The following is a 111627-nucleotide window of genomic DNA, read 5'->3' on the forward strand; positions in this document are numbered from 1 at the left end:
GTTCGAGGGACGGATACGAGCGGCGCAGGTTGCGGGTACGGAACTGATCCTCGATCGTTTCGAAGTGCTGCTGCCGGGCGGTGATCAGCGCTGGATGGCCTATATGCTGGCAACCGCGTTTCACGAAACCGCCGGGACCATGCAGCCGGTGCGCGAGACGCTGGCCGGAACCGATGATGCGGCAATCGCCATTCTCGAACGGGCTTATGCGGCAGGCAGGTTGCCAGCCGTTACCAAGCCCTACTGGCGGCGGGATGATGACGGCAAGAGCTGGCTCGGCCGCGGGCTGGTACAGCTGACCCATCGTCGAAACTACGAGGCTATGTCCGTGCTGACCGGCATCGACTTCGTGGAACGGCCGGAACGGGCCATGGAGCCGGAGATGGCTACCACGATCCTGATACGCGGTATGACGGCGGGCAGTTTCACCGGCTGGCGGCTCTCCGGTTTCTTCGGCAGAGGGCGCGAGGACTGGCAAGGCGCGCGCGCCATCATCAACGGCAACGACCGAGCGGCACTGGTCGCGGAATACGCACGCGCATTTCATCGCTCTCTTGAAGCGGCGCGGATTGAATAGCCACAGACCAAGTGATAACCCCTTCGCCAAGTCCCCTTCGGGGCAGGTTCGAACTTTGCATGACAGGTGATACCGTGATCCGCCATATCGTTTTTTTCACCGTTCCCGAGGAAAACCGCGAGGCCGTACGCAAGGGGCTTTCGGGGCTGACTGCGATACCGCATTCGCTGAAGCTGGAAATCGGCGAGAACGTGAAGAAGGACCAATGGGGTAACTCCGTTGATTTTATCGTGTACGGCGAGTTCGAAAGCGAAGAGGCGCTGGCCGCCTACAAGGCCGATCCGGCCTACGATCTTTCCACGCGCACGGTGAAGCCGCTGCGCGACACCCGCATCGCGGCCGATTTCGACAGCGATACGGCGACAAAACAGCCGATCCGATAGAACGGCAATGCAGTCCTTGTGATGACGGGCCGCTGACAACTTCCTGCGCCTCGGCCTGACAATTCCGCAACTGTAATGCCGATCCGGCAGAGACTTTTATATTCGAACAGGGCGGAGGGGTAAGCGCGGCTTGCTCCTCCGTTCTGCATTTGGCCAGCTTTCAAAGGATGAACCATGCGATTTCCGTTTTCCCTGCCGTGGCGGCGCCCGGCGGATGGTGTAGCCGTGCCCGAACACAAGGCGCAGTCCGGCGGATTTCTGGCCGTAACCACGGAGGCGGGTCGGGCACACTGGTCCGGCCGAAGCTATGCGGCGCTTGCCCGCGAGGGTTTCATGAAGAACCCGGTGGCGCATCGTGCCACCCGCATGGTGGCCGAAGCTGCCGCGTCCGTGACCTGGCTGCTCTATGAGGATGGCGAGGAAATTACCGCCCACCCCTTGCTGATGTTGATGGCAAAGCCGAATGCCCATATGGGCGGCCCCGATTTTTTCGAGGCGCTCTACGGGCATCTGCTGCTTTCCGGCAATGTCTATATCGAGCCGGTAACGATCGGCGGGCGGGTGCGCGAACTGCACCTGTTGCGGCCGGACCGGGTGAGCGTGATCGAGGGAGCGGATGGCTGGCCGGTCGCCTATGATTACCGCGCCGATGGCAGGGCGGCGCGACGCATCGCTGCCGACCGTGACGGGCTGGGGCTGCTGCATCTCAAGCTGTTCCATCCGCTCGATGACCAGACCGGCTTTGCGCCGCTTGCCTCGGCGGGTGCGGCGCTCGATCTGCACAACGCCGCCAACCAGTGGAACAAGCGGCTGCTCGACAATTCGGCGCGGCCTTCCGGCGCGCTGGTCTACCAGCCGAAGGAGGGCGGCAACCTTTCGTCCGAGCAGTATGAGCGGCTGAAACGGGAGCTGGAGGAAGGTTATCAGGGCGCGGTGAACGCAGGCCGTCCACTTCTTCTGGAGGGTGGGCTGGACTGGAAAGCCATGGGGCTTTCGCCACGTGACATGGATTTTCTGGAAGCGAAAAACGGTGCCGCGCGCGATATCGCTCTTTCGCTTGGCGTGCCGCCGATGCTGATCGGTATTCCCGGCGACAACACCTACGCCAACTATCAGGAGGCCAACCGCGCCTTCTACCGCCTGACGGTGCTGCCGCTCATCAACCGCACAGCTGCCCGGCTGTCCGCCTGGCTTGCCCAGTCCTTCGGCGGGGAGCTACGGCTGGAACCGGACCTCGACAAGATCACGGGCTTGTCTGGCGAGCGTGACGCACTTTGGGCACGGGTGGGCGCGGCAACGTTCCTCAGCGAAGAGGAAAAGCGTCAGGCCGTGGGGTATTAAGATTGAGGCTTGCAGACGCAAGGCGGCTGGTTCCGGATCAGGTTCGGGGTGACGGCGAGTTTGGCTCTGGCGTTGAATCATTTTCGCAGGGAGTTGAATCGGATTGCGAGGCTTCTCGCGCAATCGACTCCAGCGATTCAGGAAATTCGCCTTCAAGGCGCGCCGATGGATTTGTCGGATACGCACATCATAAACCAGAACGATGACCAATGTCTGAATTCGCCAACGAAAGCGGCATATGGGCTGCGCGCCTGACCGGTGCCGTGGCAGGGGCGAGTGTTTCGCTCGTTTACCTGCTGCCGAAAAGCAGGCGGGAAGCCGCCAGCCGTTTCCTGACCGGACTGGCCTGCGGCCTGATCTTCGGCGGGCCGATGGGCCTGTGGATCGTGCGCCAGCTCGACATCGCCGGAGCGCTCTCCGGTCATGAAATCATGGTGGCGGGATCCGCCGCCGCCAGCATCTGCGCCTGGTGGGGTCTGGGCGTGGTGTCGCGCATCGCCGACCGTTTCGGCGCCCGCCCGCGGTCCTGATCGCCGCCAACGTTTTCAGAGAAACATTGCAGGAGTTTCCCATGCACGCTTATCGCGGGCCACGTCCCGCCACGCGCAAATTCGCCAATCTGGAACTGCGCGGCATTTCAGGTGACGGCACGTTTTCCGGTTACGCCAGCGTTTTCGGCGAAGTCGATCTCGGCCGCGACGTGATCGAGCGCGGTGCGTTCCGCCGTTCCATCGAGGAACGCGGCGCGGGCGGCATCCGCATGCTCTACCAGCATGACCCGGCCCAGCCTATCGGGGCGTGGCGCACGATCCGCGAAGATGAGCGCGGCCTCTACGTCGAGGGTGTGCTTGCCCCCGGCGTGGCACGGGCGGGCGAGGTGCATTCGCTGATGAAGACCGGCGGGCTCGACGGGCTTTCCATCGGTTTCCAGACAGTAAGGGCGGGCAAGGCGGGACGCTCCGGCGTGCGCCGTATTCTCGAGGCCGACCTCTGGGAGATCTCCGTCGTGACCTTTCCGATGCTGCCTTCGGCGCGTGTTTCCGACGTGAAGCACGCCCGGTTTTTCCGCGACCGCGAGACGGAACTGGTGCGCACGATGCGCCGCGCCGCCCGCACGATTTTCGATACCGCATTCAGACGCTGAACCATATCCAGAACAGAAGGATGGCGACATGACAGAGCAGATGACAAGGCCCGCAGACATGACGGTTGCGCCGCAGGTGAAGGCCGTGCCCGACACGATGACGGCAGCCTTCGACGAGTTCATGGAGGCGTTTGAGGCCTTCCGTGACACGAACGACCGGCGGCTTGGCGAGATCGAGCGCAAGATGGGTTCCGATGTGTTGACCCGCGACAAGCTGGACCGCATCGACAAGGCGCTGGATGAGAGCCGGAAGGTCATGGACGATCTGGCGCTGAAGAAGGCGCGACCGGCGCTTGGCCGCAAGGATGCCGCGTCTCTTGACGTTGCCGAGCACAAGGCGGCGTTCGACGCCTATATCCGCCGTGGTGAGGAGGCGGCGCTGCGCGATCTCGAGGCCAAGGCGTTTGCAGGATCGGCCGGAGCCGATGGCGGTTATCTGCTGCCCACCGATACCGACGGCGAAATCGGCCGCCGCGTAACGGCGGTGTCGCCGATCCGGGCATTGGCGACCGTGCGGCAGGTTTCCGGCACGGTGCTGAAGAAGCCCTTCGCACCGAGTGGTCTGGCAACCGGTTGGGTAGCCGAAACGGCGGCGCGTCCGCAGACCTCGACACCGCAGCTTGCCGAACTGACATTCCCGACGATGGAGCTATATGTCATGCCTGCGGCAACGCAGGCGCTGCTGGACGATGCGGCTGTCGATATCGAAAGCTGGATCGCCTCGGAAGTGGACATTGCCTTTGCCGAACAGGAAGGCACCGCCTTTGTGACCGGCGACGGCGTGAACAAGCCGAAAGGCTTTTTGTCTTACACGGCGGTTGCCAATAGCGGCTGGAGCTGGGGCAATCTCGGCTACGTCGCGACGGGCGTTTCCGCAGGCTTTGCCTCCTCCGGTCCGATGGATGTGCTGCTGGATGCGGTCTATGCGCTGAAGGCCGGCCATCGCCAGAACGGCAGCTTCGTGATGAACCGTAAGACACAAGGCGCGCTGCGCCGCTTCAAGGACACCAACGGCAATTATCTGTGGCATCCACCGGCCACTGCCGGTCAGCCGGCGTCCCTGATGGGCTTTCCGGTAACGGAGGCGGAAGACATGCCCGATGTCGCGGCAAACAGCCTCGCCATCGCTTTTGGCGACTTCCGGGCTGGATACCTCGTCGTCGACCGCACCGGCGTTCGCATCCTGCGCGACCCATACTCAGCAAAACCCTACGTGCTGTTCTACACCACCAAGCGGGTGGGCGGCGGCGTGCAGAACTTCGAGGCGATCAAGCTGGTGAAGTTCGGAGTGAATTGATTTTTCTGCCTCGTTCGCCGTCATTCCGGACCAGATCCGGCATGACGGAGGGGGATGAACTGCTTTCGTCGCACCTTTTCCGGAGACATCATGACCTATGCATTGATCGGCCCGCCGCAGGCCGAGCCGCTGTCGCTTGCCGAGGCGAAGGCGCATCTGCGGCTCGATGGCAGCGATGAGGATGCGCTTCTCTCTTCGCTGATCCGCGCCGCCCGCGAGCATCTGGAACGTGCGACGGGGCTTTGCCTGATCCACCAGACCTGGCGGCTTTATCTGGACAAATGGCCCGACGGCGACGTGATTCAGATTGGCAAGGGACCGGTGCAAACCATCGAAACGATTCTGGTTTTCGATGCCGAGGGCAATCCGTCCGATATCACCGCGACCGATATGCTGCTGGATGGCACAGCACGCCCGGCGCGGCTGTGGTTGCGCGACCCGCCATCACCCGGCCGGGCGATCGACGGCATCGAGATCGATTTCATCGCGGGTTACGGCGAGGCGGGCAGTGACGTGCCAGACACGCTGAAACGCGCCATGCTGACCCATGTCGCGCAGATGTTCGCGTTTCGTGGTGCGATCCTGCCGGAAAACCAGCCGGCCGCCACTCCTGCCGGATATGACCGGCTGGTTTCGCCATTTCGTCGTATGGGGCTTTGAGCGATGAACCTTGTTTTTCTCGATCCCGGCCGGATGACGGCACGGCTGGAGCTGGAAGTACGCGTCGAAACACCCGACGGGCAGGGCGGCGCGACGGAAGACTGGGGTTTTCTGAGGTCGCTCTGGGCGGCGATAGAGCCGGTTTCCGACACGTCCTACGAACGCGCTTCTGCAGAAGGGGCGATGGCCAGCCACCGCATCTGGCTCGCAAGCCGCGGTGACATTGCAGCCGGTATGCGGTTCAGGAAGGATGAGCGCCTTTTCGAAATCCTGTCCGTTCGCGACCCGGACGAGACGGGCCGCTTCATTGTCTGCCGCTGTCGGGAGGAGAGCCGATGAGTGCCGCCAACACATTGCTGCAGGCGATCCATGGCAGGCTTTCGGGCGATGCGGCGCTGATGGCCGAGACGACGGGCGGCGTCGTCGACCGGCTTCTGCCGCGACCGGTCTTTCCCTGCATCGTCTTGATCTCGAAACCCGCGATTATTCGACGGCCACGGAACAGGCCGAGGAGCATTTCCTGACCTTGGAAATCTGGAGCGAGGCGGGCGGACGGAAAAGAGCCGAAGAGATTGCCATGCGGGTGAGAACGCTGCTGGACGATGCGGCGCTGACACTCGAAGGCATGACGCTGGTGAGCCTGCAACATCGTTCCGGCCGCTCGCGGCGTGAGCCGAAGGCACGCAGTTTCGTGGCGGAGCTGCGCTTCAGGGCTGTGACTGAGTAGATTTGCGGCTCGTGCGCCAGAGAAGCGCCAGAAGCAGGATCGACACGACCGAAAGTGCGCTTGCCAGCGAAAGCGCGAAGGTCGCTCCGCCGCGTTCCAGAACCGTGGTGAAAAACAGCGGCGCTGCGGCAGTCGCCAGATTTTGCGGCAGGGAGATGCGTGCGGCCTGCAGCCCGTATTCCTGCGGTGAAAAAACAGCAAGCGGCAGGATGGCGCGACTGACCGCGACCACCCCGCCGCCAAAGCCGAAAAGCAGCATGAAGGCCACGAATACCGGCGTTGAGGCGCCGAAGCCGAGCAATACCAGCAGCGAAAACAGGAAAAGCAGGCTGCCGACCATACCGGTAGCGAACGGGTTGCCGCGTTTTCCCAGCAGGAAATCCAGCCCGCGTGCGCAAATGGCAAAAATGCCGCGTGCCGAGGCAAGTTGAAGGGCAAGCGCGGAGGACGCACCGACCTGCAACAGAAGTGACGGCACCAGCGGCGAAAGACCAAATGACACGAAGACGCTGATCGTCGTCATCGCAGCAAGGAGCAGGAAGGCATGCCGCCGCGAGGCACTCACGGTTGCCAGTTGAACGGTTCCTTCGGGTGGTTTTGGTGAGAGCTGCTGCTGCCTTTCCGGCAGGGCGAGCAGATAAAGCGGCAGGATGATGAGGAATTGCAGGCAGGCGAAAATGGCAAGGGTGCATCGCCAGCCAAGATGATGCTCGATGTAGGCGGTGATCGGCAGGAAGACCGTGCCTGAAAGACCGGTGAAGATCATCAACAGCGAAATCATGCGCCCGCCTTCCGCGCCGATGCGCTCGACCATGGCGGTGTGGGCGGCTGTCGTCAGGCCGCACGCGCCGGCAAACCCCATGACGAGCCAGCCGACGGCGTAGCTTACGATGCCGCTCGAAAGGGCGAGGATGGCGAGGCCGATGGTGAAGAGCAAAGAACCCGCCACGAGGACAGGGCGTGCACCGTAACGGACGAGCGCTCTGCCAAGCGTGGGACCGCAGAAGGCGCTGACCGCCATCATCACGGTTAGGCCAGCAAAGACGAATTCCTTCGCCAGGCCGAGATCGCGTCCGATCGGGTTCCCTAGCAGCGCAAGTGAATCGAAACAGGCACCCCAGCCGACAATCTGGCCAATGGCCAGCACGACGACGAGACGTGTGCGATGCCTGGGGTTTTCTGTGTGGGACATGGCGGGATGCGGACGCCGATTCTGAAACGGGAATGAAGCCGTTGGTAGCAGCGGTGCCTGTCATGAACAACAGCAATCGAGAGGAAGGACGACACCATGGTGGCGCAGAAGGGCAAGGACCTGCTGCTGAAGATCGACAATGGCGGCGCTTACGCGACGGTGGCGGGATTGCGGACGAAACGTCTGGCGTTCAACGCGCAGGCCGTTGACGTGACGGACGCGGAAAGCGCCGGGCGCTGGCGAGAACTGCTGGCTGGCGCAGGCGTGCAGCGTGCCGCGATCTCGGCGTCGGGCATCTTCAAGGATCAGGCAAGCGATGCGCTGGTGCGCGGTACGTTTTTCGCAGGGACCATTCCCGGCTGGCAGATCGTCATTCCCGATTTCGGCACGATCACGGGCTTGTTCCAGATCGCCGCGCTCGAATATTCCGGCCGTCACGACGGTGAGGTTGCGTTCGAGATCGCGCTGGAATCGGCGGGCCTGCTGACATTCGGAGCGCTGTGATGGCTCAAGGGTTGCGCTACGGGCGGGCGAACCGCCATCGCGGTGAGATCGAGGCGCTGATCGACGGCGAAAGACGCATTCTGTGCCTGACGCTCGGCGCTCTCGCCGAACTGGAAACCGCTTTTGCCGCCGACGACCTGACGGCGCTTGCCAGGCGATTTGTGGGCGGGCGCATGAAGGCTGAGGACATGATCCGCGTGATCGGCGCTGGCCTGCGCGGCGCGGGCAATGTCTTTTCCGACGAGGATGTGGCGGCTGCCACCGTGGATGGCGGCATTGCCGGTTATGCATCCATCGTCGCCGATCTTCTCATCGCGACCTTTGCCGGACCGAAAGCGGAGACGCCGCCGGACCCTTGAATGCCGCAGCAGGTGCGACGAACGGCACTCCGGTGCATCCTTTCCCCTGGGATGAGGCGATGCACATCGCCCTCTGCCTGCTGCGGCTTCCCGCGCCGATGTTCTGGGCGCTGACGCCGCTGGAGTTCTTCGCGATGACTGGCGGCAGGCGCCTAACTTCAGGTGCTCTCGGCAGGGCGGCGATGGAAGCGCTGATACAGCGCTTTCCGGACGTATGATGCAGGTTTTCTGCGATTTTTCAGATCCTTGAGAGGCATTCTCTGAATCAGAAAGGCAAGACGCATGGCTGAGGAACAATCGATGAGTGGCAGGCGCGAGGAGGCTGAGGCGCTGTCTGATGTGATGGCTGATCTGGAGCGTCGCTCCGAGCGTTTCGGGACCGCGCTGACATCAGCCATGCAGGCGGCGACGGTGGGCGGCAAGGGGCTGGACGACGTGCTGCGCGGACTGGGGACACGGCTTTCAGGCATTGCGCTCTCCGCCGGTCTGAAGCCGCTCGAAACCATGATCGGCAATGCCGTGGGTGGTCTGGTGAACGGCGCCGGATCGCTGTTCGCCTTTGCCGATGGCGGCGTGCCGGGACGCGGCATCACGCCCTTTGCGGATGGCGGTGTCGTTTCAAGCCCGACCTTTTTTCCGATGAGCGGCGGGCTTGGCCTGATGGGTGAGGCCGGTTCCGAGGCGATCCTGCCGCTGAAACGAGGCGTGGACGGGTCGCTTGGTGTTGCCGCAGCCGCTGGTGCGGGTGGCGGGCCGCAGATCGTGTTCAACGTGACGGCGGCCGATGCCGCCAGCTTCAGGAAAAGCGAAGGCCAGATTGCCGCCATGCTGGCGCGCAGCGTCGGGCGCGGCCAGCGCGGACTCTAACACTCGAAAAGAATCCAGGAACAACGACATGGCCCGATTTCATGAAGTGCGGTTTCCACTGCGCCTTGCGCTTGGCACGAGTGGCGGACCGGTACGGCGAACCGATATCGTCAACCTGTCCAGCGGGCGTGAAAACCGAAATCAGCGCTGGAAGAACGCAAGGCGTGCCTACGATGCGGGTTCCGGCGTCCGGTCGCTGGCCGATCTTTACGAGGTGCTGGCATTTTTCGAGGCGCGGCGCGGCGAGCTTTACGGGTTCCGATTTCGCGATCCGGTGGACTTCAAGTCCTGTCCGCCTGGCGATGCGCCAACCGCCATCGATCAGAAGATCGGTACCGGCGACGGCGTGACGGCGACCTTCCAGCTTTCCAAGACCTATGAGGACGCTGGCGGCTCTTTCACGCGGCGTATCGACAAGCCGGTGGAAGGATCGGTTCAGGTTTCCGTCAACGGTGTCGGCGCCATCGATTTTTCCACGGATCATGCGACTGGCGTTGTGACCTTCGGGGCGGAGCATGTACCGCCCGCCGGTGCCGTTATCCGCGCCGGTTTCGAATTTGATGTGCCGGTGCGTTTCGCCATCGACCGTATCGATGTGAACCTGACCGCCTTCGAGGCGGGCCGCATTCCTTCCATTCCCCTGACGGAAATCCTGCCATGAAGACGATCCCTGCCGCGCTTGCGGAACACCTGCAAGGTGACGCCACGACCACATGCCATTGCTGGAAGGTGACGCTGAAAGACGGAGCCGTGATCGGCTTCACCGACCACGACGAGCCGCTTGCCTTCGGCGGCACGACCTATCTCGCGGCCAGCGGTTTCGCTACCAGCGAGACGGACGGTGCCGCGGGGCGTGGAGCTGGCTCCGGCGAGGTGTCGGGCGGGTTTTCGAGTGAGGCGATCACGGAAAGCGATCTGGCAGAAGGCCGTTACGATGGCGCGAGCGTGTCGCTCTTCCTCGTCAACTGGCAGCAGCCGGAAAGCCACATGATGCTCAATGTGCGTGAGATCGGCGAGGTGACGCGGGCAGGCGGCGCGTTTCGCGCCGAACTGCGCAGCATCACCCATCGGCTGAGCCAGCCGCAGGGCCGGGTCTACGGGCGGCGATGCGATGCGGCTCTTGGTGATGCACGCTGCGCTGTTGATCTCTCAGGGTTCAGCGGTAACGGCGCAATCCTCTCCGTCGATGCGGCTGGAACTCTTGCGGTTTCGGGGCTTTCCGCGTTTGGCGAAGGCTTTTTCGCGCAGGGCAAGCTGCGTTTCCTGACGGGCGGCAATGCCGGGAAAAGCTTCGACCTCGACGCGCACAGGCTCCGCGAAGGTGTGGCGCAGCTGTCATTCTGGTTGCCACCGGAGGGCGCGCCGGAAATCGGCGACACGTTTTCGGTGACGGCGGGCTGCGACAAGAGCTTTGCGACCTGCAAGGCGAAGTTCGCCAATCACCTGAATTTTCGAGGCTTTCCGCATGTGCCGGGCGCTGACTTCGCCTATTCCTATGCAAGCGGCGGGCAGAACCACGACGGAAAGGCGCTGTTTCCATGAGCGCGACGCAGGACCGGGTGCTGGAACTGGCGGAAGGCTGGATCGGCACGCCCTACCGGCATCAGGCGAGCCTGAAAGGTGTCGGCTGTGATTGCCTTGGCCTCATTCGCGGCATCTGGCGCGAGCTTTACGGGACGGAGCCGGAGCTACCACCGCCCTATGCGCCCGACTGGGCGGAACGAGGGGGCGAGGACAGGCTTCTGGCGGCAGCGCAGCGACATTTCGGCCCGGCATTGGTGATCTCGCAAGCGATACCGGGCGACCTGCTGCTGTTTCGCTGGCGGGTCGACGCGGCCGCCAAACATCTAGGCATTCTCGCCGGTCCCGACCATTTCATTCATGCCTATGAACAGGCGGCTGTGGTGCGCTCAGCGCTGGTTCCCGGCTGGCGCAGGCGCATTGCGGGCGTGTTTCGTTTTCCGGAGATCTGACCGATGGCAACCATTCTGTTTCAGGCAGCAGGCGCGGCCCTGGGAGGCGTCTTTGGGCCGGTAGGCGCGATCATAGGCCGTGCGGCGGGTGCGCTGGCGGGCAATGCGGTCGACCGGGCGGTCTTGTCCTCCGGACGGACTGTGAGCGGGGCGCGGCTTTCAACAGCGCGCATTCCGGGAGCCGATGAGGGGACGGGTATCAACCGGCTATACGGCACGGCGCGGATCGCCGGCACGCTGATCTGGGCAACGCGCTTCGAGGAAAGCGTGACGGTGGAGCGGCAGGGCGGCAAAGGCGGTGGCGGCACGAAGGTGGAAAACTACCGGTATTTCGCAAATTTCGCCGTGGGCCTCTGCGAAGGCGAGGTGGCGATGGTGCGCCGTATCTGGGCAGATGGGCAGGAAATGGATCTGATGGCGATTGCCACGCGGTTCTATCCGGGCAGCGAGACGCAGCTTCCCGATCCGCTGGTCGAGGCAAAACAGGGGTCGGGTAACGCGCCTGCGTTTCGCGGTCTGGCCTATGTGGTTTTCGAGCGCCTGCCGCTCGACGCCTATGGCAACCGCATTCCGCTGCTGCAATTCGAGGTGGTGCGTCCGGTGGGAAGGCTGGAGAGGCAAATCCGCGCCATCACCGTCATTCCCGGTGCGACGGAACACGGTTATGCGACCACGCAGGTGTCCGAGCACACCGGCATGGGGCAGAGCCTTATCCTGAACCGCAATGCTCTGACCGCCACGACGGACTGGCAGGCTTCCATAGACGAGTTGCAGGCGCTTTGCCCCGCTCTTGAGAGCGTTGCGCTGGTGGTCAGCTGGTTCGGCACCGACATGCGGGCCGGTGAATGCCGTATTCTGCCCGGTGTCGAAGTGGACGCCCGCGAGCGGGAAAGCGCGCCATGGTCCGTGGCGGGATTGCAGCGTGACGCGGGGCATGTGGTGAGCCGTCACGACGGCGGACCGGCCTATGGCGGCACGCCCGACGACGCGAGTGTCCGTCAGGCCATCGCCGATCTGAAAGCGCGCGGTTTGAAGGTCTGCCTCTACCCGTTCGTGATGATGGACGTGCCTTCGGGGAACGGATTACCCGACCCTTATGGCAAGAGCGAGCAGGATGCTTATGGCTGGCGTGGTCGCATCACGTGTTTTCCGGCACCGGGAAGGGTGGGGTCGCCGGATGGAACGATGGCCGTGCGCGATGCGATTTCCGCCTTCGGCAACCGCGCCGACGGATATCGCCGCATGGTGCTGCATTATGCGGCTTTGGCCGCTGAAGCCGGTGGCGTGGATGCGTTTCTGATTGGCTCTGAACTGCGCGGGCTGACCAGCCTGCGCGACGGCAATGATGCGTTCCCCTTCGTCGAGGAACTGGTGCGGCTTGCAAGTGACGTTCGTGCCATCGTCGGGCCGCAGACGAAACTGACCTATGGCGCCGACTGGAGCGAATATTTCGGGTATCATCCGGCCGATGGATCGGGCGACGTGTTCTTCAATCTCGATCCGCTCTGGGCGAGCCCGCATATCGACGCGGTTGGCATAGACAACTACATGCCGCTCTCAGACTGGCGCGATGAGGATGCCTCAAACGGGAACCCGGACGGTATGACCGGACCGGACGACGCGGCGGCTTTTGGCCATGCCATCACGAGCGGCGAAGGGTTCGACTGGTTCTATGCCAGCGACGCCGACCGCGACGCACGGCAACGCACCCCGATCACCGACGGACTGGCGGGAAAGCCGTGGGTCTTTCGCTACAAGGATTTGCGGAACTGGTGGCAGAATACGCATTTCGAGCGGGTGAACGGGGCGGAAAGACCGACGCCGACCGCATGGGTTCCTGCCTCGAAACCCATCTGGTTCACGGAAGTAGGTTGTCCGGCGGTGGACAAGAGTGCCTCGCGCCCGAATGTCTTTCCCGATCCGAAATCGGCGGAAAACGCCTATCCGTATTTTTCCGGCCGGGGCCGCGCCGACAGCCAGCAGCGACGGTTTCTGGAAGCCCATCTCGACCACTGGTCGGGGAAGGGCGGCACGGGCATGGTGGACAATCGCCGTATCCATCTCTGGACCTGGGATGCGCGGCCCTATCCGGCCTTTCCTCTGGGAACCTCCATATGGAATGACGGCGGCAACTGGCGCACCGGTCACTGGCTGAACGGCAGGCTGGGAACGGCAACGCTTGCCGACACGATCGCCGCGATCATGACCGATCACGGCTTTGCCGGTTTCGACGTATCTGCCGTCAGCGGCGACCTTTCCGGCTACGTTCAGGGCGATGTGACATCGGCCCGCAGCCTTCTCGAACCGCTCATGGACGCCTTCCAGGTGGATGCGGTGGAGGACGGCGCGATTTTGCGGTTCCGTTCCCGCAACACGGCGGCGCCCCCCGCACGCGAGGTAACGGTTCTGGCCGATCTGGATGACGAGCCGCTGTGGTCTGAGAATCGTGGCCATGACAGCGATTTTGCCGCGGAGGCGGTCCTGACGTCCTGCAATCCGGCGCTCGACTATGAGCAGGCAAGCGTGCGCTCGCGGCGAATCGATGGGGCGGCAAACCGTCTGCTGCGGATCGACCTTAACGCGGTGCTGCCGCAGGAAACCGCGCAGGCCGCTGCCGAGGCATTGTTGCGCGACAACCGGCAGGCAAGGCGTTCGGTGCGTTTTTCGCTATCGCCGACCGAAATGGCCATCGAACCCGGCGATTGCCTGCTTTTTCCGGGTGGGCCGGCAGGCCGCTTTCTGGTCAGCCGGATCGAGGACGGCGATGTCCGGCGGATCGAGGGGCGTGCGTTTCTGCCAATTGCCGGAGGATTTTTCGGCGAGCAGGACGCGCCGCGCAACCCCGGTGCTGGTGGGGCGGATGGCTTCGACCCGGAAGTGCTGTTGCTAGATCTGCCGCGGCATGAAGCCTTTGCGCCGGAACAGTCGGCCCGCATCGCTGTGCTTTCACGACCATGGCGACCACTCCTTGTCTCATCGTCAGTCGGAGCGGAGGGGTACAGACAGCGGGCCACGCTCGACCGCCCGGCCATGATCGGCAGCTTGAAGATGCCATTGGCGCCCGGACCTTCCGGCCGGTTCGATCACGGCAATGTCCTGGAAGTCGACCTGCCTTTCGGTGCGTTGTCCTCCATGCCTGAGCGTGCCGTGCTGAATGGCGAAAACCGTATCGCCTTTCTGGCAGCAAACGGCGTGTGGGAAGTAGCTGCTTTTGCCCGCGCCGAGGAAACCGCGCCCGCCCGCTGGCGTCTTTCAACACTGTTGCGCGGATTGGGCGGCACGGAGGACGCCGTGGAGGCGGGTGCGGTGGCAGGCGCGCCTTTCGTGTTGCTGGATGCCGCGGTCCAGCCGCTCGGCCTGACGTCCGCGGAGCGTGGCCTGCGGCTGAACTGGATTGTCGAGGCGGCGGGCGGGACGGGAGACGCCGTCGGTCCCTTCGGTTTCGAGGGTGGAATGCGGGCCGAAACGCCGCTTGCACCCGTACACCTTGCCGCGGGGCGAAGGTCGGAGGGCGTGCTTTTCCGCTGGATGCGGCGCGGGCGTGTGGATGCCGATGGATGGGAGGCAATGGACATACCGCTGGACGAACCGTTCGAACGTTATCGCGTCGAGGTGCTGGACGACGGAGAGGTGCGGCGTACGGCTGATGTGAGTGAACCGTTCTGGCTCTACCCCTCAGCCGATGAACTCACAGATTTCACCTCCCCGCAGGATCACATTTTTGTGCGTGTACGCCAGCTCGGCCGTGCCATGCCGCTGGGGCTTGCCGCTCAAGCACGTCTTCAGCTCTGAAAGTCATTGAAATCACTTTGAAAACCAAGAGAGAGGAAGAGAAATGGACAGCATCAAACCGTGGTATCAATCAAAGACAGTCTGGGGCGCGCTGATCGCCGTATTCGCGCCGCTCCTTCATGTTGTCGGTTTCAACCTGCCGGCGGGCTTCGAAAGCGAGCTGGCGGAGGGGATCGTTACCGTTGCGGGTGGAATAGGCGGTCTTGTCGCGCTTTACGGTCGTCTTGCCGCCACCAAGACCATTCGTTGAAGGCGATCCTGATATGCCGCCTTTTCACGACCTGTCCGGTGGAAAAGGCGGCATTCATTTGCCATTCAGACGCTTTGCGCTACATATTCAGTCACAATACGATTTGACACGCACCCTGTCTTGTTTGGAAGTTTGTGCAATGGCATCACCTCTCATCATCGCGACGCTTGCAGCCGGGCTTTCCGGTTTCACGGCGCCCGAGGCTGATAACGGGGGCCGTTTCACTCTTGTTGCAAGCGATTGCAGCGCTGCCGTTTCCCGCGTCGTGCGCGAAACCGGCGGGCAGCTTCTGTCAGTTTATCCTTCCAATGACGGCCAGTCCTGCGTCGTCACGGTTCTCGTTCAGGGCAACGGCGAACGTCCGCGCAAGGTGACGATGCGCGTTCCGATGTAGCCTTGCTCAAGGCACCAAAATATCGGAAAACACCCCTATCGATACAAGAAGACCGGAACCGAAACAGGTTGCGGCGGACAGGAAAGGGCGGACCATGCGCATTCTCGTTGTCGAGGACGATGCAAACCTCAATCGGCAGCTGACGGACGCTTTGAAGGAAGCGGGTTATGTGGTCGATCAGGCATTCGACGGCGAGGAAGGCCACTATCTCGGCGACACCGAACCTTATGACGCCATCGTGCTGGACATCGGCCTGCCGCAGATGGACGGCATCACGGTTGTCGAGAAGTGGCGCGCTTCCGGCAAGGCCATGCCGGTTCTGATCCTGACCGCACGCGACCGCTGGAGCGACAAGGTGGCTGGCATCGACGCCGGTGCCGACGACTATGTGACCAAACCCTTCCACGTGGAAGAGGTTCTGGCCCGCGTGCGCGCTCTCATTCGCCGTGCGGCCGGCCATGCTTCGTCCGAACTCGTCTGTGGCCCGGTGCGGCTCGACACGAAATCTTCCAAGGCCACGGTCAACGGCACAACGCTGAAACTGACGTCGCATGAGTTCCGCCTGCTTTCCTACCTGATGCACCATATGGGCGAGGTCGTTTCCCGCACCGAACTGGTCGAGCACATGTACGATCAGGATTTCGACAGGGATTCCAACACGATCGAGGTGTTTGTCGGCCGCCTGCGCAAGAAGCTCGGGGTCGATCTGATCGAAACGATCCGCGGCCTCGGTTACCGGATGCAAGCGCCCGCAGATGCGAAGTAACTCACTCACCGCCCGCGTTCTTCTGCTCGCCTCGCTCTGGTCGATGCTGGCGCTGGTGGTGATTGCCGTCGTGATCTCCACGCTCTATCGACAGGGTGTGGAGCGCAGTTTCACGGACCTGTTGCGCGCGCAGCTTTACAACGTCATCAATTCGATCACGATTTCCAACGAGAACACGCTGGCGGGCAGCCCGCAGCTCGGCGATCTGAGGTTTTCGCAGCCCGATACCGGCTGGTACTGGGTGGTGGAACCTCTCGGCAATTTCCAGACCGCGCCGCTTGTGTCGTCGTCGCTCGGCGTCGCTTCGCTGCCGGTTCCGGGCATTCTCGACGTTCCCTTCGACAATCGCTACGAGCGTTTCTACGCCGTGACTGACGAGGCGGGCAACCGCGTGCAGGTGGCGGAAACGGAAGTGGTTCTGGATGGCGAGGGCCGCGCTGCGCGCTTCCGTGTTTCCGGCAATCTCAACGTCGTGGAAGACGACGTGCGTGATTTCTCCAACAGCCTTTATCTGGCGCTGGCGGTTTTCGGGGTGGGAAGCCTTGTCGTCAACGGTCTGGCCATTCTCTACTCGCTACGGCCGCTCGATCAGGCCCGTGTCGCGCTCGGCAAGATACGCGGCGGCGAGGCGGAAAGCCTTGAGGGCGAATTCCCGCGTGAAATCCAGCCGCTGGCGAACGAGGTGAACGCGCTGATCGACAGCAACCGCCGTATCGTTGAACGCGCCCGCATGCAGGTGGGCAATCTGGCGCATTCGCTCAAGACACCAATCGCCGTTCTGCTGAACGAAGCGCGGACGCTGGAGCCGCAGCATGGCGACCTGGTGCGCGCCCAGGCCGACGCGATGCAGGCGCAGGTGCAATCCTATCTTTCGCGTGCGCGCATTGCCGCGCAGCGCGGTTCCATCCTGGCCCGCGCCGAGGCCGAACCGGCGTTGGAACGGCTGGTGCGCGTGATGCGCCGTCTCAACCCCGACAAGCAGTTCAACCTGCAGTTCGACGTGCCTGGCAGCGTGTTGGCGATGGAACAGCAGGATCTCGAGGAAGTCGTCGGCAATCTTCTTGAAAATGCGGCGCGTTTCGCCAGGCATCAGGTGACCGTGCGTGTCGCGGCCGGCACGCATCCTTCTTCCGATCCTGACATCGCCCGCCGTGCCTGGATCGAGCTGACTGTCGAGGACGACGGACCGGGACTGGAGCCGGAGCAGATCAGCGAAGCGATGAAGCGCGGCCGACGTCTGGATGAAAGCCGACCGGGTACCGGCCTTGGCCTTTCGATCGTCAGCGAGGTTGTATCCGAGTATCACGGCCGCTTCTCGTTGTCGCGGAGTGCTCTCGGTGGGTTGAAAGCCGACCTGATTTTGCCCGGCCTCTCGAAAGAACTTGCGTGAGCCGAGAAAAAAAGCAAGAAATTCAAGGGCGATAGAATACGTGAAATGCAGTGGGTAGTGAGGACTGAGTTTGGTTGACGTTTACGATAACGGTCGCTCCGTAACGATGCGTTCGATGGTGTCCCGCCCTGTGCTGCTTTCGATCCTGTGTGTCTCGGTGCTGAGTGCCTGCACGACGACCGGCACCCGTACGGGTGGCGGTGGCGGGCTTCTGGGGCGTTCCGCCCAGTCTGCGACGCCGTTTCTTGCAAACCTTCAGGGTGGCATCGTCGGTCGAAGCGGCGTGCAGCTTGGCAGGGCCGACCAGACCAAGGCACTGGAAGCCGAATATCGCGCACTTGAGACCGCGCCGGTTGGAACGCCGGTAAGCTGGACCGGGGATGACGTCAGCGGACAGGTTGTCGCGAATGCACCCTATCAGGTCGGTAACCAGAACTGCCGTCAGTATTCCCATACGCTGACCGTGGACGGGAAGGAAACGCGGGTTCGTGGCGCGGCCTGCCGTAATGCGGATGGAAGCTGGTCCCCATTGACGTAAATCAAGGCGCCTATCTGCCGACCGATCCAGAAACAGGGATCGGCGGGAGGCGTTCCATGCTACGTGATGTCTCAAATTTACGTCATTCCGTTGCCGCGTGTTCCCATGCGTCGCGCATTCGAGTAATTGAGCCTCTATGTTCTGGATTGTCGTTGCAATATTGACGGCGGCTGTCGCCGCTGTTCTGATGTATCCGCTGATGCGGAAGACCGAAGTGACGGACAGTCGCCGCGACGGTGAAGTTGCCGTCTATCGCGATCAGCTCGCGGAACTGGAGCGGGAGCGTCAGGCCGGCCTGATCGGCGATACCCAGGCCGAATATGCACGCGCGGAGATTGGCCGCCGCCTGCTGGCTGCCGCGGACGCGGCCCCGGCCGCTGGCGTCACCCGGCCCGGCGGGCACAATCTGGCTGCCACTTTCATCACCGTGCTGCTTCCAGCCGTCGGCCTCTGTCTTTACATCTGGCAGGGAAGTCCGGATATTCCGGACTTGCCGCTGGAGGCACGTCTTGAAAACCCCGGCAACGACATGAACCTGCTGATTGCCAAGGTCGAACGTCATCTGGCGCAGAAGCCCGATGACGGAGGCGGATGGGACGTGCTGGCGCCGATCTATTTCAAGACGCAGCGTCTAGCCGACTCGGAGATGGCCTATCGCAATGCCATCCGTATTCTGGGAGAAAGCCCGGAGCGGTTAAGTGGCCTTGGCGAGACGCTGGTTGCGATGAATGATGGCATCGTCATCGAGGACGCCCGCACTGCCTTCGAGGATGCCGAACGCATGAAGCCGGGCGATCCCCGCGTACGCTTTTATCTGGCGCTGGCGCTGGAGCAGGCAGGCCGTATGCCTGAGGCGCAGGCCGCTTTTACCGCCTTGGCCAAGGATGCGCCGACAAGTGCGCCATGGCTGCCGCTCGTGCGGGAGCATATTGCGCGCACGGGCGGGGCAGGGGCTGGAGGATCGGCTGGTGGCGGGGCTCCGCCCGGACCGACCGCCGACGATGTTGCTGCCGCGAACGACATGGCGCCCGCTGACCGCCAGGCGATGATCGAAGGCATGGTGGCGAGCCTGGACACCAAGTTGAAGGAAAATCCCGCCGATTTCGAGGGCTGGTTACGTCTTGTCCGCGCCTATGCCGTCTTGAATAATGCGGAAAAGGCGAATTCAGCGCTGAAGGCAGGTCTTGTCGCTTTCCCGCCGCAAGGCGAGCAGGGAAAACAGCTTCTGGCGTTGGCGAAAGAACTTGGAGTTTCCACTGACGGACTTGTGCCGCAGGAGGGCGCAACACAATGACGCGCAAACAGAAACGATTGGCCATCATTGGTGGTGGCGTGAGCTTTATCATGGCGGCGGTGCTGCTGGTGATGTTCGCTTTCGGCCAGTCGATCGCGTATTTCTACATGCCGGGCGATCTCGAAAAGACGCCGGTGAACCCCGGCACCCGCATCCGTCTCGGAGGGCTGGTGGCGGAAGGTTCCGTCAAGCGCGGCGAAGGCCGGACAGTGACATTTACTGTTACCGATGGATCCGCCAGCGTGCCGGTGAGCTATACGGGCATTCTGCCGGACCTCTTCCGCGAGGGGCAGGGTGTCGTGACTGAAGGAACGTTCGACGTCTCGACGCGCGGTTTCGTGGCGGACAGCGTGCTGGCGAAGCACGACGAAAACTACATGCCGAAAGAAGTCGCCGACCGCCTGAAGAAGGAAGGCGTCTGGGAGGACGGTTCCGGCAAGGGCATGGCGCCTAAAACGGATGGCGCCGGAAATTCTCCCCAAAACGCCAAGGATAACGGTCAGATCGTGGGGAGCACCAAGCCATGATCGTTGAAGTCGGCCACTATGCACTCGTTCTGGCGCTCGGCGTGAGCATGATCGTTTCCGTGCTGCCGGTCATCGGTGCGCGTCGCAATGACGGCGCAATGATGGACATTGCCTCGCTCGGCTCGATCCTGATGTTCCTGCTGGTGTCGCTTTCCTTCGTCGCGCTGACTTGGGCCTATGCGGTTTCAGATTTCTCCGTGCGCAACGTCTGGGAAAACTCCCATTCGCTGATGCCGATGATCTACAAGCTGACCGGCGTGTGGGGCAATCACGAAGGATCGATGCTGCTGTGGCTGCTGATCCTGGTTTTCTTCAGCGCGCTCGTTTCCGTCTTCGGGCGGAACCTGCCGGATACGCTGAAAGCAAATGTGCTGTCCGTGCAGGCATGGATCGCTGTCGCCTTCCTGCTCTTCATCCTGCTGACGTCCAATCCCTTCATACGTCTCGATCCCGCGCCGGCCGAGGGGCAGGACCTGAACCCGATCCTTCAGGATTTCGGCCTCGCCATCCACCCGCCGCTGCTTTATCTCGGTTACGTCGGCTTTTCCGTCTGTTTCTCCTTCGCCGTTGCGGCGCTGATGGAGGGCCGGATCGATGCGGCCTGGGCGCGCTGGGTGCGGCCATGGACATTGGCTGCCTGGATGTTCCTGACCGCAGGCATTTCGATGGGCTCCTACTGGGCCTATTACGAGCTCGGTTGGGGCGGCTGGTGGTTCTGGGACCCGGTCGAGAACGCATCCTTCATGCCATGGCTGGCGGGCACCGCGCTTCTGCATTCGGCGCTGGTGATGGAAAAGCGCGAGGCGCTGAAAATCTGGACCGTGCTGCTGGCGATCATGACCTTCTCGCTCTCGCTGCTTGGCACCTTCCTCGTGCGTTCCGGCGTTCTGACATCGGTGCATGCCTTCGCGACCGATCCAAGCCGCGGTATCTTCATCCTCTGCATTCTGACGATCTTCATCGGCGGAGCCTTTGCCCTGTTCGCATGGCGGGCGCCGGAACTGAAGGCGGGCGGGCTGTTTGCACCTATCTCCCGCGAAGGCGCGCTCGTTCTCAACAACCTGATCGTGACGGTTTCGACCGCGACCGTGCTGATCGGAACGCTCTATCCGCTGATTCTCGAAACGCTGACCGGAGAGAAGATTTCCGTCGGCGCGCCGTTCTTCAATCTCACTTTCGGCCTGTTGATGATCCCGGTCATGATCGTCACGCCGTTCGGACCTTTGCTCGCCTGGAAACGGGGCGACCTGCTCGGTGCGTTCCAGAGACTCTATGTGGTCGCTGGACTTGCCGCGCTGGCGGGCCTGACGCTCTGGTATGTCGAGAATGGCGGCCCGGTTCTGGCCGCTCTCGGCATCGCGGCAGGTTTCTGGCTGATACTGGGGGCACTGGCCGATCTGTGGTACCGCGCCAATTTCGGCAAGCTCGCTTTCTCCATCGCGTTCCGGCGGCTGAAAGGTCTGCCGCGCTCTACCTTCGGAACGGCGCTGGCACATATGGGCCTCGGCATCACGATCCTCGGCATTGTCATCGTCACGACCTTCGAAACCGAAACCGTTCTTGAAATGAAGCAGGGCATGACGGCTGAAGCGGGTGGTTACAGCCTGACTTTCGATGGCATACGCCATGCGGCCGGCCCGAACTTCACCGAGGATCGCGGCCATTTCACCATTCGCAAGGCGGGTGTGGAAGTAGGTGACGTCTGGTCCTCGAAGCGGCTTTATACCGCAAGACGCATGCCGACGACGGAAGCCGGTATCCTTACCTTCGGCCTGAGCCAGCTTTACGTATCGTTGGGCGATCCGATGGAAAACGGTGGCATCGTCGTGCGCATCTGGTGGAAACCCTTCATCCTGTGCATCTGGGGCGGAACGCTGTTCATGATGCTGGGCGGATTCGTGTCGCTGTCCGACAGACGATTGAGGGTGGGCGCACCGAACCGTAAGGCGAAACCGGCCAAGTCCTTAGTGCTGGAGGCTGCGGAATGATGCGTAAACTCGTGGTCGCATTACTCCTCGGACTGTTGGCTCTGCCGGCCTTCGCTTTCAATCCTGACGAGGTTCTGAAAGACCCGGTGCTGGAAGGGCGGGCGAGAAACCTGACATCTCAACTGCGCTGCATGGTCTGCCAGAACCAGTCTATCGATGACAGCAATGCCGAGTTGGCGCGCGATCTGCGCGTGCTGGTGCGTGAGCGGCTGACTGAGGGTGACAGCGATGAGGCTGTCATTGACTACGTTGTCTCCCGTTACGGCGAATTCGTGCTGCTGAAGCCGCGCCTCAGTCTGCGTACCGCCCTTTTGTGGGGCGCACCCATTCTGCTGATCCTTGGCGGTGCTTTTGCCGTCTTCGTTTTCTCCCGCCGCCGGGCTGCTTTGCCCCAGGGTTCGGCACTGACAGCGGAAGAAGAGATGAGGCTGCGCGATATTATTGAAAAACAATAATAATATTTGAAAGTTGGCATCATCTTTCCAACATTACGATTTTTTCATTCTTCAGACACTTCGCCGTAAGGTGTTGCCTCCTATATCTTCATCATCCACCGCTTCCCCGCTCAAACGGGATCCAGTCTGAATGAAGAAAGAAGGTACGAAATGTCTAACTCGCAAAACGGGCGTCCATCGCTGAAGACGGTTATGAAGGCTACAACCGTTGGCGGTCTTGCAGCGTTGATGCTTTCGACCGGGCTTGCAGGGCCGATCGCGCAGTCTTTCGCTGCTCCTGTTCAGGTGAATGCTCCTCAGGTTCCAAGCTTTGCCAATGTCGTCGATGCGGTTTCGCCCGCCGTGGTTTCCGTTCGCGTACAGTCGAACGTGCAGCCGGCTTCCGACGACAACAACAGCTTCTCCTTCAATTTTGGTGGTCGCGGCCTTGATCAGCTTCCCGACGATCATCCGCTGAAGCGCTTCTTCAAGGAGTTCGGCGGCCCGGGCGGCGGTCAGGACAGATCCGATCGTGGGCCGAACCGTCACCGTGACGGCGGCAAGGGTCCGTTGCGTCCGGTTGCACAGGGCTCCGGCTTCTTCATCTCCGAAGACGGTTATGTCGTCACCAACAACCACGTTGTCGATGACGGCTCCGCCTATACGGTTGTAATGAACGACGGCACCGAGCTTGACGCCAAGCTGGTCGGCCGCGATCCCCGCACGGATCTGGCGCTGCTGAAGGTCGACGTCAACCGCAAGTTTACCTACGTCCAGTTTGCTGACGACAGCAAGGTCCGCGTTGGTGACTGGGTCGTGGCTGTCGGCAACCCGTTCGGCCTCGGCGGCACGGTCACCTCGGGCATCGTTTCGGCTCGTGGTCGTGACATCGGCTCCGGTCCGTATGACGATTACCTCCAGATCGACGCCGCCGTGAACCGCGGTAACTCCGGTGGTCCGGCCTTCAACCTCAACGGCGAAGTGGTCGGCATCAACACCGCGATCTTCTCGCCTTCGGGTGGCAACGTCGGTATCGCTTTCGCGATACCCTCTGCCGTCGCAAAGGATGTGATTGCCGACCTGATGAAGGACGGCAAGGTCGAGCGTGGCTGGCTTGGCGTGCAGATTCAGCCGGTGAGCAAGGATATCGCTGAATCGCTCGGCCTGTCCGAAGCCAGCGGTGCACTGGTCGTGGCGCCGCAGGCCGGTTCTCCTGGCGATAAGGCAGGCATCAAGCAGGGTGACATCATCACTGCCGTCAATGGTGATCCGATCAAGGACGCCCGCGACCTGTCACGCCGTATCGGCGGCATGGCTCCCAATGCCAAGGTTGAAATCTCGCTGTGGCGGGCTGGCAAGTCGCAGTCCGTTACTGTCACGCTCGGCGATCTCGCAAGCGATGATTCTTCCAAGGCAACGCCGAGCCAGAGCGACGACAACAGCCAGTCTTCCAGCGAGAAGGTCCTGTCCAGCCTCGGCCTGACGGTTTCTCCGGCAGATGACGGCAATGGCCTTGCCATCACCGATGTCGATCCGGACAGCGATGCAGCCGCACGCGGCCTGAAGCAGGGTGAAAAAATCACCTCCGTAAACAACCAGCAGGTTGCCTCCGCAGCCGATGTGGAGAAGATCCTCGAGCAGGCCAAGAAGGACGGTCGTTCCAAGGCGCTGTTCCAGATCCAGACGGAAAACGGCAGCCGCTTCATCGCACTGGATATCGACCAGGGCTGATACGTCGAGGCGGGAGGGGAATTGCATTCCCCTCCGTCACTCCGGACTTGATCCGGGGTTCAATGCGATCAAGGACTTGATCGCAAGATGCTCTCCTCGCCGCGCGTCTGCGCGGCGGCTGGGTCCCGGCTCAGGGCCGGGATGACGGAGGAGAGAAGGCAGCCTCTCATTCAGTTGAAAGGCCTGGCGTACTTGGGAGCCCATCTCATGGAAAGTAATCTGCATAATGCTGACGACAGACTGGTTTCCGGTTGTGCGGAAAAGGGCGAGGGGGCTATTGTCCCGCACATGAAGATTCTTGTCATAGAAGACGACCTCGAGGCTGCCGCCTACATGACCAAGGCGTTCCGGGAAGCCGGGATCGTCGCCGATCACGCCAGCGATGGCGAGAGCGGCTTGTTCATGGGCTGCGAAAACGCCTACGATGTGATGGTGATCGACCGCATGCTGCCGCGCCGCGACGGGCTTTCCGTCATCAGCGAACTGCGCCGTCGCGGTATCGAGACGCCTGTCCTTATCCTTTCAGCGCTGGGGCAGGTGGATGACCGCGTAACCGGCCTGCGCGCCGGTGGCGACGATTATCTGCCAAAGCCCTACGCTTTCTCCGAACTGCTCGCCCGTATCGAGGTGCTGGGTCGCCGAAAGGGCAAGCCTGAGCAGGACATGGTTTATCGCGTCGGCGATCTGGAGCTCGACCGGCTCTCGCATGACGTGCGCCGCAACGGCAAGGAAATACTGCTTCAGCCGCGCGAATTCCGCCTGCTGGAATATCTGATGAAAAATGCCGGACAGGTCGTGACCCGCACCATGCTGCTGGAGAACGTGTGGGATTACCATTTCGACCCACAGACCAATGTCATCGACGTGCATGTTTCCCGTCTTCGCTCGAAGATCGAAAAGGACTTCGAGAAGCCGCTCCTGAAGACCATTCGCGGAGCGGGCTACATGATGAAGGACGAGGGCTGATTGGCGAAAATGGCCCGCCTCAGAATATTGTTCAGGTCTACGGCAGTGCGCCTTTCGGCGCTTTATATCCTTCTGTTCGCACTGTGTGCCGCCTTTCTTGTCTTCTACGTCACCGCATTGTCCGAGCGCCTGCTGAACCAGCAGACGCGGGATGCCGTGCTTCAGGAAGTGACCGATGTGCAGCGCGTCTATGGTCGCGGCGGCATCAACCCGCTTTTGAGGATGATGGAGCGCAGGGCGCGTCAACCGGGCGCCAGCCTTTACGTGATTGCCGGGCCGAACGGCGAGATTCTCGCCGGTAACGTTGCCTCCGTGCAGCCTGGCGTGCTCGACAAGGAAGGCTGGACCGGCTTCCCGTTCCGCTATGAGCGTTACTCCGAAAGTGGTGACAGCGTACAACATCTGGCGACGGCCAATATCTTCACATTGGACAACGGCCTGCGCATCCTGATCGGGCGCGACCTTGGCGAACCGACGAAATTCCGCGCGTTGGTGCGTAATGCGCTGATGGTCGCGCTTGCGATCATGAGTGGCGGCGCGCTGTTGATCTGGTTCGGTATCGGGCGCAATGCGCTGAAACGTATCGACCGAATGTCTGCCGCCACCAAGAAGATCATGGCCGGTGATCTTTCCCAGCGTTTGCCGCAAGGCCGCTCCGGCGACGAGTTCGACCGCCTTTCCGGTTCGCTCAATGCGATGCTGGGCCGCATCGAGAAACTCAATGAGGGGCTGCGCCAGGTTTCGGACAATATCGCGCACGATCTGAAAACACCGCTGACGCGGCTGAGGAACAAGGCAGCCGATGCGTTGAACGGTGACGATGAGGCGAAGCGGCGCGTCGCCCTTGAAGGCATCATCGCCGAATCCGACCAGCTTATCCGCACTTTCAATGCGCTTCTGATGATCTCCCGCGTCGAGGCAGGTTCGATTGCCGCCGAAATGACCGACGTGGACGTTTCCGCTATCGCTGCCGACAGTGCCGAACTTTACGAGCCGGTGGCCGAAGATGCAGGGCTTGTCCTGACTGCGGATATCGCGGAGGGGCTTTCGATCAAGGGCAACCGCGAACTGATCGGTCAGGCGCTCTCCAACCTCATCGATAACGCCATGAAATATGCAGGCGAAGGCGAGGGCGACAGGAAACTCGTCGTCCGATTGGCGAAAGATCAGAATTCCATCGTACTGTCCGTCGCCGATGACGGCCCCGGCGTCCCGGCAAACAAGCGCGACGAAGTGCTGAAGCGCTTCGTGCGGCTGGACGAGAGCAGATCCAAGCCGGGTACCGGCCTTGGCCTTTCGCTTGTCGAGGCCGTTATGGAACTGCACGGTGGTTCGCTGGTCTTGTCCGACACCTATCCGGCCAATGCCGAGTCCCCAGGGTTGACCGTTTCGATGGTTTTTCCCGCATCCAAGCCTTAATGTCTTCTCAAAACCGATGAAGCTGATTCCGCCGAGCGGGATGCTGCATTCAAAGGAACAGGGAGAGAGACAGTGCAGAAGACGAATGTCGAAGGCAGACGGTTGAGCGATGTGCAGCCGGATGTGATCCGCCCCTATACGCAGGCCGAACTGAAATCGGTGCTTTCGACGCTGAAGGATATCGGCCGTACCGAACCGGCCGTGGCCGATCTGCTGGCGGGTGAAAGCACGCTCAGAACGTTTATTGCAAATGCCTTCACCCTCTCGCCCTATCTGCGGGACATGGCGACGGCGGACGAGGGTCTGCTGACGCTTGCAATCTCCGGTCCGGTCGAGCCGCTGCTGGCCGCACTCGTCGAAGAAGCGCGGTTCAGCTGGAAAGCGGGTGGGGATGGCGTGATCCCCTCGGAGAACGAGGTGATGTCGAGGCTTCGCATCGCCAAACGGCGACTTTCCTTCATTGCCGCTCTTGCCGACCTGGCGCGTATCTTCACCGCCCGCGATACGACGCGCTGGCTGAGCGATATGGCTGACGCCTCGCTTTCGGCGACAATCGACCACCTGCTGCTGTCGGCACATGAAAGCGGTAAGCTGGTCATCAAGGACGTTGCGACACCGAGCGAGGGCTCAGGTCTGATCGTTCTCGGCATGGGCAAACTCGGCGCGCACGAGCTGAATTATTCCTCCGACATCGACGCCGTGGTTTTCTTCGAACCGTCTGCGGGCATCATGAAGGACCCGCTCGACTCGACGGAGAATTTCGGCCGCATGATGCGCCGTCTGGTGCGCATCATGCAGGAGCGCACGGCGGATGGTTACGTCTTCCGAACCGATCTGCGGCTGCGGCCCGATCCCGGTTCGACACCGCTCGCCATCCCGGTCGAGGCGGCGCTGACCTATTATGAGGGCAGGGGCCAGAACTGGGAGCGAGCCGCCTACATCAAGGCGCGGCCGGTGGCAGGCGATATCAGGGCGGGTGAGAACTTTCTACGCGAACTGACCCCGTTCATCTTCCGCAAATATCTCGATTATGCGGCCATTGCCGACATTCATTCGATCAAGCGGCAGATCCACGCGCACAAGGGACATGGTGCGATTGCCGTGAAGGGCCATAACGTCAAGCTCGGCCGCGGTGGTATTCGCGAAATCGAGTTCTTTGCGCAGACACAGCAGTTGATTGCGGGCGGGCGCATGCCTGCGCTGCGCGTGCGCTCGACGCAGCAGGCGCTTGCCGCGCTGACCGACGCGAAATGGATCGATGCGGAAACCCGTGACAGTCTGACGGACGCATACTGGTTCCTGCGTGAGGTGGAGCACCGAATCCAGATGGTGCGCGACGAGCAGACCCATACGCTGCCCGACGGCGAGGCGGAGCTGAAGCGCATCGCTTTCATGCTGGGTTTTGCCGACACGAAGGCCTTCGCTGAAAAGCTGGAAAGCGTCCTGCGACTGGTGGAGCGCAAATATTCCGCGCTATTCGAGCAGGAAGTGAAGCTGTCCGGCGAAGGCGGCAATCTGGTCTTTACCGGCCAGAAGGACGATCCCGATACGCTCAAGACATTGGCTTCGCTCGGTTTCGAGCGGCCGGAAGATATTTCCCGCGTTATCCGAACCTGGCACAACGGTCGTTATAGAGCCACGCAATCCGTCGAGGCACGCGAGCGGTTGACGGAACTGACACCTGACCTGCTGAAGGCCTTTGGCGAAAGCACGCGTGCCGACGAGGCACTGCTGCGTTTCGATAATTTCCTCTCCGGCCTGCCTGCCGGTATCCAGCTTTTTTCGCTGCTCGGCAACAATCCCGCCCTGCTTTCGCTGCTGGTGACGATCATGTCGTCCGCACCTCGGCTGGCGGAAATCATCGCCGCCCGGCCGCATGTCTTCGACGGAATGCTCGATCCGGGGCTGATGAGCGATATTCCGACGCGCGACTATCTGGCTACGCGCATGGACAACTTCCTGTCGCCTGCGCGTCATTATGAGGACATCCTCGACCGGTTGCGCATCTTTGCCGCCGAGCAGCGTTTCCTCATCGGTGTTCGCCTGCTGACCGACGCCATCCACGGCGATATAGCCGCCCGCGCCTTTACGCACCTGGCCGATCTGGTAATCGAGGCAGCGCTGAAAGCCGTGCTGGCCGAAATGGAGGCAGCACATGGGCACTATCCCGGTGGTCGCGTTGCCGTCATGGGCATGGGCAAGCTCGGCTCCTTCGAGCTGACGGCGGGGTCGGATGTCGACCTGATCCTGCTTTACGACTACGACGATGCAGCCCATGAATCCGATGGCGCAAAACCGCTGGACGCAATGCGCTATTTCACCCGCGTTACGCAACGGCTTATCGCGGCTCTCTCCGCGCCAACGGCGGAAGGCGTTCTCTACGAGGTGGACATGCGGCTTCGCCCCTCGGGCAACAAGGGGCCGGTCGCAACGCGCATTGCCGCTTTCGAAAAATACCAGCGCACGGAGGCCTGGACGTGGGAGCACATGGCGCTGTCGCGGGCACGGCTCATCTGCGGCGATGGCTCGTTGATCGAAGACGCCGGCCGTATTGTCGCCTCGGTACTGTCGGAAAAACGCGACGTGGCGAAAGTCTCTGCGGATGTTCTGGAAATGCGCTCCCTGATCGAGCAGGAAAAGCCGCCGGAAAATATCTGGGATTTCAAGCTAATCCCCGGCGGGCTGATCGATCTGGAATTCATCGCGCAGTATCTGGCGCTGGTCGGTCCGGCAAAGGGATTTCCGCCGCATAGGCCCGGCCTCAATACGAGCGAAGCGTTGCATGAACTGGCGACGGGTGCGATGGAGCCGCTGGCCTTCGACGACTGCATGAAAGCAATAGCGCTTTATACCGAGATTTCGCAGATCGTGCGTTTGTGCATCGACGGTGGTTTCAACCCGAAAGACGCCCCGGCGGGACTGATCGACCTCGTTTGCCGGGCAGGGGATTGCCCGGATATCCAGACGCTGGAAGGTGAGGTGAAGCGCTTGTCGAAGACGGTGCGCAAGACGTTTCAGGCGACGGTGAAGAATGGCGGTTAGATTTCCGGATCCATGCTTCCGTCATGCCGGCTCAAGGCCGGTATGACGGAGTTGGGGCGGTTCTCAATGCAAGGTGCCGCAATGGGCTGCCGCATGGGGAATGATGATCGTCACGACGGTTCCCTTGCCCTCGCAGGAGCGGATCTTCATCGTGCCGCCATGCAGCTTGACGAGTGAGCGGGAGATCGCAAGGCCGAGGCCGGAGCCGCCCTGGCTCTTGGCGTACTGGCTCTGAACCTGCTCGAAAGGCTGGCCGATCTTGTCGATGGCCATTGCAGGAATTCCTATACCGGTATCGGCGATGGTCAGCATCAGGCCGCCATGATGCACATGGGTTCGCAGTTCCACGCGTCCGCCTTTATCGGTGAACTTCACCGCATTCGAGAGCAAATTGAGCATGATCTGCTTCATGGCGCGACGGTCACCGTGCATCGTCAAGCCTGAGCAGACGCGCTGCTGAACCGTGATGGCCTTTTGCTCGGCCTGTATGGCCGTCAGGCGCAGGGTTTCCTCGATCAGCGGTGCCAGATCTACCGTTTCGCGATTGATACGCATATGGCCTGCCTCGATCTTCGACATGTCCAGAATGTCGTTGATGACGTTGAGCAGATGCTTGCCGCTGTCGTGAATGTCGCGGGCATATTCGGAATATTTCGGCGAACCGACAGGACCAAACATTTCGGCTAGAAGGATTTCGGAAAAACCGAGAATGGCGTTGAGCGGCGTGCGCAGTTCATGGCTCATGTTGGCAAGGAACTCGGACTTCGCACGGTTGGCGGCTTCGGCGCGCTCTTTTTCCGACAGGTAGTTTTCGTTCACGGCGGAAAGTTCGGTCTTCTGGCGCTCCAGTTTGTGCTGCGAGGCGGACAGGTCGCCGATGGTCGCCATCAGGCGGCGTTCGGATTCGCGCAGGCGCTCCTGGTGACGCTTGAGAAGGGTGATGTCTGTGCCGACGGAGACGAGGCCGCCATCACGGGTACGGCGTTCGTTGATCTGCAGCCAGCGGTCGTCGGCAAGCTGTACTTCCATGGTGCGCGACAGGCCGGATTGGTCGGGATCGGCCACACGGCGCTCCATGACCGGACGGGATGCGGCAGCATGAACGACGCTCTTTTCCGTACCGGCCACGAGAGCGCTGTCCGGCAGGCCATATGCCTGCTGGTAATGCGCGTTGCACATCACTAGACGGTCGTTCTTGTCCCACAGCACGAAGGCTTCCGAGGTGCATTCGATGGCGTCCGCGAGGCGCTGGTCGGCTTCCGCGTAGCGCTGGGCAAGGCGGTGCTGCTCCGTCACGTCCATGGCGATGCCGATGACACGCGGGCCGTTATTGGTATGGATGACCTGGGCGCGGGCCCGCAGCCAGACATAATGGCCCTTGGCATGGCGCATGCGGAAGATCTGATCGATCTGGCGCAGCTTGCCGCAACCGACAGCGCGGGCGAGTTCGTAGAGATTGCCGTCTTCGGAGTGCATCATGCGGGCCGCATCGGAGAAGGACAGGGGAGCGGGCCTGGGGGGCATCCCGAGAATTTCATACAGCGAGCCGGACCAGAACATGCGGCGCGTGGAGAGGTCGAAATCCCAAAGGCCACAGCGGCCGCGCGACAATGCCGTTTCGACGCGCAGGTTGGATTCTGCGAAAATGTCGTCGGCATCGCGTGCACGCCGGACCTGCATGTAATATGCGTAGAGAATGACCAGCAGAATGGCGGAAATGCCAGCGAAAAGCGTCACGTTCATGGCGATCTCGCTGCGCCAGAAGGAGCGGATCGGATCAAGGGAACGGGCGGCGATGACCATGCTGCCGTCATTGCCGAACGGAATCATGGTGGCGTAGTGCGGCATGCCGTCGATGTTGGTTTCGACGGTGCCGGGGCCACCCGGAAAACGCTGAACGATGGCGATCTCCGGCAGCAGGGCAGGAAGCGACGTACCGATATAGAGAGAAGATTCCTTGCCCGCGCCCGCAAAGATGCGGCCATTGCTGCCGGAAAGAAGGACCAGCGTGCCATCGACCAGGCTGCCGGCGGGCAGGGCGGTGAGAAGGCTGGCTTCGGCCGGTGTGCGATCCTGCATGGCGAAGACCTCGCCATTGTTGAGCAGGGCGGCCTTTGCGGTGAGGGCGGTCAGCGCCGTGCTGTGACGGGCGGCCTCTTCCATGCGGGAATATTCCGCGACGATGCCGAGTACGCGAGACGCCGCGACGACAATCAGAAACGACAGGATGAGAATGGGGATCAGGCGCTTGAGCAGGCTTTCCACCTGCGGAATTCGCCGCTCGTTGCCATTCATCAGACCCATCAGGTCCGAGGAGAGACGCTCTCCCCAGGCCGCAAAGTCAGAAAATTTGGCATACGGCCGCTCATCGCCCGCAGTCGCCCGCCGCACGTTCGTCATTGTCCCGCCTTGTGATTGTCCCTCATGGAAATTCGAAGCACCGCCGCTCGAATCTGCCCTATATGAATCACTTGCGATTCGCCGTGTCCAGAGGGAAAAGTTAAAAGAATTTTAACCCTTTGAACCGACTCCGCATTTTTTGGCGGGTGGAGAGACGGCCCTTGTCGAGCCGTCTTTTGGTATAGTGGTTGCTGGTCCTTCAGCCCTTCAGGATACGTTCCACGATGTCGCCGACATCGGCGGAAAGACCCTTGGTTTCCGCGATCTGCACAAGGGCTGCCCTGGCCTGTTCGGCGCGTTTTGCCTCCAGCGCGCGCCAGGAGCGCATGGACGTCAGAAGCCGTGCGGCAAGCTGCGGGTTCCGTGCATCAATGGCGATGATCTGCTCTGCCAGGAAGCGATAGGCAGCGCCATCGATCCGGTGGAAACCGGTCGGGTTGGCGAAGGCCAGCGTGCCGACCAGAGAACGGACGCGGTTGGGATTGGACGGGATAAAGTGCTTCGACGTCATCAAGCCCTTGATGCGCTCCAGCGCGCCTTCACCGGGGATGGCGGCCTGCAGCGAGAACCACTTGTCCAGAACCAGCGCATTGTCCGCGAAACGACCCTCGAAATTCGCGAGGGCTTCGGCGGTCTGCGACTTTTCTGGGAAGCGTTGCGTCAGGACGCTGAGCGCATGGGCGAGATCGGTCATGTTGCTGGCGTTTGTATAGGCATCAGCGGCGCGATCAGGCGTATCCTCGGCAGAGGCAAGGTAGGTCAACGCGGTGTTGCGCAGCGACCGGCGACCGGCGCTTTCGGCGTCCGGGCTGTAGGGGCCGGTATCCCCATAAGTTTCGACAAGCCGCGTGAAGGTTGCAACGCCTGCCTTGGCGATGGCGGCAATCGTTGCGTTGCGTGCCTTGTGGATGGCGTCCGGATCGGTGTCGCGGCCCAGTTCACGGGCGATGTCCGTTTCGCTTGGTAGAGCAAGTGCCTGCGCTCGGAATGCCGGCTCGAGGCTTTCGTCATCGGCGACTTCGATGAGTGTGGCGATGAGATCGGCATCCAGCTGAATTTCGTCGCCCGCGTGGGCTGCTTTCGTCGCAGCCGTCAATGCGGGCAGGGCCAGTTCCGTCAATGCCTGGAAGCGGGCGAACATGTCCGTTTCGTGCCTTGCGATCTGCACCAGATCGGCAGGCTGCTGTGGGAAGTCGATGTTGACCGGCGCAGAGAAGCTGCGGTTGATCGAGACGACCGGCCGCGAGGAAATGCCGGTGAACGTACAGCTCTGGCTGCCTTCCGTCAGATGCAGGACGCCATCGCGATATTCACCGCCCTCGACGGATTTCGGCTCGGCGATCTGGCCATTGTCGAGGATCAGTGCCAGCGACAGCGGGATGTGACGCGGCTGCTTCACCGGCTGGCCGGGCGTCGGCGAGATGGTCTGTTCCAGCGACAGTTTGAAGGTGGAGTTTACGGCATCGTAATCGGCTGAAATGGCGACCAGAGGCGTTCCTGCTTCCGTATACCACAGCGCAAACTGCGTCAGGTCACGGCCGCTGGCGTCAGCAAAGCTCTTGACGAAATCCTCGACGGTTGCCGCTTCTCCGTCATGGCGCTCGAAATAGAGGTCCATACCCTTCTTGAAGTCGGCCGCACCAAGGATGGTTGCGATCATGCGGGTAACTTCGGCACCCTTTTCGTAGACGGTCGTGGTGTAGAAGTTGTTGATTTCACGGTAGCTGTCCGGGCGCGGCGGATGCGCCAGCGGACCGGAATCCTCGGGGAACTGCTCGGACTTCAGATGGCGCACATCGGCAATGCGCTTGACCGGACGCGAGCGCATGTCGGACGAGAATTCCTGATCGCGATAGACGGTCAGACCTTCCTTGAGGCAAAGCTGGAACCAGTCGCGGCAGGTGATGCGGTTGCCCGTCCAGTTGTGGAAGTATTCGTGTGCGATGATGCGCTCGATATTGGCGTAGTCCGCATCAGTTGCGGTTTCAGGGTCGGCCAGCACGAATTTATCGTTAAAGACGTTCAGCCCCTTGTTTTCCATCGCGCCCATGTTGAAATCGGAGACGGCGACGATCTGGAAGATATTCAGGTCGTATTCACGCCCGAAGCGTTCCTCGTCCCACTTCATTGAGCGTTTCAGCGCGTCCATGGCGTAGGTCGCCCGTGGCTCCTTGCCGTGCTCGACGTAGATTTTCAGCGCGACTTCATTGCCGGACATGGTGGTGAACGTGTCTTCCACGACGCCGAGATCGCCAGCTACGAGCGCGAACAGATAGCTCGGCTTCGGATGTGGATCGAACCAGGCTGCGAAATGACGGCCTTCGTCGTAATTGCCACCGCCGAGGAAGTTGCCGTTCGACAGAAGCAGCGGATTGCCTTCCTTGGCCGCGATGATCGTGACCGTGTAGGGTGCAAGAACATCCGGACGATCCGGGAAATAGGTGATGCGACGGAAGCCTTCGGCTTCGCACTGGGTGCAATAGACGCCGTTGGTGCGATAAAGCCCCATCAGTTGCGTATTGACCTGCGGATTGATGTAGTTGGTGACGCAGATCTCGAACGGCGTTTCTTCCGGCAGATCGCGGATCGTCAGGCTCTCGGGCGTGACGTCATATTGTGCGGCTGGAATTTCGATCTGATCCAGCAGGACGCCCGTCAGCTTCAGTTCGTCACCGTCCAGAACCAGAGGGGCCGCCTTGTCGGCGCCTTCCCTGCGATGGAAAATCAGACGGGCCTCGACCTTGGTGTTGCTGGGGTCGAGTTCGAAGGTGAGATCGACGCGCTCAAGAACGAAATCGGTAGGGCGGTAATCTGCCAGGTGAACGACCTGGCCCGTATCTGTTCGCATGACTATTCCTGAATAACTCTGTCGATCGTCGGCCAGGCATCATGTCGTCACAAAGCCTGAATGTAAAATACGGAAGTACTCGTCACGTCATGTGAGCGTCGCGGGACGTTCTGTCCCCTTTGGGAGGCTCAAACCCGCAGTGTAGTTGCTCCTCCGGCTGCTGGTTTCTGCGGACCATGCCAGCAAATGTTGAACGATTGCTGAAGTTGTTTCGATTTTTATGAAATTTTTTGCTGTTGGTTGCCGATGCTTTTCATGGTGTGCCGAAGTGCTGATGCGATCAACCGAATTCATGGGTGGATCAGCTTTTTTGATGCAAAGCGTGGCTACAATTGTTCTAGCTTTGCTGAACTTAACTTCCCCTGCGTCGTCCTTTTCCCGAGAAAAAATCTTCGATGGCGTTTTGTGCAGACGATACGAGTAACTGCCGATGAGCGCCGATGCCTATAGTCCCGTCCGCGGGATTTCCATGAAGCTGATATCCGTCGGCTTCTTTCTGATGATGCAGACTTTCATCAAGGCATCGGGGCCGGATGTCCCTCCGGGGCAGATAACCTTCTTCCGTTCGGCGTTTGCCATCATTCCCATCGTGATTTACCTCGCCTGGCTGCATTCGCTGGCAACTGCGCTGCACACCAACAACCTGTTCGGTCATTTCAAGCGCGGCTTTCTCGGCATACTGTCCATGGCCTGTGGGTTTTACGGACTGACTCTGTTGCCATTGCCGGAATTCATCGCCATCGGTTACGCCTCACCCTTGTTGGCTGTCGTCTTTGCGTCCCTGATCCTGCGTGAGAAGGTGCGGGTCTATCGCTGGAGCGCGGTTGCCGTCGGCATGGTCGGCGTTCTCGTCATTCTCTGGCCGAAGATGACGTTGCTGCGCGAAGGTGGATTTGCCGCCGGTGAGGGAACCGCAGCCATTGCAGTGCTGGTTGGAGCCGCCCTCGGTGGGCTTGCGATGATTCAGGTCCGGCAACTGGTGGAAACGGAAAAGACCCCGACGATCGTTCTCTATTTTTCGCTGACGGCGGCTTTGCTCTCACTGGTAAGCGTGCCGTTCGGCTGGATGTGGCTCGATCCCCAGCAGGCCTTGCTGCTGATCGGTAGCGGTATCTGTGGTGGCGTCGCGCAGATATTTCTGACCGAAAGCTACCGTCACGCCGAAGTCTCGATCATCGCGCCGTTCGAGTACAGTTCCATCGTGTTCGGGATCGCGGTGTCATATGTGCTGTTTGGCGATATTCCGACAACGACGATGCTTATTGGCACGGCGATCGTGATCCTTGCCGGCATCTTCATCATTCTGCGCGAACATCAGCTCGGGCTTGCCAGAAAGGCGGCGCGCAAAGCCTCGACGCCGCAGGGGTGAGAGCAAGGCGCGGCAAAAGCGCCGCGCCGCTTTCCGGCAACTGTCGCTCCCGCATGCGCACAAAAGCAAAAGGCGCCTTTCCGGAGAAAGACGCCACAGCGCAAATCGGTCATGTAACACCGGCGGCTAGCCGGTCAAACGATGTTAGCGTTCGCGAAAATCCGCAAAAACAGCAGCGGGGCGCGTAACGCGAACCTGCTGAGCAGCGGCGCGAGCAGTCATCTGTTCGTTGGCGGCAGCGCCAAAACGATGATATCCAGTGCTTGTACGGGGGCTGAGGCCCGCCAGACGAAGCGATTCAAAGCCGGAATGTACCGGACGGAAGCGAGTGGTCATTGCCTTGGTTCCTTAAACCTTTTCCTCCCAAGACATGAGCGGATATATCGCAGCGCAGCATGGATTCTGCAAGCAAGGCAAATGCGTCGCTGTCATGCGCAAAACGCATGGCTATTTTCATAAATCATTTACACTGAACACAAATAGGGCAGTCAGTGCTGCGTGATGCGCGCCTTGAAGGCCAATAAATCTTGCCAGGACAAAGACTTGGAGGCGGGCGCGTTCAGAAGTTCCTGCGGGTGAAGGCTGGCGAGGGCGGGCAGAACGAGGTGGCCAGCCGCGACATCGCGCCACTGGCCGCGCAGCGTGTGGATCGTTCCCGAGCCGCCGAAGAAGAAACGTGCGGTGAAGTTGCCAAGAAGCAACAGGTGTTTTGGCTCGAAAAGGGCGATCTGTCTTTCGATAAACGGGCGGCAGATGTCCATTTCCGCCTGCGTCGGCTGGCGATTGCCGGGTGGGCGCCACGGCACGACATTGCCGAGCGCAATGCTGCTACGCTCAAGGCCGATGGCCGCCAGCATGCGTTCCAGCAGAAGACCGGTCTTGCCCGCGAACGGCATGCCCTCGCGGTCATCGTCGGCGTCCGGCATGGAACCGATCACCATGACGCCGGAGGTTGGAATGCCCTCTGCAAAAACCGTGCTGCGTGCGCTGTTCTTCAGGTTGCAGCCGTTGAAGCTCGCCAGAGCGGTCTTGAGTTCCTCGAGGGAGCGGGCGCTCTCCGCGGCAAACCGCGCGGCAGTGATGACCTCCGCATCCGGCACGGCGACATTCTGCTGGATGGCAGGGATGGGCGGCGTGGCTCTGCCTGCGGCTGAAGTCGCACGTCGGGTCCCTCCATCTACCTGTGCTCCGGGACGATCGCCTGCGCGGCGATCCATGGCTTGCTGGGGTTCCTGCCTCGGCATCTGCCGGGCAGGGCGGCTTGCCGCGAATTCAGCAAAGCGATCGATCGGCTGGTCGCCGAGAAGCCAATCCACACCCGCATCCGCATGAAAATGCAGAAGTGCTGCCAGTTCCGCCGGGGAGAGATCTTGAGCCGAAATCATGGGCGAAAACTACCTCAAGTCCCGGTCCGGCGAAACCCGTAAATCACGCTGTCCAGCGCTCAATATCGCCACTCTCGCCGATCATCGCCAGACCGTGCGCGATGGAGAGCATCTCGCCGCCGCTTTCGATCTTGTCCATGCCGAAACGTCGGTTGAAAAGTTCACGCACCGCCGGCACGAAGGAGGTTCCGCCGGTGAGGAACACCTTGTCGATGGCATCCGGCGCGGTGTTGGTCTTGACCAGAACCTCATCCAGCGCTTCCTCGATCTTGCCGAGGTCTTCGGCAATCCATGCGTTGAAATCGGTCCGCTTCACCGTCTTGCGTCCCGCCTTGCCAAGCGGCGAGAAGTTGAACTCCGCTTCTTCCTGCGAAGAGAGTGCCATCTTCGTGGCGGAAATGGCCTGATAGAGCGGATAGCCTTCGTCATGCTCGACGAGATCGATGAACATTTCCAGCTTTTCGGGCTCGAGCGCGGAACGCACCAGCGACTTCAGATCGGCAAATTCCTTGGAGGTCTTGAAGATCGAGAGCTGGTTCCAGCGGCCGAAATTCACGTAGTAGCCCGAGGGAACGTCCAGAACCTTGTCGAAGCTCTTGAACTTGCTCCCCTTGCCGATTTCGGGGGAGACGAGATTGTCGATCATGCGGAAATCGAAGTGGTCGCCCGCGATGCCGACGCCGGAATGGCCGATAGGTGTTGCGGAGAGCTTGCCGCCCTGGGTTTCGAAACGGATCAGCGAGTAGTCGGTGGTGCCGCCGCCGAAATCCGCCACCAGAACGTTGGCGTCCTTCTTCAGGCTCTGCGCAAAGTAATAGGCTGCCGCGACCGGCTCATAGACGTAGTGGATTTCCGGGAACCCGGCACGCGTCAACGCCTCGTTGTAACGTGTAAGCGCCAGTTCTTCGTTCGGGTTCGTACCCGCGAAGCGAACCGGGCGACCGGCGATGACCCTGGAAACATCGTCGCGCCATTCATCGCCCGCATAGACCTTCAGCTTGCGCAGGAAAACTTCCATCAGGTCTTCGAAGCTCTGGCGCTTGGCATAGATCAGCGTTCCCTGAAACAGCGAGGACGCGGCGAAGGTCTTGATCGACTGCAGGAAGCGGGAGTCGCCGGGATTGTCGATGAACTGCTGGATGGCCGCATGCCCCGCCTCCACGTGGAGAGCGGCCGCACCCAGCGCATTGTCCTTCATGAAGGACAGCGCGGTGCGCATGCTGTCTGCCGTTCCCGCGCTGCTGGTAAAGCGCATCGAATGGCTTGTGCTGCCGCTGTCGGAAAGTGCCATGACCGTGTTGGTCGTGCCGAAATCGAGGCCGAGTGCGCTTGCCATGGCGAATATCCTTATGTGTCAACAAGAGAGGTGCCGGAGTGCCATTTGGCATCCGGTGAGATTAAAGGACGCCGAAAGCGCCCGCCTGTTTTGAGGAGGGCGCGTGATGGCATAGCGAATTGTGAATAGCAAGCGCGGGTAACGGTTTTTCTCGTTGTCCGCCGCAATAAAGCCATTCCAGTTTTCCCTGTAAGCGCCCGGGGCGGTCATCGAATATTGCGTATAGGGAGAGTGGCCAATGGCCTTGAAACGTCTGGCAGCAACGGTTTGTGCGGCTTTTTCAACATTTTATATGGTTCCTTCGGCGCTGGTCGCGGCCGAGCCGGTGCATTGCACCGTTGTTCTCGATGCAGAAAGCGGCGCGACGATCCACCGCAATGGCGTCTGCGATAAAGCGTTTGCGCCGCAATCCACCTTCAAGTTTCCCTTGGCTGTCATGGGCTACGATGCGGGCGTTCTGAAGGATGCGACGACGCCTCATTGGAACTACAGGGCGGAATGGAAGAGGCCGAAGCGGGAGCAGAAATCTGTCAATCCGACGATCTGGGAAACGGACTCGATTGTCTGGTATTCGCAGGAGATCACCCGGAAACTCGGCCAGCGGAAGTTCGCCGATTATGTGCGCGGCTTTGGTTACGGTAACGCCGATGTGAAGGGCATTCCCGGCCAGACGGACGGGCTGACGGAATCCTGGCTGATGTCTTCGCTGAAGATTTCCGGCGACCAGCAGGCGGACTTCGTGCGTCGTTTCGTCACCGGAAAGCTTCCGGTTTCACAGGCCGCTGTTGAGAAGACGCGGGCGATCATTCCGCAGTTTACCGCAGCTGACGGCTGGCAGGTCCATGGCAAGACGGGTTCCGGCCGCATGCGCGACAAGGCAGGCAAATTCGATGGCAACAACTGGCTCGGCTGGTTTGTCGGCTGGGCGGAAAAGGGTGAGCGGCGTGTGGTGTTCGCAAGGCTCAACATCAGCGACTGGAAGCGCAAGGAGCCGATCAGCTTCGTTACCCGCGACACGATGATTGCCGATCTGCCGCAGCTCGTCCGGTAATCTATCGCACAAGCCGTCGGCTGGCGAAGATAATGGCAAGCCCGACGATAGCGGCAAGCGCGCCGCGCCAGATCCACGGACTCTGGTCGATCATGAAACTGGATGAGGGGTAGGGGAAATATCCGCTACCCTGTCCCATCCAGACAAGTCCGATGAGCGCCACGAAAATGCCAAGCACCGTCAGGGAAATTTGAAATACGCGCATCCATGGACTCCGAAGCATGAACCTGCGGGGTATTGTAGTGCAGGAAGAACCTGCGGGCCACCTTGAATTGATGGCCCGTAAAACACGTCATGCCTCTGCGTAATACCGGTTTACAAGGCCGGATCGGCCGTTTTCCACCTTGCGTGGGGCGAGAAGATCGACGCTCTCTTCCGGGCCTGCGCCGATGATGGCCGAATCCAGCAGTCCACGGACGATGCGGTCCTTCTGCGCCTCGATGGCCTGATTGCGGGCGCCCTCGAGGGCCGCTTCGTTTTCTGCGAGGCTGCGACGCAGGGATGCTCTCGCTTCAATCGCATCGGCATTGGTTGGCTTCTCGACCTGGCGGTCGGGTCGGGCAGCCGAGGTCTGTGCTGATATGTTTGCTTCCGCCGGCGTCGTCGTGCTGGAGGACGGCTGGGACGGAGATGCCGCGGCTGGTTGCGTTGCTTCGGTGTCGTCGCCGCCAACAGACCGAGGGAGGTCCGGTGCAGGATCCGATTCACCTGCGCTTTCGGTTTCGGTCGGAGGCTCTGGCGCGTTCGTTTCGGGCTGTTGCGATGGGGTCGGCGAATAGGTGCCGTCATCGATCGTATGGTCGTCGCTACCGTTCTCTGCAGGCGTCGCAGAGTTTCCGGTGGTCTGGGCCGTCTGCTGGCTTGTCGTGGTGTTTGATGATGCGCTTCCTCCCTGCGTGCTCGCAGACTGGTTACCGGATGTCGTGTCTGGTTTGGTCGTGGAGGAGGGGGTAGGCGAGGGGCGGAATAGATTTTCTAACATGCTGGAATGCCAATTGATGATGGGCAGTCCCTACGCGCCTGTGCCTGAATTTTAAGTTCAGTCGCACACTCGCATTTATCTAAAATGCTGTTTTATCGGTCGTTTTTTATAATAATTTCACAAGATAATTGTTCTGGAGCCGAAAAGTTCGGCCCCAGAACTGTTTTTGGGTCAATTGGACTTCGATGCGCCGCCGTCGACACGCAGCATGGTGCCGGTGATGTAGCTGGCGGGCTGGGAGCATAGGAATGCGCCAGCGGCAGCAAACTCCTCCACGGAACCAAGCCGTCCGGCCGGAATCGTTTTGACCGAAGCATCGCGGATCTCCTCGACGGATTTGCCGAGGCGCTTGGCGTTCGCACCATCCAGTTCATCGATGCGGTCGGTGTGAATGCGTCCCGGCAGCAGCAGGTTGGCGGTGATGCCGAAACCGGCGACTTCCGTTGCGAGTGTCTTGTTCCAGCCGACCAGCGCGCCGCGCAGCGTGTTGGAAAGGGCAAGATTGGCGATAGGCTCGAAGACGCCCGATGAGGCGACCGTCAGGATACGGCCCCAGCCCTGTTCCTTCATCTGCGGCAGCAGCGCATTTGTCAGGGTGATGACGCGCAGCACCATGGACTGGAAGAAGGTGTCCAGCTTGTCCGCAGTAATCTCCTGCGCGAGGCCGGGCGTAGGGCCTCCGGTGTTGTTGACCAGGATATCGATGCCGCCGAGCTTTTCCTGGACGGCCTTGGTCATGGAATCGACGAAGTTTTCTTCGGAAAGATCACCCCAGACCCAATCGGCCTTGCCCTTGCCAAGAGCATTGATCGCCTTGCAGTTCGCGTCCAGCTTCTCGCCGCTTCTGCCCACGAGCAGAACGTTCACGCCTTCCTTGGCAAGAGCTGTCGCAATGCCGAGGCCGAGGCCGCGCGAGGATGCAAGAACGAGGGCGCGCTTGCCGGAGATGCCGAAATCCATGGTAGATATCCTTATGCCGAAATGCAGATGGTGGTGTTTATAGGCGGCTGCAGCGCGCTTTTGAAGGCTGGTTCGGGGCGGAACGGTTTCGGGGCGCCGATTATTTTTGATGATAGCCTTACGGTTTGCTGATCTGCTGCTGGTTGGCTTGCTGCTCCTTCGTGCAGACTTGCGTTCGGCATGTCAGGAAAGCATAGGGTCGCTTGACGCTCAATCGACACGAATCTAATATTACGTGAACGTAAAAGTAAGTATGGCGAAATTGGTTATCAGGTTGTCTGACAAATGTGTGGCGTACGACATGTTTTGCCGCTATAGAAGCTCGACAAGCGTGTCTTGCTTTGCGAATACAGAAGGCATCGACAAAGCTGCCCCGGAAGGCGCGGCTATTTGATTTGGCGGCGCCGCCGCATCATCGGATGGTTGTCGCGACGGGTGGAAACAAAAGCCGGAAGGGACCGGCGAGGTGAGAGGATAGAATGACCGAACCGATGGAGCTCCCCGAGCGGGAATCGATGGAATTCGACGTTGTGATTGTCGGGGCCGGTCCTGCGGGGTTGTCTGCGGCGATCCGTCTGAAGCAGGTTGATCCCGAACTGTCGGTGGTTGTTCTGGAAAAGGGCGGGGAGGTCGGCGCGCATATTCTCTCCGGCGCTGTGGTCGATCCGATCGGTATCGACAGGCTGCTGCCGGGCTGGCGCGAGGAGGAGGGGCATCCCTTCAGGACAGAGGTCACCGACGACCAGTTCCTGTTCCTGGGGCCAGCCGGTTCGATCCGTCTGCCGAACTTCGCCATGCCGCCGCTGATGAACAACCACGGCAACTACATTGTGTCGCTTGGTCTCGTCTGTCGCTGGCTGGCGGAAAAGGCGGAAGCGCTCGGCGTCGAGATCTATCCCGGCTTTGCTGCAACCGAAGTGCTTTATAATGACGAGGGTTCGGTGATCGGCGTCGCCACCGGCGACATGGGCATCGAGAAGAACGGCGAACCCGGCCCGAACTTCACCCGCGGCATGGAGCTGCACGGCAAATATGTGCTGATCGGCGAGGGTGTGCGCGGTTCGCTCGCCAAACAGCTGATTGCCAAGTTCGACCTCTCCAGAGACCGCGAACCGCAAAAATTCGGCATCGGCATCAAGGAATTGTGGCAGGTCAAACCGGAGAAGCACAAACAAGGTTTGGTGCAGCACTCGTTCGGCTGGCCGCTTGGCATGAAGACCGGCGGTGGCTCATTCCTCTACCATCTTGAAGACAATATGGTGGCCGTCGGTTTCGTGGTTCACTTGAATTACAAGAACCCCTATCTTTATCCTTTCGAGGAATTTCAGCGCTTCAAGACGCATCCGGCCATCCGCGATACCTTCGAGGGCGGCAAGCGCCTGTCCTATGGCGCGCGCGCCATCACTGAAGGTGGCTATCAGTCGGTTCCGAAGCTGACCTTCCCCGGCGGCGCGTTGATCGGCTGTTCCGCCGGTTTCGTCAACGTGCCGCGCATCAAGGGCAGCCACAATGCGGTGCTGTCGGGCATGCTGACGGCAGACAGGATCGCCGATGCCATCAGGTCCGGCCGCGCCCATGACGAAGTTGTCGAGATCGAGAACGAGTGGCGTCAGGGCGATATCGGCAAGGATCTGAGGATGGTCCGCAACGTCAAGCCGCTGTGGTCGAAGTTCGGCACGGCTGTCGGCGTGGCGCTTGGCGGCCTGGACATGTGGACGAACCAGCTGTTCGGTTTCTCGGTGTTCGGCACGCTGAAGCACGGCAAGACGGATGCCGAAAGTCTTGAACCGGCCTCGAAGCACAAGCCGATCGCCTATCCGAAGCCGGACGGCGTTCTGACCTTTGACCGGCTGTCGTCGGTGTTTTTGTCCTCGACCAACCATGAAGAAGACCAGCCGGTACATCTTCAGGTGAAGGACTTAGGCTTGCAGAAATCATCTGAGCACGATGTCTATGCCGGTCCCTCGACACGCTATTGCCCGGCTGGTGTCTACGAATGGGTGGAGAAGGACGGTCAGGACACCTACGTCATCAACGCCCAGAACTGCGTGCACTGCAAGACCTGCGACATCAAGGACCCCAACCAGAACATCAACTGGGTACCGCCGCAGGGTGGCGAAGGGCCGGTCTACGCCAATATGTAATATTGGCACGGTCCTCACGAAGGTGTCTCTTCCTCATTTCTCTGACGACCGGAGGAATGAGGGAGTGCGTACTCGGCCTGAGTTGTCCATTCCCGGCTTGCGGACGCTTTTTTATCAGTGGTTTGCCGATGATTGCAGATTGCCCTTGGGACACTTACGTATAGGATATGCGCCGACCGGAGCAGCCGTGGCGGCGCGTCCGCGATATGGAGTGAAAGCATGGCCAGCTTCGAAAGGCTGAACATACGTTTGAACGACAGGGCGAAGCGGTTCGCTGCTGTTGCCGGTGGTCTTATGATCGCATTGGCTATGAGTGGTCACCATGCAGGCGCCGCAAGCTGCCGCGCAGATGCCATGGCGGGGATCGACTGGCGGGAATGCAACAAGCGCCTGCTGATGCTGGGCGGAAGCAATCTCGATGCGGCTATGCTCTACGGCACGGATTTCACCTATACGGACCTGCGCGGCTCGTCGCTGAAAAACGCCGACCTGGAAAAGGCCAAGCTTATTCGTACGGCCCTCGGCGAATCGAATTTGCAGGGTGCCAATCTCACGAAGGTTGAAGCATATCGCAGCGATTTCTCCGGGGCAGACGCCACCAATGTGAAATTCGTCAATGCCGAGATGCAGCGGGCGCAGTTCAACAAAGCCAAGCTCGATGGCGCCGATTTCACCAAGGCCGAACTTGGTCGTGCGGATTTTGAAGGTGCGACGTTGAACAGCGCAAAGTTCACGCTGACAAACCTTTCACGCGCACGTTTCAACGGCGCGGTGCTGGGCGGTCCTGTCGATTTCTCCAACGCATTCCTCCTGCTGACCCGCATCGAGGGTGTCGACCTGTCCGCGGCAACCGGGCTGGCGCAGGGGCAGATCGAACTGTCCTGCGGTGATGCGAAGACCAAATTGCCTGCCGGGATGACCGTGCCTGCATCTTGGCCGTGCCCCGAAGAGCCGGAAGACGACTGATCGTCATCAGGCCGTGCAACCGCGTCGCACGGCCTTTCTGTTTCGATGGACTAGAAACCTGACAGAACGATCTTGCCTTTGGCCTTGTTGCTTTCGATCAGCGCGTGCGCCTTGATGAGATTGGCAGCGTTGATCGTGCCGAACACTTCGGTCAGTGTCGTCCTGATCGTACCGGCATCCACCAGTTCCGAGACGTGATTGAGCAGCTTGTGCTGTTCGATGATGTCGGCCGTCTGGAAGACGGCGCGGGCGAACATCATTTCCCAATGGATCGAAAGGCTTTTGCGCTTGAACGGCATGGCGTCGAAGCCGCCGGCCGGATCGTCGATCAGCGCGAAACGGCCCTGCGGCGCAATGACGGCGACGCTGTCGGCGGCATGAAAGTCGCTGTGTGTCGTGGAGAACACGAAGGCCGGCGCACCAATCCCGAGTGCTTCCACCTGCGGGGCGATCGGTTTGCTGTGATCGACCACATGGTGCGCGCCGAGATCCTTTACCCAATCGACCGTTTCCGGACGGGATGCCGTGGCGATGACGGTGAGGTCGGTGAGAGCGCGAAGCAACTGGATGGCGATGGAGCCGACGCCGCCCGCGCCGCCGATAACGAGAATTGCATTAGCAGCACCGGGAACAGGGTCTTTCACCCGCAAACGGTCGAACAGCGTTTCGTAAGCCGTAATGGCTGTGAGCGGCAGTGCGGCGGCTTCTTCAAAGGAAAGTGTCTGCGGCTTCACGCCAACGATACGTTCGTCGACCAGATGAAATTCGCTGTTGGAGCCGGGCCGGTTGATAGCGCCTGCGTAGAACACGGCGTCACCCGGCTTGAACAGCGAGACTTTCTCACCGACCGCCTTGACGATACCGGCCGCGTCGAAACCAAGCACACGGTACTCGCCATTTTCCGGTGTCTGGTTGCGACGGACCTTGGTGTCGACCGGATTGACCGAAACGGCCTTCACCTCGACAAGAATATCGTGCCCCTTCGCCTCCGGGACGGGCAGGTCGATATCGATCAGGGCGTCCTGCGCGGTGACTGGCTGGGCTTTCTGGTAACCGATGGCACGCACTTGCATTCTCCTTTGCTTGTTTGCGTGCCTCTTACTTGATACATATGAGCGGCCTTCGCAAGAATGCACATTTTTTGATGATACATACAAAAAGGATACCGTCATGTCTCGCCCGCGCGCCAAGCTGACTGGCAATTTTCCCGGCTGCCCGGTGGAATCGACGCTGAGTTTCATCGACGGAAAATGGAAAGGGGTGATCCTGTATCACCTGATGAATTCCGGCATCCTGCGTTTCAACGAACTGCGCCGCAATATTCCAAGCGTCACGCAACGCATGCTGACCAAGCAGTTACGGGAGCTGGAGGAGGCAGGGCTGATTTCACGCACCGTCTTTCCGGTGGTGCCGCCACGCGTGGACTATGCGCTGACCCCGCTCGGAGAAAGCATGAAGCCGGTGATCTCGGCGTTGAAAACATGGGGTGACTCTCACGTGGTCTGCAAGAACGGCGAGAAATACACGCGCATGCCGCAGGAAAACGAAAAAGCGGCATGAAAACAAGCCGTCGCCTAAGCCATTTTCCCCTGCTGCGATGCAACACGTATTTGCCCCGATTGAGGCATAATGGTGCGGCATCGATTCGCAAGCAGGGACATCAAATCATATGAGCATGGGTTGGCTTGAGGCCGGTTTTCTCGGTCTGTTGCAGGGATTGACAGAGTTTCTTCCCATTTCCTCGAGCGCGCATCTGCGGATTGCCGGAGAGTTTCTGCCCTCCGGCACGGATCCGGGAGCAGCATTTACCGCGATCACCCAGATCGGCACGGAACTGGCGGTTCTGGTTTATTTCTGGTCTGATATCATGCGGATCGCCATTGCCTGGCTGCGCAAGAATCTCAGGCTTGGCGGCACCTACGATCCGGCCGATGTGCGCCTCGGCTGGCTGATCATCATCGGCTCCGTGCCGATCGTCCTGCTTGGGTTGCTGTTCAAGGACGCCATCGAACATTCGCTGCGCAATCTCTACATCACCGCCATCATGCTGATCGTGTTCGGCATCGTCCTGGGTGTTGCCGACCGGATTGGAGCCAAGCGCTACAAGCTGAACCAGCTGATCTGGCGCGATGGCATCCTGTTCGGTTTTGCGCAGGCCATGGCGCTCATCCCCGGCGTGTCTCGCTCCGGCGGCACCATCAGCGCGGGCCTGCTGCTCGGTTACACGCGCGAAGCAGCGGCGCGTTATTCCTTCCTGCTTGCCGTTCCCGCCGTTTTCGGTTCCGGTTTCTACCAGCTGTTCAAGAGCATAGGTGAGGACAACCCGGTTGGCTGGGGTCCGACGGCGCTGGCGACATTCATCGCCTTCGTGGTCGGTTACGGCGTGATCGTCGTGTTCCTGAAGCTCGTGTCGACCAAGAGCTACATGCCGTTCGTCTGGTACCGCGTGGCGATCGGCGTGATCCTGCTTGGCCTTTTGTCAACCGGTGTCATCAACGCTGGCGGTTGATCTAACACGAAGGCCTGCCATCGCGCTCAAAGCGCTGGCAGGCTGATGCCTGGCGATAGTGTCAGCTCGCCTGGGCACCGCCGATCACGAAGATATCTAGACCGGCGACGTCGCGCTCGATGAGTGTGAAGCCCTGTTTCAGATAATAGGGTGCCTTGTCGGATGTGGCGCAGAGATAGCAGGAGGGGTGCCCGCTCTTCTCCGACTCTCCACGGCTTTCCGCAATCAGCCGGGCCGCAATGCCCTGTCGCCGGAATCCTGGCTCGACCCAGAGCGCCGCTATCCACGGCGCATATTGCGGCCTCTCGTCGTGGTCGTTCGAGATCACCAGAACGGACCCGGCATAGACGCCATTCTCATGGGCGACGAGTGCAAAGGGAACGCCATCGCTTTCCAGCATCGACTCAAGATGCGCGCGATATTGCCCCAGGGGAAGGCCGCTTTCTGTCCACCATTCGTTCCAGCCTCGGTCGGCGATGAGATCCGCGAAGTGCGGATAGTCTCTGAGATTGGAAACATTCATTGGGCGACCTCCATCATGCCATTTTTCAGCCATTACGCCACCGACCCTGAATCGGTTCCGCAGTGTTTGAATGTAACTATATGGAAATGCCGCTGTTTTCGAGCGCGACCGTTGAAGCAACCCGGCCGTGCCTGCCGCCCGGCCGGGTTGCTTCATTGCCTCAGAGCAGCGTACCGCTCAGGATGACAAGCGCCACGGAGAAGTAGATGACCAGTCCGCTGACATCCACGAGCGTTGCCACAAACGGTGCGGATGCGCTGGCAGGGTCGAGCCGCAGGCGTTGCAGCACGAAGGGCAGCATGGAACCCGCCAGTGAGCCGAAGGTGACGATGCCGACGAGGGCGGCAAAGACCGTGAAGCCAACCAGCATCCAGTGCTCACCGTAATCGTAGAAACCGGCCTTCTGCCAGATCGTCAGCCGTAGGAAGCCGATGGCGCCGAGAATGCAGCCGAGTGTCAGCCCTGTCGGGATTTCACGCAGCAGCACCCGCCACCAGTCTTTCAGCTTCAGTTCGCCAAGCGCCAGCGCCCGGATGATGAGCGACGTCGCCTGCGAGCCGGAGTTGCCTCCAGACGACATGATGAGCGGAATGAACAGCGTCAGCACCACGGCCTTTTCCAGCTCGCCCTCAAAGTGCTGCATGGCGCTCGCCGTCAGCATTTCGCCGAGGAACAGGGCTGCGAGCCACCCGGCACGCTTGCGGATCATGTCCGGGAAGCCGATAGCCATATAGGGCTTGCCGAGGGCTTCCATACCGCCGAACTTCTGCGCATCTTCCGTCGTATCGGCAATCATCGTGTCGATCACGTCATCCACGGTGACGATGCCGAGAATATGGGCGTGTTCGTTCACGACCGGCAGTGCCAGAAGGTCATGCTTGCGAATGAGCCGGGCGACGTCTTCCTGCGACATCATCGGATCGGCATAGACCAGGCCTTCCTTCGAGGCGACGCTCAGGATAGACGCGCCGGGTTCGCCGGTCAGCAGACGCCGTAGCGTCACCACCTTCGAAAGCGTTCTGTCCGCGGCGAGCACATAGATGGCGTAGACCGTTTCACGCGACCGCTCCACGACACGGATGTGCGAAAGGGTCTGCTCCACCGTCCAGTCGTCAGGGACGCTGACGAATTCCGTGGTCATGATGGAGCCGGCGGTGCGAGGCGGATAACCCATCAGGTGCTGAATGGAGAGGGCAGTCGCACGGTCGAGCCGGGAGAACAGCCGGGCGCGTGGCTCGTCTTCCATCTCGGCCAGAATATCGGCGACACGGTCGTCCGACATCAGGTTGATGATGGGAGCGGCCTGTTCGACCGGAAAAAGGGCGATGATCTCGGCTGCTCTGTGCAGCTCGGGCCGGTCGAGAATGGCGACGGCCTTTGCTTTCGGCATGGCAAGCAGCGCTGCTGCGGCAGAAACCACATCCAGCGTGTTCAGCTGCTCGACACGTTCTGCAATGGTGACTGGGCCGGAGTTACCGCCGCGGAGAAGACGCGCGGCCTTGCTGGCCCTCTGGGAGAGGTTGTGGAAGTTCATGATTGCTCACCTTTCCGTCGATTCGCCGATCACGGCGAACGCGGTGGTGAGCCGACAGTGGTCGGATCAGTTCACGCTCGCCGATCTCGGCAAAGGCAATCGACTGCTACTGTCGCTAGACATCCAATGATGCTCCGTTGAAATCCGCGCGATGCTGCGTCACAGCATGCGCGTGAAGATGTGTTGCGCCTGAAACGAAAAAGAGTCAAGCGCCCCGAATGTGAAATTCAGGCAAGGTGGTAACCCTGCCTCCGGCTGTTGGAATAGGCGACGTCAGGCAGCTTTTTCCCGCCGCTCGACAGCCACGGACACCAGAAATACGCCGAGGCCGAGAAGCGAAAGAACCGCTCCTACATAACCGGTGGAGGCATAGCCGTAACCCATCGCTATCACCATGCCGCCAAGCCATGCACCGAGCGCGTTGGCGATGTTGAAGGCGGAATGGTTCGACGCGGCCGCCAGCGTCTGCGCATCCGCTGCGACGTCCATCAGACGCGTCTGCACGGCAGGGCAGGCGGCAAAACCGCAGCCGATCAGGAAAACGCACAGGCATAGCATGTAGGGATTGTGCGCGGTCAGCCCGAACAGCACCATCAGAACCACGTTGAAGGCCAGCATGCCGCCGATCGTGCCGTTGAGCGAGATATCCGCAAGACGCGAGCCGACGACGTTGCCGACATTCATGCCGATGCCGAACAGCGCCAGCACCATGGAAACCGTGGAAACAGGCATCATCGCCACATCGGTGGTCGTCTTGGCGATATAGCTGAAGACCGCGAACATGCCGCCGAAGCCGACGGATGCGATCGCCAGCGTCAGCCACACCTGCACGCGGCGGAACGCGCCGAGTTCACGCCACAGGCTTGCGCCTTCTTCCACCTTGTCGCGCGGCTGGAAGAACCACAGCAGTGCAACGGTCAGGAAACCGATGCCGCCGACCAGCATGAAGGCGGCGCGCCAGGAGAACATCTGGCCGAAGAATGTCGCGAGCGGCGTACCGAGTAGTGTCGCGATGGTCAGGCCAAGCATGACGCGGCCAACGGCCCGCGCCCGCTTGTGGATGGGCGCCATGGAGGCGGCGACGAGTGCTGCAACGCCGAAATAGGCGCCGTGCGGCAGGCCGGTGATGAAACGCAGTATGGTGAAGCTGAGGAAATCCGGCGCCATGGCGCTGAGGATGTTGCCGACTGCAAAAAGACCCATCAGGCCAAGCAGCAAGGCGCGGCGCGTCATGCGTGCGGCAAGGACCGCGATGATCGGTGCTCCGATGACGACGCCGAGCGCGTAGGCCGTGATGACGTAGCCCGCCTGCGGGACGCTCACGCCATATGTTGTGGCAACATCGGGAAGCAGGCCCATGATGGCGAATTCGCCGGTGCCGATGCCGAAGCCACCTGCTGCAAGCGCCAGTTCGATAAGGGCGACGGCAAGTGGCGGCAAGGTAGCGGCGGACGCCGTCGCGCCAATGGTTTCACTCTCCGCTTCAAGGCGGACTTCCGAAATATTCGACTGGCTCATGACGACCTGAGAAGGGGATGCAAACAGAAAAAAGGGCAAGGCTGTATGGGAAACAGCCTGCCCTGACTGGAGATGCGCGGCCATGAAAATGACCTTAAGTAACCTCTAACATGGAATAATGCATTGCGGTAGACTCATTCGAGGCAAAAATATTGCGTTCACGCGATGGTGTTTGGAACCTCATCCAGCGGCGGACACTTATGCGCCTGCATGGCCGAGTGGCAGAACCGGGTAAGACATGAAACTTGTAGCAGTTTTCAACCGCGATGGCGGTACCTTTCGTACAACGGACATGCAGGCCTATTGCGATCACGCGCGGCAGGTGTTCACCCAGACAGGCCACGAGGTCGACTGCCGCCCCGTCGACGGCAAGGACATTATGGCTGAACTGGAGCGAGCCGCAGATGAGCCGGGCATCGATGGCATCATCGCGGGCGGTGGTGACGGGACGATTTCGGCCGCTGCCGGGATTGCCTGGAAACACGGCATCGCGCTGGGCGTCATCCCGGCGGGAACCATGAACCTCTTCGCGCGCTCCCTGAAGGTGCCGCTCGATATTCACCAGGCTCTAGATACGCTCGCAACAAGTGAAGTTGCCGAAGTGGATATTGCCAGCGCCAATGGACGCCTGTTCGTGCACCAGTTTTCGGCCGGTCTGCATTCGCGCATGGTTCGTTATCGCAACAACCTCGCATTTGCCTCGCGTCTCGGCAAGATCAAGGCAAGCGTGCGCGCCGCGATCAACGTCATCCTGAATCCGCCGGTTTTCGAGGTCGAGTTTACGGTGAATGGCGAAAAGCAGTTGCGCAAGGTTTCAGCCATCTCCGTCTCCAACAACGAGTTCGGCCAGAATGCCCTGTTGGTAGCGGATGATGTGTCCGGCGGCCATCTCGGTTTTTACCTCACCGATCCCCTGCGCCCGGCAGGCGTGGCCAAGCTGGCGCTGGACATTCTGCGCGGCAGATTCAAGGAAAATGCTTCGGTCACCGCCATGACGGCCACGGCGGTCGAACTGCATTTTCCCAAGCGACGCCATGACGTGCGCTGCGTGATCGACGGCGAACTGCTGCCGATGGAACGTGACGTCGCGCTGAAGCTGCACGCCCGCGAACTGAAGGTTCTGGTGGGGCGCCAGTTCTTCGCGGCAAGCTAGAGCGTTTCCTCGATAAATGGAAACGCTCTAAATCCGCGGCAGATAGGTGCGATAATCGAAATCCGAAACCGTGCGCAGAAAGGTGATCGCTTCCTTGCGTTTCGTATCGGCGTAGAGCTTGCGATACCGCGCCCCGAAAATGTGCGCCATGACCGGCGAGGCGGCGAAATCCTCGACGGCTGTCAAAAAATCATGCGTCAGGCGTCGTTTTGCCGGGCTTTCCTGCCCGGGTCCTGTCTCGGGGCCGGGGTCGAGCTGGTTGTCCAGCCCGAGAAGCATTCCGCCTAGGATTGCAGCCAGCAGAAGATGGGGGTTGGCATCCGCACCGGCGACGCGGTGCTCTATGCGGGCGGCCGGGCCATTGGCATCGGGAATGCGCACGGCGGTGCCGCGATGCCCGTAGCCCCAGTCGATATCGACCGGCGCAAAGGACCCCGGCTGGAAACGTCGGTAGGAATTGGCAAAGGGCGCGAAGATCGCCTGCGCATCGCGCATGGTGTTGAGCAGTCCGGCGCATACCGATTTCAGGCGTACCGGATCGCCACCTTGCGCGTCGAGAATGTTTTTCCCATCGCGGTCGAGTACGCTGACATGCACATGCAGGCCGGAACCGGCCTGATCCGAATAGGGCTTTGCCATGCAGGTGGATTTCAGCCCGTGCTTTCTGGCGGCATGGTCCGCAAGCCGCTTGAGATAGATGCAGTCGTCTGCGGCAGCCAGCGCATCGGCGCGGTGCAGCAGATTGACCTCGAACTGGCCGGGGCCGAACTCCGCCGTTGTTGCGTCTGCCGGAAGGTCCTGGAGTTTCGCCCAGTCGTTCAGCGTTTGCAGAAAACCGTCCATGGTGTCGGTCGCGCCCATGTCGTAGAGCTGTGCGCCGGTCACCTCGCCACGAAATGCAAGGCTTGCGGGCGGGCGAGGTTTGCCTGTTTCCCGCCAGTCGTTTTCCACGAGGTAGAATTCAAGCTCGGTCGCCACAACGGGTGTCAGCCCGAGGTACGAATACCGCTTCAGCACATTGGCCAGAATGGCGCGTGGGTCCATGAAGCTCGGGCTGCCGTCCATCTCGTGCATGGTGGCCAGAACCTGCTGCGAGCCTTCGGGCGCCCAAGGCATAGGCGCGAGGCTGCGCGTGTCCGGAACGCAGACGCCATCCGGATCGCCGATGGTCAGGGAAAGGCCGGTGATATCGTCATTGTCGTCGCCCCAGATGTCGAGGGACTGGGTGGAGGAGGGCAGCCTGACCGTACCTTCCCATATTTTTTTGTCCTTGCCGGGTGGAATGCGCTTTCCCCGCAGATCGCCGTTCATACCCACCAGAAGGATTTCCGTGCGGGGCTGCTGGTCGTTCGGGGTGCGGATATCCGACAGGGATTTCGATGTCATGTTTGGCTTTCTGCTTGTTTCGATTGCAACGATAAGTCGAAACGGCAAGCCTTGCCAAATCGAATCTGCCCGGCCATGGTCCTTCAAGGTGCGGTTTTAACGAGCGCCGTTCCCAATCTGGAGTGCGATCCGTCATGAATGAAATCACCAAGGGCATGTCCAACCTTGCGGCCATCGATGCCGCCCATCACCTTCATCCCTTTTCCGATATGGGTAAGCTCAATGCGGCGGGAACCCGCATCATCGAACGGGCCGAAGGCGTTTTCATCTATGACAGCACGGGCAAGAAATATCTCGATGCATTCGCTGGGCTATGGTGCGTCAACATCGGCTACGGCCGCAAGGAAATCGCTGACGCTGTTGCCCGTCAGATGAACGAGCTGCCCTATTACAACGCCTTCTTCGGCACCACGACGCCGCCCGCGACCCTGCTGGCGCAGAAGATCGTCTCCCGCGCCGGACCGAAGATGAACCATGTGTTCTTCACCAATTCCGGCTCTGAGGCGACCGATACGTGGTTCCGCATGGCGCGCGTCTACTGGAAGGCGCTTGGGCATCCCTCCAAGACAAAGATCATCGCCCGCAAAAACGGCTATCACGGCTCCACGGTCGCAGGAGCGTCTCTGGGCGGCATGAAATGGATGCACGAGCAGGGCAATCTGCCGATCGAGGGCATCGCCCATATCAACCAGCCTTATTGGTATGCGGAAGGCGGCGATCTTTCGCCAGCCGAATTCGGTCTGAAGGTCGCCCGCGAACTGGACGCCAAGATCGACGAACTGGGCGAGGAAAATGTCGCCGCCTTCGTGGCCGAACCCATTCAGGGTGCGGGTGGCGTCATCGTGCCGCCGGAAACCTACTGGCCGGAAATCGCCCGCATCTGCAAGGCCCGCAACATCCTGCTGGTGTCGGATGAGGTGATCTGCGGCTTTGGACGATTGGGCTCTTGGTTCGGTTATCAGCATTTCGGCGTCGAGCCGGATCTGGCGCCCGTCGCGAAGGGCCTGTCGTCGGGCTATCTGCCGATTGGCGGCGTGCTTGTCTCCGATCGTGTCGCCGAGGTGATGCTGAACGACGTCGGCGATTTCAACCACGGTTTCACCTATTCCGGCCATCCCGTCTGCGCCGCCGCAGCGCTGGAAAATCTGAGAATCATCGAGGACGAGGGGCTGGTGGAACGCGTTCGCGACGATATCGGCCCCTATTTCGCCAAGGGTTGGAAAAGCCTTTCCGATCACGAGGTTGTTGGCGAAGCGGTGAACGTCGGCCTGATGGGCGGCTTGCAACTCGCCGTGGACAAGACGACCCGCAAACGTTACGCCAAGCCCGAAGATGCGGGCGTTGCGGTGCGCAATCATTGCCTGGCGAACGGTCTGGTGATGCGCGCCACCGGCGACCGCATGCTTGCCTCTCCGGCGCTGACGATCAGCCGGTCGGAGGTGGATGAAGTGATTGAAACTCTGCGCAAGGGACTGGATCATTTGCGCGATACCGTTAAGGAATAGACCGATGGCCGGACAGGAACACCACTACAGCGTCAAGGTGACGTGGACCGGAAATCGCGGCACCGGTACGAGCGGCTATCGCGAATACGACCGAGATCATACCCTCTCCGCCGAAGGCAAGCCGGATATTGCCGGTTCGTCCGATCCGGCTTTTCGTGGCGACCCGGCGCGCTGGAACCCGGAAGAGCTGCTCGTTGGCTCGCTGTCTGCCTGTCACAAGCTCTGGTATCTGCATTTCTGCGCCGTCTCCGGCGTCATCGTCAGCGAATATGTCGACAATGCCGAAGGCACGATGGTTATGGAAAAGGACGGTGCCGGTCATTTCAGCGAAGTGGTTCTGAAACCGGTGGTGACGATCTCCAAGGGCGATCCGGCCGTTGCGCGGGAACTGCACGAGGACGCGCATGACAAATGCTTCATCGCCAGGTCGGTCAATTTCACCGTCCGTATCGAGGCAACGATAAAGACGGCTTGATTCTCTCCGTCTTTTATCCGGTTTCGGTGCGCCCGCATTTTCAGTGCGGGCGCATTTTGTATTTTTACTGGAACGCCGTTTCGTAGAAGCTGCGCAGCTTGCGGGAATGCAGCGTTTCCTTCTGCATGGCGGCGAGCTTCTGGACGGCGCGAATGCCGATCTGCAGATGCTGGGCGACCTGCGTTCGGTAGAACTCGGTGGCCATGCCCGGCAGCTTCAGTTCGCCGTGAAGCGGCTTGTCCGAAACGCACAGCAGGGTGCCATAAGGAACGCGGAACCGGAAGCCGTTGGCGGCGATGGTGGCCGATTCCATGTCGAGAGCGATGGCGCGCGACTGCGACAGGCGCTTCACCGGTCCCGCCTGATCGCGAAGTTCCCAGTTGCGATTGTCGATGGTCGCGACCGTGCCGGTTCGCATGATGCGCTTCAGTTCGAAGCCCTCATAGCCTGTTACTTCGGCAACGGCGCCTTCCAGTGCAAGCTGCACTTCGGCGAGCGCCGGGATTGGAACCCAGACCGGCAGGTCATCGTCCAGAACGTGATCCTCGCGCACATAGGCATGCGCCAGAACATAATCGCCAAGCCGCTGGCTGTTGCGAAGACCGGCGCAGTGGCCGACCATCAGCCAGGCATGCGGGCGCAGCACGGCAATGTGGTCGGTGATCGTCTTGGCATTTGAGGGGCCGACGCCGATATTGACCAGCGTTATGCCCGCATGACCCTTCTTCTTCAGGTGATAAGCAGGCATCTGCGGCAGGCGACCAAGCGTCATATCCGTTTCCGGCCGGTCGGAACCGGCATGGGTGATGATGTTGCCCGGCTCCACGAAGGCAGTGTAACCCTCGCCACCATCCGCCATCATCTTGCGAGCCCAGGCTGCGAACTCATCGATGTAGAACTGGTAGTTGGTGAAAAGCACGAAATTCTGGAAGTGGCTGGCGCTTGTCGCCGTGTAGTGACTGAGGCGAGCCAGAGAATAATCGATGCGCTGTGCGGTAAACGGCGCAAGCGGGGCGGGCTCGCCGGGCACCTGGTCGTATTCGCCGTTGGCGATCAGGTCGTCGGTGTTGTTGAGGTCCGGCGTATCGAACAGATCGCGCAGCGGCACATCCGACAGCGAGGAGGCGGCTGCCGCTTCCACGTAGGCACCTTCACCAAAGGCGAAGTGCAGCGGGATGGGCGTGGCGGATTCGGCAATCGTCACGGGAACGCTGTGGTTCTTCATCAGCAGGCCGAGCTGTTCCTTGAGGTAATGCCGGAAAAGCTGCGGGCGGGTAATGGTGGTGGTGTAGACGCCGGGGGCGGTGACATGGCCGTAGGACAGGCGCGAATCCACATGGCCGAAACTGGATGTTTCAAGGCTGACCTGCGGATAACAGGCGCGGTAACGGCCCTCGATGGGAGCGCCCTGCGCCAGATCCGTGAAGGATCTGATGAGGAAATTCGTGTTACGCTCATAAAGCGCGGTCAACGCCTCTACGGCCTCTTTCGGGGCCGTGAAAGTCTGCGGCGCGAAAGGCTCCGGCGTGATGAAGGTGAGGGGCGGAATCGTGTGCTTTGCTATCGTCATGGCCCATTATAGGGAGCCAATTTTCACAGGCAAGCGACAGAAATATGTGGGTTTGAAAAAGAAACGGCCGAATGGCCCGCTCAGCCGAGCGCGCCGCGCTGCAGGCTCATCAGCAGCACGAAACCGGCGCCCTTTGATGCCGGACGGGGATCCGCCTTGTAGACGGCAAGCCCCGCCACCGGTCCGAGGAACATGGAGGCGACAAGGGTAAGCCGCAGAATGGAAAATAACGTGCCGGAGAAATTGCTGGTCATCGTCGTTTCCTCAAAGCACAACGGGGCAGTTGGGGCCGGGAACCGCGCTCTGCTTGCAGGCAAGCGCCGCACCGGCGTTCACACGCTGGAAGCTGCGGTTCGGATTGACGACAAGCGACGCGAAGGACATGGCGAAAATTGCCATGAGCACCACGATGATCGTAAGGCGGCGGATCAGCTTTGCCATGTCCATTCCCCTTTGTTGGAGTTGATGGACAGAGTTTTGCCATACTTGGACTGAACCGATGCTGAGAACCCGGTTCATATGGCATTCAGGGAGGTTAATGCGGCCATTCCGTGATGAAAGACGCCGGAGCAAGGACATAAAAAGCCAGCATCTACCCGTTTCGGGCTATGTTGGAAAAGTGCCTGCACCGGCAGCCAGCACCTAGATGGGGCCGGTGATAGACTTGGATCGGTGGCGTCGACAATCGGAAGGTGATGCTTCTGCGCGGCGGCAAACATGCCGTCGTTTTTCACGCCGCGAGTGTTCGATGAAGGCATCCATGACTCGGCGTCGTTCAGTCGAGGCATCATGATATGCCGCCTCGCAACGCATCCTGTCCATCAGGAAATCGTTGTCCGCATGGAGAAGCGCCCCACGATGCCGTTCTGGAGCAGGGGCGATATGAGGTCGGCCGAAGCACCGATTCTTCGAAACAACGGGCCTGCCGATGCAAGATCGTGTCTCGATTTTACGAACCAGTGGATCGTATCAGCAGACATGCGGGTGTAATATTCCTCGACGGACAAAGGTATGTCTGGCCAAGGGCGTCCGGGATGACGTGCAAGGCTGTCCGTTGATATCGCCTCTCACTGCAGACTTTCGCTCAACGGGCATGCGAGTGTTGTTTTCCCGGCATGTGAAGTGCCTGAAATCAGAATTTACGAAGTGATCGGGCACATTCGTCATTCTCTATGGGAGAGATCCGGCGCAACGATACGTCGGCAGATTGACTATTCCGCCAGCTAACGTTTCGCTGCGCCCTTGTTCATTTCTTACAGACGTGTCCAGGTCTGTGATTTGCACAGCACCTTCAGCACGCAGCCTTTCATGCTGAGCGAATTGCCGGAAACCGTGCCGGAGCCGCTATAGGTCTTGTCGTTGGCCGGATCGGTGATGTCGCCAGAATAGCTGTTGCCGCTACCGCTCATCCTGCCGATCTGTTTTCCGGCGTGTTTGCCGGTCTTCAGCGTCACGCAGAATGCCGAACCGCAGGGTGCGATGGCGGCGGTTTCGCCGCTGGCGGTCTTCCAGTTGCCTTCGATGGCCTCACCGGCAAGCGCCGAGCCACCGATCATGACAAGTGCCGCAGCCAGAATCGTGATTTTTTTCATACGGACCTCCCAATCCAATGTGCCGGAGCCACTCCTGCTTCGGCCCCCGCACTCGCATCTCCTCATGCGAATGCAGCGATTTATAATTAACGTGAACGTAAAAGGAAATATGCGCTGGGCTGGATTCCGCTGTTTTTTCGGTCGGCGAGATGCGGGGAGAGTGCTGATGCCGAAAACGATGTTTTTCGCATGGTTAGGGAAGGGTTGATTTCCATTCGTAAAACTTTCGTAAAAATGCGCAGAAAGTCCTTAATTTCCGGGCCTCGGCATATTTAACAAAAACCCAACTTTACCAATCGTTTGGACTTTGTTTGCGGCGTATTAATCATGCCTTTTAAGCGCCCGTTGAAAGCCCGCTGGCATAGTGAGGCCATCGAAAGCGCAGGGCAAACCTGCCAGCCGGAAGGACCATACAAAGCCGCGGAAGACGGTAGGTCACAAAGGCAAGACGCCCGCTCAGAGGCGAACATGAATGAACCAATGCAAGGTTACGAAACAGGGATAAAAACAATGGCACGCTTTGAAATTCGCGACATCGAAATGGCGATTGCCTCGGGCGAAAGCCGCGTCGAAACTCTTTGCAATCTGGGTCTGGTCTATGCGACCGGCAAGGGCGGCAAGGTGGATCTGATCGCGGCTCACAAATGGCTCAACATTGCCGCCATTCGCGGTTCGGAACGGGCAGCTTCCCTGCGCGCCGATCTGGCCCGCAACATGACGAAGGCAGAACTTGCCGAGGCACTGCGCGCCGCCCGCGAATGGATGACGATGCACTGATAATTCATCACAGCACTCAATACGGAATGCCTTCATTTTCCGGATGCGGTTCCTCCAGTCCTGCTCTCCGGTATAAACGAAAGTAAAACCCGAAGGGGAATGCGGCGAGGGCGCCCGCAAGGACGCTTTTGCGCTGACACATCGAACCGCGACCGGCAGGAACAAGGCCGGCGCGGTTCTTTTATGTCTGGTATGTCTGGGATTCAGGAGAGCGAAAAACGATTCCGCGACAGTGATTTAGCGGACGGTTTTGAATAGCTGTCACAGTATCTTTTCTTCCGTCATTCCGGCTCAAGGCCGGAATGACGGAAGATGTCCGTATATGAGATTTTCTCTGTCACCGTTTGGGTTCTCAACCCAGCGCTTTCAGAACCTTCGGCAACGCCTTTTCGAACAGGTCGATCTTGTCATCCGTTCCGGCGCTGACACGGATGCAGCGGTTGAGCGGTTCGACGCCCGGCATGCGAATGAAGACGCCGTGTCCCATCAGGCCATCGACGATGGCGCGGGCGTAGGAACCGTCGCGGTGGCAGTCTATGGTGACGAAGTTGGTGGCCGAGGGCAGGGGCGACAGGCCGTTGTCGCGGGCGATTTGCGAAATGCGGTCGCGAGCGGCGGCGATTCTGGCGACGACCTCATGCAGGTAGTCCTGATCCTTCAGTGCCGCGAGCGCTCCTGCAACGGAGACGCGGGCCATGCCGAAATGGTTGCGGATCTTGTCGAACGCCTGAACGTTGCCGAGCGTGCCGATGGCGTAACCAACACGCGCACCGGCAAGGCCATAAGCCTTGGAGAAGGTGCGCATACGCAGTACGTTCGGCTGGCCGATCAGGGCGTCGATGGCGGGGACTGCGCTGGCCGGTGCTGTTTCGCAATAGGCTTCATCGAGAATGAGCAGGCAGTTTTCCGGCAGCGCGCGGGCAAAGGCCACGACCTCGTTTGCCTCCCACCAGCTTCCCATCGGGTTGTCGGGATTGGCGAAATAGACCAGCGGCGCATTTTCCCTGACGACAAGGTCGAGGAGGCCGTCGAGGTTTTCGTGGTCATCGACGTAGGGTGTGGTGACGAGCTTTCCGCCGAAACCATTCACATGATAGTTGAAGGTCGGGTATCCGCCATAAGACGTCACGACCGGCGTACCCGGCTCGACGATGAGGCGTGCGATCTCCCCGAGGAGGCCATCGACACCGCTGCCGATCGCAACGTTGCCGCGGGAGATGCCATGGTGAATGGCAAGCGCTTCCTTCAGTTCGAAATTTTCCGGATCGCTATACATCCAGGTATCGGCCGCAGCATCCCGCATCGCCAGAAGCACCGAAGGCGCCGGGCCAAAGCCGCTTTCGTTCGCACCGATTCGCGCTTCCACCTTCAGGCCGCGATTTCTCTCGATGGCTTCCGGGCCGACGAAAGGAACGGTGGAGGGAAGGGATGCGGCAAGCGGCGTAAGGCGCGAAAAAGCGGACATTGCGGAAAATTCCAGTACCTGTTGAAAAAGTCCGGCACACAATAGGTGGAAAACGGCAGGGTTCAAGCCGGGTCACCGGCCGCAAGGACTGTTTTGAGTCGGAATTTTGCTGCCTGGCGGTGCCCCCCGAGGTTGTGGGGCGCGCCGCCGGCAAATCCATAGCCGCCCTCAGGCGCTGGTTTCGAAGCTCAACCTGCGCACATGATGCAGAAACTCCGCATCGATCAGCATGTTGAAGCCGACGATTGCCTTTTCCTCTTCCCGGCGGATGAGATTGCATCCGATCTCGTCGCGGATGCCGAGGATTTCCAGGTAAAAATTGACCGGCATGTCGAGATGCGGACTGACTTCTATCTCCGCGCCATAAAGAGATATGGTGCGAACCAGGCAGCGCATCGTGTTCTTGGCGCTCAGGTGATGGCCGATGAAGGTGATCTTGCCGGGGCGGTCGATCTGGAATTTTTCGTACATTTCGTCCGGAGCAACGCTCCGGTGCGGATCCATATGCAAGGCCACAATAACCTCCCAGACTGCTTTTTCTTTAGACGGTTATTTTAGCGCAACTTCCTTGCCGGGAGCTGAACAAAATATGGTCATTTGTCTCTGCTGCCCTCTGCCGAATAAATGAAGAGGGGACCGAAGCCGATGTTTCCATTTGCAAAACCATCTGCAGGCAGGGGTGTGGAAAAGCCTCCTTCCTTTGTGTTTCAGTACGGTGCAGGCGTCTGTTTCCGCAGTTGACGCGAGCCGTACTTGGCGTTACGCCTCTGTGATCATCATGCTTCGCATCGGGCGTCATCGCTCATCGATCGCGATTCATTCCGGGAGAACAATGTGGCGGACAGGCTGGTAATCGTCGGGGCGGGGCAGGCGGCATTTGCGCTCGCGGCGAAATTGCGGGCTTTGAAGGATCCTCGGCCCATCACCATCGTCGGCTCGGAAGACGTCTTTCCCTATCAGCGCCCGCCGCTTTCAAAGAAATACCTGATGGGCGAAATGACCTTCGACCGGCTGATGTTCCGGCCGGAACAATGGTACGCGGAAAACGATGTCGAAATCCGTCTTTCCACATGGGTGGAGGAGATTGATCGGGACGCAAAGACCATACGCATGCAGGACGGAAGCACGCTCTCTTACGATAAGCTGGTCCTGGCCACCGGCGCCACGCCACGCCTTCTGCCCGCCAGCATCGGCGGCGATCTGGAAGGCGTTCTGGCGGTCCGCGACAAGCGCGATGCCGACCGGCTGATGGAGGAAATGAAACCCGGCCGCAGACTGCTCGTGATCGGCGGCGGTTACATCGGGCTGGAGGCGGCAGCCGTTGCCCGCAAGCTCGGCCTGGACGTGACGCTGATCGAAATGGCAGACCGCATTCTGCAGCGCGTCGCGGCAAAGGAAACCGCCGATATCATGCGCGCAATTCACACGGCGCAGGGGGTCTCGATTCGCGAGAAGACAGGTCTGGTCCGCCTTGTTGGCATGGACGGCCATGTGGCCGCCGCCGAACTGTCCGATGGCTCGATGCTGGATGTGGATTTTGTCATTGTTGGTATCGGCGTGACGCCAAATGACCGGCTGGCCCGCGAGTCGGGGCTGGACGTCGGCAATGGCATAGCCGTCGATGAGTTCACCCGAACCTCCGACAAGGACATTCATGCGGTTGGCGATTGTGCGCTGCTGCCGTGGGAAGACGGGCAGGTCAGATTGGAATCGGTGCAGAACGCCGTCGATCAGGCCGAGGCTGCCGCCATCGTCCTTGCCGGTACTGAAAGCCCTTACCAGCCAAAGCCCTGGTTCTGGTCCGATCAGTATGATGCCAAGCTGCAGATCGCCGGGTTCAATCTGGGCTACGATGAAACGCTGCTGCGCCCCGGCGCACGCGAGGGTAGTCATTCGATCTGGTATTTCCGGCACGGTCGTTTCGTGGCCGTCGATGCCATCAATGACGCCAAAGCCTATGTGACGGGCAAGAAACTGCTCGAAACCGGCGCCGAACCCGATCGCGCCATCATCGCCGATTCGTCTGCCGATCTGAAATCGCTACTCTCCTGAGGATTTGACATGCCTGCCCCCGAAAACCGCTTCAAGACCGCCATTCATGCCGGAAAGCCGCAGATCGGCCTCTGGCTCGACATGGCGGAGGCGATCACCGCCGAAATCGCCGGAACCTCCGGGTTCGACTGGCTGGTGATCGACGGCGAGCATGGTCCGAACGACCTGCGCAGCATCATTGACCAGCTGCGGGCGCTTGCCACATCGCCGGCAGAGCCCGTTGTGCGCGTTCCCGTCGGCGAAAGCTGGATGATCAAGCAATTGCTGGATGCCGGTGCGCGCACGCTTCTGGTGCCGATGGTCGATTCGGCAGAGCAGGCGAGTGCACTCGTCAGCGCCATGCATTATCCGCCGCGCGGCATTCGCGGCATGGGGGCAGCCGTGGCGCGTGCCTCTGCCTTCAACACGATCACGGATTATGCCGACACGGCATCCGATAACGTGTGCCTTCTTGTTCAGGCCGAGACGAGGGCCGCGATTGCAGATCTCGACAATATTCTCGCGGTGGAAGGCGTGGACGGTGTTTTCATCGGTCCCGCGGACCTTGCGGCGGATATGGGCTATCTCGGCCGGCTGGATGCGCCGGAAGTACAGGAGGTCATCGAGGCGGCGATCCGGAAAATCGTCGCAGCAGGCAAGGCGGCAGGTATCCTCACCTTCAATGAAACATTCAACCGCCGTTATCTCGAACTGGGCGCATCCTTCGTCGCCGTTGGTGCGGATGTCACCGAATTTGCAGGCGCGCTTCGTTCGCTCTCCGCCCGCTACAAGGGTGAAACAGCGCCTGCGCCGTCGAAATCCGGATATTGATCGAAGAGATTGCGATGACGGCTAATCGTCATTGCTGGCATTAAGCTCTTCCGGCGGAATACCCTCTTCGCCGGAGGCAAGGTAGCCGTGGTTGATCAGGGCTGCGCGCAGGATACGTTCGATGGCTTCATCGCGGCTGATCTCGTGATCCCTTGCGAAAGCCGACAGTGCGCCTTCAATGTCGTCGACGAACTTCATGTGCCCCTCCGTGCGTTGCATTTGTGAATACGAAAAATCGGCAAGGGGAAGGTGATCCCCTTGCCGTAACGATTTCCAGACTATTTGCGGATCAGCGCCAGCGGTAAAGACCGTTGCCGGACGACTGCTGCTGCGTGCTGGTGCCAACGGCATACCCAAGGGCAAAACCCAGCGCGCCGACAATCGTCAGCAGCGAGGTTGCCGTGCCGGGATTTTCCTTGACGGCCTCAACCACGTTATGGCCCTGCACGCGAACATTGCTGGCCGCCTTGCGGACACGCCCGCGGGCTTCGCCGAGGAATTCGGACGCATCGTCTCCCGCGCTCTCGACGCGTGCCGACACCGCCTTGGAAAGGGAAGCGATCTGCGAACGAAGATCCGCGATCTGATTCTCGATTGTTTCTTCGACAACATTCAGTCTGGTTTGAGCCATGTGAACACCTCTTTTGTTACCGGTCTGAAAACGCGCCGGTCAGCCAAAGGTTCCGCATCGAGCTGAAAGTTCCGGGGAGCAGCTGGATGTAGCGCCCTGCAATCCGCCGAAACGACTGCGTGAGAAGACAAGAGATCACAGGTTTTTCTGTCTCTTGTCGAAAAAGCCTTGCATTCATTTTTTTTAAGCAATAATCAGGCCGCACCGGAGAGGTGGCCGAGTGGTCGAAGGCGCTCCCCTGCTAAGGGAGTATACGTCAAAAGCGTATCGTGGGTTCGAATCCCATCCTCTCCGCCATACGTCTCGCCAAAGAGGCGTGGCGCGGTTCAAGTTCAAAGCGCCGCCTTATATAGTTCTCTACTAAGCCGTCCAGATCCTCAATGTTTGCCCGTACGGGGTGCTCTTGGCTCGCCTGACGATTCGATCGGACCGTTTCGGTTCCCCATCAGTGGAACGACTGGATCATGCGGCGCGTCACCCGATCCATGATGGCCGTCATGTCGTTTTGGGATTCGCGTCGGACGATGCATGAGCCGTCTTCGAATCGAAGCAAGAGGATTCGGAGATAGGGAAGGAGACGCGTGCTTCCGTATTCAAGTGTCTCTTTTCTCCGTCTGCCATGCCGACGGTGCTGCGGTGCTCCACATTTGATGGGCCATTGCACTTCCCGGTCGCCCGGGTGCCGCGTGGAAACCATGCGTTAACCTCGCTAACCAACGGATTCTCAAAGAAGTTCTTAACTGATCGTAAATCTGTGGGGGGCTGCCTTGGCCGCTGTGTGTTTTTTGGGCAACAAAGTGAAATGAAGCAGCTTGCGAAACCGTCTTTCTGGTCGTTTGTCGATTGCAAGCGCCGGAACGTTTTGTATTTTCACCACCAGAAGCGAGGCGGTGGATCGTTTGGCTTCTAAAAACACGGGAATGGGGCAGGGAATGCTGTCCTTCAGCAAAAGAACCCAGACCCTTTTTAAACTTTGACTGGAGGTCAATATGAACATCAAGAGCCTTCTCATCGGCTCCGCTGCGGCTCTCGCAGCTGTATCTGGCGCACAGGCTGCCGACGCTATCGTTGCTGCTGAGCCTGAGCCCCTGGAATACGTTCGCGTTTGCGACGCATTCGGCACTGGCTTCTTCTACATCCCGGGCACCGAAACCTGCCTGAAGTTCGATGGCTATGTTCGTTTCCAGACGGACTTCGGTCGTAACGCTTCCGGTACGTCTGACTGGAACTCGTTCACGCGCGCTCAGTTCAACATCGACACCCGCACCGACACCGAGCTCGGCGCTCTGCGTGGCTACATCGGTCTTCGTGGACAGGCTAACAACGACACGAGCCGTGGCGTTGTTGTCGACCAGGCGTTCATCGAACTCGGCGGCCTGAAGGTCGGTTACTACTACAACTGGTGGGACGATGGTCTCTCCGGCGAAGTTGACAACCTTTCTTCGAACTTCACGCGTCTGAACGCTATCCGTTACACCTACGACGCTGGTTCGTTCTACGCCGGTATCGCAGTTGAAGAACTCGAAAGCGTGGTAGCTGGTAGCGGCCCGAACAACCTCGGCGTTACCCAGACCAACTGGACCGTTGCAAACGGTGACGGCAACAACAACGTCGGTATCTCCGCTATCATCGGCGGCAACTTCGGCGCTGTGAAGGCTAACCTGCTTGGCGGTTACGACACGGACGCTGAAAACGGTGCAATCCGCGCAATCGTTACGGCTGACATCGGTCCTGGCACGTTCGGCCTCGCAGGCGCTTGGGCTTCTGGCGCAAACGCTTACTACGAAGAGTCCGAGTGGACTGTCGCTGCTGAATACGCCATCAAGGCTACCGACAAGCTGACCATCACCCCTGGCTTCCAGTACTTCCGTTCGCTGGACATCGGTCTTGACGGTGACTTCACTGGCAGCCGTGACGCATGGCGCGCTGGTGTAGCTGCCAGCTACAAGATCACCTCTGGTCTTTCCACGCTCGTTTCGGTTAACTACCAGGACGTAGACGGCGTAGAAGGCGTTGACAGCGGTGCTGGCGACCAGTGGACCGGTTTCGTTCGCCTGCAGCGTTCGTTCTAATCTGATCTGACTTCTGTCAGTGATGGAAACCCCGGCAGCAATGCCGGGGTTTTTTATTTGATCAGCGCAGGTAGCGAATCGCAATCAGGCTTCGCAGTTCGGCTCGCCGACTTTTATTGCCTGCCGAATCTCTGGCGCGCCATCCCGTATGCAGCCTCGATTCCCGGCGTCCCTCAGCGCGGGCAAAGCACGCGTCAGACCATATTTTCAACAATTTTACACGACGCGGGTGTGGACGAATTCCCGGAGTTCCGGCGTCGCGAAGTGCTCTTTGATATGGCGTATGTGCCAAGACACTGAATTATCTCGATTATTAATGTTTCTTTAATGAATGCCTGGCCGATGGTTAGAGTTGTAGCTATTTCGCAACAGGGGAACGCTAAGGACACCTTACTGTCTCCGTTATGTCATGATTGCGATTGCGTCGCCCCGCCGTTTTGGCTCTAATCAGCTCCATAAGCAGCATGCATTTTGATTTGTGCGTTCCCCACTGCTGCTTGGAACATTAGCGTTTGACTGGAGGTCAACATGAACATCAAGAGCCTTCTCATCGGCTCCGCTGCGGCTCTCGCAGCAGTATCCGGCGCACAGGCCGCTGACGCAATCGTCGCTGCTGAGCCTGAGCCCCTTGAATACGTTCGCGTTTGCGACGCTTTCGGCACTGGCTTCTTCTACATCCCGGGTACCGAAACCTGCCTGAAGTTCGACGGCTACGTACGTTTCCAGACGGACTTCGGTCGTGATCAGTCCGGTACCTCTGACTGGGATTCGTTCACGCGCGCTCAGTTCAACATCGACACCCGCACCGACACCGAGCTCGGCGCTCTGCGTGGCTACATCGGTCTTCGTGGTCAGGCTGACAACGACACCAACCGTGGCGTCAACGTCGACCAGGCTTTCATCGAACTCGGCGGCCTGAAGGTCGGTTACATGTACACCTGGTGGGATGACGATCTCTCCGGCGAAACCGATATCCTCAGCTCCAACACGACTCGTCACAACGCTCTGCGTTACACCTATGACGCAGGTTCGTTCTACGCTGGTATCAGCGTTGAAGAACTCGAAGCTGGTCGCGACGGCACGTCCAACATCGGCGTTGTCAAGGGCAGTGTCTTTGAAGGCGCGAACAACGTTGGCGTAAGCGGCATCATCGGTGCCAAGTTCGGCGCCATCAGCGCTAACCTGCTGGGCTCCTACGACACCGACCAGGAAAACGGCGCAATCCGTGCAATCCTGACGGCTGACGTTGGTCCGGGTACCTTCGGTCTTGCTGGTGTTTGGGCTTCCGGCGCAAACTACTACTACGAAGAGTCCGAGTGGGCGGTTGCTGCTGAATACGCAATCAAGGCCACCGAAAAGCTGACCATCACCCCCGGCGCTCAGTACCTCGGTACGGTCGATCTCGCTCCGAATGGCGACTTCGTTGGCGACCGCGACGCATGGCGCGCTGGTCTGACGGTTGACTACGCAATCACCCAGGGCCTCGCTGCCAAGGTTGCTGCGAACTACCAGGACGTAGACGGCCCGAACGGCGACAGCTGGACCGGTTTCGTTCGCCTGCAGCGTTCGTTCTAATCTGATCTGACTTCTGTCAGTGATGGAAACCCCGGCAGCAATGCCGGGGTTTTTCGTTTTGGGTGTTTGGTCTCTGGGAGATGCGCTCGGAACGCGCGCATAAAAAAACGCCGGACATGCCGGCGTTATCGAAGTTCACAATACTCGATGTAGGACGGTTCAGCCCGGCCGGCCGTTGCGCAGATCGTCGACGATATCGGCCTGTTGACCGAGCCGCGTTTTATAGACCTGATAATTTTCCATCACCCGCTGCACGTAGTTGCGTGTCTCGGGGAAGGGAATCCGCTCGATCCAGTCCACCACATCATCGATCGGTTTGCCGCGTGGGTCGCCATAGCGCGAAATCCATTCCGGCACGCGTTTCGGTCCGGCGTTATAGGCGATGAAAGTCAGGATATAGGATCCGCCGAAGCTTTCGATCTGCTCGCCGAGATAATGAGCGCCGAGCGTCGCGTTGTAACCGGCATCACTCGTCAGTCGTGCCTGCGTATAGGGCAGGCCGTGGCGACCGGCGACACCCTTGGCGGTGCCCGGCAGAAGTTGCAGCAGGCCGCGGGCGTTGGCGGGCGAAACCGCGGCGGGATTGAACGCGCTCTCCTGCCGGGCAATCGCATAGGCGAGTGCCTTGCCGGAACCGGCAATATTGGCATCTGCCGGAATGACCCCAAGCGGATAGGCGAGGGCGGCTGCGTCGATGCCGCGACTGAAGGCGGTCTTGCCGATCTGCAGGGAAACCTGATGGTTACCATTGCCTTCCGCACGCGCCGCAAGAATGGCCAGTTCGCCGGGGCTGTCAAGTTGATCGGCCAGAGCACGGTAGAGGCTGTCGGCACGCCAGCCATAACCGGCGGCTTCCAGCCGGTCGATGGCGCGCACGGCCTCGCGACCGGCAAACCGTTGCCGCTCCGCTCCGCTCGGGGAGGGGTAGGTCACGTTCAGTGTCTTTGCACCGATTCGCGCTGCGGCAAGCTGGCCGTAGAACGTACCGGGATGAGCCGCCGCCTTGCTGAAGAGATCACGGGCATTGCCCGGTCCACCCTGTTCGGCCGCGCGGCCAAGCCAGTAATAGGCCCGCGATGCCGAGAGCGGGCGGTTCGATGCCTGTAGGAGCGCATTGAAATGGCGCGCAGCTGCCGCAGGTTGATGCAGTGCCCGCAACGCGTACCAGCCCGCGTGAAACTCCGCGTCGGCAATATCGACCGGGGAGGTGGCGGAATGGTTGGCCACGATCCTGTAGGCACGAGCAAACTCGCCGATATCGGCAAGACCGCGCGCAATGATACGCCGTTCGTTCCACCATTCGCCGGGATTGACGAGTTTTGCCCGGTCTTTCGGCGCCTGTTCCAGAAGGACGGCCGCCTCGGCATATTTCTGCTGGTTGCGGAGGTTTTCGATGCGCGCAAACAGATAGGCGGCGTCGCCGCGCCAGGACGCGTCGACAGCGCCGAGCAGAGTGGTGGCGTTGCCCTGTCGTTGCAGCACGGCCGCCCAGGCTTTGTAGAGCGATTGCGCTTTGCCCAGATCGCCGAACCGTTTCGCCTGGCTGATACGGCTGCGATACATCAGATAGTCCATGCGCGCCTTGTGGTCGGCGGGCGTGAAATAGGCGGAGAACTGGCCGAGAACACGGTCCTCCATGTCCTTGTCCATGCCTTCGCTCACCCAAAGCTGCCGGATAAGCCGTTGCGCATCAGCGGTTTTCCCGGAAGAGGCAAAAGCCTGGGCGAGAGCGACGGTGCCTTCCGCCGTTTCCGGACGGCTGTTGCCGAAGGCAGCGATGACCTGGGCGGCAGGAGGATTTTCCCGATAAAGGGCGCGCTCGGAATTGGCGCGCAGCGTGGCGACGCCCGGCCAGCCGGAAAGCTCGCGTTCGGCAGCGGCAATTTCGGAGGAGGGGACATCTCTCTGGCCCGAGACGGCGATCGCCCAGGAAAGTATGTGGCGGTCGAGGCTGCCGGATGCCATGCCGTTGCGAATGGACATCGCCCGCACGGCGTCTCGGCTGGAAAGCGCGTCGAGCCCTGCCTTGAGATCGGCGATATCGGCGGGCCGTGAGGGCCGCGGTATCGAGCCGGTGATATCCGGTGCTACGGGCACGAAGGCGGGTATCGCTGGCGCATCCGGCTTGACATAGGGCAGCGGCGCCACCGAGCCTTCGGGCAGCGGGCTGGCAATCGCGCTCCAGACCGTGGCCGTGAGGCTGGCTGCCATCAATCCCAGAACTGTCTTTTTCATGTGGTTTTTCATGATGTGACGGACAAAGTGGATCGGTGTGCGTTCATCGCTTCATTAACGGAAATTGACCTTAACGAACCCTTACTTTCGGCTGGGTGAGTGTATCAACTTTTATTCACTGCCCTGTTATTGCCACTTGCCTTGGCGCCGTTCCCCCGTTTTATGTGGGGCCTGTCCGCAACACGGAAAAACGCCGATATTTTCGGACGAAATCGCTTTCCTTTGCGCTTGTGGGCTTCAAGGGCTGGCACTAATGTGTGCGGGTTTTAACCATCGAATGCGGCCGAAGCATGAACCGCTCGCCGCCAGGAGTTTTGCATGTTCAAGGGATCCATTCCCGCCCTCATTACCCCGTTTACGGACGATGGCGCCGTGGACGAACAGGCGTTTGCTGCCCATGTGGAATGGCAGATCGCCGAAGGCAGCAACGGTCTTGTGCCCGTGGGCACGACGGGGGAATCTCCGACCCTCTCTCACGACGAACACAAACGTGTCGTAGAGCTGTGCATCGAGGTAGCGGCAAAACGGGTTCCGGTCATCGCAGGCGCAGGTTCGAACAACACCCACGAAGCGATCGAGCTTGCGCTGCATGCGCAGGAAGCAGGCGCTGACGCGCTTCTCGTCGTGACGCCCTATTACAACAGGCCGACGCAGAAGGGGCTTTTCGCGCATTTCTCGGCGGTTGCCGAAGCGGTGAAGCTGCCTATCGTCATCTACAACATTCCACCACGTTCGGTCGTCGACATGTCGCCTGAAACCATGGGTGCGCTTGTCAAGGCACACAAGAACATCGTTGGCGTGAAGGATGCGACCGGCAAACTCGACCGCGTGTCCGAGCAGCGTATTTCCTGCGGCAAGGATTTCGTCCAGCTCTCCGGTGAAGATGGCACGGCACTTGGCTTCAACGCCCATGGCGGTGTCGGCTGCATTTCGGTCACGGCGAACGTTGCGCCGCGTCTCTGCTCCGAATTCCAGGCGGCGATGGCTGCGGGCGATTATGCGTCTGCGCTGGAGTATCAGGACCGCCTGATGCCGCTGCACAAGGCGATCTTCATGGAGCCGGGCGTCTGTGGAACGAAGTACGCGCTGTCGAAGACGCGTGGCGGTAACCGCACGGTCCGTTCGCCACTGATGAGCTCGCTGGAGCCGGCCACCGAAGCGGCAATCGATGCCGCGCTGAAACATGCCGGTCTGACGAACTGAGAACGTTAAAAAACGCGTCGGTCATCCTCCTTGCAAGGGGATGTCGACGCGCCTTTTCTTTTCGCCGTTGCGATACTAAATAGGGGGCTGGAAACCGCTTCCGGTTGAGAGATCGCAGGCGCAATAAGAAAAACAAGGGATTGTAAGATCATGGCCCCCAAAGGCAGCCAGCGCGTGGTGAACAAGGTTGTTGCGGAAAACCGCAAGGCCCGCTTCAACTACGAAATCATCGACACCTACGAGGCAGGTCTTGTGCTGACGGGTACCGAGGTGAAATCGCTTCGCGATGGCAAGGCGAATATCGCTGAATCCTACGCGTCGGACGAGGGGGATGAAATCTGGCTCATCAACTCGCATCTGCCGGAGTATCTTCAGGCGAACCGCTTCAATCACGAGCCGCGCCGTCGTCGCAAGCTGCTGTTGAACAAGCGCGAGATCAGTAAGCTGCGCGCCGGCATCAACCGTGAAGGCATGACGCTGGTGCCACTCAAGATCTATTTCAACGACAAGGGGCGGGCCAAGCTCGAACTGGCGCTGGCAAAGGGCAAGAAGCTGCACGACAAGCGCGAGACGGAGAAAGAACGCGACTGGAACAGGCAGAAGTCGCGTCTGCTCAAGGGCGGCTAGTCGCGAAGAACGAAGAACCGAAAACAAAAAATCGCGGCGTCTTGTGCGCCGCGTTTTTTGTTGGCCGCACGCGTGAAATTACGCCGCGCGGTAATATGGCGCCGAATAACCGCTGTTCCCCGATACGTTGAAGCGCGAAACGAGATTGGCAAGATTGGCGCTGACATCGCCGAGATTGTGCGTCGCCGCGTTGGTCTGCTCGACCATGGCCGCGTTCTGCTGTGTCAGGTGATCCATGCTGTTGATGGCGGCGCTGATCTCCTGAATGCCCATGGATTGTTCCTGGGCAGCCTTCGTGAGCGAGGAAATGTGCTCGTTGATGCTGTCTACCTTGTTGCCGATCGTGTGAAGCGACTCGCCTGTCCTGTTGACGAGGGAAACGCCCTGCATCACATCTTCCGACGATTTGGCGATCAGCGTCTTGATTTCCTTCGCTGCCGTGGCGGAGCGTTGCGCCAGTTCGCGCACTTCCTGGGCCACGACGGCAAAGCCCTTGCCAGCCTCTCCCGCGCGCGCTGCCTCGACACCGGCGTTCAGCGCCAAAAGGTTTGTCTGGAAGGAGATCTCGTCGATGACCCCGATGATCTGGGTGATCTTCTGAGAGGATGTTTCGATGGCGCTCATTGCATTCACCGCCTCCGTCACGACCTCGCGTGAACGGGCCGCTTCGATTGCGGAGCTCTCGACCATAGCCTTGGCTTCCTCCGATCGCTGGGCCGAAAGTCTGGAAATGGTGGTGATCTGCTCGACCGCTGCGGCGGTTTGTTCCAGCGCTGCGGCCTGCTGCTCGGTCCGGCGCGCCATGTCGTCAGTTGCCGTCGTCAGTTCCTGTGTGTTGTCGGAGATTTTCTTCGCCTCATCGACGATCTGCGCAAACGCACCGGACAGGTTTCCGACGGCAACATTGAAGCTTTCCATCAGACCTTCAAACTGCGGTGCGGTTTTTTGGGTGATGGTGGATGCAAGGTCACCATGGGCAAGCTTGTCGAGGGCGTTGGTCAAAAGAGAAAGAACTTGATCCTGTTCCTTCTTCATCTGTGCCTGTTCGGCCTCGATCTTCAGCCGTTCATCGGCAAGGGATTCCAGATAGACGGAGATGGAGTAATCCATGTCGAGCATGGCAGCCTTCATGGTAACGCTAAGGGCGTCCTTGATCTTTCGGGCTTTTTTCTCGGCGAACATGCCTTTCAGCTCTGATTCGACGAGAGCCTTTATGATGCCTTCGAGAACGAGAGCGTATGCGCCGATATACCACCGCGGCTCCAGGCCAAGCTTCGCATGGGTGCGGCCAATTGCCGTAACGGCCTGGGTATAGCTGTCATCGAAGGTGCCCGAGGCAATTCGCGACCAGTGCTTCACCTGCATGCTTTTGGCGTGCTGGATATGAGCTTCACTCGAGAAGAATTTCGCCGTTGTCGGTTCAGAACGGGCTTTCGAATAGAATGCGTCGAGCGATGTGTCGAGCGAACCAGTGATGACACCCTTCAAACCCGCGAGAATTTGCCGCTGCTCGTGGCCGAGCCCCAGGAAATACAGTCGTTCGTCGAGTTCTTTGTTGGTCTTCACTTGGCCGGTCATGTCGTTCATCCTGATGTGACGCCAGCTCACCTGAGCAGCGCCGATGGGAGTACTAAGACAGCACTATCGTTAACTAACGTATAATTTCGAATATGCTGAATTGAGGTTTGTCATTTTTGGGACAAATTTTACGCATTGTTACGGCGCCCAACGTTCAGAAAAGCAAAGAAAAACGCGCCCATCTTTCGATGGACGCGTCGCTTTTCATGGCGCGAAGGATCGTAATCAGATGGTCTCGGGGTTTTCCACGTGGCGCGCCGGACGTTCGTTCGGGTCGCGGCCGATTTCGGCCTTCAATGTCATCAGGTCGATGAAATGGTCAGCCTGTCTGCGCAGGTCATCGGCAATCATTGCAGGCTGCGTTGCCATGGTGGAGACGACGGATACCTTGCGGCCCCTGCGCTGAAGCGCATCCACCAGCGTGGTGAAATCGCCATCGCCCGAAAAGAGCACCAGATGGTCGACAGTCTCGGACTGTTCCATCGCATCGACCGCAAGTTCGATGTCCATGTTGCCCTTGATCTTGCGACGACCGAGTGCGTCGGTAAACTCCTTGGCGGGTTTCGTCACGACCTTGTAGCCGTTGTAGTCAAGCCAGTCGATCAGCGGGCGGATCGACGAGTATTCCTGATCTTCGATGAGAGCAGTGTAATAATATGCACGTAACAGATATCCCCGCTTCTGAAATGCTTTCAGAAGCTTGCGATAATCGATATCGAACCCCAGGCTTTTTGATGCTGCGTAAAGATTGGCTCCATCGATAAAGAGCGCAATTTTCTCCCGTGGATCGAACATTCCATCCCATTCCTTATTCTGGAAAGGCCATTTATCTGGTTCATCCGGCAGACAAGGCGAAAAATACTTTTCTCAGCTCTGAGGCATGCCGTTGAATTTTAAGTAAGCTACCTTCCTGCGTATTCCAAGACAATTCTCATGGACATTTTTTTCATCAGGCGTCAAAATGCCACGTCTGGGTGTCAAGAGACGCCAAATTCAGGAAAAACTTGAATTCCGTGGCCAATGGCTGTATCGGAACCGTTAATCCGCGACATAACGACCCGTAAAGGACAGGCAATGGCCCGCGTCACAGTAGAAGATTGCATTGATAAAGTAGACAACCGTTTCGAGCTGGTCCTTCTCGCCAGCCATCGGGCGCGCCAGATTTCCCAGGGCTCGGCTATCACGGTTGACCGCGACAACGACAAGAATCCGGTTGTTGCACTGCGCGAAATCGCCGACGAAACGCTTTCGCCTGACGATCTGAAGGAAGACCTCATCCATTCGCTCCAGAAGCATGTGGAAGTTGACGAGCCTGAGCCCGATCCGGTCACGCTGGCCGCTTCCGTTGCAGCCGACGGTGAAGACGAGGATCTGCCGGAAACCATCAACTTCGACCAGATGTCGGAAGAAGAACTGCTGGCCGGTATCGAAGGCCTCGTGCCGCCGGAAAAGAACGACGACTATTGATTTTGATTTATGACGGGTTTGGCAGGCATCGGTTACTGTCTGTCAATCTTTGCCGTCATAATCTGATCCTTATTGATGCAGCATTGTGCGCTGACCTCGCGGTTGGCGCGCTTTCTTTTTGTGGAATATCGCATGATGCGGCAATACGAACTCGTTGAGCGGGTTCAAAAATATAAACCGGATGCGAATGAGGCCTTGCTGAACAAGGCCTATGTCTATGCCATGCAGAAACATGGCCAGCAGAAGCGGGCCAACGGCGACCCCTATATTTCGCATCCGCTGGAAGTTGCCGCTATCCTGACGGAAATGCATCTGGATGAATCGACCATCGCGGTCGCGCTGCTGCATGACACAATCGAAGACACCACCGCCACCCGTGCGGAAATCGATGAGCTTTTTGGCGAGGATATCGGCCGGCTCGTTGAAGGGCTGACGAAACTCAAGAAGCTCGATCTCGTCACGCGCAAGGCCAAGCAGGCCGAGAACCTGCGCAAGCTGCTGCTTGCCATTTCCGACGACGTGCGTGTGCTACTGGTCAAGCTTGCCGACCGCCTCCACAACATGCGTACCATGGAATACATGCCTGCTGATAAGCGCAGCCGTATTTCCGAGGAAACCATGGAAATCTATGCGCCGCTTGCCGGACGCATGGGCATGCAGGACATGCGCGATGAGCTGGAGGATCTCTCCTTCCGCTATCTCAACCCTGAAGCCTACGAGACTGTCACCAACCGCTTGCGGGAGCTGGAGACGCGCAACGAAGGGCTTATCAAGAAGATTGAGGACGAACTGCGCGAGCTGCTGGTGGCGAACGGCCTGACTGGCGCCAACGTCAAGGGTCGCCAGAAGAAACCTCATTCGGTGTTCCGGAAGATGCAGTCTAAGTCGCTCTCCTTCGAGCAGCTTTCCGACGTCTATGGTTTCCGAATTCTCGTTGACGATATTCCGGCCTGCTACCGCGCGCTCGGCATCGTCCACACACGCTGGCGCGTGGTGCCGGGCCGCTTCAAGGATTATATCTCCACTCCGAAGCAGAACGATTACCGTTCGATTCACACCACCATCGTCGGGCCGTCGCGGCAGCGTATCGAACTGCAGATCCGCACCAAGCGCATGCATGAGATCGCCGAATTCGGTATTGCCGCGCATGCCCTTTACAAGGATGGCGAGAACGGGGAGGGCGATCTTCTCTCGCCCGAATCCAACGCCTATTCTTGGCTGCGTCATACCATCGAATCGCTGGCCGAAGGCGACAGTCCGGAAGAGTTTCTGGAGCACACCAAGCTCGAACTTTTCCAGGATCAGGTCTTCTGCTTCACCCCCAAGGGCAAGCTCATTGCCCTGCCGCGCGGCGCAACACCCATCGATTTCGCCTATGCGGTGCACACCAATATCGGCGACACGACGGTTGGCGCCAAGATCAACGGACGCATCATGCCGCTCGTTACCCGTCTGAACAACGGTGACGAGGTGGAGATCATTCGCTCCGGCGTGCAGGTGCCGCCTGCCGCGTGGGAAGAGGTGGTTGTAACGGGCAAGGCCCGTTCGGCAATCCGCCGCGCAACGCGCCTGGCGATCCGCAAGCAGTATTCGGGTCTTGGTTATCGCATTCTCGAGCGCACTTTCGAGCGCGCCGGAAAACCGTTCTCGCGTGAGGCACTTAAACCCGTTCTTCATCGTCTGGCGCAGAAGGACGTGGAAGACGCAATCGCGGCCGTCGGTCGTGGCGAGGTGTCCTCTCTCGATGTGCTGCGTGCGGTCTACCCGGATTACCAGGATGAGCGCGTCACGGTGAAGATGACTGGCGACGACGGCTGGTTCAACATGCGCAGCGCCTCGGGCATGGTCTTCAAGATTCCCGGCAAATCCCGCTCTGTTCTCGAGGATGACGGCGCGGCGGAAATGCTTGACGGTCCCGATCCGTTGCCGATCCGTGGCCTGTCCGGGAATGTCGACGTGCATTTCGGCCCCGCCGGCGCGGTGCCGGGTGACCGCATCGTCGGCATCATGGAAAAGGGTAAGGGCATCACCATCTATCCGATCCAGGCGCCCGCCCTTCAGCGCTTTGATGATGAACCTGAGCGCTGGATCGATGTCCGCTGGGATCTCGACGAGGCGAACAAGTCCCGCTTCATGGCCCGCGTCAAAATCAACGCATTGAACGAACCGGGGACGCTTGCGTCGGTGGCCCAGTCTATTGCAACGCTCGATGTGAATATCCGGGCACTGAACATGATCCGCATCGGCACGGATTTCTCGGAGCTTGCGCTGGATGTCGAGGTCTGGGATCTGCGGCAGCTGAACCAGCTTCTGTCGCAGCTCAAGGATCTGGATTGCGTGTCAACCGTTACGCGTGCCTTCGATTGAGGCATTCGTAGACGAAAGAATGAGCAGAAAGGTCGTTGCTATGCGCCAAATGCATGGCAGCGGCCTTTTCCTGTGTCTGGTCCTTATGGCGGTTTGAAACTATCTTCCTCTCAGAAATTGAAGACAGGACAAGCGGCGTGCCGGTGGAGTTCCACTGATGAGAAACGCCATGTCCAAAACCAAAGGACCGAAAACCATGTTTACTCCGCTTCGCAAGTTCGCCCGTGCCGTTCGTGGCAAGACCACCCAGGAACGTGAATTCGAATATCTCAGCGGCTCGGTATCGACCGTGGATCTCGAGTTTCGTCAGCGCGAAATCGACCGCGGCCTGTTCCGCAAGTAATGCGCCTGGTGCATGGCAGCCTTTCGCCATGCAGATATGAAGGCGCGCGGCGTGCGCGCGTCTTTGAGCCTCTTGGCTGCGCCGTGGCGATGAAATAGACTTGGCTCATGTTGTTTCGCCGCCGTGACCCCGTTGGTTTCTCTGAAAAGATTCGCGACCTCGTTTGGCCGCGCAAGGGTTTTTCCCGTTCCCTGCGATATATGAAGCTGCGGCTGCTGCGAATTTCCGCATCGCCGCATTCCATTGCGTCGGGAGTAGCGATCGGTGCCGGTGTCGCTTGGACACCGTTTCTCGGCGTCCACATCCTTCTGGCCATGGCTATCGGCTTCGTGCTGCGTGCCAATCTGGTGGCGGCCGCTCTCGGCACCACCCTTGCCAATCCACTGACCTTTCCTTTCATCTGGGCATCGACCTGGGAGCTTGGCCACTTCCTGCTGGGACGGGAGCAAGTGGAGCACGCCTCGCATGTCGATTTCGTCGCGCTCTTCAGCCATCTTGAATTCCGTCAGATCTGGACGCCGGTGCTGGAACCCATGATGGTGGGAGCCGTATTGCCCGCTTCTGTCAGCGCGGTTCTTGCCTATGCTGCCGTCTTCAGCCTTGTTCGCGGTTTTCGCCGTCGCAAGATCGAAAGCCTTGCGCAGCGCGCCGCCAACCACAATGCCTCTCTGGAGATACTGAAATGATTATCGGCTTGGGTAGCGACCTCATCGACATACGTCGCGTCGAAAATTCGCTCACCCGTTTCGGCGAGCGCTTTACGCATCGGTGCTTCACCGAGATCGAGCGCGCCAAGTCGGATGGCCGGAAAAACCGCGCAGCATCCTATGCCAAGCGCTTTGCCGCCAAGGAAGCCTGTTCGAAGGCGCTCGGAACCGGGCTCGCCAATGGCGTTTTCTGGAAGGATATGGGCGTCATCAACCTGCCCGGCGGCAAGCCGACGATGGCGCTGACCAACGGGGCGGCGGAAAGGCTGGCGACGATGCTGCCGCAAGGCCACAGGGCGAATATTCACCTCACGATCACGGATGACTATCCGTACGCCCAGGCATTTGTGATTATCGAGGCGCTTCCGGTTGCCGGTTAGGAGATATTACCGTTCTATTTGCGGTCGGAAGACGGAAGCGCTTCCCTTCGGGCTGGAAAGGCTCTAGAGAAGTCCCTCGAAATACGAAAGTGCTTTCAGGTGGAATGGAAGCCGGATTCCAGGCCGGAATCGTGACGGAACATCAAGCGAGATGTGTTGCGATTTCTGCTGAACGTGGAAATCCGGGCAACAATAAGACAGGTCTTTAAGTGTCCGAAAAAACTGAGAAGAAGCAGAACGCTCTCTGGGAAAACGTCAAGGTCATCGTCCAGGCGTTGTTGCTCGCCATGGTCATTCGCACCGTTCTCTTTCAGCCCTTTACCATTCCGTCCGGCTCCATGATGCCGACGCTGCTGGTGGGCGACTATCTGTTCGTGAACAAGTTCTCCTACGGCTATTCGAAGTATTCGTTGCCGTTCTCGCCAGACCTGTTCTCCGGCCGTATCCTGCAGTTCTCCGAACCGAAGCGCGGCGACGTCGTGGTGTTCCGCCTGCCGCCGAACCCGGAAGTTGACTACATCAAGCGTCTTGTCGGCCTGCCGGGCGATCGTATCCAGGTGACGAACGGCGTGCTATTCATCAACGGCCAGCCTGTGCCGAAGCAGCCTGACGGCGTATTCACCTCCGATTACCGTGCCGATCCGGGCGCGAATGTGCCTGTCTTCCGCGAAACGCTGGACAATGGCGTCTCCTATGACACGCTCGACCAGTCACCGGACAGCCGTGGCGACAACACCCGTGAATTCGTCGTGCCGGAAGGCCACTACTTCATGATGGGCGACAATCGCGACAACTCGCTCGACAGCCGCTTCGACGTCGGTTTCGTACCGGCAGAAAACCTGATCGGCCGCGCCAGCGTCATCTTCTTCTCGCTGGGCAACGACACGCCGTTCAGCCGCATTTGGGAATGGCCGGCCAACATGCGTTGGGACCGCCTCTTCAAGGTCGTGGAATGAGCAAGAGCAAGCCGCTTTCGGCGGAGGAAATCTCGCGTCTGGAAGCCCTGATCGGATATGAGTTCAAGGAAAAGGCCCGGCTCGACCGGGCCTTGACCCATGCAAGTGCGCGTTCCGGAACGACCGAGAACTATGAACGGCTGGAGTTTCTGGGCGACCGCGTTCTTGGCCTGTCCGTGGCAGAACTTCTGTTTTCCACCTTCCGCTCCGCGACGGAAGGCGAGCTTTCCGTGCGTTTGAACCAGCTCGTCAGCGCTGAATCCTGCGCTTCCATTGCCGATGAAATGGGCCTGCACCTGTTTATCCGCACCGGCGCGGATGTGAAGCGGCTGACCGGTAAGGCGATGCTGAACGTGCGTGCCGACGTGGTGGAAAGCCTGATCGCGGCGATCTATCTCGATGGCGGCCTGGAAGCGGCGCGTGGCTTCATCCTGAAATACTGGCAGGGCCGCGCAACCCGCGTCGATGCCGGACGGCGGGATGCGAAGACCGAATTGCAGGAATGGGCGCACGCAAGGTTTGCGGTTACGCCCTTGTACCGGGTTGACGATCGCTCCGGACCGGATCACGATCCACGCTTTACGGTGACTGTTGAAATACCGGGTGTCAAACCGGAAACCGGCGTCGAGCGCTCCAAGCGCGCAGCCGAGCAGGTGGCTGCAACGAAGCTGCTGGAACGCGAAGGCGTCTGGCAGAAGTCTGCCGCGAAAAACTGAGCGCACGCGAGAGCCTGAAAGAAGGGCGGCGTGCTGAATACCTCTGACCATTGAATGGATATCATGACCGATCACGAGAACCCCGCCGTCGCTGGCGATGAAAACAACCTTCCGACCCACTCCGGTTTCGTGGCCCTGATCGGCCCGACCAATGCTGGAAAGTCGACGCTGGTGAACCGGCTGGTCGGCGCGAAGGTATCCATCGTCAGCCACAAGGTTCAGACGACGCGCGCCGTCATGCGTGGCATCGCCATTCATGACAACGCCCAGATCGTGTTCATGGACACCCCCGGCATTTTCAAGCCGCGCCGCAGGCTGGACCGCGCCATGGTCACATCCGCATGGGGTGGCGCAAAGGACGCCGATCTCATCCTGCTTCTGATCGACAGCGAGCGCGGCCTGAAGGGCGACGCTGAAACCATTCTCGAAGGCCTGAAGGACGTTCCGCAGAAGAAGATTCTCTGCCTGAACAAGATCGATCAGGTAAAGCGCGAAGACCTTCTGAAGCTCGCGGCAGCAGCCAACGAAACCGTCGCCTTCGACCGCACTTTCATGATTTCGGCGACCAACGGCTCGGGTTGTGAAGACTTGATGAACTATCTGGCAGCCACTCTGCCCGAGGGGCCATGGTATTACCCGGAAGACCAAATCTCCGATCTGCCGATGCGCCAGCTTGCCGCCGAAATCACCCGCGAAAAGCTGTTCCTGCGTCTGCATCAGGAACTGCCTTACGCGTCTCACGTTGAAACAGAGAAGTGGGAAGAGCGCAAGGACGGTTCGGTCCGGATCGAACAGGTGATCTACGTCGAGCGCGAAAGCCAGAAGAAGATTGCACTTGGCAAGGGCGGGGAGGCGATCAAGGCGATCTCCTCCGCATCGCGCAGGGAGCTTTCCGAAATCCTCGAGCAGCCTGTTCACCTGTTCCTGTTCGTCAAGGTGCGTGAGAACTGGGGCGACGATCCCGAGCGCTTCCGCGAAATGGGACTGGAATTCCCGCGCAATTGATGTATCCGCGCTGATCTGTCGGGAACCGGAATGCATCCGGTCGGGTTGTTACGAAGATAAGTTTCAACCTTTCCCGATAGCGGATTTTCATGTCGCCCAAAAAACCGAACGGCATTTCCACCACACCCTGTCAGCACTGTCCCTTGCGGGATCTGCCGCATTTCAGGGATTTTTCATCGCCCGAGCTGGATTTCGTTTCCCGTTTCAAGACGGGCGAGCTTGCGGTCGAGAGCGCTTCCGTCATTCTGATGGAAGGCTCGCATAGCGCCCACCTCTATACGGTGCTGAATGGCTGGGCTTTCCGCTACAAGACCTTGGAAGACGGCAGGCGCCAGATCCTCAATTACGTGCTGCCGGGCGATCTCGTCGGCCTGCAGGGCACGGTGATGGGCGAGATGCAGCATTCGGTGGAAGCGCTGTCGCCGGTGACGCTTTGTGTTTTCGAGCGCTCCCGCCTCAACAGCCTCTTCACGGATCATCCAAGCCTAGCCTATGACCTGACCTGGATCGCGGCAAGCGAGGAGCGGATGCTGGACAGTCACCTGCTCAGCGTCGGCCGTCGAACCGCGCTCGAACGTGCGGCCTATCTCATCGCGTTTCTGTATCGCAAGGCGAAAGCGGTCAATCTCCTGAACGGCGAAACGCCGATTCCCGTAACGCAGCAACATGTTGCCGACACGCTCGGCCTGTCGATCGTCCATACCAACAAAACGCTCAGAAAACTCGCCGACCGTGGCCTGATCCGGTGGACGGACAAGGGCTGTCTGGTGCTGGATGATGCCGGGTTGACGGACGTGGCGGGGTGGGACGAGGACGGTAAAAACCGGCGCCCCTTCATCTGATTGCTTTTCGGTATGTCTTTTTTAAATGACGCAACTGTCTCAATTTGCGAAACCTGCTGTGATCTCGCACCGTGACTATCGACAGAGACAGTCATAAAGCGTCCGCTTGGCGGGCTTTATCATTTAGAAAGAAAAAGACATGGTGCCGCAACGGGTTGTCATCGTTGAGGACGAATATCTGGTGGCGCTTGATATCGAAGCCGTTCTCCAGTCCCTCGGTATAGAAAAGATCGTGATTGCCAGCACTCTGGCTCAGGCGCAGGATGCCGTGCGCGCTGACAGGCCGGATTGCGTGCTTCTGGATGTCAGCCTTTCCGACGGGAAAAGCTATGACTTCGCCCGTTGCCTCAGAAACAAGGGTGTCGCCTTCGGTTTTGTCAGCGGTTACAGCGATACCAGCGGTTTTCCGGAGGATCTCGCGCATGCGCCGCTCCTCGGAAAGCCGTTCGGCGAACACGATATCGCCGATTTCATCGAAAAGATCACCGCGCCGGTGGTGTGAGGTCGTAAAGGCGTAACGTTTCTTCGCCATATCGGTTATGATCGGCTGAATCGGATTTCGGACGAACTTCCCATGCAGTGGCAGGACGAGGCAATCATTCTGGGCGTTAAGCGTCACGGCGAGACGAGCGTGATCGCCGAGGTGATGACGCGTTCGCGCGGCCGTCATCTTGGAATGGTTCGTTCGGGCCGGTCGCGTAGCATGCAACCCGTTCTTCAGGCGGGAAATCGGGTGGATGTGGTCTGGCGTGCGCGCCTGCATGACCACCTGGGTGAATACCGCATCGAGCCGCTACAATTGCGGGCGGCGCAACTAATGGAAACGGCAACGGCAGTTTACGGCGTGCAGGCCATGGGCGCGCTGCTGAGGCTGCTACCGGAACGCGATCCGCACCCGCATCTTTTTCAGGCGCTGGATGTTATTCTCGACAACCTTCATGATCCGGCGGATGCTGGCGAACTGTTCGTGCGCTTCGAACTGGCGGTGCTGAACGATCTCGGTTTCGGGCTGGACCTTGCCGAATGCGCCGCGACGGGATTGCGCACCGATCTCGTCTATGTGTCGCCGAAAACGGGCAGGGCCGTCTGCCGCGCGGCGGGCGCGCCGTATGCGGACCGTATGCTGGCGCTTCCCGCCTTTCTGGGGGAAGGTCAGTCGAAGGCGGCGGACTGCGAAAGCCTTGCGGCGGCATTCCGTCTCACAGCCCATTTCCTCAACCGGCATGTGTACGATCCGCGTGGCCTCAATGAAAATACCGCCCGCGACGGTTTCGTGCAGGCGGCGCTGAAGGCTCTGGAACGCAAAACCCGACCGCCAGCCGCGCTCGACAAAGCAGGTTAAGCCGACGCCCGGATTTCAATCAGGCGATGGCAGGTCTGGGCGCAGGGCGTTCCTGGATCGGCCAGTGCACGATTGCTGCAAAGATGCCCATGCCGACGCCAAGCCACCAGACGAGATCGTAGGAACCGAGCCTGTCGTAGAGGAAGCCGCCGAGCCAGACGCCGAGGAACGAGCCGATCTGGTGCGACAGGAACACGACGCCGCCGAGCATGCCGAGATGCCGCGTGCCGAACATGATCGCTACCAGCGCATTCGTTGGCGGTACGGTGGAAAGCCACAGAATGCCCATCACGGCAGCGAAGATCACCACCGAAAGCGGCGTCTGCGGCAGAAGCAGGAAGGCGGTGACAGCGACCGAGCGGGCAATATAGATATAGGCCAGCAGATAGGGCTTCGAGTAGCGCTGTGCGATGACGCCAGCCGCCAGCGAACCGATGATGTTGAAGAAGCCGATCAGCGCCATGGCGATGACGGCGTAACGCGGTTCGATGCCGATATCGCCAAGATAGGCCGGAAAATGCGCGGTGATGAAAGCGACCTGAAAGCCGCAGACAAAAAAGCCGGTCGTCAGCAGGAGATAGCTCTTGTGGCTTAGCGCTTCCTTCAAGGCTTCGCCCGCAGTCTGCTGGAACTGTGTCTGCGATTGCGAACCGGAAGAGGAATTGCCGCGCATCGGAAAGGCAAGCAGCGGCACGAGCATCATCATCACGGCAAGCCAGACGAGACTGTCCGACCAGCCATAGGTGGAGATCAGCCCTTGGCTGATCGGCGCAAACAGGAACATGCCGGCCGAACCGGCGGCCGTGCCGATGCCGAAAGCAAAGGAACGCTGCTGGGGCGTGACATGCCGCGCAAAGGCGGAAAGAATGACACTGAACGAACCAGCCGCAATGCCAAGGCCGACCAGCACGCCGCCGCCGAAATGCAGCCAGAAAGGCGATGTGCCGAAGGACATGCAGACGAGACCGGCGGCATAGAAAACACCTGACATCACCAGAACCCGGCCGGTGCCGTACTTGTCCGCCATCGCGCCGAAAAACGGCTGCCCAAGACCCCAGAACAGGTTCTGAAGCGCCATGGCCAGACCGAAGGTGGACCTGTCCCAGCCCGTATCGGCTAGCATGGGCAGCTGGAAGAACCCCATGGCGGAGCGCGGGCCGAACGTCATCACGGCGATCAGCGATCCCGCAACGATAATCAGCCAGGGCATGCTCTGGCGCGCAGCTTGTGACATGTGGTTTCCTCCCGCGATAGCATTGCGCATCTTTTGTGATGCGCAAAAACAGCGCCGTTCTAAGCAATATTCGGAGAATTATTATCTTTTGTCAGGCGCGTCCGCCAACCACTTTTCTTGACGCGCTACATCAATGCCGTTGATGGATGCTCAACCGCGTCGCTTGAGTGGCCAGCCTTCGGCCCGATCTTCGATGACGGTCGCAATATCGCCCACCGCGATACGTCCTTCCCCCCGTGGCGTGACGTTCCAGCCGAAAAGGACACCTGGAACACGGCGGTCCGCCGACATGCGGACACGGCCCATGGCTTTCATAGGGGAAGGGACGTCACGGGAGCCGGTCTGCTGGTCCTGCGTGGTCATGATGCAGCGCGCGCAGGGCTTGACGAGATCGAGGCGGATACCGCCGATTTCGATGGCCGACCAACGATCCTCTGCCCATGGCTCGTCCGTTTCCAGCACGATGTTGGGGCGGAAGCGATCCATGCCGACGCTCTCCTCGCCGTTCGCCAGCATATCGGCGTTCAGCGCCGCAAGCGAAGCGGTTGTGGTGACAAGGATTTGGTATCCGTCGGCAAACGTCACGGGCGTCTCGTTACCGGTCCATTCGAGACTGGCGATACGTTCCGCTGCGTCGTCGAAGAAGACCAGCTTCACATCGCGCCCTATCCAGCCGGAAAGTGTGTCATTGACTGCATCATCCGCAACGGCGGCATTGACGATGGACTTCCATACCGCAACATCCATGCGCTGGCCGGAGGATACGGCCAGAATTTCGCCCTTGCCATCAACCGACAACCGCATGCCGCCATTGTCGTGGACAGCGCTGAGCGTGGCGATGGCGGGCAGCTCGCGCTGGGTGATGAAATGGCCGGAGGGATCGACCAGCATGGCGCGACGGTCGCCCGGCAACCCCTCAGCGGAAATGTCGCTGGTCTCAAGGGAAATGCCGCGTCCGCTTTTCAGTGGATAGATGTTGAGTTCGGTAACGCGCATCCTGCTCTCCTCAGATTTCGTCCAGAAACAGGTCCAGCACCTGTTTCAGTCTTTCGTGGCGTTGCTTCGCCATCTCCCGCCCGGTCTTTGTCTTGAAGCCATCGGCAAGCTTGAACAGCTTCGCCTCGAAGTGATCGATCGCGAAGGTCCGATCATCGAGCGGTCTGTTCTTCGCCAGCGGGTCGACAGGATCGTAAAGTGCCGAACCCATGCGCCCGGCAATATAAAAGCAGCGCGCCGCCCCCACCATGCCTATGGCGTCGAGGCGGTCTGCATCCTGAAGGATTTTCGCTTCCAGCGTCTGCGGTTCGATGTTGGCGGAAAAGCTGTGTGTTGTAATCGCGTGGGCTGCCGCATCAATGTCCGCTCGTTGCCAGCCAAGCCCCGCCAGAATGCCGGTGGCTTTTTCTGCTGCAAGCCGCGATGCCTGTGAGCGGAGCGGCGAGTTTTTCTCGACAGCCACACAATCATGCAGCAGCACGCTAGCGGCCAGAACGTCTCCGTTCCCGCCTTCGCCCGCATGGATGCGCATGGCATTGCCGAACACGCGGTGAATATGGGCAAGATCGTGCGATCCGTCGCCGACGTCGGCCGCGTGCGGGATCAGTGCTTCGGCAAGTGTTGCGTAAGGGGCGAATGCATCTGCGGCAATCATGCTTGCGGCTTTCGGGTCAGGATTTTCTGGTAGAACAGGCCGATACCGATCAACACGACGCCAAGCCCGATGAAGGAAAGCGCCCTCAATACACCTTCCAGATTGCTCATGTCGATCACGAATGCCTTGGCGACCGAGATCAGCACGAAGGCGGCCGATGCGATACGCAGGCTGCGAGCGTTGAAGCGTGAGCCGAGAACGAGCAGAGCCACGCCGATCAGCAGCCACACCACCGAATAGCTGTAGGTTTCGCCTTGAAGGAAGCCTTTCCAGTCGGCGATGTTTTCGCCCTGCCAGAACCGGCGCACCGAAAGCGTGGCCCAGGCAAAACCGAGTGTCGCACCCGCGACGGAGAGCAGGCTGACATAGGCCACCGGCCGCTTGCCGCGCGCGTAATAGGCAAGTCCGCCATAGGCGAGGGCTGGCAGCAGGTAGCCGATCAGCAAGAGATTAAGAAAGGGCAGACCACCTGTGTTTTCACCGGTGAAATAGGGGTTGAGCGTGAAGAAGTGCATCGTCAGCACGTTGATGACGGCAATCACCCCCGCAATCATCGAGCCGTAACGGAACACGGGGCTGGGACTCTTGAGGTCGAGCGTCATCAGCACGCCTGAGAAACCGATGGTCAGCAGTGTGTAGATGGATTGCTCGCCAAGCGTGGGCACGCTGTCATCCAGCGTGCCGCCATTCATGGCGTGGCGGATGAGAATCGCAACGGCCAGCAGCGCCATCAGGCTGGCGATGGCCTGCAGGAAGTTCCTGGCGCGGAAGCCCGGCCAATCGCGCAGCAGCCACGCCGAGGCGACAGCGAGAAGGGCGGGAACACCGTAGCCGGGCAGAAGCGTGTTGAACACCGGTGTCGTGCCGAGGTTCTGCGGCCCGACGATGGTGGGTTCCCACGCGATCCGCCCAAGTACGCCGACGCTGGCCAGCGCCATGATCCACGGCAGTGCATCCCAGTTGCGATACCGCGTCGCCCACACATAGGCGAAACCGATCACGGAAAGCAGCACGGTTGTCGCCAGCCCGGCGGTCAGCGTGTGTAGCGAGAGTGTGAATGCCGCAAAGGAACCGACGACAAGAACATTGAGCGGCGTACGATAGGCATCATCGCCTTGCCTGTGCAGCCATTCCGCACCGCCGATCAGGACCGCTCCAAGCGTTATGCCATAGGCCGCATGCAGCCAGTCGCGGCCGAGATTGCCGTACTCCACGAAGCTGACCGTGCCGAGCCAGACCGGGAACAGGGCCGCAATGCCAGCCCAGAGAATGGAAAGGTCCGGATCTTGTCTGCCCTTGCGTTTCAGGAAGGAGAAGCCGGTGAGGACGAGTACCGCGCCCAGCACGAGTGATGCTGCGATTTCCGTCGTGTAGCCCGTCTGCACCGGAGGTAACGATACGCCTGTGTTCTCGACGAGGCCGATGAAATCGATGCCGTGACGCGCCATCAGCGATGCCGCCGCCTGTGCGCCAAGGGCCGCGAAAACGGCTGGCCAGACACCGTAATGTCGGGCCGCGCCCATGGCCGCCAGCGCCGCAATCAAAGCGGTCACAGGAATTGCAGGATGGAGGTTGAGCGCCGCATCGCTGAGCAGGAAAGCCATGGCGGGCACAACCGCAGCCAGAGATACGGTGAGATTGATCGCCAGCGAAGGACGCGTCATGAGCCGCAGGGCGCGGATGAAACGCTTTTCTGGCTGTACCTCTTCGTTTTGTGCTGGAGCAACATCGAGATGTCTGCCGGGCCATAGCCAGATCGTTCCGGCAAGCATGGCCAGCAGCGAAAGCGTCGGCGGGTTGGCGTCGACCGTATCAGAGGCAAGGATGTAGCCAAGCGCCCAGAGGCCAAGACCGGCATTGGCCAAGGCAGGAACGATTGTCCAGCCTTGCCTGCGTGCCGCCGCCGCCGTCGCAACCCACGAAATCGTCAGGAAGACGAACAGCGCCCAGATATTCGGCGTTTCGGTCGAAATCAGCGCTGGCGTCAGCATCGAGCCGAGAAGGCCAAGCCCGGCCAGGGCCTGTCCATGCAGCAGCGACAGGCCGATGGTGGCAAAGGCGACCAGACCGAGCAGCACGAAGGCGCTCGACGGGCCGATGTAATCGTAGATGCCATAGGCGGCGTAGACGACGCCGAACAGCGTCAGAGCGCCAGCAGCCGTCAGTACGCCGGGGATCATTGCGTTCGAATAGGTTGCAGCGATGCCCGGCACGGCCTTGCGGCGGATCGCCTCGCCAGCGCCGCCGAGCAGAAGGCCGAACAGCGCTGCGAGCGCAAGGCGTACCGCCGGGCTGAGAAGCCCTGCGTCGATGGAATATTTGACGAGGAGAATGCCGCCGAGCGCAAGAGCCAGGCCGCCAACCCAGACAGCCCAGCGTGCGCCAAGCTTGCTTTCCAGGCTCTCTTGAGGCGGCGGGACGGGGGCTGTTTCGGCAGCAGCCGGGCGTTCTTCGCCGTCCGCTGCCGTTTCTTCGCCGGTCCCCGTGTCGGTCCCTGTCCCTGTTTCCACCGTTTCCGGTGCGTGTTCAGCTTGGAAGGCTGCGCCCGTCTCCGTTTCCTCAGCCGACGGAGCAGACGCAGCCGCGCCTGCCGATGCCGCCACACCACGCGCCATCAGACTTTTCAACTCGCGGATGTCTCGCTCCAGCAATTTGATCCGGCGCGAATTGCGGATGCTTGCAACCAGCGTGTAAATGAAGGCGGCAATAATGGCGAGGATGAGAAACGGGATTTCCAAACAGAATCCTCCGGTTACGGACCTGTTTTTAAATCCTTTTTCGCCGCCTTATGCAAGAGTGTACGACCCTTCCGTTCCCAGCCAGCGCCGTGCCGCCTCGATATCTGCAAAACCGAGATCGTGTCCGTCTTCCACCTGCTCAAGATTGGCCTTTGCGCCGGTTGCCGCCAGCTGTCGTTGCAGATCGGTCGACTTTTCACGATATTTGTCGCGTTCTCCCGCAACGATCAGCAGGTTTTTGCCCGAAAGATCGGCATCCGGCCAGGCATCCAGAACCGGGATTGGCCGATAAAGCAGGGCATCCCCGGCCAGCTGCGGATGAAGTGTTGCAAAGGCCGAATAGAAATTGGCCCCGTTCGAATGGCCGATGTAGCGCACTCGGGCGGGATCAAGGCCGTAGGACTGGATCGCACCCTCCATGAAGGCGGCGAAGGCGTCCGCCTCCGAGACGATATCCCTCTGATCGAAGGAAAGGTCGGGAAAACGACGGAACCAGCGCGCAATGCCTTCTTCCGTGCTGCGTCCGCGCACGCCGAGAAGCGTGGCGCCGGGCGCGGCACGGTGCGCCAGCGGCATCAGGCTTGTTTCGCTGCCGCCGGACCCGTGCAGCAGAACGATGGTGCTGCCGTCGGGGTTTTCTGGCGTATAAAAGCGGTGAACGAAGGGTAATTCGCGGTAGATGACGCGCTCTTCTTCCGGCATGGAAAACTGCGGCAGCGCAACGCGCACATCCGCCTCATCCTTCATGAACAGCGGCGGGATGAACAGCTTTTCGCCAAGCCTCTCCATGGGTTCGTCCACGTTCATGCCGGGGCCGTCCGTCGCCATTTCGATCAGCACGCCGCCGGGTTCGCGAACGTAAAGCGAGTGGAAGTACTTGCGGTCGTGCACATTGGTCGTGCTCGAGTTTAGCGACTTCAGCCCGGTCAGAACTTCGTTCAGATCGTCCATGTCTTTTGCGCGGAATGCGATGTGGTCGACCGTGCCGGTGCCGGGTGCGCTCGACCAGAAGCCTGTTGCATCGCGGACGTCGATGATGTCGCCACTTGCCGAGACAAGGCGACGGATTGCGCCCATCTGCTCTTCGCCACGATATCCGAAATGTTTGGTCAGAAAGGCCGTGGTTTCTTCCGGCACTTCGCTCAGCATCGTCGCGCCGTAGATGCGGCGAATGCCGTCCTGGCGCGATATGTCTTTCGTTTCGTGGACGTTTGCGTTGTCGAAAGCGGTGGTGCCGACGAGCTTGAGGATGATGCCGTCGGGATCCTTGAGGCGTATGACCGGCTGGCCGAACTCTTCCGCCGGACCTTCCGTGCGGATGCCGAATTTCAGCGCGCGCGTCAGCCAGAAGCCAATGCTGGCCGGATCGATAGCCATGGATACCTCCAGCGTCTGGCCGAATCCGACGCGGCCCTGACCTCCGTCTTCCCAGACGAGGAAAGTCATCAGCGAACCCGGGGAGGCGATGGCATCTCCGTAAATAAGGTGAAGCTGCATGGCGTCCTCGAAACCGGCGGTTCTTTTGACCAGCCGCAGCCCCAGAAAGCCGGCATAAAAATCGACGTTTGCCTGCACCTTGCGGGTTATCATCGTAATATGGTGTATGCCCAAAGCCGAAGTCATTGTCTCTGTCCCACTGAATGTTGTGGCTCTTTGTGTCGCAAGCTGCCCCTGTTCGGCAATCCCGGCAAGTGAGAACGATGTGTTTGCATTGTGAACGACGGTGAAGCGGAGCTGCGACGCGATCCCTGCGCGGAAACCGGGCGCGCTGCCCTTTAAAGTGCATATTTTTGCCCGCAAAATAGGCATACAAAATGATGACCATTTTGTATGCAATTTTGACTTGCCTTGATGGGTTGAATTGGTTCTTATGCAACCAATCCAACAAGAACCTTCGAGGGGGAATATATCATGATAACGCGCAGGCTGCTGTCGAAAGCTTTGGCGATTGCAACAATCGGTGTCGCCGCAGGCGTATCGATGCCGGTGACCAATGCTCTGGCCGATACGCCGATCAAGTTCACGCTGGACTGGAAATTCGAGGGCCCGGCGGCGGGCTTTCTGCTTGCCCTCGATAAGGGATACTTCAAGGCCGAAGGTCTGGATGTGACCATCGACACTGGCAACGGCTCTGTGGAAGCCATCCCCCGTGTTGCAACTGGCGCCTACCAGATGGGCTTCGGTGACATCAATTCGCTGATGAAGTTCCTGGATGAGGATCCCAGCCAGAAGATCAAGGCCGTCTATATGGTCTACGAGCGCCCGACATTTGCCGTCGTTGGCCGCAAGTCGCTTGGCGTGACGGGCGATCCGAAATCTCTGGAAGGCAAGAAGCTCGGCGCACCGCCGCCGGACGGCGCCTTTGCGCAATGGCCCGCCTTCAAGAAGGTCGCCGGTCTGGATGACAGCAAGATCAAGATCGAATCGATTGGCTTCCCGGTCCGCGAACCCATGCTCGCCAAAGGTGATGTCGATGGCATTTTCGGTTTTGCCTTCTCGGTGATCCTGAACCTCAAGAAGCAGGGCATCACCGATGACGATATTTCGACCATCCTGATGGCCGAGCATGGCTTGAATCTTTATGGCAATTCGGTGCTGGTAAACACTGATTTCGCGGAGAAAAACCCCGAAGCGGTCAAGGGCTTCCTGAAAGCGCTGGCAAAGGGCTTCGCTGATTCCGTCAAGAACCCGGAAGAGGGCGTGGCGGCTGTCCTGAAGCGGAATGAGACGCTGGACAGCGCAATCGAGCTGGAGCGCCTGAACATGGCCAACAGCATGAACATCAAGACGCCTTATGTCGTGGAAAACGGCATGGGCGGCGTCGACCCTGCACGCCTTTCCGCTTCCATCGATACGCTGAAGATTTCGATGGGCCTGAAGGGCAACGTCAAGGCCGAGCAGGTCTTCGACGCCAGCTATCTGCCCGCCAAGGAAGATCGCCTGCTGCCTTGATGGCTTCAGGGCGCATTCTTCGATGTGCCTGATTACAAGGGGAGCATTTCCGGTTCGCTCGACGTCATCCTCGCCCTTGGGGCGGGGATCCATGTGCCCGGATAAGTTGATCCCCGGGTCAGGCCCGGGGATGACGAAAGAGAGGGCGCGTCTATGATCGCGGGCGCTTCGGACTGCCGAAAAGTGGGGACTTTGATGTCACATCTCGTGGAAATTGATAATGTCGACATGCGCTACGGCGGTGCGGCAGGAACGCTTGCCGTATCCGGCCTTAACCTAAAGGTCGACAGAGGGGAATTCGCCGCCGTTGTCGGCCCGTCCGGTTGCGGAAAATCGACCTTGATGAAGCTGGTGACCGGCCTGCACATTCCGCAAAAGGGTAATGTCGTCGTGGCCGGGCGGCAGGTGACGGAACCCGTTTCCATCGTTGGCATGGCATTCCAGAACCCCACGATGCTACCCTGGCGCACCACGCTGGAAAACATTCTCCTGCCGCTCGAGATCGTTGAAAAGCACCGCCACCGCCTGCGCGCCCACAAGGCGGATTATGTCGCCAAGGCGGAGCGCCTGCTGGAGATCGTCGGCCTCAAGGGTTTCGGTTCGAAATTCCCGTGGCAGCTATCCGGCGGCATGCAGCAGCGCGCCAATCTGTGCCGTGCGCTCATTCACGAGCCGGATCTTCTGATGCTGGACGAGCCTTTCGGCGCGCTGGATGCTTTCACCCGCGAGGAATTGTGGTGCGTGATCCGCGACCTGCATGCCGCGCAGCGCGTGACAATCATTCTCGTGACGCACGATCTGCGCGAAGCAACGTTTCTGGCCGACAAGATTTTCGTGATGAGTGCAAGGCCGGGCCGTGTGCTGGCCGAGCATCGCGTTCCTTTTGCCCGTCCGCGTCAGCTCGACATCATGTACGACAAGAGCTTCAACGATATGGTGCAGGAGCTGCACGGTGAGATCGCACAGGCGAGGGTGGCGGCATGAGCAGTGTTGTTGAAAGCGGCGTCGCGCCGGAACCGGCAAAGCCGCTGATCGCTCGCATCAATTGGGTCAAGGCCGCGCCATGGCTCTATACGCTGGCCCTTTTTGCCGCATGGGAACTTCTCGTTCATGCGCTGAAAATGCCGCCGACCATTCTGCCGTCGCCGACGCGGGTGGCGCAGGCCATCGTTCAATACTGGTCGCCGATCTGGAAAAATTCGCTCCAGACGCTTTACACGACGACGCTCGGTTTTGCGATTGCCGTCGCCGCAGGTCTGGGCATCGGTCTTTTCATCGGCTGGTCGAAGACGATCTATGCCGGTCTTTACCCGCTGATGATCGGTTTCAACGCCATCCCGAAGGTCGCACTGGTTCCGATCCTCGTCATCTGGTTCGGCATCGGAACGGTGCCTGCGGTGCTGACGGCCTTCCTGATTTCCTTCTTCCCGATTGTCGTCAATGTCGCGACCGGGCTTGCCACCATCGAGCCGGAAACGGAGGACGTGCTGCGCGCCCTTGGCGCAAAGAAGATGGACATCATGCTGAAGGTCGGCATTCCGCGTTCGATGCCCTATTTCTTCGGCTCGCTGAAAATCGCCATCACGCTGGCTTTCGTCGGCTCCGTCGTATCGGAAACGGTCGCGTCGAATTACGGCCTCGGCAACATGATGAGTTCGGCGCAAAGCCAGTTCAACGTGCCGCTGGTCTTTGCGGGACTGCTGATGCTCGCTTTGGAAGGTATCGTGATGTATGCGGTCATGGCGTGGATTGAAAAACGCATGACCGGCTGGGCACACCGCTCGACGATGGGACAGTGAATTCATCCGAAAAACAAAAAAGCCCGGACCGATGTTCCGGGCTTTTTTCGTTCGGGAACCGGCCTTATGCCGTCTGGGTATCGACCTCCGCCTTCCATGCGTTGAAGGCCAGCTTCATCGCTTTCGTCACGTCGCGGGTGGTCGTGAAGAATGTTTCGCTGCGCACCCAGTAGCGCAGCTTGAGCGTCGCGCCGGCGGCATCGATGGAGTCCACGAAAACAGTGGGGGCGGGATCGAGCAGGACGCGGCTTTCGGAGCGCACCACCTTCAGCAGCATGTCCTGAGCAGCGGCCAGATCCTCGTCGTTCTTCACCGTCAGGCTCAGCTCGTGGCGACGCGAGGGAAAGCGGCTGTAGTTGGTGATGGGAACATTCCACAGCGTCGAGTTCGGCGCGAGCCGGTAAAGCCCGTCGCTGGTTTTCAGTTCGGTGGCGAACAGACCGATTTCGATGATCGTGCCACTCACGGTGGACGTTTCGATATATTCGCCAACGCGGAACGGACGCAACACAAGCAACATAATACCAGCCGCGATATTCTGCAGGGTGCCCTGAAGAGCGAGGCCGATGGCAAGACCGGCAGCGCCCAGCGCCGCGAGAATGGAAGCTGTCTGTACGCCGAACTGGCCAAGCACCATGACGATGACGAGGACAAGAATCACATAGCGGATGGCTCCGGCAAAAAAGCCAGCAAGCGTCGCATCGAAGCCGCGGATGCGGGAAAGCCCCTGGAAGGCCCAGCGTTGCAGGAACGTTGCGGCCAGCCAGCCGACGATGAGCAGCAGAAGCGCGCCGACGACAGAGAAGGAATATTGAACGGCCAAAGCGCTCGCCTGTCGCAACGCTGCCTGCGATGCGACGATGATATCCGTTGCCTGTTGTTCCATAGGTTGTCCCGTGATTTTAGATTGCAGTTCAGGTTTGGTAACGAACGGAAGCCGTGGGGGTTCCGGATAACGTGGCGCGTCAGTCGGCGAGCGGCAGCACGAAGGGGACGTTGCCGTCCGTATCTGCACCCCGGCCGATTTTCCTGATCGCGGCAATCAGCCTGCCATTGCGCCCGAGCAGCCGGTCGCCGATCTCGATGATGCGGGAATTGGGCGTTGCATAGGGTGAGACGGTGCGCAGGCGCGTGGCAAGGGCCACTTCATCTTGATCGGGGAAGAGGCTGAGCGCGGCGACGACCGCTGCCGCAGGCGAACGGGAAACACCCATCCAGCAATGTACGATAAGCGGTGCCGATTGATCCCACTCCCGCACGAAATCGATCAGTCGCTGGACATGCGCGTCGTCTGGTGCAACGAGATCGCCTGTTCCCTTGAAGGTGATATCGTTCATGGCAAGCGTCAGATGCCTGTCTGCGGCGATCACGGCGGGCCTGTGGAACGACTGCTCCTTCGCAATCAGCGTGACCATCTCGCGAGACTTGTGTTTCACTGCCATTTCGGCAATCCGCGACAGCGGCGATACGACAATGGCTGTCATGCCGCACCGCTCTGGCGAGCGTCGCGCAACGCCTCGATTGCGTCGAAACGGTCTACGAACCGGCGTTGTGCCTCGATGGCGGGTAGGGGAGCCATGTCGAACATGTCCCGCGTGAAGCCTCGCGGCGTACCGAAGAATTTCTGCGCCTCGGCAATCGAAAAGCCCGCCAGCTCGGTGGCTTCGAAATAGGCGGCTGCCGTATCGGCTTTTTTGATGAGGTCTTTCAGTTCTCGAGCGGGATGGGATGGCAGGCCGAACCGCAGGTGTATGGCCGCCTCCAGTCTCTTTTCAACGGTCTTGTAGCCACCGCCGACAACTGACTTGAAAGGCGAGATCATGTCGCCGATCACATATTCCGGGGCGTCGTGCAGAAGCGCCATCTGCATGTCCTGCGGCGTCGCGTCAGCGCACATGCGGCAAAAGATGCTTTCAACGACCAGGCAGTGCTGGGCCACGGAAAAGGCATGGTCCCCCTTCGTCTGGCCATTCCAGCGCGCCACGCGGGCGAGGCCGTGGGCGATATCGGCAATTTCCACGTCAAGCGGCGAGGGATCGAGCAGATCGAGCCTTCGGCCGGAAAGCATCCGTTGCCAGGCGCGTGGGCTTTTGGTGGACGCGACCATCATTCCTCCACGCTTGTCGCAGGGTCCGCCACGGGGAATGACAGGCCGCTCCATTCAGGTAACCGCACACTGACCTCGGTGTCGTCGGCAAGCATCGGCGTTCCAGCCGCAAGCGCATCGGCGACCCGGTCGATGCGAACGATGGCCAGCGCTCTGTTGCCGCACACCGTGCCAAGCGCGCCGAACGGCTTGCCGCCTGCCGTCATATCCGTACCGCTGGCTGGAAGCTCGCCTGTCGCATCGACAATGACCACACGCCGACGCGCAGTGCCACGGTGTTTCATGCGCGAGACGACCTCCTGCCCCACGAAGCAGCCCTTCTTGAAGGATACGCCATCGTTCACGTCCATCAGCACGTCATGCGGAAAGGCATCCTGCAGTGCGTAGTCGCGACCGGATTCGACGATGCCGTTGTCAACACGCAAAGCGTCATAGGGGGATGTATCGTCGGACGCGGTTGCGCCGGGCAGGCGATGGAGATCGACGCCCGCCTTGGCGAAACGTCCGTCTTTTACTGCGCCTTGCGGTGCCGTTTCGTTCCAGAAGACGCTGACGCCTTCCGTGGCTTCCGCCTTGAGATCGACGGGGGCACGCAGCTTGTACATCGTCAGGCGGCGAAGCAGCGCATCCTGATCGCTGGCACTGGTTTCGATCAGAAAGTCCGGACCATCACGAGAAATGAGAAAGTCGAACAGGATCTTGCCCTGCGGCGTCAGAAGCGCGCTTGCACGCGCTTCGGCCTCAGCCAAAAGCTCGACGTCCGTGGTGATGAGATTGTTCAGAAATTCCGCAGCACCCGTCCCGGAAACTCTGATCAGGCGGCGGTCGGCAAGAAAAGCGGAGGGCATGGCATCACCGTTCGGTTTGTCTGGAGTGCCGCGCATCCATCCGGATTTTCGCATGTACACTCGATCCATCTGTTTTCACAGGATCGCTGGAAAGCGCCGGGCGCCTCCCAGGATTCTCTCTGTGACGAACAGTTAGGATTTTTGCAGGCAAACGGCAAGCGTCGGGCGACTGTCTGTCAGTCACCCGCCGTGAAGAATTTCCATTTTCCGTCTGGCGAAATGCCGATCCGGTAGAAGCTGTAATTGCCGAATTCCTGCATGTCGGCCAGGTCGCCCGCTGTGATAATGCGCAGCAGTTCCACCTTTTCGGGAGGCGTCAGCGTATTGAGCGCCTTGCCTGCGAAGTAAGGGAACACGTAGGCCTCATCTGGCGTCCCGGCGTCCACGTGGGCATAGCCGGTGGACAGCAGGTCGATGATGATTGCCAGAACTTCCAGCCCGTCCGGATCGCCGGAGAAACTCTTCAGTGCCTCGATCGGATCTTCACCGTCGTTGCCGTCGATACGGGCCTTGTCCGAACCCGAAGAGATGAGCGGGCGAAGCTTTTCCATGTCGCCGGAAGCTGCGGCGTCGATGATCTGCTGGCGAAGCTTGCGGACCGCTTCCGGCGCCTTGGCGATGTCATGTTCAATCGTCACGGCCATTTCAGGCGCATCGCTTTTGGCGGGGGGGCTGGAATTGGCAGAACGATCGACCAGCGGATCGGGCATCGGAATGCCTTCCGAATCGCCTTCGATCTCATCCGGTTCCGGAGCCTGCTGCTTTTGAGGCTGCTCGCCCGTCTGCGCTTGCGGTGCGGTTTCGGCGTTTGGCGCCGGTTTCAGCTCGGACAGGGCGAATGCGAACTTGGGTGCGCCTGCGGACACGGCTGTGACGGCAATCAAAATGGAAAGGGCGGCAGAAGATCGCAAAAGCCTCTTGCTCAGGCAAGACATAGTCAGAACTCCGGCTTTTACTGGATCACCCGCTGCGGGGAGAACTCGCCCGCGAGCATGCGCTGACGCAGCGATTCCAGCATGGCTTCCGCGCCGGCTTCGCCGTGGATGCGGATGGTTTCGCGCATGGCCAGAGCGATGGCAGCATCGGCGATGATCTCCGGCTCGATGCCGTCGGCCATGCCGTCGGCCCACGCTTCGTTCTGGTGTTCCAGAGCGACCTGCATTTTTTCGTGCACGATCATATCGTCGATTTCGTTACGGCTTGTCTGCATTTTTCATCCTCGACAGGGCAGGCAAGTCGTTACCACCCTGTTAACAACACTAACAGTCTTTTATCAAAACGGCACGGGCTGCGGCGAAAAGAGGTTAATAAATCTCTAATTTCCGAACCTGGACGCGATTTCCTGCGCGAGTGTTGCCCCTTCGTTACGGTAATTCTCTTCTGCCACGACAGCAGCTTGCGTGCAACTGGTGTGGATGGCCGCAAAAGAGCGGTATCCACGGTTGAATGCGGCAGTCATCCTCTGGCGGCGTTCCGGTTCGTTGGCGGTATCCGCAGCCAGGAGGTCACTCATCGGCTTGCGCCAGTCTTCAGCGCCGGAAGAGGGGCACAACGTCCGCAGATATTGCACCGCTCCCAGTATTTCCGAAAGCCGCGCCAGCTTGTCATCATACGGAGCAGGCTTGCTTGGCGTCGCCACAGGTGGGGCCGTCACTTTCGGAGACGTACCGACCGGTTGTGCCAGAACAGCGCCGATCGACCCGCTCACGACGAGACTTGCAGCAAAAAGGGACAGGAAGATGGTTTTCGGCATTAAATCTTGCTTTGTCCCACACTTACTCACGAACATTCGGCGGGCCGCCGGTCAAATTTTACAGCGTCTCGTTATCGCAAAACCGCTTAACGCGTCTGCGCGACGCGTTCCCAGATAATAGCGATTCTGGCCCGCATGCAATCACGCCAGAATACGTTCGGCACATTCTACCACGCTTTCTGGTGCAGGCAGGCGCCGTATTTCATCAAGCGTGTACCACCCGGCATCCGCTGCATCATCATTGGCCATCGCGATGACGTTTTCGTCCGTTTCTACGGTGAAAACGGAAAGAAAATAATGGCTTGTCAGTATTCCCGATTCGTTGCGCGACGGAAGGTCATAGGTTGCGAACAGCTGCGGCCTGCGTGCAACGATCCCTGTCTCCTCCTGCAACTCGCGCAGGGCCGTTTCCGCCGGTGTCTCGCCTTCTTCGCCTCGTCCACCGGGAAAGGCGAACATGTCCTGGGAAGGCGGGTTGATACGGCGCACGAGCAGCAGACGATCACCCTGCCTCACGATGACAGAGGATGCTGCACGGGGTTTTATGCGGACTGTCATGCGTGAATTTTGCCTCTTGCGATGGAACGGGGCCTGTCGATAAACGGTATTTGCGTTGTTTCTCCGCCTGGCATGAAACTATCATCCCTGCAGAGAATCGCCGTCACTTTGCACGCAAAAGGCGGTTTAATGAAGGTCATGTGAGGTCGGGGACAAACCGCCTGTGTCCTATGTCTGAAGGGTGGAATCCATGTGCGGACGGTTCGTGCTTACCTCGACACCGGAGGAAATCGCCGAATATCTCGACCTCATTGGCCTTGATCAGTTTCCTGCGCGCTTCAACATCGCGCCGACCCAGCCTGTTCTTGTGGTGATCGAAGGCGACCGGCCGGAAAAGGGCAGCAATCTGCCAAACCGTCGTGCCGTACTGGTGCGCTGGGGCTTTCTGCCAGGCTGGGTGAAGGACCCCAAGGACTTTCCATTGCTGATCAATGCGCGCTCCGAAACGGCCATCGGCAAGGCGTCGTTCCGCGCCGCGATGCGCCATCGTCGCGTGCTGGTTCCGGCAACCGGCTTCTATGAATGGCGCAGACCGGCGAAGGAGGAGGGCGGCAAGCCGCAGCCTTATTTCATCCGGCCGAAACGCGGCGGCATCGTCGCCTTTGCCGGGCTGATGGAAACCTGGTCGTCCGCTGACGGTTCGGAAGTCGATACGGGGGCAATCCTCACCACGGCTGCGAACGCAACGGTGGGACGCGTCCATGACCGCATGCCGGTGGTGATTTCACCCGAGGATTTCAGCCGCTGGCTGGACTGCAAGACGCAGGAGCCGCGCGACGTTGCTGAGCTGATGAAGCCGGTTGAGGATGACTTCTTCGAAATGATCCCGGTTTCCGACAAGGTGAACAAGGTCGCCAATGTCGGCGCGGACCTGATCGAGCCGGTTGAGGAGAACGTGCCGCTCCCGAAGGCTAGACCCGCAAAAGACGATGGACAGATGTCGCTGTTCTGAGACTGCATTTCCAGTTCATGCGCGCAGCGGTTTCACATCCACAGAGCGCGTGACCTGAAAACTAGGCGTTTCTCCCCATTTTCTGCAGCGTCTCTTCAATCATCACATCGGAATAGACACGGTTGCGGCCGTTCGCCTTGGCAAGGTACAGAAGCTGATCGGCGGCATTGAGCTGGTTGTCGAAGGGTTCGCCCTTTTCGATGCCAACCACGCCGATCGAAATCGTCAGCGCCAGATCGCTGCCGCTCAGCTGTCGTCCGTTGAGGTCCACATGGGCGCGCAGCTTTTCGCAGAAGTGGAACGCTGCCTCGGCGTCTAGCCCGCGCAGGAACAGCGCGAACTCCTCGCCTCCAAGACGTGCAGGAATATGACGCTCCTCATGGCACATCTCGGAGATGGAGATCGGCAAGTTTCTTCAGCGCCCTGTCGCCAGCATCATGGCCGAGTGTATCGTTGATCTTCTTGAAATGATCGATGTCGAGAATGGCAACCGCGCCGTTCTCGTCATCGCGGTTGATGATGTCCATCAGCGCGCGCGTACGATCGAAGAACGAGCGACGGTTCGGCAGGCCGGTCAGATGGTCGCGTTCGGCGAGTTCGCGCAGACGCCGAAGTTGCTTCATCGTCTCGATATTGTTGTCGATACGGCACTGAAGTTCTTCCGGCACGAAGGGCCGGTAAATGAAATCGGAAGCTCCGGCTTTCAGAAAGCTTGCTGAAAGCAATCGGTCGGAGGATGACGAGATGCCGATGATGCGCAGATCTTCCGAAGAGCGGCTGTCGCGGATACGACGCGTGAGTTCGTAGCCGTCCATGTCGGGCATATGGTAATCGGTCAGAACGAGCTGGATCGATGGGTCCCGCGCAAGAATTTCCAGCGCCTGCTTGCCGGAATGGGCTTCGCTGACCCTGAAGTTCTGCCGCTCGAGAATATCAACCAGCCCCGAGCGCGCGCTTCTGGCGTCGTCAACGACCAGAACGGAAAACTGGCTGTTCGTCAGGATGCGGTCGACGGTTCTGACGACGGCATCGACGGTACGGTGACCGTCCTTGACGATGTAGTCGATGATCTTTTTTTCCGCGTAGCGGCGGCGTGCTTCCTCGTCGACGGTTGCGGTGAAAACGATTGTGGGAACCCTGTGTTCAGCCAGAAGACCGAGAATTTCACCTTTCGGTGCATCGGGAAGGTTCAGGCCTGTCAAGGCCAGCGTGAACGTGTTTACCGCAAGCAACGAGCGCGCCTGGTCCATGCTGTCGCAATGAATGACGTCTGCGTGTGTTTCCTCCGCCATCCGCTTCGTCAGCAGCATGGACAAAGCAACGGAATCTTCGATCAGAAGGATTTTATCCAGCATACCGTACCCAGGTCCTCCCGACGGCTTGGCGACGCAATTTTCCGTCTGCGCGCCAAATATTGTTCACCACGTCACCTGATTTGCGAAAACAAACGATGTTTCGCGAACGAATCAGGAAGCAATGAACCAACAGGGAAGTGGTAATGTATGGGCGGGCGCAGGTACAGCCTGCTTGTAAAGGTTGCATGTTTTGAAGATTTCACACCGACGGCGTCTGCTGAAATCACAACCTTACGCTATTACGCTCTCGATGCGTGTATCGTTAAAATTGGCGACGCGGCGAAAATCTGCGTCCTGCAGGAAGGTCTGCTGGCCCGATTGAGGGCGCGCCAGCTGGGATCTGGTGGAGAAAGACGCGTGCGTCGGTCCAGACACGGGGTATGTCACCCTGCGTCCCGAAAAAAGTAAATGTTTTCAGGCAGGCTTGGTCGCAGGCTTGCGCTTCAGCATCATCGCTGCGGCGGCAACGGCCTTCAGTCCGAGCGGGCGGTAGTGGCTGTTGAGGTCGGTTTTCTGCTGTGTCTCAGCGGTCGTCTTGTTCGTCATGTCTCTCTCCGGAATGTTCCCCGATCACCTGTCCGGCGATCTGTGTGGGAGGCTCTTTCGAGGTCAATCATGACGGATTCGAGGCGAAGAGAATCGAAACATGAACTTTCCGCCTGCGACATTTTGTACGCCCGGTGCGTCGCCTGAAAAGGCTGATTTATCCCGTCAGATGCCGCGATCCAGGCCGTCGCCGCCATCGGCTTCGCCATGGCCGTCTTCCTCGATCGTCAGCGTGCCGTAACGGCGGTGCCAGAGGCGGGCGCTGAACGGGATGAAGATGAGATAGGCGGCGACCGTGAGAACCAGCACCTCCCAGGTAAAGCTCATCAGCATCGCGACGTAGAGGACGACGACGAGGATCATCGGCAGCACGAGATCACGACGGATGCGGCTTGCCTTGCCGGACCAGACCGGCAGGCGGCTGATGAGGAAATAGCCGATCAGAACCGTATAGCCGGCAGCGATGTACGCGAATGTCCTGTCAGCCTCGACACCGAGGAACCCCAGATAAACGGGCAGCAGAACCAGCATCGCACCCATAGGTGCCGGTACCCCGACGAAGAATTCCGCTTGCCATGGCGCCTTGACCGGGCGCTCGATCATCACATTGAAGCGGGCGAGGCGAAGGCCTGCGGCAATCACGTATATCAGCGCGGCGATCCAGCCGAAGGAGCGTGCCTGATCGAGCAGATAGGCGTAGACCACGAGGGCAGGGGCCACGCCGAAGTTGACGATGTCGGCAAGCGAATCCATCTGCTCGCCGAATTTCGATGTCGCCTTCATCATCCGGGCGATGCGCCCGTCGATACCGTCGAGGAAGGCCGCCAGAAGAACCATGCCGACGGCAAGCTCGAATCTGCCTTCGAAGGCGAGGCGAACGCCGCTCAGGCCTGCGCAGATGGCCAGAACGGTTATGAGATTGGGGACGACGAGGCGAAGGGGAATTTCCCTCAACCGCGGCCCGCGGCCGCTGTCATTGCCGTGCCTCAACTCGTGTTTTTCGTTCTGCTGCGGCTGCGGTGTCGGCGTTTCCATGCCCGTGCCCTTTCTGTCTGATCAGCCGCGACGGCTGATCGTCGGGCCTTTTTCGGAACCGAATTCGGCAAGCACGGTTTCCCCGGCGATGGCCGTCTGGCCAACGGCGACGCGCGGCTGGAAGCCTTCCGGAAGGAAAATATCGAGGCGCGAACCGAAACGGATAAGACCGAAACGCTCACCGGCGTCGACAGGTTCATTCGGTTTTACCCAGCAGACGATGCGGCGGGCCACCATGCCGGCGATCTGCACGACGCCGACCTTGCCGTGGGCCGTCTCGATCACCAGGCCGTTGCGTTCGTTGTCTTCGGATGCCTTGTCGACTTCGGCGTTGAGGAACAGGCCGGGACGGTAGGCGACATTGACGATGCGGCCGCGAACCGGCGCACGGTTCACATGGCAGTTGAAGACGTTCATGAACACCGAGATACGGACCATCGGCTCCTTGCCGAGTTCCAGCTCCAGCGGCGGCACGACGGTCTGGATGGCCGAAACCTTGCCGTCGGCGGGGCTGATGATTAGGTCATCGTCCTGCGGCGTGACGCGCTCGGGGTCGCGGAAGAAGTACGCGCACCATGCCGTCAGCACGAGGCCCACCCAGAACAGCGGTTCGGCTATCCAGCCGAGCACCAGCGAGGCGACGAAGAAGGCTGCGACAAAGACATAGCCCTCCTTGTGGATCGGCACGATGGTGTTGCGAATGGTGTCGAACAGATTCATAAGATTCCTTGCTCCAATTTCTTTTTGTCGCCCGCTGAGGTTGCCGCAAGGCGACGTGGCCTGTTGTGGGAGGCGACAAATCTTGCATAGCTGGTTACAGCCAAACATCGCGCCCGGCAATGGATTCCGGTCGCTGGCCGCAGTTTATGCCCGTCAATGCGCGGGTTCGCCCCGGTCCACGACGCCGAGGTCGTCGGTTTCGCGCACCTGCCGCAGCCGCTCCTCTGCCTGGATAGCCTCGCGCTGGCGGCTCCACATGGAGGCGTAGAGGCCGTCGGCCGCGATCAGAGTGGCATGCGTGCCGCGCTCGGCGATGTGGCCTTCCTTGAGGACGATGATTTCATCTGCCCCGATGACCGTGGACAGCCGGTGGGCGATGACCAGTGTGGTGCGGTTTTTCGAAACGATGTCCAGCGCGCTCTGGATTTCCTGTTCCGTATGGGTGTCGAGCGCGGAGGTTGCCTCGTCGAGAATGAGGATCGGCGGCGCCTTGAGAATGGTTCTGGCGATGGCAACGCGCTGCTTTTCCCCGCCGGAAAGTTTCAGGCCGCGTTCGCCTACCATGGTGTCGTAACCATCGGGCAGCTTGCCGATGAAAGCGCTGATCTGCGCGGCATTGGCCGCCGCCGTCACATCATCCTGATTTGCGGTGGGACGTCCATAACGGATGTTGTAGGCCAGCGTGTCGTTGAACAGCACCGTATCCTGCGGAACCATGCCGATCACGGAGCGCAGGCTTTTCTGCGTGACGTCGCGCACATCCTCGCCATCGATGGTGATCGCGCCCTGCTGGATATCGTAGAAGCGGTAGAGCAATCGGGAAATCGTGGATTTCCCGGCACCCGATGGGCCGACGATGGCGACCGTCTTGCCGGCCGGGACGTCAAAGGAAATGCCCTTGAGGATCGGGCGCTCGGGATCGTAGGCGAAATGCACGTCGCGGAAGGAGATCGCGCCCGGACCGCTTTTCAGCTCCACGGCATCCGGCTTGTCGACAACCTCGGCCTCGACCTCGAGGAGATCGAACATCTGCTCGATGTCGGTCAGACCCTGACGGATTTCGCGATAGACGAAACCGATGAAGTTCAGCGGTACGGAAAGCTGCAGCAGCAGGGCGTTGATGAACACGAAGTCGCCGATGGTCTGTTCGCCGCGTTGTACGGCGAGCGCCGACATGACCATCATCACGGTAGATCCGAGGCCGAAGATCACACCCTGACCGAAGTTCAGCCAGCCGAGCGAGGTCCAGATCGAGATGGCGGATTTTTCGTACCGGGCCATGGCCGCGTCGAAACGCTGGGCTTCCATGTTTTCGTTGCCGAAATATTTGACGGTTTCGAAGTTAAGCAGGGAATCGATTGCCTTGGTGTTGGCTTCGGTGTCGCTGGTGTTCATCGTCCGGCGGATGGAAATGCGCCAGTCGCTCGCCTTGATGGTGAACCAGATATAGGCCCAGACGGTGACGACCGTTACCAGAACATAGGTGAATCCGTAGCTTGCCCAGAAGATGATGGCCGTCAGCAGGAATTCGATCAGTGTCGGAGCGGTGTTCAGGATGGTGAAACGGACGATCGTTTCGATACCCTTCGTGCCGCGTTCGATGATCCGCGAAAGCCCGCCGGTCTTGCGCTCCAGATGGAAGCGAAGGGATAGCTGGTGCATGTGCACGAAGGTCTTGTAGGCAAGCTGGCGCACCGCATGCTGGCCTACGCTGGCAAAGAGTGAATCGCGCAGCTGGTTGAGGCCGACCTGTATGATCCGCGTCAGATTATAGGCGATGACGAGCGCGACCGCGCCGAGCAGAAACATCGGAAGAAGCCCGGCCATGTCCAGCTTGCCGTTCAGCGCATCGGTCGCCCATTTGAAGAAATAGGGAACGGACATCAGGACGAGCTTGGCGACAATCAGAAAAAACGTTGCCCAGACAACCCTCATCTTCAGGTCCAGACGGCCCTGCGGCCACATATAGGGCCAGAGATTGATGAGGGTCTGTATCGGATTGCTGGAATCCGCCGAGATGGTCTTTTTCCGCGCTGTCATGTTTTACTCCGCATTTCTGCCGGACTGCCGACAGCAGGACGGCGGCTTTTGGGGAGCCGCCGTTTCGTCAGATAGAGATATGCCGTGCCGTCCGCAACGGTTGAAGCGGTCAGGAACCGCCCTTCAGCCTTTTGCGGTGTAGTTCCTCGGCATTCGGCAGCGCTTTTTCCGGCACGCCGAAGATCTGGCCCGGTTCGATCAGATCAGGATTCTGGATCTGGTCCTGATTGGCGAGATAGATGGTCGTGTAGCGCACGCCCTGACCGTAAACGCGGCGCGAAATCTGCCATAGCGTATCGCCGCGACGGATGATGACGCTGTTTTCGCTCTGGGCAAGCGGTGCCTGCTCGAAGGTCTGCGGACCTGCCGGAGCGGAAGGTGCCGCCGGAGCGGTGATGTGCAGTTCGGCGAGGCGGCTTTCCAGCGAGGCAATGCCGCTGCCAATGGCGTCGACATCCTTGGGCAGCGCCTCGACGGAGGCCAGCAGCGCGCGAGCCTTGGCGACGACATCATTCACGAAGGTCGTGAAGCCTGCATCGGTCGTTGCCGCAGTCCGGAGTTCGGACAGCGAACGCAGCGCGATCACCACGGCAGAACGTGCGGCAACCGCTTCATCGAGCGCAGGCTTTTTGCCGCCCTGATAGAGATTGGACAGAATGCCGAATGCCTTGGCAACGCCGCTGCGAAGATTTTCGAACGCAGCGCGATCACTTGCCGTGCTCTGGTTTTCCGCAGGAGCAGCATTGGCGGCCGGGGCGGACGAAGCCGCGGGTGTCTGCATCGCCACCGTTGCCTGATCAGCGCCGGGGCGCTCGAACGGAACGCGGACCCGCACCTTGACGGCGCCATTCGCATCCAGCTCTTCAACGGTAATGATATGGCTGCCAACGGTCAGCTCGACATCGCCTTCGATTACGAAGTGGCCGGACTGTTCCGTCGTGCCTTGCCCGACATTCCGGTCGTCTACGAGGGCGCGCACGGTCGAGCCTGCCGGAGCGGAACCGGCGATGAAGATCTTCGAGCCTTCGAATTCGACGGCCGAAACCTGCACCGTTGCAGTGCCCTGCGGCGTCGCCACAGTAGGAGAGGCTGAATTGGATGCGTTCGCGGCTGCAGGTGCAGCGGCATTGTTGGTTGTCGCCTGCGAAGGCTGTGCGGCAGGCGCGGCGGCTTCAGGCATCGCCAGAACGCGGCTCGGTGCGCCCGGCTTCGTCACCATGGCCAGCAACTCACCCTTCGATCCGTCAGGTACCGAGATGGTTGCAACCTCTTCGGACTGCGTGACCTTGCCGTTGGCGTCCGTGGTGCGCAGCGTCAGCTGGTGGTCGCCCGGCGGCAGCGGGTTGTCGAAAACGGCGGCGAAATCACCCGTGCCGTCGATGGTCGTCTGGGCGATGACATTGCCGTTGCTCAAGATTTCCAGCTTTGCGCCCGGCTGTGCCTTGCCAGCGACGACGGCGGAACCATCCGGCTCGACGCGCAGAACGTCGAATGTCGGGAGCAGTGCGGCATCTGCTGCCGGCTCGGCAGGCTTGACCGGCTCCGGTGCGCCATTGTCAGTCCCGGCAAAGACACCCGCCAGACGGCGAATGTGCGAAGCGGCGGCTGCGGCACTCCCTGGCAATTCGCGCAGGTACGCAGTGGTGCGCTCGGCTGCGGCGCGCGCCGTGGTGATGAGCTTCGACGTGTTTTCGTCCAGCGTTTCCGGAATGTCGATGTCGCTCAGTTCCTTGAGCGATGCCTCGACCTTCTTGCGGGCGGCAGCGAAGTCCTGATCGGACGGCACCTTTCCATCGCTGAACAGTGCAGTCAGGTCCTTGATCGATTGCGTGGATGAAGCGGCGAGACGGCCGACTTTTTCAGCTATGTTCGCGGTTTCGGTGGCGGCATCCGAGAGGATGTCACCTGCCTTGTCCGCGCCCATCTCGACGCTGTTTTTCACGGCGTTTCCGGCGTCGTTTATCGCGTCGCCAATGGAAGCACCGTCATTGCTGATCCGGGGAAGGACGAAAAAGATCATGAGCAGGCTCGCAATGCCCAGCACGATCAACGCCAGCAAACCGGCCTTATATTTTTTCATCCTGAATTCTCCGGGTATTCAGCCTTTTTTGATGTTCAGATTGCTAGCGCCTTACTTTGCGCCATACAAGCGTCACATTGGCAAAAGGCTATATTCACAAGGGATTTCCCAAATTTTCTTGACGTGTCGCATCCAGCATTGTTCCTTCATCGCATGACGGACAAAAATGTAGCGATTCGATCCATCTGCGTTTACTGCGGTTCCCAGCCCGGTCGTGACCCGGCTTACATGGAGGCGGGCCGCGCGCTTGGAAAATCCATTGCTGAAAACGGCATTCGCCTTGTCTATGGTGGCGGCACCAAGGGCATCATGGGGGCGGTTGCTGCCGGTGTCCTCTCGAACGGCGGCGAAGTGACCGGCATCATACCGGAATTTCTGGTCGACATGGAGGCGACACGCCATTCTCTCGGACAATTGAACGAGCTTGTGATCACCAAGGACATGCATGAGCGCAAGCACATGATGTTCGATCGGTCGGATGCCTTCGTCACGCTGCCGGGTGGAATTGGTACGCTGGAAGAGATCGTCGAGATCATGACATGGGCGCAGCTTGGCCGTCACGCCAAGCCTATGGTTTTCGCCAACATCAATGGTTTCTGGGATCCGATGCTGGAGCTGGTTCGCCACATGCGCGACCAGGGCTTCATCCACCGCGCCCATCTGCTCAATCCGCTTGTCATCGATGAGGTGAAGGACATCGTTCCAGCCATCATCGACCGGGCGCTGGCGCAGCAGAACCCGGACGGTGATCCTTCGGTGATATCCCGCCTCTGAACGAGGCCGGTTACGACTTCTTCAGGCGCATCAGGCTGGAGGCGGTGTAGATCACCAGCGCCGACCAGATCAGCGCGAAGGCTCCCATCCGCACCATGTCGAACGGCTCCTTGAAGATCAGGATGGCGATCAGGAAGATGATCGTCGGCGCGATATACTGCATGATGCCGATGGTGGAGAGCCGCAGCAGCTTGGCGCCGTTTCCGTAGAGAATGAGGGGAACGGCGGTAATGAGGCCGCTTGCGATCAGAAGCCAGGTGTCCATGGCGTTGCCTGCCATGAAGTGCGCCTGACCCGTCATGGCGAAATAGGCCATCAGGATCACGCAGGGCACGGAGAGAAGCATGACTTCAAGAAGGAAGCCCTGCGTCGGTCCGATTGGTAGCGTCTTGCGGAAAAAGGCGTAGAAACCCCAGGTGACGGTCAGCGCGATCGACACCCATGGTAGACTGCCCGCATGCCAGGTGAGCAGCGCCACACCAAGCACAGCAAGCACGATGGCCACGATCTGCCCGCGATAAAGCCGCTCTTTCAGTAGCACTGCCCCAAGAAAGATGCTGAAAAGCGGATTGATGAAGTAGCCGAGTGCCGCATCGAGCGCCCGCCCTGCGCCGATGGCCCAGATATAGATTCCCCAGTTGACGCTGATCAGGGCCGCGGTCAGGCTCGCCATGGCCAGCATTTTCGGTGTCTTGAGCGCCGTTCTGATCTCGGCTGTGCGCCCGATGGCGATAAGAACCGCCGCGGCGATCGGCACGGACCAGATGACGCGGTGAACGATGACTTCCACAGGCGGAATATGCGCCACGGCTTTCATGTAGAGGGGAAGGAAGCCCCACAACAGATAAGCGGACAGCGCAAACGCAAAGCCGCGCGCGCTGTCGCCGCCCTGTTCGGTCGGAAGCGATTTATCGATTGCCATGGGAATGCCGTCACGTTTTCGGATGCTTATTCATACCTGAGCGGCGCGGCAGACGCCAATTCATTTCCGTGAAGCGTTCATGAGAAAAACTGCACGAAGAGTGAATGTTCCGCGCCAGAATTGGCCGGAGCATTGGAAGCCGCGAGATGAATCTGTTTCTCATCCCACGGCTTCAAGCGTCAGAAAGGACTCATGATTTTCCGACGAAACGGTCGTTTGCCCGGATCAACTGGTCGAGAATGCCAGGCTCGTTCATGGCATGGCCCGCCGCCTCGATGATATGGAAATCCGCTTTCGGCCACGCCTTTGAAAGCTGCCAGGCATATTTCAGCGGGCAGGGCATGTCGTAACGTCCATGGACGATCACGCCGGGAATATCCTTCAGCCTGCCGGCATCACGCAAAAGCTGGCCCTCTTCCAGCCAGCCTCCGTTGACGAAGAAGTGGTTCTCGATGCGCGCAAAGGCGATGGCGTATTTGTCCTCACCGAAATCGTCCACCCGCTCCGGGTCCGTGACGAGAGCGATGGTTGCGCCCTCCCACTGGCTCCACGCCTTGGCGCACTCCAGCTTCTTCTTCTCATCCGAGCCGGTGAGATAGCGGTTATAGGCGCCCATCATGTCGCCGCGCTCGGCCTCAGGGATCGGTGCGATGAATTTCTCCCAGCGGTCCGGATACATTTCCGAGACGCCGAACTGGTAGTACCATTCAAGTTCCGGGCGCGTGACGGTATAGATGCCCCGCAGGACCAGTTCGCTAACGTGCTCCGGATGGGTTTCCGCATAGGCAAGCGCCAGTGTCGAACCCCAGGAGCCACCAAACACCAGCCATTGTTCAAAGCCGCACAGGGCGCGCAACTTCTCGATATCCGAAACCAGATGCCATGTGGTGTTGGCTTCGAGTGCGGCATGCGGCGTCGAGCGACCGCAGCCGCGCTGATCGAACAGGATGACGTCGTAAAGAGCGGGATCGAAGACGCGACGATGCGTGGGATTGACGCCGCCGCCGGGGCCGCCATGCAGGAAAACGGCTGGTTTTGCGCCGCGAGTTCCGACACGCTCCCAGTAGATTGTGTGTCCGTCGCCGACATCCAGCATGCCTGTTTCGAAGGGTTCGATTTCCGGATAGAAGCTGCGCAGTTCTGCGGTCATTTCAATGTGTCCTTCGGTGGCCATTCGGCCGTGTCATGATCGGGGTGCTGTCGTTTGTTCGTTCGGGGTAACGGCTGCCCGTCCGTCGGTTCCGGCTCGAGCGGTAGGCCATCAAGCTTATGGAACCAGCGTATTTTATGGCCGGTGTTGGATTGCGCTTCGGGTATTACCCGCTCAGGTTCGTCGAGCGATCCGAGCGTGACGTTGATGAAATCGGCGTCCGGCATGTCGTAAAACAGCGGCGTGCCACATTGGCCGCAAAATCCACGCCGGACCTGATCGGAGGACTGGAACCACCGAGGCTCGCCTCTTGTCAGGGTGAAGTCTTTCCGAAGGCTCGCGGCCAGCGGCATGAAATAGTTGCCTGCCGCCTTCTGGCACATGCGGCAATGGCAAATATGCGGATAGGACAGGCCACCGGTTGCGTGGTAACGGACTGCACCGCACTGGCAGCCGCCGGAAAAATCCCGTTCGGAGGTCACGCTCCGTCACCTTTGGGTGG

General features: G+C 59.9%; 109 protein-coding genes, 1 tRNA gene and 2 pseudogenes (2 of these 112 running past the window's edge). 63 read left to right on the forward strand and 49 right to left on the reverse strand.

Annotation, left to right across the window (positions count from 1 at the left end):
• The 9 genes and pseudogenes from N7578_RS13565 to N7578_RS13605 form a co-directional block, all read left to right on the forward strand.
• Positions 1 to 577, forward strand: the 3' portion of a protein-coding gene (locus N7578_RS13565; protein WP_311110833.1) for a hypothetical protein. The gene continues 47 nt to the left of window position 1, outside the view; only the last 577 of its 624 coding nucleotides appear in the window; its start codon lies off the left edge, out of view; the stop codon is at positions 575 to 577.
• 59 nt (positions 578 to 636) lie between these two features.
• Positions 637 to 960, forward strand: coding sequence for a Dabb family protein (locus N7578_RS13570; protein ID WP_311110834.1), 324 nt, complete (start codon positions 637 to 639; stop codon positions 958 to 960).
• 174 nt (positions 961 to 1134) lie between these two features.
• Complete coding sequence (locus N7578_RS13575; RefSeq protein WP_311110835.1) at positions 1135 to 2301, forward strand: phage portal protein; 1167 nt, start codon at positions 1135 to 1137, stop codon at positions 2299 to 2301.
• A gap of 209 nt (positions 2302 to 2510) precedes the next feature.
• Complete coding sequence (locus tag N7578_RS13580; protein WP_311110836.1) at positions 2511 to 2831, forward strand: DUF6107 family protein; 321 nt, start codon at positions 2511 to 2513, stop codon at positions 2829 to 2831.
• Positions 2832 to 2872: 41 nt separating this feature from the next.
• Positions 2873 to 3445 (forward strand): HK97 family phage prohead protease, encoded by a 573-nt coding sequence (locus tag N7578_RS13585; RefSeq protein WP_311110837.1) that lies wholly within the window; start codon positions 2873 to 2875, stop codon positions 3443 to 3445.
• Positions 3446 to 3473: 28 nt separating this feature from the next.
• Positions 3474 to 4742 carry a phage major capsid protein gene (locus N7578_RS13590; protein ID WP_311110838.1) on the forward strand — a complete coding sequence of 423 codons (1269 nt, stop codon included), beginning with the start codon at positions 3474 to 3476 and terminating at the stop codon, positions 4740 to 4742.
• Between the two features lie 90 nt (positions 4743 to 4832).
• Positions 4833 to 5402 (forward strand): head-tail connector protein, encoded by a 570-nt coding sequence (locus N7578_RS13595; RefSeq protein ID WP_311110839.1) that lies wholly within the window; start codon positions 4833 to 4835, stop codon positions 5400 to 5402.
• A gap of 3 nt (positions 5403 to 5405) precedes the next feature.
• Entirely contained in the window at positions 5406 to 5741 is a 336-nt protein-coding gene (locus N7578_RS13600; protein WP_311110840.1) for a phage head closure protein, read from the forward strand.
• Positions 5738 to 6129 (forward strand): annotated as a pseudogene (locus N7578_RS13605) (DUF3168 domain-containing protein). Before N7578_RS13600 ends, N7578_RS13605 begins: the two are co-directional and overlap by 4 nt.
• Here N7578_RS13605 and N7578_RS13610 read toward each other — a convergent pair.
• Entirely contained in the window at positions 6110 to 7321 is a 1212-nt protein-coding gene (locus N7578_RS13610) for an MFS transporter (RefSeq protein ID WP_311110841.1), read from the reverse strand. The pseudogene N7578_RS13605 and the gene N7578_RS13610 sit on opposite strands and share 20 nt — an antisense overlap.
• A gap of 96 nt (positions 7322 to 7417) precedes the next feature.
• Here N7578_RS13610 and N7578_RS13615 point away from each other — a divergent pair, with 96 nt between their 5' ends.
• The 21 genes from N7578_RS13615 (at position 7418) to N7578_RS13715 (ending at position 29555) form a co-directional block, all read left to right on the forward strand.
• Positions 7418 to 7825, forward strand: a complete 408-nt coding sequence (locus N7578_RS13615) for a phage major tail protein, TP901-1 family (protein ID WP_311110842.1) — start codon at positions 7418 to 7420, stop codon at positions 7823 to 7825.
• Positions 7825 to 8184 carry a gene transfer agent family protein gene (locus N7578_RS13620; RefSeq protein ID WP_311110843.1) on the forward strand — a complete coding sequence of 120 codons (360 nt, stop codon included), beginning with the start codon at positions 7825 to 7827 and terminating at the stop codon, positions 8182 to 8184. Before N7578_RS13615 ends, N7578_RS13620 begins: the two co-directional genes overlap by 1 nt.
• Entirely contained in the window at positions 8181 to 8402 is a 222-nt protein-coding gene (locus N7578_RS13625) for a rcc01693 family protein (RefSeq protein ID WP_311110844.1), read from the forward strand. Before N7578_RS13620 ends, N7578_RS13625 begins: the two co-directional genes overlap by 4 nt.
• A gap of 64 nt (positions 8403 to 8466) precedes the next feature.
• On the forward strand, positions 8467 to 9051 hold the full coding sequence (locus N7578_RS13630; RefSeq protein WP_311110845.1) for a phage tail tape measure protein: 585 nt from the start codon (positions 8467 to 8469) through the stop codon (positions 9049 to 9051).
• A gap of 28 nt (positions 9052 to 9079) precedes the next feature.
• A complete protein-coding gene (locus tag N7578_RS13635) occupies positions 9080 to 9712 on the forward strand; it encodes a TIGR02217 family protein (protein WP_311110846.1) in 633 nt (210 codons plus the stop codon).
• Positions 9709 to 10593 (forward strand): baseplate hub protein, encoded by an 885-nt coding sequence (locus N7578_RS13640; protein ID WP_311110847.1) that lies wholly within the window; start codon positions 9709 to 9711, stop codon positions 10591 to 10593. The genes N7578_RS13635 and N7578_RS13640 overlap by 4 nt, the downstream gene beginning before the upstream one ends.
• Positions 10590 to 11024, forward strand: a complete 435-nt coding sequence (locus N7578_RS13645) for an NlpC/P60 family protein (RefSeq protein WP_311110848.1) — start codon at positions 10590 to 10592, stop codon at positions 11022 to 11024. Before N7578_RS13640 ends, N7578_RS13645 begins: the two co-directional genes overlap by 4 nt.
• A gap of 3 nt (positions 11025 to 11027) precedes the next feature.
• Complete coding sequence (locus N7578_RS13650) at positions 11028 to 14816, forward strand: baseplate multidomain protein megatron (protein ID WP_311110849.1); 3789 nt, start codon at positions 11028 to 11030, stop codon at positions 14814 to 14816.
• A 43-nt stretch (positions 14817 to 14859) separates the two neighbouring features.
• The gene (locus N7578_RS13655) at positions 14860 to 15066 is read left to right on the forward strand and encodes a hypothetical protein (protein WP_311110850.1); all 207 of its coding nucleotides are present in this window, start codon (positions 14860 to 14862) and stop codon (positions 15064 to 15066) included.
• A gap of 139 nt (positions 15067 to 15205) precedes the next feature.
• Positions 15206 to 15460 carry a hypothetical protein gene (locus tag N7578_RS13660; RefSeq protein WP_311110851.1) on the forward strand — a complete coding sequence of 85 codons (255 nt, stop codon included), beginning with the start codon at positions 15206 to 15208 and terminating at the stop codon, positions 15458 to 15460.
• Between the two features lie 94 nt (positions 15461 to 15554).
• Complete coding sequence (locus N7578_RS13665; RefSeq protein WP_311110852.1) at positions 15555 to 16226, forward strand: response regulator transcription factor; 672 nt, start codon at positions 15555 to 15557, stop codon at positions 16224 to 16226.
• Complete coding sequence (locus N7578_RS13670; RefSeq protein WP_311110853.1) at positions 16216 to 17616, forward strand: HAMP domain-containing sensor histidine kinase; 1401 nt, start codon at positions 16216 to 16218, stop codon at positions 17614 to 17616. Before N7578_RS13665 ends, N7578_RS13670 begins: the two co-directional genes overlap by 11 nt.
• Positions 17617 to 17722: 106 nt before the next feature.
• A complete protein-coding gene (locus N7578_RS13675; protein WP_311112509.1) occupies positions 17723 to 18154 on the forward strand; it encodes a hypothetical protein in 432 nt (143 codons plus the stop codon).
• 136 nt (positions 18155 to 18290) lie between these two features.
• Positions 18291 to 19448, forward strand: a complete 1158-nt coding sequence (ccmI, locus tag N7578_RS13680; RefSeq protein ID WP_311110854.1) for a c-type cytochrome biogenesis protein CcmI — start codon at positions 18291 to 18293, stop codon at positions 19446 to 19448.
• Positions 19445 to 19975 carry a cytochrome c maturation protein CcmE gene (gene ccmE, locus N7578_RS13685; protein WP_311110855.1) on the forward strand — a complete coding sequence of 177 codons (531 nt, stop codon included), beginning with the start codon at positions 19445 to 19447 and terminating at the stop codon, positions 19973 to 19975. Before ccmI ends, ccmE begins: the two co-directional genes overlap by 4 nt.
• Complete coding sequence (locus tag N7578_RS13690) at positions 19972 to 21963, forward strand: heme lyase CcmF/NrfE family subunit (RefSeq protein ID WP_311110856.1); 1992 nt, start codon at positions 19972 to 19974, stop codon at positions 21961 to 21963. The genes ccmE and N7578_RS13690 overlap by 4 nt, the downstream gene beginning before the upstream one ends.
• Positions 21960 to 22418 carry a cytochrome c-type biogenesis protein gene (locus N7578_RS13695; protein ID WP_311110857.1) on the forward strand — a complete coding sequence of 153 codons (459 nt, stop codon included), beginning with the start codon at positions 21960 to 21962 and terminating at the stop codon, positions 22416 to 22418. Before N7578_RS13690 ends, N7578_RS13695 begins: the two co-directional genes overlap by 4 nt.
• Positions 22419 to 22568: 150 nt before the next feature.
• A complete protein-coding gene (locus N7578_RS13700) occupies positions 22569 to 24128 on the forward strand; it encodes a Do family serine endopeptidase (protein WP_311110858.1) in 1560 nt (519 codons plus the stop codon).
• 207 nt (positions 24129 to 24335) lie between these two features.
• Complete coding sequence (locus N7578_RS13705) at positions 24336 to 25094, forward strand: response regulator transcription factor (RefSeq protein ID WP_311110859.1); 759 nt, start codon at positions 24336 to 24338, stop codon at positions 25092 to 25094.
• Between the two features lie 9 nt (positions 25095 to 25103).
• Entirely contained in the window at positions 25104 to 26513 is a 1410-nt protein-coding gene (locus tag N7578_RS13710) for a HAMP domain-containing sensor histidine kinase (RefSeq protein WP_311110860.1), read from the forward strand.
• 72 nt (positions 26514 to 26585) lie between these two features.
• Entirely contained in the window at positions 26586 to 29555 is a 2970-nt protein-coding gene (locus tag N7578_RS13715) for a bifunctional [glutamine synthetase] adenylyltransferase/[glutamine synthetase]-adenylyl-L-tyrosine phosphorylase (protein ID WP_311110861.1), read from the forward strand.
• Between the two features lie 63 nt (positions 29556 to 29618).
• Here the strand turns inward: N7578_RS13715 and N7578_RS13720 are convergent, their stop codons facing one another.
• Positions 29619 to 31955: a PAS domain-containing sensor histidine kinase gene (locus N7578_RS13720; protein ID WP_311110862.1), complete on the reverse strand. Its 2337-nt coding sequence runs from the start codon at positions 31953 to 31955 to the stop codon at positions 29619 to 29621.
• A 199-nt stretch (positions 31956 to 32154) separates the two neighbouring features.
• Positions 32155 to 34803: an aminopeptidase N gene (gene pepN, locus N7578_RS13725; RefSeq protein ID WP_311110863.1), complete on the reverse strand. Its 2649-nt coding sequence runs from the start codon at positions 34801 to 34803 to the stop codon at positions 32155 to 32157.
• Between the two features lie 430 nt (positions 34804 to 35233).
• On the opposite strand from pepN, the gene N7578_RS13730 reads away from it, so the two are divergent.
• The gene (locus tag N7578_RS13730; protein ID WP_311110864.1) at positions 35234 to 36172 is read left to right on the forward strand and encodes a DMT family transporter; all 939 of its coding nucleotides are present in this window, start codon (positions 35234 to 35236) and stop codon (positions 36170 to 36172) included.
• 144 nt (positions 36173 to 36316) lie between these two features.
• On the opposite strand, the gene N7578_RS13735 is transcribed toward N7578_RS13730, so the two are convergent.
• The 3 genes from N7578_RS13735 to N7578_RS13745 form a co-directional block, all read right to left on the reverse strand.
• Complete coding sequence (locus N7578_RS13735; RefSeq protein ID WP_311110865.1) at positions 36317 to 36508, reverse strand: hypothetical protein; 192 nt, start codon at positions 36506 to 36508, stop codon at positions 36317 to 36319.
• 152 nt (positions 36509 to 36660) lie between these two features.
• Complete coding sequence (locus tag N7578_RS13740) at positions 36661 to 37557, reverse strand: uracil-DNA glycosylase (protein ID WP_311110866.1); 897 nt, start codon at positions 37555 to 37557, stop codon at positions 36661 to 36663.
• A gap of 43 nt (positions 37558 to 37600) precedes the next feature.
• Entirely contained in the window at positions 37601 to 38893 is a 1293-nt protein-coding gene (locus tag N7578_RS13745) for an Hsp70 family protein (RefSeq protein WP_311110867.1), read from the reverse strand.
• A gap of 238 nt (positions 38894 to 39131) precedes the next feature.
• Here N7578_RS13745 and blaOXA point away from each other — a divergent pair, with 238 nt between their 5' ends.
• Positions 39132 to 39944: a class D beta-lactamase gene (blaOXA, locus tag N7578_RS13750; protein ID WP_311110868.1), complete on the forward strand. Its 813-nt coding sequence runs from the start codon at positions 39132 to 39134 to the stop codon at positions 39942 to 39944.
• 1 nt (position 39945) lies between these two features.
• On the opposite strand, the gene N7578_RS13755 is transcribed toward blaOXA, so the two are convergent.
• The 3 genes from N7578_RS13755 to N7578_RS13765 form a co-directional block, all read right to left on the reverse strand.
• A complete protein-coding gene (locus tag N7578_RS13755; RefSeq protein ID WP_311110869.1) occupies positions 39946 to 40149 on the reverse strand; it encodes a hypothetical protein in 204 nt (67 codons plus the stop codon).
• Between the two features lie 87 nt (positions 40150 to 40236).
• Positions 40237 to 40926 carry a hypothetical protein gene (locus N7578_RS13760; RefSeq protein WP_311110870.1) on the reverse strand — a complete coding sequence of 230 codons (690 nt, stop codon included), beginning with the start codon at positions 40924 to 40926 and terminating at the stop codon, positions 40237 to 40239.
• Positions 40927 to 41097: 171 nt separating this feature from the next.
• On the reverse strand, positions 41098 to 41886 hold the full coding sequence (locus tag N7578_RS13765) for an SDR family oxidoreductase (RefSeq protein WP_311110871.1): 789 nt from the start codon (positions 41884 to 41886) through the stop codon (positions 41098 to 41100).
• Between the two features lie 479 nt (positions 41887 to 42365).
• Between N7578_RS13765 and N7578_RS13770 the strand changes: the two genes are divergently transcribed.
• Together N7578_RS13770 and N7578_RS13775 are read left to right on the forward strand one after the other, a co-directional pair.
• A complete protein-coding gene (locus tag N7578_RS13770; protein WP_311110872.1) occupies positions 42366 to 44030 on the forward strand; it encodes an electron transfer flavoprotein-ubiquinone oxidoreductase in 1665 nt (554 codons plus the stop codon).
• Positions 44031 to 44249: 219 nt separating this feature from the next.
• Positions 44250 to 44996: a pentapeptide repeat-containing protein gene (locus N7578_RS13775; RefSeq protein ID WP_311110873.1), complete on the forward strand. Its 747-nt coding sequence runs from the start codon at positions 44250 to 44252 to the stop codon at positions 44994 to 44996.
• A gap of 50 nt (positions 44997 to 45046) precedes the next feature.
• Here N7578_RS13775 and N7578_RS13780 read toward each other — a convergent pair whose 3' ends face one another.
• The gene (locus N7578_RS13780) at positions 45047 to 46063 is read right to left on the reverse strand and encodes a zinc-binding alcohol dehydrogenase family protein (protein WP_311110874.1); all 1017 of its coding nucleotides are present in this window, start codon (positions 46061 to 46063) and stop codon (positions 45047 to 45049) included.
• Between the two features lie 103 nt (positions 46064 to 46166).
• Between N7578_RS13780 and N7578_RS13785 the strand changes: the two genes are divergently transcribed.
• Positions 46167 to 46556: a helix-turn-helix domain-containing protein gene (locus tag N7578_RS13785; protein WP_311110875.1), complete on the forward strand. Its 390-nt coding sequence runs from the start codon at positions 46167 to 46169 to the stop codon at positions 46554 to 46556.
• A 109-nt stretch (positions 46557 to 46665) separates the two neighbouring features.
• A complete protein-coding gene (locus N7578_RS13790; RefSeq protein ID WP_311110876.1) occupies positions 46666 to 47505 on the forward strand; it encodes an undecaprenyl-diphosphate phosphatase in 840 nt (279 codons plus the stop codon).
• Positions 47506 to 47566: 61 nt separating this feature from the next.
• Here the strand turns inward: N7578_RS13790 and N7578_RS13795 are convergent, their stop codons facing one another.
• The 3 genes from N7578_RS13795 to N7578_RS13805 all read right to left on the reverse strand — a co-directional run bounded on the left by N7578_RS13795 (position 47567) and on the right by N7578_RS13805 (position 51080).
• Positions 47567 to 48028: a GNAT family N-acetyltransferase gene (locus tag N7578_RS13795; RefSeq protein ID WP_311110877.1), complete on the reverse strand. Its 462-nt coding sequence runs from the start codon at positions 48026 to 48028 to the stop codon at positions 47567 to 47569.
• Positions 48029 to 48188: 160 nt separating this feature from the next.
• Positions 48189 to 49562 carry a magnesium transporter gene (mgtE, locus tag N7578_RS13800; RefSeq protein WP_311110878.1) on the reverse strand — a complete coding sequence of 458 codons (1374 nt, stop codon included), beginning with the start codon at positions 49560 to 49562 and terminating at the stop codon, positions 48189 to 48191.
• A gap of 273 nt (positions 49563 to 49835) precedes the next feature.
• On the reverse strand, positions 49836 to 51080 hold the full coding sequence (locus tag N7578_RS13805; protein ID WP_311112510.1) for an MFS transporter: 1245 nt from the start codon (positions 51078 to 51080) through the stop codon (positions 49836 to 49838).
• Positions 51081 to 51318: 238 nt separating this feature from the next.
• Here N7578_RS13805 and N7578_RS13810 point away from each other — a divergent pair, with 238 nt between their 5' ends.
• The gene (locus N7578_RS13810) at positions 51319 to 52233 is read left to right on the forward strand and encodes a diacylglycerol kinase family protein (protein WP_311110879.1); all 915 of its coding nucleotides are present in this window, start codon (positions 51319 to 51321) and stop codon (positions 52231 to 52233) included.
• 27 nt (positions 52234 to 52260) lie between these two features.
• Here N7578_RS13810 and N7578_RS13815 read toward each other — a convergent pair whose 3' ends face one another.
• A complete protein-coding gene (locus N7578_RS13815) occupies positions 52261 to 53619 on the reverse strand; it encodes a glutamine synthetase family protein (protein WP_311110880.1) in 1359 nt (452 codons plus the stop codon).
• Positions 53620 to 53753: 134 nt separating this feature from the next.
• Between N7578_RS13815 and N7578_RS13820 the strand changes: the two genes are divergently transcribed.
• On the forward strand, positions 53754 to 55124 hold the full coding sequence (locus N7578_RS13820; protein WP_311110881.1) for an aspartate aminotransferase family protein: 1371 nt from the start codon (positions 53754 to 53756) through the stop codon (positions 55122 to 55124).
• 4 nt (positions 55125 to 55128) lie between these two features.
• Entirely contained in the window at positions 55129 to 55599 is a 471-nt protein-coding gene (locus N7578_RS13825) for an OsmC family protein (protein WP_311110882.1), read from the forward strand.
• Positions 55600 to 55663: 64 nt separating this feature from the next.
• Here the strand turns inward: N7578_RS13825 and amn are convergent, their stop codons facing one another.
• From amn to N7578_RS13845, 4 genes are all read right to left on the reverse strand, one after another.
• Positions 55664 to 57169, reverse strand: a complete 1506-nt coding sequence (gene amn, locus N7578_RS13830) for an AMP nucleosidase (protein WP_311110883.1) — start codon at positions 57167 to 57169, stop codon at positions 55664 to 55666.
• 80 nt (positions 57170 to 57249) lie between these two features.
• On the reverse strand, positions 57250 to 57423 hold the full coding sequence (locus N7578_RS13835; protein WP_311110884.1) for a hypothetical protein: 174 nt from the start codon (positions 57421 to 57423) through the stop codon (positions 57250 to 57252).
• Between the two features lie 10 nt (positions 57424 to 57433).
• The gene (locus N7578_RS13840) at positions 57434 to 57610 is read right to left on the reverse strand and encodes a hypothetical protein (protein WP_311110885.1); all 177 of its coding nucleotides are present in this window, start codon (positions 57608 to 57610) and stop codon (positions 57434 to 57436) included.
• Positions 57611 to 58422: 812 nt separating this feature from the next.
• The gene (locus N7578_RS13845; protein WP_311110886.1) at positions 58423 to 58761 is read right to left on the reverse strand and encodes a DUF2147 domain-containing protein; all 339 of its coding nucleotides are present in this window, start codon (positions 58759 to 58761) and stop codon (positions 58423 to 58425) included.
• Positions 58762 to 59271: 510 nt separating this feature from the next.
• Between N7578_RS13845 and N7578_RS13850 the strand changes: the two genes are divergently transcribed.
• Entirely contained in the window at positions 59272 to 59538 is a 267-nt protein-coding gene (locus N7578_RS13850) for a sel1 repeat family protein (RefSeq protein ID WP_311110887.1), read from the forward strand.
• Between the two features lie 352 nt (positions 59539 to 59890).
• On the opposite strand, the gene N7578_RS13855 is transcribed toward N7578_RS13850, so the two are convergent.
• Positions 59891 to 61003 (reverse strand): pyridoxal phosphate-dependent aminotransferase, encoded by a 1113-nt coding sequence (locus N7578_RS13855; RefSeq protein WP_311110888.1) that lies wholly within the window; start codon positions 61001 to 61003, stop codon positions 59891 to 59893.
• Between the two features lie 168 nt (positions 61004 to 61171).
• Positions 61172 to 61519 carry a hypothetical protein gene (locus tag N7578_RS13860; RefSeq protein WP_311110889.1) on the reverse strand — a complete coding sequence of 116 codons (348 nt, stop codon included), beginning with the start codon at positions 61517 to 61519 and terminating at the stop codon, positions 61172 to 61174.
• A gap of 318 nt (positions 61520 to 61837) precedes the next feature.
• On the opposite strand from N7578_RS13860, the gene N7578_RS13865 reads away from it, so the two are divergent.
• Positions 61838 to 63055, forward strand: a complete 1218-nt coding sequence (locus N7578_RS13865; protein WP_311110890.1) for an FAD-dependent oxidoreductase — start codon at positions 61838 to 61840, stop codon at positions 63053 to 63055.
• A 9-nt stretch (positions 63056 to 63064) separates the two neighbouring features.
• Complete coding sequence (locus N7578_RS13870) at positions 63065 to 63865, forward strand: HpcH/HpaI aldolase/citrate lyase family protein (RefSeq protein WP_311110891.1); 801 nt, start codon at positions 63065 to 63067, stop codon at positions 63863 to 63865.
• 21 nt (positions 63866 to 63886) lie between these two features.
• Here N7578_RS13870 and N7578_RS13875 read toward each other — a convergent pair whose 3' ends face one another.
• Positions 63887 to 64063 (reverse strand): hypothetical protein, encoded by a 177-nt coding sequence (locus tag N7578_RS13875; protein WP_311110892.1) that lies wholly within the window; start codon positions 64061 to 64063, stop codon positions 63887 to 63889.
• A gap of 91 nt (positions 64064 to 64154) precedes the next feature.
• Positions 64155 to 64496 (reverse strand): hypothetical protein, encoded by a 342-nt coding sequence (locus tag N7578_RS13880; RefSeq protein ID WP_311110893.1) that lies wholly within the window; start codon positions 64494 to 64496, stop codon positions 64155 to 64157.
• Positions 64497 to 64702: 206 nt separating this feature from the next.
• On the opposite strand from N7578_RS13880, the gene N7578_RS13885 reads away from it, so the two are divergent.
• Positions 64703 to 64793, forward strand: a tRNA-Ser gene (locus N7578_RS13885).
• A gap of 439 nt (positions 64794 to 65232) precedes the next feature.
• Here the strand turns inward: N7578_RS13885 and N7578_RS13890 are convergent.
• Entirely contained in the window at positions 65233 to 65493 is a 261-nt protein-coding gene (locus N7578_RS13890; RefSeq protein ID WP_311110894.1) for a hypothetical protein, read from the reverse strand.
• Here N7578_RS13890 and N7578_RS13895 point away from each other — a divergent pair.
• Together N7578_RS13895 and N7578_RS13900 are read left to right on the forward strand one after the other, a co-directional pair.
• Positions 65486 to 66568: a porin gene (locus N7578_RS13895; protein ID WP_311110895.1), complete on the forward strand. Its 1083-nt coding sequence runs from the start codon at positions 65486 to 65488 to the stop codon at positions 66566 to 66568. The two genes, N7578_RS13890 and N7578_RS13895, sit on opposite strands and share 8 nt — an antisense overlap.
• 528 nt (positions 66569 to 67096) lie before the next feature.
• On the forward strand, positions 67097 to 68143 hold the full coding sequence (locus tag N7578_RS13900) for a porin (RefSeq protein WP_311110896.1): 1047 nt from the start codon (positions 67097 to 67099) through the stop codon (positions 68141 to 68143).
• 159 nt (positions 68144 to 68302) lie between these two features.
• On the opposite strand, the gene N7578_RS13905 is transcribed toward N7578_RS13900, so the two are convergent.
• Positions 68303 to 70378, reverse strand: a complete 2076-nt coding sequence (locus tag N7578_RS13905; protein ID WP_311110897.1) for a lytic transglycosylase domain-containing protein — start codon at positions 70376 to 70378, stop codon at positions 68303 to 68305.
• A 318-nt stretch (positions 70379 to 70696) separates the two neighbouring features.
• On the opposite strand from N7578_RS13905, the gene dapA reads away from it, so the two are divergent.
• Positions 70697 to 71581 (forward strand): 4-hydroxy-tetrahydrodipicolinate synthase, encoded by an 885-nt coding sequence (dapA, locus tag N7578_RS13910; RefSeq protein WP_311110898.1) that lies wholly within the window; start codon positions 70697 to 70699, stop codon positions 71579 to 71581.
• Between the two features lie 150 nt (positions 71582 to 71731).
• On the forward strand, positions 71732 to 72208 hold the full coding sequence (smpB, locus tag N7578_RS13915) for an SsrA-binding protein SmpB (protein WP_311110899.1): 477 nt from the start codon (positions 71732 to 71734) through the stop codon (positions 72206 to 72208).
• Positions 72209 to 72286: 78 nt separating this feature from the next.
• Here the strand turns inward: smpB and N7578_RS13920 are convergent, their stop codons facing one another.
• Entirely contained in the window at positions 72287 to 73786 is a 1500-nt protein-coding gene (locus N7578_RS13920; protein WP_311110900.1) for a globin-coupled sensor protein, read from the reverse strand.
• 225 nt (positions 73787 to 74011) lie between these two features.
• Positions 74012 to 74581 (reverse strand): NYN domain-containing protein, encoded by a 570-nt coding sequence (locus N7578_RS13925; protein ID WP_311110901.1) that lies wholly within the window; start codon positions 74579 to 74581, stop codon positions 74012 to 74014.
• Positions 74582 to 74860: 279 nt separating this feature from the next.
• Between N7578_RS13925 and rpoZ the strand changes: the two genes are divergently transcribed.
• The 11 genes from rpoZ (at position 74861) to recO (ending at position 83911) form a co-directional block, all read left to right on the forward strand.
• Positions 74861 to 75253: a DNA-directed RNA polymerase subunit omega gene (rpoZ, locus tag N7578_RS13930; protein WP_311110902.1), complete on the forward strand. Its 393-nt coding sequence runs from the start codon at positions 74861 to 74863 to the stop codon at positions 75251 to 75253.
• Between the two features lie 132 nt (positions 75254 to 75385).
• Positions 75386 to 77620: a bifunctional (p)ppGpp synthetase/guanosine-3',5'-bis(diphosphate) 3'-pyrophosphohydrolase gene (locus N7578_RS13935; RefSeq protein ID WP_311110903.1), complete on the forward strand. Its 2235-nt coding sequence runs from the start codon at positions 75386 to 75388 to the stop codon at positions 77618 to 77620.
• 196 nt (positions 77621 to 77816) lie between these two features.
• Positions 77817 to 77963, forward strand: a complete 147-nt coding sequence (locus N7578_RS13940) for a DUF3563 domain-containing protein (protein WP_311112511.1) — start codon at positions 77817 to 77819, stop codon at positions 77961 to 77963.
• A 107-nt stretch (positions 77964 to 78070) separates the two neighbouring features.
• Positions 78071 to 78649, forward strand: coding sequence for a DUF2062 domain-containing protein (locus tag N7578_RS13945; RefSeq protein WP_311110904.1), 579 nt, complete (start codon positions 78071 to 78073; stop codon positions 78647 to 78649).
• Positions 78646 to 79050 carry a holo-ACP synthase gene (acpS, locus tag N7578_RS13950; RefSeq protein ID WP_311110905.1) on the forward strand — a complete coding sequence of 135 codons (405 nt, stop codon included), beginning with the start codon at positions 78646 to 78648 and terminating at the stop codon, positions 79048 to 79050. Before N7578_RS13945 ends, acpS begins: the two co-directional genes overlap by 4 nt.
• A gap of 209 nt (positions 79051 to 79259) precedes the next feature.
• Positions 79260 to 80006 carry a signal peptidase I gene (lepB, locus tag N7578_RS13955; RefSeq protein WP_311110906.1) on the forward strand — a complete coding sequence of 249 codons (747 nt, stop codon included), beginning with the start codon at positions 79260 to 79262 and terminating at the stop codon, positions 80004 to 80006.
• Complete coding sequence (rnc, locus tag N7578_RS13960; protein WP_311110907.1) at positions 80003 to 80722, forward strand: ribonuclease III; 720 nt, start codon at positions 80003 to 80005, stop codon at positions 80720 to 80722. Before lepB ends, rnc begins: the two co-directional genes overlap by 4 nt.
• 63 nt (positions 80723 to 80785) lie before the next feature.
• Complete coding sequence (era, locus tag N7578_RS13965) at positions 80786 to 81727, forward strand: GTPase Era (RefSeq protein ID WP_311112512.1); 942 nt, start codon at positions 80786 to 80788, stop codon at positions 81725 to 81727.
• An 89-nt stretch (positions 81728 to 81816) separates the two neighbouring features.
• Complete coding sequence (locus tag N7578_RS13970; protein ID WP_311110908.1) at positions 81817 to 82569, forward strand: Crp/Fnr family transcriptional regulator; 753 nt, start codon at positions 81817 to 81819, stop codon at positions 82567 to 82569.
• A 139-nt stretch (positions 82570 to 82708) separates the two neighbouring features.
• Positions 82709 to 83071, forward strand: a complete 363-nt coding sequence (locus tag N7578_RS13975) for a response regulator (protein WP_311110909.1) — start codon at positions 82709 to 82711, stop codon at positions 83069 to 83071.
• A 72-nt stretch (positions 83072 to 83143) separates the two neighbouring features.
• A complete protein-coding gene (gene recO / locus N7578_RS13980) occupies positions 83144 to 83911 on the forward strand; it encodes a DNA repair protein RecO (RefSeq protein ID WP_311110910.1) in 768 nt (255 codons plus the stop codon).
• A gap of 19 nt (positions 83912 to 83930) precedes the next feature.
• Here the strand turns inward: recO and N7578_RS13985 are convergent, their stop codons facing one another.
• From N7578_RS13985 to N7578_RS14005, 5 genes are all read right to left on the reverse strand, one after another.
• Positions 83931 to 85145 carry an MFS transporter gene (locus N7578_RS13985; protein WP_311110911.1) on the reverse strand — a complete coding sequence of 405 codons (1215 nt, stop codon included), beginning with the start codon at positions 85143 to 85145 and terminating at the stop codon, positions 83931 to 83933.
• Positions 85146 to 85295: 150 nt separating this feature from the next.
• Entirely contained in the window at positions 85296 to 86141 is an 846-nt protein-coding gene (locus tag N7578_RS13990; protein ID WP_311110912.1) for an MOSC domain-containing protein, read from the reverse strand.
• Positions 86142 to 86151: 10 nt separating this feature from the next.
• Positions 86152 to 86796, reverse strand: a complete 645-nt coding sequence (locus N7578_RS13995) for an HD domain-containing protein (protein WP_311110913.1) — start codon at positions 86794 to 86796, stop codon at positions 86152 to 86154.
• Positions 86793 to 89534, reverse strand: coding sequence for a DUF2339 domain-containing protein (locus N7578_RS14000; protein WP_311110914.1), 2742 nt, complete (start codon positions 89532 to 89534; stop codon positions 86793 to 86795). The genes N7578_RS13995 and N7578_RS14000 overlap by 4 nt, the downstream gene beginning before the upstream one ends.
• A 48-nt stretch (positions 89535 to 89582) precedes the next feature.
• Entirely contained in the window at positions 89583 to 91157 is a 1575-nt protein-coding gene (locus N7578_RS14005) for a VOC family protein (protein ID WP_311110915.1), read from the reverse strand.
• Positions 91158 to 91445: 288 nt separating this feature from the next.
• On the opposite strand from N7578_RS14005, the gene N7578_RS14010 reads away from it, so the two are divergent.
• From N7578_RS14010 to N7578_RS14020, 3 genes are all read left to right on the forward strand, one after another.
• Positions 91446 to 92486 (forward strand): ABC transporter substrate-binding protein, encoded by a 1041-nt coding sequence (locus tag N7578_RS14010; RefSeq protein ID WP_311110916.1) that lies wholly within the window; start codon positions 91446 to 91448, stop codon positions 92484 to 92486.
• Between the two features lie 195 nt (positions 92487 to 92681).
• Positions 92682 to 93470: an ABC transporter ATP-binding protein gene (locus N7578_RS14015; RefSeq protein WP_311110917.1), complete on the forward strand. Its 789-nt coding sequence runs from the start codon at positions 92682 to 92684 to the stop codon at positions 93468 to 93470.
• Entirely contained in the window at positions 93467 to 94285 is an 819-nt protein-coding gene (locus N7578_RS14020) for an ABC transporter permease (RefSeq protein ID WP_311110918.1), read from the forward strand. Before N7578_RS14015 ends, N7578_RS14020 begins: the two co-directional genes overlap by 4 nt.
• Before the next feature lie 64 nt (positions 94286 to 94349).
• Here N7578_RS14020 and N7578_RS14025 read toward each other — a convergent pair whose 3' ends face one another.
• The 8 genes from N7578_RS14025 to N7578_RS14060 all read right to left on the reverse strand — a co-directional run bounded on the left by N7578_RS14025 (position 94350) and on the right by N7578_RS14060 (position 99551).
• Positions 94350 to 95171: a mechanosensitive ion channel domain-containing protein gene (locus tag N7578_RS14025; RefSeq protein ID WP_311110919.1), complete on the reverse strand. Its 822-nt coding sequence runs from the start codon at positions 95169 to 95171 to the stop codon at positions 94350 to 94352.
• A 79-nt stretch (positions 95172 to 95250) separates the two neighbouring features.
• On the reverse strand, positions 95251 to 95769 hold the full coding sequence (locus tag N7578_RS14030; protein ID WP_311110920.1) for a tyrosine phosphatase family protein: 519 nt from the start codon (positions 95767 to 95769) through the stop codon (positions 95251 to 95253).
• Complete coding sequence (locus N7578_RS14035; RefSeq protein WP_311110921.1) at positions 95766 to 96392, reverse strand: HD family hydrolase; 627 nt, start codon at positions 96390 to 96392, stop codon at positions 95766 to 95768. Before N7578_RS14035 ends, N7578_RS14030 begins: the two co-directional genes overlap by 4 nt.
• Positions 96392 to 97240, reverse strand: coding sequence for a folate-binding protein YgfZ (locus N7578_RS14040; RefSeq protein ID WP_311112513.1), 849 nt, complete (start codon positions 97238 to 97240; stop codon positions 96392 to 96394). The genes N7578_RS14035 and N7578_RS14040 overlap by 1 nt, the downstream gene beginning before the upstream one ends.
• A gap of 176 nt (positions 97241 to 97416) precedes the next feature.
• Positions 97417 to 98175, reverse strand: coding sequence for a hypothetical protein (locus tag N7578_RS14045; RefSeq protein WP_311110922.1), 759 nt, complete (start codon positions 98173 to 98175; stop codon positions 97417 to 97419).
• A gap of 17 nt (positions 98176 to 98192) precedes the next feature.
• Positions 98193 to 98450, reverse strand: coding sequence for a hypothetical protein (locus N7578_RS14050; protein WP_138795739.1), 258 nt, complete (start codon positions 98448 to 98450; stop codon positions 98193 to 98195).
• A 105-nt stretch (positions 98451 to 98555) separates the two neighbouring features.
• On the reverse strand, positions 98556 to 98993 hold the full coding sequence (locus N7578_RS14055) for a TIGR02301 family protein (RefSeq protein WP_311110923.1): 438 nt from the start codon (positions 98991 to 98993) through the stop codon (positions 98556 to 98558).
• Positions 98994 to 99134: 141 nt separating this feature from the next.
• Positions 99135 to 99551, reverse strand: coding sequence for an NUDIX hydrolase (locus N7578_RS14060; RefSeq protein WP_311110924.1), 417 nt, complete (start codon positions 99549 to 99551; stop codon positions 99135 to 99137).
• A 190-nt stretch (positions 99552 to 99741) separates the two neighbouring features.
• Here N7578_RS14060 and N7578_RS14065 point away from each other — a divergent pair, with 190 nt between their 5' ends.
• Entirely contained in the window at positions 99742 to 100503 is a 762-nt protein-coding gene (locus tag N7578_RS14065; RefSeq protein ID WP_311110925.1) for an SOS response-associated peptidase, read from the forward strand.
• 61 nt (positions 100504 to 100564) lie between these two features.
• Here the strand turns inward: N7578_RS14065 and N7578_RS14070 are convergent.
• From N7578_RS14070 to N7578_RS14095, 6 genes and pseudogenes are all read right to left on the reverse strand, one after another.
• Positions 100565 to 101858: pseudogene (locus tag N7578_RS14070) on the reverse strand (diguanylate cyclase).
• Positions 101859 to 102272: 414 nt separating this feature from the next.
• Complete coding sequence (locus N7578_RS14075; protein WP_311110926.1) at positions 102273 to 102404, reverse strand: hypothetical protein; 132 nt, start codon at positions 102402 to 102404, stop codon at positions 102273 to 102275.
• Between the two features lie 165 nt (positions 102405 to 102569).
• Positions 102570 to 103439: a CDP-diacylglycerol--serine O-phosphatidyltransferase gene (pssA, locus tag N7578_RS14080; RefSeq protein ID WP_311110927.1), complete on the reverse strand. Its 870-nt coding sequence runs from the start codon at positions 103437 to 103439 to the stop codon at positions 102570 to 102572.
• 21 nt (positions 103440 to 103460) lie between these two features.
• Entirely contained in the window at positions 103461 to 104159 is a 699-nt protein-coding gene (locus tag N7578_RS14085) for a phosphatidylserine decarboxylase (protein WP_311110928.1), read from the reverse strand.
• 153 nt (positions 104160 to 104312) lie between these two features.
• Positions 104313 to 106199 carry an ABC transporter ATP-binding protein/permease gene (locus tag N7578_RS14090; protein WP_311110929.1) on the reverse strand — a complete coding sequence of 629 codons (1887 nt, stop codon included), beginning with the start codon at positions 106197 to 106199 and terminating at the stop codon, positions 104313 to 104315.
• Between the two features lie 109 nt (positions 106200 to 106308).
• A complete protein-coding gene (locus tag N7578_RS14095; RefSeq protein ID WP_311110930.1) occupies positions 106309 to 108279 on the reverse strand; it encodes a LysM peptidoglycan-binding domain-containing protein in 1971 nt (656 codons plus the stop codon).
• A gap of 153 nt (positions 108280 to 108432) precedes the next feature.
• On the opposite strand from N7578_RS14095, the gene N7578_RS14100 reads away from it, so the two are divergent.
• A complete protein-coding gene (locus N7578_RS14100) occupies positions 108433 to 109053 on the forward strand; it encodes a TIGR00730 family Rossman fold protein (protein WP_311110931.1) in 621 nt (206 codons plus the stop codon).
• A 10-nt stretch (positions 109054 to 109063) separates the two neighbouring features.
• On the opposite strand, the gene rarD is transcribed toward N7578_RS14100, so the two are convergent.
• The 4 genes from rarD to N7578_RS14120 all read right to left on the reverse strand — a co-directional run.
• A complete protein-coding gene (gene rarD / locus N7578_RS14105; protein WP_311110932.1) occupies positions 109064 to 109975 on the reverse strand; it encodes an EamA family transporter RarD in 912 nt (303 codons plus the stop codon).
• Between the two features lie 190 nt (positions 109976 to 110165).
• A complete protein-coding gene (gene pip, locus N7578_RS14110; RefSeq protein WP_311110933.1) occupies positions 110166 to 111125 on the reverse strand; it encodes a prolyl aminopeptidase in 960 nt (319 codons plus the stop codon).
• Positions 111122 to 111607 (reverse strand): GFA family protein, encoded by a 486-nt coding sequence (locus N7578_RS14115; protein WP_311110934.1) that lies wholly within the window; start codon positions 111605 to 111607, stop codon positions 111122 to 111124. Before N7578_RS14115 ends, pip begins: the two co-directional genes overlap by 4 nt.
• Positions 111604 to 111627, reverse strand: partial view of a GFA family protein gene (locus tag N7578_RS14120; RefSeq protein ID WP_311110935.1) — the 3' end only. It continues 441 nt past the right edge of the window; only the last 24 of its 465 coding nucleotides appear in the window; its start codon lies beyond the right edge, outside the window — the gene reads right to left on this strand; the stop codon is at positions 111604 to 111606. The genes N7578_RS14115 and N7578_RS14120 overlap by 4 nt, the downstream gene beginning before the upstream one ends.

Origin of the sequence: Agrobacterium tumefaciens, assembly GCF_031801495.1 — a bacterium.
GTDB classification, from domain to species: domain Bacteria; phylum Pseudomonadota; class Alphaproteobacteria; order Rhizobiales; family Rhizobiaceae; genus Agrobacterium; species Agrobacterium tumefaciens_K.

What these genes read in the sequence shown, in the direction of transcription:
- N7578_RS13570 (WP_311110834.1), top strand. Translation starts at nt 637, where the DNA reads ATGACAGGTGATACCGTGATCCGCCATATCGTTTTTTTCACCGTTCCC.
- N7578_RS13575 (WP_311110835.1), top strand. Translation starts at nt 1,135, where the DNA reads ATGCGATTTCCGTTTTCCCTGCCGTGGCGGCGCCCGGCGGATGGTGTA.
- N7578_RS13580 (WP_311110836.1), top strand. Translation starts at nt 2,511, where the DNA reads ATGTCTGAATTCGCCAACGAAAGCGGCATATGGGCTGCGCGCCTGACC.
- N7578_RS13585 (WP_311110837.1), top strand. Translation starts at nt 2,873, where the DNA reads ATGCACGCTTATCGCGGGCCACGTCCCGCCACGCGCAAATTCGCCAAT.
- N7578_RS13590 (WP_311110838.1), top strand. Translation starts at nt 3,474, where the DNA reads ATGACAGAGCAGATGACAAGGCCCGCAGACATGACGGTTGCGCCGCAG.
- N7578_RS13595 (WP_311110839.1), top strand. Translation starts at nt 4,833, where the DNA reads ATGACCTATGCATTGATCGGCCCGCCGCAGGCCGAGCCGCTGTCGCTT.
- N7578_RS13600 (WP_311110840.1), top strand. Translation starts at nt 5,406, where the DNA reads ATGAACCTTGTTTTTCTCGATCCCGGCCGGATGACGGCACGGCTGGAG.
- N7578_RS13610 (WP_311110841.1), bottom strand. Translation starts at nt 7,321, where the DNA reads ATGTCCCACACAGAAAACCCCAGGCATCGCACACGTCTCGTCGTCGTG.
- N7578_RS13615 (WP_311110842.1), top strand. Translation starts at nt 7,418, where the DNA reads ATGGTGGCGCAGAAGGGCAAGGACCTGCTGCTGAAGATCGACAATGGC.
- N7578_RS13620 (WP_311110843.1), top strand. Translation starts at nt 7,825, where the DNA reads ATGGCTCAAGGGTTGCGCTACGGGCGGGCGAACCGCCATCGCGGTGAG.
- N7578_RS13630 (WP_311110845.1), top strand. Translation starts at nt 8,467, where the DNA reads ATGGCTGAGGAACAATCGATGAGTGGCAGGCGCGAGGAGGCTGAGGCG.
- N7578_RS13635 (WP_311110846.1), top strand. Translation starts at nt 9,080, where the DNA reads ATGGCCCGATTTCATGAAGTGCGGTTTCCACTGCGCCTTGCGCTTGGC.
- N7578_RS13640 (WP_311110847.1), top strand. Translation starts at nt 9,709, where the DNA reads ATGAAGACGATCCCTGCCGCGCTTGCGGAACACCTGCAAGGTGACGCC.
- N7578_RS13645 (WP_311110848.1), top strand. Translation starts at nt 10,590, where the DNA reads ATGAGCGCGACGCAGGACCGGGTGCTGGAACTGGCGGAAGGCTGGATC.
- N7578_RS13650 (WP_311110849.1), top strand. Translation starts at nt 11,028, where the DNA reads ATGGCAACCATTCTGTTTCAGGCAGCAGGCGCGGCCCTGGGAGGCGTC.
- N7578_RS13655 (WP_311110850.1), top strand. Translation starts at nt 14,860, where the DNA reads ATGGACAGCATCAAACCGTGGTATCAATCAAAGACAGTCTGGGGCGCG.
- N7578_RS13660 (WP_311110851.1), top strand. Translation starts at nt 15,206, where the DNA reads ATGGCATCACCTCTCATCATCGCGACGCTTGCAGCCGGGCTTTCCGGT.
- N7578_RS13665 (WP_311110852.1), top strand. Translation starts at nt 15,555, where the DNA reads ATGCGCATTCTCGTTGTCGAGGACGATGCAAACCTCAATCGGCAGCTG.
- N7578_RS13670 (WP_311110853.1), top strand. Translation starts at nt 16,216, where the DNA reads ATGCGAAGTAACTCACTCACCGCCCGCGTTCTTCTGCTCGCCTCGCTC.
- N7578_RS13675 (WP_311112509.1), top strand. Translation starts at nt 17,723, where the DNA reads ATGCGTTCGATGGTGTCCCGCCCTGTGCTGCTTTCGATCCTGTGTGTC.
- ccmI (WP_311110854.1), top strand. Translation starts at nt 18,291, where the DNA reads ATGTTCTGGATTGTCGTTGCAATATTGACGGCGGCTGTCGCCGCTGTT.
- ccmE (WP_311110855.1), top strand. Translation starts at nt 19,445, where the DNA reads ATGACGCGCAAACAGAAACGATTGGCCATCATTGGTGGTGGCGTGAGC.
- N7578_RS13690 (WP_311110856.1), top strand. Translation starts at nt 19,972, where the DNA reads ATGATCGTTGAAGTCGGCCACTATGCACTCGTTCTGGCGCTCGGCGTG.
- N7578_RS13695 (WP_311110857.1), top strand. Translation starts at nt 21,960, where the DNA reads ATGATGCGTAAACTCGTGGTCGCATTACTCCTCGGACTGTTGGCTCTG.
- N7578_RS13700 (WP_311110858.1), top strand. Translation starts at nt 22,569, where the DNA reads ATGTCTAACTCGCAAAACGGGCGTCCATCGCTGAAGACGGTTATGAAG.
- N7578_RS13705 (WP_311110859.1), top strand. Translation starts at nt 24,336, where the DNA reads ATGGAAAGTAATCTGCATAATGCTGACGACAGACTGGTTTCCGGTTGT.
- N7578_RS13710 (WP_311110860.1), top strand. Translation starts at nt 25,104, where the DNA reads ATGGCCCGCCTCAGAATATTGTTCAGGTCTACGGCAGTGCGCCTTTCG.
- N7578_RS13720 (WP_311110862.1), bottom strand. Translation starts at nt 31,955, where the DNA reads ATGACGAACGTGCGGCGGGCGACTGCGGGCGATGAGCGGCCGTATGCC.
- pepN (WP_311110863.1), bottom strand. Translation starts at nt 34,803, where the DNA reads ATGCGAACAGATACGGGCCAGGTCGTTCACCTGGCAGATTACCGCCCT.
- N7578_RS13730 (WP_311110864.1), top strand. Translation starts at nt 35,234, where the DNA reads ATGAGCGCCGATGCCTATAGTCCCGTCCGCGGGATTTCCATGAAGCTG.
- N7578_RS13735 (WP_311110865.1), bottom strand. Translation starts at nt 36,508, where the DNA reads ATGACCACTCGCTTCCGTCCGGTACATTCCGGCTTTGAATCGCTTCGT.
- N7578_RS13740 (WP_311110866.1), bottom strand. Translation starts at nt 37,557, where the DNA reads ATGATTTCGGCTCAAGATCTCTCCCCGGCGGAACTGGCAGCACTTCTG.
- N7578_RS13745 (WP_311110867.1), bottom strand. Translation starts at nt 38,893, where the DNA reads ATGGCAAGCGCACTCGGCCTCGATTTCGGCACGACCAACACGGTCATG.
- blaOXA (WP_311110868.1), top strand. Translation starts at nt 39,132, where the DNA reads ATGGCCTTGAAACGTCTGGCAGCAACGGTTTGTGCGGCTTTTTCAACA.
- N7578_RS13755 (WP_311110869.1), bottom strand. Translation starts at nt 40,149, where the DNA reads ATGCGCGTATTTCAAATTTCCCTGACGGTGCTTGGCATTTTCGTGGCG.
- N7578_RS13760 (WP_311110870.1), bottom strand. Translation starts at nt 40,926, where the DNA reads ATGTTAGAAAATCTATTCCGCCCCTCGCCTACCCCCTCCTCCACGACC.
- N7578_RS13765 (WP_311110871.1), bottom strand. Translation starts at nt 41,886, where the DNA reads ATGGATTTCGGCATCTCCGGCAAGCGCGCCCTCGTTCTTGCATCCTCG.
- N7578_RS13770 (WP_311110872.1), top strand. Translation starts at nt 42,366, where the DNA reads ATGACCGAACCGATGGAGCTCCCCGAGCGGGAATCGATGGAATTCGAC.
- N7578_RS13775 (WP_311110873.1), top strand. Translation starts at nt 44,250, where the DNA reads ATGGCCAGCTTCGAAAGGCTGAACATACGTTTGAACGACAGGGCGAAG.
- N7578_RS13785 (WP_311110875.1), top strand. Translation starts at nt 46,167, where the DNA reads ATGTCTCGCCCGCGCGCCAAGCTGACTGGCAATTTTCCCGGCTGCCCG.
- N7578_RS13790 (WP_311110876.1), top strand. Translation starts at nt 46,666, where the DNA reads ATGAGCATGGGTTGGCTTGAGGCCGGTTTTCTCGGTCTGTTGCAGGGA.
- N7578_RS13795 (WP_311110877.1), bottom strand. Translation starts at nt 48,028, where the DNA reads ATGAATGTTTCCAATCTCAGAGACTATCCGCACTTCGCGGATCTCATC.
- mgtE (WP_311110878.1), bottom strand. Translation starts at nt 49,562, where the DNA reads ATGAACTTCCACAACCTCTCCCAGAGGGCCAGCAAGGCCGCGCGTCTT.
- N7578_RS13805 (WP_311112510.1), bottom strand. Translation starts at nt 51,080, where the DNA reads ATGAGCCAGTCGAATATTTCGGAAGTCCGCCTTGAAGCGGAGAGTGAA.
- N7578_RS13810 (WP_311110879.1), top strand. Translation starts at nt 51,319, where the DNA reads ATGAAACTTGTAGCAGTTTTCAACCGCGATGGCGGTACCTTTCGTACA.
- N7578_RS13815 (WP_311110880.1), bottom strand. Translation starts at nt 53,619, where the DNA reads ATGACATCGAAATCCCTGTCGGATATCCGCACCCCGAACGACCAGCAG.
- N7578_RS13820 (WP_311110881.1), top strand. Translation starts at nt 53,754, where the DNA reads ATGAATGAAATCACCAAGGGCATGTCCAACCTTGCGGCCATCGATGCC.
- N7578_RS13825 (WP_311110882.1), top strand. Translation starts at nt 55,129, where the DNA reads ATGGCCGGACAGGAACACCACTACAGCGTCAAGGTGACGTGGACCGGA.
- amn (WP_311110883.1), bottom strand. Translation starts at nt 57,169, where the DNA reads ATGACGATAGCAAAGCACACGATTCCGCCCCTCACCTTCATCACGCCG.
- N7578_RS13835 (WP_311110884.1), bottom strand. Translation starts at nt 57,423, where the DNA reads ATGACCAGCAATTTCTCCGGCACGTTATTTTCCATTCTGCGGCTTACC.
- N7578_RS13840 (WP_311110885.1), bottom strand. Translation starts at nt 57,610, where the DNA reads ATGGCAAAGCTGATCCGCCGCCTTACGATCATCGTGGTGCTCATGGCA.
- N7578_RS13845 (WP_311110886.1), bottom strand. Translation starts at nt 58,761, where the DNA reads ATGAAAAAAATCACGATTCTGGCTGCGGCACTTGTCATGATCGGTGGC.
- N7578_RS13850 (WP_311110887.1), top strand. Translation starts at nt 59,272, where the DNA reads ATGGCACGCTTTGAAATTCGCGACATCGAAATGGCGATTGCCTCGGGC.
- N7578_RS13855 (WP_311110888.1), bottom strand. Translation starts at nt 61,003, where the DNA reads ATGTCCGCTTTTTCGCGCCTTACGCCGCTTGCCGCATCCCTTCCCTCC.
- N7578_RS13870 (WP_311110891.1), top strand. Translation starts at nt 63,065, where the DNA reads ATGCCTGCCCCCGAAAACCGCTTCAAGACCGCCATTCATGCCGGAAAG.
- N7578_RS13875 (WP_311110892.1), bottom strand. Translation starts at nt 64,063, where the DNA reads ATGAAGTTCGTCGACGACATTGAAGGCGCACTGTCGGCTTTCGCAAGG.
- N7578_RS13880 (WP_311110893.1), bottom strand. Translation starts at nt 64,496, where the DNA reads ATGGCTCAAACCAGACTGAATGTTGTCGAAGAAACAATCGAGAATCAG.
- N7578_RS13895 (WP_311110895.1), top strand. Translation starts at nt 65,486, where the DNA reads ATGAACATCAAGAGCCTTCTCATCGGCTCCGCTGCGGCTCTCGCAGCT.
- N7578_RS13890 (WP_311110894.1), bottom strand. Translation starts at nt 65,493, where the DNA reads ATGTTCATATTGACCTCCAGTCAAAGTTTAAAAAGGGTCTGGGTTCTT.
- N7578_RS13900 (WP_311110896.1), top strand. Translation starts at nt 67,097, where the DNA reads ATGAACATCAAGAGCCTTCTCATCGGCTCCGCTGCGGCTCTCGCAGCA.
- N7578_RS13905 (WP_311110897.1), bottom strand. Translation starts at nt 70,378, where the DNA reads ATGAAAAAGACAGTTCTGGGATTGATGGCAGCCAGCCTCACGGCCACG.
- dapA (WP_311110898.1), top strand. Translation starts at nt 70,697, where the DNA reads ATGTTCAAGGGATCCATTCCCGCCCTCATTACCCCGTTTACGGACGAT.
- smpB (WP_311110899.1), top strand. Translation starts at nt 71,732, where the DNA reads ATGGCCCCCAAAGGCAGCCAGCGCGTGGTGAACAAGGTTGTTGCGGAA.
- N7578_RS13920 (WP_311110900.1), bottom strand. Translation starts at nt 73,786, where the DNA reads ATGACCGGCCAAGTGAAGACCAACAAAGAACTCGACGAACGACTGTAT.
- N7578_RS13925 (WP_311110901.1), bottom strand. Translation starts at nt 74,581, where the DNA reads ATGTTCGATCCACGGGAGAAAATTGCGCTCTTTATCGATGGAGCCAAT.
- rpoZ (WP_311110902.1), top strand. Translation starts at nt 74,861, where the DNA reads ATGGCCCGCGTCACAGTAGAAGATTGCATTGATAAAGTAGACAACCGT.
- N7578_RS13935 (WP_311110903.1), top strand. Translation starts at nt 75,386, where the DNA reads ATGATGCGGCAATACGAACTCGTTGAGCGGGTTCAAAAATATAAACCG.
- N7578_RS13940 (WP_311112511.1), top strand. Translation starts at nt 77,817, where the DNA reads ATGTTTACTCCGCTTCGCAAGTTCGCCCGTGCCGTTCGTGGCAAGACC.
- N7578_RS13945 (WP_311110904.1), top strand. Translation starts at nt 78,071, where the DNA reads ATGTTGTTTCGCCGCCGTGACCCCGTTGGTTTCTCTGAAAAGATTCGC.
- acpS (WP_311110905.1), top strand. Translation starts at nt 78,646, where the DNA reads ATGATTATCGGCTTGGGTAGCGACCTCATCGACATACGTCGCGTCGAA.
- rnc (WP_311110907.1), top strand. Translation starts at nt 80,003, where the DNA reads ATGAGCAAGAGCAAGCCGCTTTCGGCGGAGGAAATCTCGCGTCTGGAA.
- era (WP_311112512.1), top strand. Translation starts at nt 80,786, where the DNA reads ATGACCGATCACGAGAACCCCGCCGTCGCTGGCGATGAAAACAACCTT.
- N7578_RS13970 (WP_311110908.1), top strand. Translation starts at nt 81,817, where the DNA reads ATGTCGCCCAAAAAACCGAACGGCATTTCCACCACACCCTGTCAGCAC.
- N7578_RS13975 (WP_311110909.1), top strand. Translation starts at nt 82,709, where the DNA reads ATGGTGCCGCAACGGGTTGTCATCGTTGAGGACGAATATCTGGTGGCG.
- recO (WP_311110910.1), top strand. Translation starts at nt 83,144, where the DNA reads ATGCAGTGGCAGGACGAGGCAATCATTCTGGGCGTTAAGCGTCACGGC.
- N7578_RS13985 (WP_311110911.1), bottom strand. Translation starts at nt 85,145, where the DNA reads ATGTCACAAGCTGCGCGCCAGAGCATGCCCTGGCTGATTATCGTTGCG.
- N7578_RS13990 (WP_311110912.1), bottom strand. Translation starts at nt 86,141, where the DNA reads ATGCGCGTTACCGAACTCAACATCTATCCACTGAAAAGCGGACGCGGC.
- N7578_RS13995 (WP_311110913.1), bottom strand. Translation starts at nt 86,796, where the DNA reads ATGATTGCCGCAGATGCATTCGCCCCTTACGCAACACTTGCCGAAGCA.
- N7578_RS14005 (WP_311110915.1), bottom strand. Translation starts at nt 91,157, where the DNA reads ATGACTTCGGCTTTGGGCATACACCATATTACGATGATAACCCGCAAG.
- N7578_RS14010 (WP_311110916.1), top strand. Translation starts at nt 91,446, where the DNA reads ATGATAACGCGCAGGCTGCTGTCGAAAGCTTTGGCGATTGCAACAATC.
- N7578_RS14015 (WP_311110917.1), top strand. Translation starts at nt 92,682, where the DNA reads ATGTCACATCTCGTGGAAATTGATAATGTCGACATGCGCTACGGCGGT.
- N7578_RS14020 (WP_311110918.1), top strand. Translation starts at nt 93,467, where the DNA reads ATGAGCAGTGTTGTTGAAAGCGGCGTCGCGCCGGAACCGGCAAAGCCG.
- N7578_RS14025 (WP_311110919.1), bottom strand. Translation starts at nt 95,171, where the DNA reads ATGGAACAACAGGCAACGGATATCATCGTCGCATCGCAGGCAGCGTTG.
- N7578_RS14030 (WP_311110920.1), bottom strand. Translation starts at nt 95,769, where the DNA reads ATGACAGCCATTGTCGTATCGCCGCTGTCGCGGATTGCCGAAATGGCA.
- N7578_RS14035 (WP_311110921.1), bottom strand. Translation starts at nt 96,392, where the DNA reads ATGGTCGCGTCCACCAAAAGCCCACGCGCCTGGCAACGGATGCTTTCC.
- N7578_RS14040 (WP_311112513.1), bottom strand. Translation starts at nt 97,240, where the DNA reads ATGCCCTCCGCTTTTCTTGCCGACCGCCGCCTGATCAGAGTTTCCGGG.
- N7578_RS14045 (WP_311110922.1), bottom strand. Translation starts at nt 98,175, where the DNA reads ATGTCTTGCCTGAGCAAGAGGCTTTTGCGATCTTCTGCCGCCCTTTCC.
- N7578_RS14050 (WP_138795739.1), bottom strand. Translation starts at nt 98,450, where the DNA reads ATGCAGACAAGCCGTAACGAAATCGACGATATGATCGTGCACGAAAAA.
- N7578_RS14055 (WP_311110923.1), bottom strand. Translation starts at nt 98,993, where the DNA reads ATGCCGAAAACCATCTTCCTGTCCCTTTTTGCTGCAAGTCTCGTCGTG.
- N7578_RS14060 (WP_311110924.1), bottom strand. Translation starts at nt 99,551, where the DNA reads ATGACAGTCCGCATAAAACCCCGTGCAGCATCCTCTGTCATCGTGAGG.
- N7578_RS14065 (WP_311110925.1), top strand. Translation starts at nt 99,742, where the DNA reads ATGTGCGGACGGTTCGTGCTTACCTCGACACCGGAGGAAATCGCCGAA.
- N7578_RS14075 (WP_311110926.1), bottom strand. Translation starts at nt 102,404, where the DNA reads ATGACGAACAAGACGACCGCTGAGACACAGCAGAAAACCGACCTCAAC.
- pssA (WP_311110927.1), bottom strand. Translation starts at nt 103,439, where the DNA reads ATGGAAACGCCGACACCGCAGCCGCAGCAGAACGAAAAACACGAGTTG.
- N7578_RS14085 (WP_311110928.1), bottom strand. Translation starts at nt 104,159, where the DNA reads ATGAATCTGTTCGACACCATTCGCAACACCATCGTGCCGATCCACAAG.
- N7578_RS14090 (WP_311110929.1), bottom strand. Translation starts at nt 106,199, where the DNA reads ATGACAGCGCGGAAAAAGACCATCTCGGCGGATTCCAGCAATCCGATA.
- N7578_RS14095 (WP_311110930.1), bottom strand. Translation starts at nt 108,279, where the DNA reads ATGAAAAAATATAAGGCCGGTTTGCTGGCGTTGATCGTGCTGGGCATT.
- N7578_RS14100 (WP_311110931.1), top strand. Translation starts at nt 108,433, where the DNA reads ATGACGGACAAAAATGTAGCGATTCGATCCATCTGCGTTTACTGCGGT.
- rarD (WP_311110932.1), bottom strand. Translation starts at nt 109,975, where the DNA reads ATGGCAATCGATAAATCGCTTCCGACCGAACAGGGCGGCGACAGCGCG.
- pip (WP_311110933.1), bottom strand. Translation starts at nt 111,125, where the DNA reads ATGACCGCAGAACTGCGCAGCTTCTATCCGGAAATCGAACCCTTCGAA.